The organism is Alistipes provencensis (genome assembly GCF_900083545.1).
GTDB classification, from domain to species: Bacteria; Bacteroidota; Bacteroidia; order Bacteroidales; family Rikenellaceae; genus Alistipes; species Alistipes provencensis.
Genome location: NZ_LT559262.1, coordinates 3,079,666 through 3,195,008 on the forward strand (window position 1 = coordinate 3,079,666; position 115,343 = coordinate 3,195,008).

Genomic DNA, 115,343 nt, shown 5'->3' on the forward strand with positions numbered 1-115,343 from the left:
ATCCATCCCGACCTGATGCAGATGGTCCGGGCGCTGCAACCCACCCCGGAGGGTATTCCCATCGAGGTCTACTGCTTCACGCGCGACACCAACTGGGTGGCTTACGAGGCCGTTCAGGGGGCTGTTTTCGACCACCTGCTGGCCGTTCTTCCCGAGTTCGGACTGCGGTGTTACCAGCGCTCCTCCGACCGCGACGCGGACATTGAAACCGATTCGAAACAATAATACGAATGGAACTTTTAGCGCAATACAACCTGACAGGCATCGTCATCGGCGTTGCCACGTTCCTGATTATCGGCATCTTCCATCCGATGGTCACCAAGGGCGAATATTATTTCGGCGTGAAAATCTGGTGGCTGTTCATGGTGATGGGCATCGCCGCCGTCATCGGCTCGATCGCCGTGCGGCATATCCTCTGGTCGACGCTGCTGGCCGTGTGGGGCGCGTCGTCGCTCTGGTCTATCGGCGAGCTGTTCGAACAGCGCGAGCGCGTGGCCAAGGGATGGTTTCCCGAAAACCCCAACCGCAGGAAAAAGTAATCGCCGCCCGACGTCAGCCATGCGAATCCGCCGGACATATCTTCTGGCCGCCGTGTTCTTCGCCGCAGTCTGCTGTACGCCCGCGGGAGGACCTGCACGGCGCACGCCGTCACAGCCTGCGGGCTGGACGGGCCCCGGACAGGTTCCGCCGCCCCAGCGGATGAACCTGTGGTTCGGCGGCGACGTGATGCAGCATATGCCGCAGGTCGAGGCGGCGCGGCGCGGCGGACGGTTCGACTACCAGCCCGTCTTTGCGGCCCTCGCGCCCCGGATGCGGGCGGCCGACCTCGCGGTCGTGAACCTCGAAACCACCCTCACCCGCCGGGGACACTACACGGGTTACCCGCTGTTCCGCTCGCCGACGGCGCTGGCCGATGCCCTGCGCGACGCGGGTGTGGATGTCGCCGTGCTGGCCAACAACCACTGCTGCGACGGCGGTGCCGAAGGCATCCGCACGACGATCGCCGAACTGGACCGCTGCGGAATACGTCATACGGGTGTGTTTGCCGACAGTGCTGATTACAGGAAAAATAACCCGCTCTACTTAAAGTATTGCGGCATGCGGCTGGCCATCGTCAACTATACCTACGGCACCAACGGCATGCCCGTCCCTGCGGGTACGATCGTCAACCTGATCGACACCGTGCGCATGGCCTCCGATGTGGCCGAAGCCCGGGCCGCCGGGGTCGATTTCATCGTCGCCTGCCTCCATTGGGGCAACGAGTACGAACGGCGGGAGAATGCCCGACAGCGGACTTTGGCCGCATTTTTGCGTCGCCACGGGGTCGGCGTGGTGGTCGGAAGCCATCCGCATGTCGTGCAGCCGTGGCAGGCCGATTCGTCGCATGTGGTGCTCTATTCGCTGGGCAACCTGGTCTCGAACCAGCGGCGGCGCTACACCGACGGCGGACTGGTGGCTGCGGTCGGGGCTGTCCGCCATCCCGACGGACGCATGAGCTACTCGCTCGAAGCCACCCCCGTGTGGGTCGCGCTGCCCGGCTACCGCATCCTGCCGCCCGAGGCCGCCGACACGATGGAGCTGCCCGCGGCCTACGGCGTGTTCCGCACCGACGTCGGGACGCTGACTGAAAACGGTCTATAAATAAACCGAATAGCCCTATAAAAACAACCGATGGCAAATTTTTGGACTTTATTCCGGGAATTTGTTATCTTTGTAACAGTAAAACGAAACACACACTAACATTTATAGAATTATGGAAAAGAGCATCAAAGGTACACGCACCGAGCAGAATCTGCTGAAAGCCTTCGCAGGCGAGAGTCAGGCTCGCAGCCGTTATGTATTTTTCGCCAGCAAAGCCAAAAAAGAGGGTTACGAACAGATCGCAGGTGTCTTTGCCGAGACTGCCGAGCAGGAGAAGGAGCACGCCGAGCGTTTCTTTAAGTTCCTCGAGGGCGGCGACGTGGAGATCACGGCCAGCTACCCCACCGGCCCCATCGGCACCACGGCCGAGAACCTGCTGGCGGCTGCCAAGGGCGAGAACGAAGAGTGGGATGTCCTCTACCGCGAATTTGCCAAAGTAGCCGAGGAAGAGGGCTTCATGGAGATCGCCACTGCATTTAAGATGATTTCCACGGTCGAGGCCGAGCACGAGCGCCGCTACCTGAAGCTGCTGAGCCGCCTGACGGACGGTAATTTCTTCAAGCGCGACGGCAAGATCTGGTGGCAGTGCCGCAACTGCGGTTTCATCATCGAGGCCGAGGAAGCTCCGAAGCTCTGCCCTGCATGCAAGCACCCGCAGGCATACTTCGAACCCAAGAAGGAGAACTATTAATCGGTCCCGGACCGATACGGCGAAGGCGGAATCCCCCGGTTGGGATTCCGCTTTTTCTATTCCCGAAAGACCCGGGTTACAACTATTCGACGGGCGGTGCGGATACGCCGTATGGGTAACGGGCTTGCGGGAGGAACCGTTTTTTTCTTTATGCGAAACAAAGCTGTCATTTTTTCTTTATCTTTGCCGAACTATGAAAAAAATAGCCTTTATCCACGAAAACTACCCCTTGGGCGGAGCCGAGAAAGTGACGTCGGACATCTGCGCCTATTATGCGGGGGGGGGAAATACAAGCCCTTCATTTTTGTAAAGAACTTCCATGAGGAGTTTCTGAGCGACCGGGAACGCGAGTCGCTGGAGATCATCGAACTTCCCCGGGAACCCCAATTCCAATCCATGGCGATGGCCCGTCTGATCGCCGGCCTTATCCGGGAGATGTCGATCGACGTCATGGTGATCCCTGTCCATCCGCTGAAATATCTGGAAATCATCCGCCGGGAGAGCGGCAACCGTTGCAAATTCGTCTTCCACCACCACAGCAGCCCGTTGTGGGAGGTAGAAAACCGCATCTCGGTCAAACTCCACGCCGCCAAGACGAGCGGTTCATGGCTGAAGACTCTGGAATGCTATCTGTTCAGCATCCCCAAGGAGCGGTTGTTCAAAGCCTACACACGGCGATTCTCACGCATATACCGTCGGACTTATGCCGCTGTGGACCGCTATCTCGTGCTGTGCGAAGAGTACCGCGGGCAGATCGAACGGATTGTGAAGGTCTCTCCGGCCGATTCGAAAGTTCGGGCGCTGACCAACCCGCATATCAACCGGAGCACTCCCGACCTACACAAACACAGGGAGGTGCTGTATGTCGGGCGCCTGAGCTATGCCGACAAGCGTGTCGACCGTCTGCTGCGCATCTGGAGTCAGGTCGAGGCGGATTTTCCGGATTGGGAGCTGAAAGTGGTCGGCGACGGACGTGAGCGCCGGAATCTTGAAAAGATGGCTGACGATCTGGGATTGTGCCGGGTGCGTTTCTGCGGCCATTCGACCCGTGTCGAGGAACATTACGCTACGGCGGCCATCCTGTGCCTGACCTCATCGTTCGAGGGATGGGGCCTCGTGCTGGTCGAAGCGCAGGCCGCAGGCGTGGTTCCGATTGCGTTCGGGTGTTCCGGCGGCGTCCGCCGGATCGTGGGCAGCGACCGAAGCACCGGTATTCTGGTCGCTCCCTTCGACGAGAGGGCCTATGCCGAAGAACTGGCGGCTCTGATGCGCGACGAGGAGCTGCGCCGTGCGATGCAGCCTGCAATGATCGCCAAAGTGTCCGAATATTCGCTCGAGAACACGGGCAGGATGTGGGACCGCATGTTCGACGAACTGACCGGCGAATGAAGCCATAGTGTCAATAAAAAGCCCGGAAAAGGAGTTCGCTCCCCTTCCGGGCTTTTCCGTATGAGTTCCGGGGCTCAGAGCCAGCGCAGGTCGCCCTGCTCCGCATGCAAGCACCCGCAGGCATACTTCGAGCCCAAGAAGGAGAACTATTAATCGGACTTACGGTTCGCATCCGGCCGCACCTCTTCAAAGGAGGTGCGGTTTTTTGTAAAAAAGATGGTATTCCCGGGAAAAACATATATTTTAGTATTCCCAAATTCTATTGTAGATGAAAAAATCTCGACTTTTCAACGGATTCCCGACCTTGCGGCCCTGCTGGGCCGCAGCATTGCTGTTGACGCTGGTCTGTTCGCTCCCTGCCGCGGCCCAATGGCGCGTCGGCGTTACGGCGGGCTACTCATACAACAAGCTGTGCATGGACACGGGCTACGCCTACGACATGCGCTACGACGAGCGCGGCGGCTTTACGGTCGGTATTCCCGTGCAATACGACTTCTTCGACTGGCTGGGCGTGCGCGCCGAGGTGGATTTCGTGCAGAAAGGACACAAGATGCACCGTACGGATATCTTTCAGAAAATGTACACCGATACGCGCAACAACTACCTGCAAATCCCCGTGATGGCCAGTTTTTCGTTCGGCGGACAGCGCGTGCGCGGATTCCTCAATGCCGGCGGCTACATCGGCGGCTGGCTGTCGAGCCACCGCAGCGGCGTAGCGTGGCGCTGGTTCGGCGATGAAGAGGGTGACAAGGATGGAATGATTACCTCCGGCAACCGGTATGAATTCGACGAAAAGGTCCCGTTTTATTCGCGTCGCGACAGGCGTTTCGAGGCGGGCCTTGCGGGCGACTTGGGTGTCAGTTGCCGCATTACGCCGCGACTGGAGGTGCAGGTCGAGGGACGCTGTTACTATGCGTTGACCGACATGCAGAAGGATTACATGAAATTCCGGATTCCCCGCTACAACACCACGTTCGTCGTTCAGGCGGGCTGCAACGTCATTTTAGGTAAAATTAAAAACTAAACGGCCATGAGACACCTTAAATATATGTTGCTCCTCTTCGTCGCACTGCTGACTTCCGCCTGCCGCGACGAAGCTCCCGAGCTGATGAATCCCAACGAACGGCAGTTGCTCAACACGCCGTCGCAGGTCTTCGAGTCCTTCTGGCACGGCATGAACAATTCCTACGTCTTCTGGGATGTCGACCCCACGGACTGGGACAAGGTCTACGACGACTACCTGCCCCGCTTCCGGGAACTGGACAAACTCGAAACCGTGAAGACCGAAACGTTGCAGGAGCTCTATGATGAGATATGCAAGAACCTTGTGGATCATCATTATGCCCTTCAGATTTACAATCCGCAGGCTTCTCCGGAGGAGGTCGAAGAAGGAGATGTCTGGACATGGACGTATCCCGGGGCCGATGAAGTCCGGGCCCGCGACTATTACCACGAGCCTTTCTATCGGAAGGACTTATTGTCCTGCATCGGCAAATACGAATCGGAAGGCCGTATCTCGGATTTCGTAATGGGGGAAAACGAGGCAATGTATGCCTGTTCGTACAACATCGACGACGGGATCATTTACCTGCGTCTTTCGGCGTTCATGATTTACGAAGCCAAAAGGGACGATCCGAACGATACGGTCCTGAATGCCGTCGACAACTACCTGCGGCTGGTTATGGAAACCCCCGAAATCAAAGGTGTCATTCTCGACGTGCGCGGCAACGGCGGCGGTTACCTGAACGATAGCAAATATACGCTCCGCCCGCTGATCGATAAAGAGCTGCTGATCAACTACACCCGCACCAAGGAGGGACTGGGACGTTTCGATTACGGGCCGTGGGTTCCTTCGATCCTTGCCCCGGCGGAAGAACACCGCAAGGTGGAGGCTCCGATCGTCGTGCTGGCGGATGTCAATTCCGTAAGCATGTCCGAAGCGACAGCCATGGCGGTTTCGAGCTTTCCCAACGGCTGTGTCGTCGGAGAACGTACGTTCGGCGGGCAGGGAACACTCACTGGTAACTACAAACTCTTCTATTGCGGACAGATCGAAAACTATGCTGTAGATATCTATACCACGACCGTGGTGACGAAGGACGTAAAGGGCGTCATCCATGAGGGCGTGGGCATTGTGCCCGATATCGAGGTGTTCTACGACGAAGAGGCGATGAAGGCCGGCAGGGACGTGCAGCTCGACCGGGCCGTCCAGTATATCCATACGGGCGAATAGCCGTTTCGAAGAGATACGCAGATACGCGGCGCCGCAGCGGGAATATACCGTTGCGGCGTTGTCGCGAGATGCTCATTGCAAATATTCAAGGTCCGAAGATTTAAAATTCCGGAATTTCATTGTATCTTTGTCCGAATACGAAAAATCAGCATTTACTATATGGCAGACGAAAAAATCATCTTTTCGATGGTCGGCGTAAGCAAGACCTTCACCAACCAGAAACGGGTGCTCAACAACATCTACCTCTCCTTTTTCTACGGCGCCAAAATCGGCATCATCGGTCTGAACGGCTCGGGTAAATCGACCCTGATGAAGATCATCGCCGGACTGGACAAGAATTTCGACGGCGAAGTGGTCTTCTCGCCCGGTTATACGGTGGGTTACCTCGAGCAGGAGCCCAAGTTGGACGACTCGAAGACGGTCCGCGAGATCGTCGAGGAGGGCTGCGCGGCTACCGTGGCACTGCTCAAGGAGTACGAGGAGATCAACATGAAGATGTGCGAGCCGATGGATGACGACGCGATGGCCAAACTGATCGACCGTCAGGGCGAGCTGTACGAGAAGATCGACCAGTGCAACGGCTGGGAGCTGGACAGCGTGCTGGAGCGCGCGATGGACGCCCTGCGGTGCCCCGATCCCGACGAGCCGGTGAAGCACCTCTCGGGCGGTGAGCGCCGCCGTGTGGCCCTGTGCCGCCTGCTGTTGCAGCAGCCCGACGTGTTGCTGCTCGACGAGCCCACCAACCACCTCGACGCCGAGTCGATCGACTGGCTGGAACAGCACTTGCAGCAATACAAGGGTACGGTGATCGCCGTGACCCACGACCGTTATTTTCTCGACAACGTCGCCGGGTGGATTCTCGAACTCGACCGCGGCGAGGGCATCCCTTGGAAGGGCAACTACTCGGGCTGGCTCGACCAGAAGACCACCCGCATGGCCATGGAGGAGAAGCAGGAGTCGAAGCGCCGCAAGACCCTCGAACGCGAGCTGGAATGGGTGCGCATGTCGCCCTCGGGCCGTCATGCCAAGTCCAAGGCGCGTCTGTCGGCCTACGACAAGATGATGAACGAGGACACGAAGCAGAAGGAGGAGAAGCTGGAAATATTCATCCCCAACGGCCCGCGTCTGGGCGACGTGGTGATCGAGGCGCACGAGGTTTCGAAAGCCTTCGGCGACCGCGTGCTGTACGAGGGGCTGGAGTTCTCGCTGCCCCCTGCCGGCATCGTGGGCGTCATCGGCCCCAACGGTACGGGCAAGACCACCCTCTTCCGGATGATTATGGGTCTCGAGGAGCCTACGAGCGGTTCGTTCCGCGTGGGCCCGACGGTGAAACTGGCCTATGTGGACCAGCAGCACAAGTCGATCGACCCCGAAAAGACGGTTTTCGAGGTGATCTCGGGCGGTCTGGACCTGATGACGCTGGGCAACCGGCAGGTCAACGCCCGCGCCTATGTCGCCCGTTTCAACTTTTCGGGAGCCGATCAGGAGAAGAAGTGCGGCATGCTGTCGGGCGGCGAGCGCAACCGCCTCCATCTGGCACTCGCGCTCAAGGAAGAGGGCAATGTCCTGCTGCTCGACGAGCCGACCAACGACATCGACGTCAATACGCTGCGGGCCTTGGAGGAGGGTCTCGAGAACTTCGCCGGATGCGCCGTCGTCATTTCGCACGACCGCTGGTTCCTCGACCGTATCGCCACGCACATTCTCTCGTTCGAGGGCGACTCGAAGGTGGTCTTCTACGAGGGTTCCTACTCGGAGTACGAAGCGTGGAAAAAGGCGCAGGGCGGCGACACGCAGCCCCACCGCGTACGTTACAAAAAACTGATGGCATAACCCGAAACCGATTAACGAATATCGCCGTCCCGCAATTCCGACGGGCGCAGTCACGGCCTCCGGCCGTGTATGCAAGTCTGACCAACCCCCAAGCTACCACCGAGGCGGGGGTTTCCGAGGCAGGAAGGCCCGGACGGTAAAAAACAGTCAAATATGGCACAGAAACCTTCGATTCCCAAGGGCACGCGCGACTTCTCCCCCGCGGAGATGATGCGCCGCCAGTATATTTTCGATACGATCCGCCGCGTCTTCCGCGCTTACGGATTCGCGCCGCTCGAGACCCCCTCGATGGAGAACCTTTCGACCCTGCTGGGCAAGTACGGCGACGAGGGCGACAAGCTCCTGTTCAAGATTCTCAACTCGGGCGATTATGCCGCCGGACTCTCGGACGAGGAGGTTCGTTCCGCATCGAAAATTTGCGAAAAGGGTCTGCGCTACGACCTCACGGTGCCTTTCGCCCGTTACGTCGTGCAACATCAGGGCGAGCTGACGTTCCCCTTCAAACGCTACCAGATTCAGCCCGTGTGGCGCGCCGACCGTCCCCAGAAGGGGCGTTACCGCGAATTCTACCAGTGCGACGTCGATGTGATCGGCACGCGCTCGCTGCTGTGCGAGGTCGAACTGGTGGAGATCGTCGAGCGGGTTTTCAAGGCCCTCGGCATCCGCGTGGCGTTGAAGATGAACAACCGCAAGATTCTGTTCGGCATCGCCGAAGCCATCGGCCACGCCGACAAGATGATGGACATCACCGTCGCCATCGACAAGCTGGAGAAGATCGGACTGGACAACGTGAAGGCCGAGCTGATGGAGCGCGGACTCGGGCAGGAGGCTGTCGATAAGCTTCAACCGATACTTGAACTGAGCGGCGACAATACGCAGAAACTCAATCAACTGAAAGAGGTGCTTTCCGTTTCCGAAACGGGTATGAAAGGTATCGGGGAGATGGAGACCGTTCTGGGTTATGTGGAGCGGCTGGGCATCGACCTGACGGTCGAACTGGACCTTTCGCTGGCACGCGGTTTGAACTACTACACCGGCGCTATCTTCGAGGTCAAGGCGCTCGATTTTGCCATCGGTTCGATCTGCGGCGGAGGTCGTTACGACGACCTGACGGGCATCTTCGGCATGCCCAACACCTCGGGCGTGGGCATCTCGTTCGGCGCCGACCGCATCTACGACGTGATGACGGGGCTGAACCTCTTTCCCGAGGAGGTCAACTGCTCGCCCCGCGTGCTGTTCGTGAACCTCGGCACGGAGGAGGAGGCCGCCGTGCTGCCCGTCCTGCGCACGCTGCGCGGGGAGGAGATCGCCTCCGAAATCTATCCCGAGGCGGGGAAGATGAAGAAGCAGATGGAGTACGCCAACCGCCGCGGCATTCCCTATGTGGTGATCGTGGGATCGCAGGAGCTCGAAGCCCGGGCCGCAACCGTCAAGGATATGCGCACGGGCGAACAGCAGCAGGTTCCGTTCGACAAGATCGCCGACTTTGTAAAATAATCCCGGCCCCTCTGCGGGCCGACAACCGAATTGCAGCATGCGCCGATTATTCGTCATACTCGCCACCCTCTGCGTCCTGCCCCTCGCGGCGCAGAACGCGGACGACGCGCAACAGTTCCAGAAACTGGCGCAGGTTTTCCGTTATCTCTCGGGGCTTTACGTCGACGACGTGGAGATGAAACCCATCGTCGAAGGGGCCATCACGGGCATGCTCGAGGAGCTGGACCCCCACTCGGCCTATATCGGCGCCGAGGAGATGAAAGGTGTGCAGGAGAGTTTCGACGGGGAGTTCAGCGGCATCGGCGTCGAATTCAACGTGCTGCGCGACTCGGTCATCGTCGTGAACACCATTGCCGGAGGACCTGCCGAGCGGGTCGGCGTGCGGGCCAACGACCGCATCGTGCGCATCGACACGCTCGATGCCGTGGGCATGGGGCGCGCCGACGTGCCCAAATACCTGCGCGGCAAGCGCGGCACGAAGGTCGAGATCGACGTCGTGCGTCACGGTACGCCGGGGCAGTTGCATTTCGTGATTGTCCGCGACAAGATTCCCCTGAACACCGTCGATGCCGCCTACCGGGCCGGCGACGGCATCGGGTATATCAAGGTCAACCGCTTCGGCCGCACCACGATGAGCGAATTTGCGGAAGCCTACCGCAAGCTGGGCAAGCCCAAAAGCCTGCTCCTCGACCTGCGGGGCAACGGCGGCGGACTGCTGGAACAGGCCGTCGAAATGGCGGGATTCTTCCTGCCGCGCGGAGCCGCGATCGTCTCCACGGAGGGGCGCGCCGTGCCTGCGATGACGTTCCGCGCCCAGAGCGACGGCGAGGACCTCAAGGGGCGCCTTGCGGTGCTGATCGACGAGGCATCGGCATCGGCGTCGGAGATCGTCGCAGGAGCCGTGCAGGACTGGGACCGTGGCATCGTCGTGGGCCGTCCGAGTTTCGGCAAGGGGTTGGTGCAGCGGCAGATCGGACTGCCCGACGGTTCGGCCGTGCGTATCACCGTAGCCCGCTACCACACCCCCTCGGGGCGTGTCATCCAGCGTCCCTATGAAAAGGGCAAACGCCGCGAATACTACCTCGACCACCTGCGCCGTTACGACGACGCCACGCGCGATTCGCTCGACGCTGGGGCTCCGGCCTACCGCACGCTGCGCACGGGCCGCACGGTCTACGGGGGCGGCGGCATCCGTCCCGACGTGCTCGTCGAGGCCGACACGACCGGATTTTCGGATTACTATGCCGAGCTGATCCGCCGGGGCATCGTGGCCGATTTCGTCGGCGACTGGCTCGACCGCTCGCGCGACAGCCTATCGCGCCGTTACCCCACGTTCGAGGCATTCGATGCCGGATATACCCCCTCGGACGCCGTTCTCGACGGCCTCGCCAAACTCGGCGGGGAGCGCGGCGTGAAGTTCGATGCCGCGGGATTCGCCGTTTCGGAGCCCGTCATGCGGGCCCAGCTCAAGGCCCTCGCCGCCCAGCGGCTGTTCGGGACCGGAGCCTATTTTCAGATCGTCAATCCTGCCCTGAGCCCGGCCTACGCCCGTGCGCTGGCCATTCTCGAAGCGTGGGACGAACAGGGGGCTCCCGTGCTGGAACCTTGAAAATAGTCCCGTAAGTATTTGGAAGTTCGCGTTTTTTTGCATAAATTCGTTATGCAACCACGAATTCACATAGCGAAAGACTAACTCTCAAAAAAACCGACTCCATGCTACCCCAAGTTCAGGTCCGTCGCGAAGGCGAGGATTACGCCGACCAGATTCTGTCCAAGGCCGTGAAAGCGGGCCGGAGGACCTATTTCTTCGATGTCAGGGCCACGCGCGGCGACGATTACTTCCTGACCATCACCGAGAGCCGCAAAATCACGGGCCCCGACGGCTCGGCGACCTTCGACCGCCACAAGATATTCCTGTACAAAGAGGATTTTTCGAAATTCGCCGAGGGTTTCAACGAGGTCGTCGAGTTCATCCGCCGCGCCAAGGGAATTCCCGAACCGGAGAAATAGGCCCGCAACCGGGTTATGAAATTGTGAAATCCCTGCCCGCCGCATCGGTGTCCGGGGATTTTTCGTATCTTTGCGCTTAAATCAAAAATACGCAGACAGATTTATGAAATTTTCCCGGTACATCATACTGGCACTCAAAGGGTGCGCCATGGGTATGGCCGATGTCGTCCCCGGCGTTTCGGGCGGCACGATCGCTTTTATATCAGGTATTTACGAGGAACTGCTCGACTCGATCCGCAGTGTCAACGCCACAGCGCTCAAACTGCTGCTGAAATTCCGCCTCGCCGAGTTCTGGCGCCATATCAACGGACGCTTCCTGCTGCCCGTGCTGCTGGGCATCGCCATTGCGATCTTCTCGCTGGCGCGGCTGATGACCTACCTGCTCGTAAACCACCCCATCGCCATCTGGTCGTTCTTCTTCGGACTGATCGTGGCTTCGGCACTGCTCGTCGCCAAACAGATCGGTCGCTGGGACTGGCGGACCGTGCTGGCGTTCGTTGTCGGGGCCGTCGCGGCGTGGTGGATCACCGTCGCGACGCCCGCCGAAACCCCCAACGACTGGTGGTTCGTGATGTTGTCGGGCGCCATTGCCATCTGCGCCATGATCCTGCCCGGCATTTCGGGAGCCTTCATCCTGCTGTTGCTGGGTAAATACCAGTATATCATGCACGCCGTCGGGGAATTCAACATCCCGGTCATCGTGGTCTTCGTCATCGGAGCCGTTGCGGGCATCATCTCGTTCTCGCATCTGCTGTCGTGGCTGCTCAAACACTGGCACGACGTCACGGTCGCGGTGCTGATGGGCTTCATGGTCGGGTCGCTCAACAAGGTGTGGCCGTGGAAAGAGACCGTGGAGACCTATCTCGATAGCCACGGCGTCGCACAGCCCCTCGTGCAGACTAACATCGCCCCCGGGACCTTCGAACAGCTCACGGGAGAGCCCTCGCTGCTCACGCAGGCCATCCTGCTCGGCATCGTGGGATTTCTGGCCATCTACGGCATCGAGCTCATCGCCCGCATCATCGTCAAAAAACAGGAGGAATAGCCATGCGGCGCTTCGGACTGATCGGCCGGCCGCTGGGCCATTCGGCGTCGGCCGCCTACTTCACGGAAAAGTTTAAGTCGGAGGGGATAACCGATTGTGAATACTCGCTTTACGAACTGCATTCAATCGAGGCGCTGCCCGCCCTGCTGGAACGCCTGCCCGAACTTTGCGGACTGAACGTCACCATTCCCTACAAACGCGAGGTGATGGACTTTCTGGATGCGGTGTCGCCCGAAGCACAGGCTATCGGGGCCGTCAACTGCATCCGCCGCGCGGCGGACGGGAGCCTCACGGGCTACAATACCGACATCATCGGCCTCCGGGCCGCATTGGATGAGCTGCTGGGCGGTGAACAGCCCTCGGCGGCGCTGATCCTCGGCACGGGAGGCGCTTCGCAGGCCGTGCAGTATGCCCTCGCCGAGCGCGACATCCCCTTTGCACTGGTTTCGCGCGACGCTTCGAAAGGCAACTACACTTATGATAATTTGCCGTGCGAGGTCGTGGAGGAGAGCCGGCTGATCGTCAACGCCTCGCCTGTCGGGACCTATCCCCGCGTCGACGATGCCCCCCGTATCCCTTACGGCTACGTTACGCCGGAACACTATTTGCTGGATTTGGTTTACAATCCGCCCCTGACGCAGTTCCTCTCCTACGGGCAGCAGCGCGGGGCGCATATCCTGAACGGCCGGACGATGTTCGTCGGGCAGGCCGAGGGGGCTTGGCGGATATGGAACGATTAAAGCGATACTTCAACCAACGCTCATAAAACCATGAAAACTAAATTCTTGGTATTGTTTCTATTCGTGACTTTCTGGGGCGCGGCATCGGCCCAGCAGGAGTTGACGCCGCCCAAATTCAACGGTGCGGATGTGGAGTATTTCATGCGCCGCCTCGTGGGAGAGTTCGAAAAGGTAGCCGTGGCGCGGCAGATTCCCGCCGCGGAGATTTCACCGCGCGTCGCGGTGGCTTTCAAGGTGGACAGCACGGGCAGTGTCAGCGAATGGCGCTTCCGCGACAGCACCTCCGAGGGGCGCGACCGTTCGGAACTGCCGGCCGCCAGCGAAGCGACCCGTGAGGCGATGACCGAGGCGTTCTCGCGTCTCGGGGGCTGGATTCCCGCTGTGGACGCCGAAGGCCGCAAGGTCGATTACACGCTGCGGCTGACGCTCCGCCTGCCGGTCGAGAAGATCGTTCGTGCGCAGGACCCCGATCCCCTGCTCTTCATGGGTGAGAATCCCGACAAGAGTTTCTACGCGTGGGCCTACGAACGGCTGCGTTACGACGACCGGTTCAAGAATGCCGGCGGCGTGGTCCACATCCGCTTCTACGTCGAGCCCGACGGCAAGATCACCCTCGGCGACGTCGAGAAATCGCCCGACGAGCGTCTTACGAAAGAGGTGATCCGCGTGATCCGCAACAGCCGGGGCAAATGGACGCCCCGCAAGGTTCGCGGCGTGCCCCAGCGCACGGCCTATGTGTTCCGGATGAACTTCATCCCCGAAAGCCACTGATCCGCTTAAGAAGCGGGCTTTAGGGACTATAGACGGCCCCGGGTCCATCGATCCCCCGAGATAGCCGAATATAAAAAAGGCTTCACCGCAAACGTGAAGCCTTTCTTTATTCCCTTACCTGTGATGCAGCATCGTGCGGGCCTTTTCGTAGTCTTCCTCGCGGACGACGACCTGAGCGGGCATGGTGCCGATCGGATAGATGGCCGACATATATTCGTTGCGGATCGTCGACCAGATGCCGGCGCTGTCGAGCATGGATTTGCTGATTTCGGCTTCCGTGATGGTGTTGTACTCCGCCAGTACAACCAAAGTGTCGTCTTGCATAATTTCCCGGTTTTGGTTGGATATTTAAAGTTAAGCATTTTGTTGATAAAATGCAAGACTCCTGCCATAGAAATTACCGGAAAATAGGTTATCTTTGCATGTATATAAATAGTGACGCAATCATGCCGCAATTCGTACATCTTCACGTACACACCCAATATTCGATTCTCGACGGACAGGCCAGCATCCAGCGCCTCGTGGACAAGGCCATGGCGGACGGACAGCCCGGAATCGCCGTGACGGACCACGGCGACATGTTCGGTATCAAGGAGTTCTACAACTACGTCCAAAAAGTCAAGGGCAAGCTCAAGGGCAAGGCCGCCGAATGCGAGGCTCGCATCGCCGCCCTGCGCGACGGCACGGAGAGCGTGGCTGACCCGGCCGGGGAGATCGCCAAGTGCGAACAGCAGTTGGAGGAGCTGCGCCGCAAGCTGGCCTTCAAGCCCATCATCGGCTGCGAGGTCTATGTGGCGCGCCGCCGTCTGCACGACAAGGAGGGCAAGCCCGACCAGAGCGGCTACCACCTGATCCTGCTGGCCAAGAACCTCAAGGGTTATCACAACCTCATAAAGATCGTCTCGAAGGCGTGGACCGAAGGTTTCTACATGCGTCCGCGAACGGACCGCGTGGAGCTGGAGAAGTACCACGAGGGGCTGATCTGCTGTTCGGCCTGTCTGGCCGGCGAGGTACCGCGCTCAATCACGGCGAACGACCTCGAACGGGCCGACGAGTCGATCCGATGGCACAAGAAGGTCTTCGGCGACGACTATTACCTCGAGTTGCAGTTGCATAAGGCTACTGTCGAGCGGGCCAACCACGAGGCCTACCCCATGCAGTTGCATGTGAACAAGCACCTGCGCGAGCTGGCCGCGAAGCACAACGTAAGGATGGTCTGCACCAACGACGTGCACTTCGTGGACGAGGACAACGCCGAGGCGCACGACCGCCTGATCTGCCTCTCGACGGGCAAGGACCTCGACGACCCCAAGCGCATGCTCTACTCCAAGCAGGAGTGGCTCAAAACGACGGCCGAGATGGCCGCGATATTCGGCGAGACCGATCCCGAGGCGATGGCGACGACCGTCGACATCTGCAACCAGATAGAGTGCTACTCGATCGACCACGCGCCGATCATGCCCGAGTTCGAGATTCCTCGTGAGTTCGGCACCGAGGAGGAGTACCGCGCCCAACTTACGGAGCAGGACCTCTTCGAGGAGTTCACGCGCGACGAGAACGGCAACGTGGTGATGTCGGAGGAGGAGGGCCGCAAGAAGATCGAGAAACTGGGCGGGTACGACAAGTTGTACCGCATCAAGTTCGAGGCCGACTACCTCGCCAAACTGACGATGGACGGCGCCCACAGGCGTTACGGCGAAAAGTTGACCGAGGAGCAGGAGGAGCGGCTGCGGTTCGAGCTGCACATCATGAAGACGATGGGTTTCCCGGGTTACTTCCTCATCGTGCAGGACTTTATCCGCGCCGCCCGCGAGGAGCTGGACGTTTCGGTGGGTCCCGGCCGAGGTTCGGCCGCCGGATCAGCCGTGGCCTACTGCCTCGGCATCACGCAGATCGACCCCATCGCCTATGACCTGCTGTTCGAGCGTTTCCTGAACCCCGACCGTATCTCGCTCCCCGATATCGACGTCGACTTCGACGACGACGGCCGCGGCCGCGTGCTGAACTGGGTGACGCAGAAATACGGCAAGGAGAAAGTGGCGCACATCATCACTTACGGTACGATGGCCACCAAGCTGGCCATCAAGGACGTGGCGCGTGTGCAGAAACTCCTGCTCTCGGAGTCGGACCGCCTATGCAAACTGGTGCCCGACAAGATTCCGGACAAGAAGCTCAACCTGCAGAACGCCATCGACTATGTGCCCGAACTGAAGGCCGCCGAGCAGTCGAGCGACCCTGTGCTGAGGGACACGATCCGCTATGCCAAGATGCTGGAGGGCAACGTCCGCAATACGGGCGTCCATGCCTGCGGCACGATCATCTGCCGCGACGACATCACCGACTGGGTGCCCGTCTCGACGGCCGACGACAAGGAGACCGGCGAGAAGATGCTCGTCACGCAGTATGAAGGCTCGGTGATCGAGGACACGGGACTCATCAAGATGGACTTTCTGGGTCTGAAGACCCTCTCGATTATCAAGGACGCCGTGGAGAACGTCCGCCTGACCAAGAACATAAAGATCGACATCGACGACTTCACGATCATCAACGATCCGGCGACCTACAAACTCTACGGCGAGGGTCGCACCGTCGGGACGTTCCAGTTCGAGTCCGCGGGCATGCAGAAATACCTGCGCGAACTGCAACCCTCGACTTTCGAGGACCTGATCGCGATGAACGCCCTCTACCGTCCGGGCCCGATGGACTACATCCCGGACTTCATCGCCCGCAAGCACGGCCGCAGCCCCATCGAGTACGACATCCCCGTGATGGAGAAGTACCTCAAGGACACCTACGGCATCACGGTCTATCAGGAGCAGGTCATGTTGCTGTCGCGTCTGCTGGCCAACTTCACCCGCGGTGAGTCGGACACGCTGCGCAAGGCCATGGGCAAGAAGCTCAAGGACAAGCTGGACCACCTCAAGCCCAAGTTCATCGAGGGCGGCAAGAAGAACGGCCACGACCCGAAGGTACTGGAGAAAATCTGGGGCGACTGGGAGAAATTCGCCTCCTATGCGTTCAACAAATCGCACGCGACGTGTTATTCGTGGGTGGCCTACCAGACCGCCTATCTCAAGGCCAACTACCCGTCGGAGTACATGGCTGCGGTGCTGAGCCGAAACCTCACGAACATCGAGCAGTTGACGCTCTACATGAACGAGTGCAAGCGCATGGGCATCAGCGTGCTGGGCCCCGACATCAACGAGTCGATGCGGCAGTTCTCGGCCAACCTCGCCGGCGACGTCCGCTTCGGACTGGCCGCCGTGAAGGGCGTCGGGGAGGCCGCCGTGGAGAGCATCATCGCCGAGCGCAAGGCCAACGGCCCGTTCAAGGATGTCTACGACTTCATCGAGCGGGTGAACTATTCGCTGGTCAACCGCAAATGTCTCGAAAACCTCGCCTACGCCGGGGCTTTCGACTCGATCTCGGATTTCTCGCGCTGCAAGTTCTTCGGCGTGGATGCCCGTGACGCCAACGGCATCACGTTCATCGAGCAGTTGATGCGCTACGGACAGCGGTTCCAGACCGAGCAGAACAATGCCCAGCAGAGTCTGTTCGGCGGCGAGGGGCATGTGGACATTCAGCGTCCGGTGCTTCCGTCGTGTGCCGAGTGGAACCAGTTGGAGAAACTCACCAAGGAGCGCGAGATGGTGGGGCTCTACCTTTCGGCGCATCCGCTGGACGACTATAAGATCATCATCGACCACATGTGCAAGACGCAGCTTTCGGAGCTGGAGAACCTCGACGCCATCAAGGGACAGGAGGTTGCTGTGGCGGGAATGGTCGTGAGCGTGCAGAACCTGATGACCAAGACCGGAAAACCGTGGGGCAAGTTCAAGCTGGAGGACTACAACGGCGCGCACGAGTTCGCCCTCTTCGGCAAGGATTACGAGAATTTCCGCAAATACCTCTTCGCGGACTATTTCCTCTTCGTCCGCGGCAAGGTGCAGCCCAAGCCCTATAACGACAAGGAGCTGGAATTCAAGATCATCTCGATGGTTCAGTTGCAGGAGATGCGCGAGACGATCAAGACGATGGTCGTGCAATTGCCCATTCAGGACGTGACCGAGACGCTGATCCGCGACCTGACGGCGAAGGTCCGGGAGTCGAAAGGTGACACGCTGCTGCGCCTGAGCCTCTACGACCGCGAGGCGCAGGTCTCGCTGAGTCTCTTCTCGAAGAGCCACAAGATAAGCCTCACGCAGTCTCTGGTCGGATATTTGGAGGAGAACCAGATACACTATTCAATCGCATAATCGTACATACATCAATAATCAACAAAATCACAAAGCAATGGCATTGGCAATCAACAAAGGCAATTTCGAAGGGCTGGTCGCAGGCGATCAGCCGGTGGTTATCGACTTCTGGGCCGAATGGTGCGGTCCCTGCCGCATGATGGCGCCCATCGTGGACGAGCTGGCAGCCGAATACGAAGGCAAGGCGGTCATCGGCAAGTGCGACGTCGAGGAGAACGACGACATCACGATGAAATACGGCGTCAGGAACATCCCGACGATCATTTTCCTCAAAGGCGGCGAGGTCGTGGACAAGCAGGTCGGCGCCTGCTCGAAGGACGCGCTGAAAGAGAAGATCGAAAAACTGTTTTAGGATGCTGCGTACCGTCGATTACCACGGCTTGAAGGCCGTCGAGTTCTCCAAAGGAGACTACACGGCACTGCTGGTTCCGGAAATGGGTGCGAACCTCGTGCGGCTGGCCAACACACGGTTGGGCGCGGAGATTCTGCGCACGCCCGGTGCCGACGAGATCGAGGTTTTCAAGAGCCGTCCGCAGGTATTCGGACTGCCGATCCTGTTCCCGCCCAACCGCATCGCCGACGGCCGTTACACGTTCGAAGGCCGCACCTATCAGTACCCGATCACCATTGAGAAGGAGCAGAACTACCACCACGGAGTGCTCAAAAGCGAGGCATTCATGGTTTCGAAAGCCCGTGAGACGGCCGAGGAGGTGATGGTCGAGTGTCGTTACTACGCCAATGCGGGCAACGACGCTGTGTTCCGCGATTTTCCGCACGAATTCAAGTGCAAGATCACCTACTGGCTCTCGGCCGACGGTCTGGAGCAGGAGGTGATGTTCTCGAACCGCAGCAAGATGCGGATGCCCGTAGGCGTAGGATTCCACACCCCGCTGTCGATCCCCTTTGCCGGAGGCGACGCCGCGGATTATGTGATGCGCGTGGCCGTCGGCGAGCAGGTCGAGCTCAGCGAGCGCAATCTCCCGACGGGCCGCAAGCTGCCGCTGTCGGAGCAGTTTTCGAAACTGCGCGAGGGCGGCCTCCGGGTCACCGGATGCGAGCCGATCGAGGCGGGATTCACGCTGAAAGAGATCGACGTGGACGGCAAATCGTTCCGCGGGGCGCTGGTCGAGAATGTGCGCACGGGTACGCAGATTTTCTACGAAGTGGACTCCCAGACGACCTACTGGACGATCTGGAACAATGGAGGACAGGTCCCCTACTGCTGCCCCGAGCCGCAGTCGTGGACCACGAACGCCCCCAACCTGCCGAATCCCTCGGCCGAAGGCTTCCGGGCCATCGCTCCGGGAGAGTCGTGGCGCATGGTGTTCCACCTCTACGCGAAATAGGTTGACAAAAAAGGGGAGCGGTTACCGCTCCCCTTTTTGTTTCAGAATTTCTCGTAGAACACCGTCTCGTCCAGCGGCTTGCGCAGCGTGTCGTGGCGGTCGGGATCGGCCGGAGTGCCATCGCCGTAACCGATCAGCAGAATGTTCACGGGCTCGACGTGCGGGGGCAACGCAAACTCCTCGCGCACGGCTTCGGGCTTGAACATGCAGATCCACAGCGTATCGAGACCCAGCGACGTGGCGGCGAGCATCATGTGGTCGGTGACGATCGAGGCGTCGATGTCGCCGATCACCTTGCTGTCGTATTTACGGGTCCACGCCTCGGAGGTGTCGGCGCAGACGATGATGGCCAGCGGAGCTCCGAAATCGCGCGTGCAGCGTGCAAGGCGTTCCATCCCCTCTTTCGACTGCACGACCACCAGCCGCTGGGGCTGCCGGTTGGCGCCCGTGGGGGCAACGCGCCCTGCTTCGAGGATTTGGGCCAGTTTCTCCGGCTCCACTTGCTTGTCAAAATATTTGCGGCAGGCGTACCGCTTTTTCGCCAGTTTCAGAAAATCGAAAGTTTCCATTGCAGATAAATTTATTTCACGCCGGATGCGCAGACTGGATTCCGATCCCCGGGACTGTCCTGCGCCCGGAAACCGGCGTTTTACACCGACAAATATAATAAAAAGCATACCGATGTGCAAGGGATCGCCCGGTTTTGGCAGTTCCGGCTGACAGAATGGCAGAAAAAAATCGCTGGCACACCGTTTGATGACTGTATCGTTGGAAAATCAATAAAACAACAACGATAAGACTATGAAAAACGGAAAAATCGGAGTCACGACGGAGAACATCTTTCCCGTCATCAAGAAATTCCTCTATTCGGAGCATGAAATCTTCCTGCGCGAGCTGATCTCGAACGCCGTGGATGCCACCCAGAAGCTGAAAACCCTCTCGTCGATCGGCGAAATGAAGGGCGATCTGGGCGACCTGACCATCCATGTGGCCGCGGACAAGGAGAAGAAGACGCTGACCGTGACGGACCGCGGTGTGGGCATGACGGCCGAGGAGGTGGACAAGTACATCAACCAGATTGCCTTCTCGGGTGCCGAGGAGTTCATGGAGAAGTATAAGAATCAGGCCATCATCGGCCACTTCGGACTGGGATTCTACTCGGCGTTCATGGTGTCGGACAAGGTCGAGATATTCACCAAATCGTTCCGCGAGGGGGCCAAGACCGTGCATTGGAGCTGCACCGGAACCCCCGAGTTCGAGATGGAGGAGACCGACGAGGCCCGCGACCGCGGCACGACCATCGTGCTGCACCTCTCGGAAGATGCGCTGGAGTATGCCGAGGAGTCGAAAGTCAGCGAACTGCTGAAGAAATACTGCCGCTTCCTGCCCGTTCCGATCGCTTTCGGCAAGGTCAAGGAGTGGAAGGACGGCAAGTACGTCGACACGGACAAGGACAACATCGTCAACAACATCGAGCCGCTGTGGACCCGCAAGCCCGCGGACATCACCGAGGAGCAGTACAAGGAGTTCTACCACGAACTGTACCCGATGGGCGACGAGCCGCTGTTCTCGATCCACCTGAACATCGACTACCCGTTCCACCTGACGGGCATCCTCTATTTCCCGAAGATCCGCAACAACTTCGAGATTCAGAAGAACAAGATCCAGCTCTATTCGAATCAGGTTTATGTGACGGATCAGGTCGAGGGCATCGTGCCGGAGTACCTGACGCTGCTGCACGGCGTGATCGACTCGCCGGACATTCCGCTGAACGTCTCGCGCAGCTACCTGCAGAGCGATTCCAACGTGAAGAAGATTTCGAGCTACATCACCCGCAAGGTCGCAGACCGCTTGCAGGAGTTGTTCAACACCATGCGTGCGGACTACGAATCGAAATGGGACGACCTGAAGGTCTTCATCCAGTACGGCATCCTCACCGACGAGAAATTCGCCGAGAAAGCCGCCGGTTTCATGCTCTGGAAGAACACCGAGGGCCAGTATTTCACCCCGAAGGAGTACACCGAGAAGGTGAAGGAGAACCAGACCGACAAGAACAAGACCGTGGTGTTCCTCTATGTGGACGACCCCGTGGCGAAATACACCTCGCTGGAGGCCGCCAAGGCCAAGGGTTACGACGTGCTGGTGATGGACGGCCAGTTGGACAACCACTACGTCAACTGGTATGAGTCGAAGGAGAAGGAGACGCGGTTCGTGCGTGTGGACAGCGACGTCGTCGACAAACTCATCCAGAAGGAGGAGAACGTCAAGATGTCGCTCACCGAGGCGCAGCAGGAGGTGCTGGAGCCCGTGTTCGAGAGCCAGATGCCCAAGGACGACAAGATTCACTACAACATTTCGTTCGAGGCGATGTCGCCCGACGAGGCGCCGGTGGTCATCACCCAGAACGAGTTCATGCGCCGCATGAAGGAGATGGCCGCGATGGGCGGCGGGGGCATGAGCCAGTTCTACGGCCAGATGCCCGACAACTTCACCATCGCGGTGAACGGCAACCACCCTATCGTCATCGACATCCTCGCCGATGTGGAGAAAGCCTACGGCGACAAGCTGCGGACCGTCACCAAGAAGATCGACGCCGCGGTGGCCGAGGAGAAGCGTTTCGACGAGGTCGTGAAAGGCAAGAAGGAGGAGGAGCTGACGCCCGAGGAGAAATCCACCCGCGAGGAGCTGTCGAAGAAGATCGTCTCCCTGCGCGACGAGCGCAACGAGCGTCTGCGCGAGATCGGCGGCGAGAACCGCCTTGTCAAGCAGATCATCGACTTGGCGCTGCTCACCAACGGCATGCTGAAAGGCAAGAACCTCACGGATTTCATCCAGCGGTCGATCTCGCTGATCGAGAAATAGGATCGCCCCGTCAATGCAGAGCGACCGCCTCTTTCGGGGCGGTCGCTCTGTGTTTACGACGGATCGTCAGACCTTTCGGCGTTCGATCTCGCTGATGTTGTCGATCTTCTTTTTGCGGAGGAAACCGTAGACACCGTCGAGGTGTTCGGTGACGCGGCCGTGGGAAAATTCGTAAATCTTGTGCGTCAGTCCGTCGAGGAAGTCGCGGTCGTGGGAGACGACGATGAGCGTCCCGTCGAAGGCGGTCAGCGCCTCCTTGAGAATCTCCTTGGTCTTCAGGTCGAGGTGGTTCGTCGGCTCGTCGAGGATCAGCAGGTTGACCGGCTCCAGCAGCAGTTTAATCATCGCCAGTCGGGTGCGTTCGCCGCCCGAGAGCACCTTGACCAGCTTTTCGCTGGCCTCTTTGCCGAACATGAAGGCCCCGAGGATGTCGCGGATGCGGGTCCGGATGTCGCCCACGGCGATGTCGTCGATGGTCTTGAAGACGGTGATCGTCTCATCGAGCCCCGACGCCTCGTTCTGCGCGAAATAGCCGATCCTGACATTGTGACCTATCTGTATCGACCCCTCGAAGTCGATCTGCCGCATAATGGCCTTGACCATCGTGGATTTACCCTCGCCGTTGCGTCCCACGAAAGCCACCTTGTCGCCGCGTTCGATGGTGATCGACACGTCGCTGAAAACCCGGTGGTCGCCATACGCCTTGCCCACCTCGGTGGCAATGACCGGATAAGCCCCCGAGCGCGGAGCGGGCGGGAAACGGAGGTTCAGGGCCGACGTGTCCTCCTCGTCCACCTCGATGATGTCCAGTTTTTCGAGCATCCGCACGCGCGACTGCACCTGATTGGTTTTCGAGTAGGTGCCCTTGAACCGCTCGATGAACTCCCGGTTCTCGGCGATCATCTTCTGCTGGTTTTCGTAGGCCGCCTGCTGCTGTTCGCGGCGCTCCTTGCGCAGTTCGAGGTAGTGCGAATAGTTGACCTTGTAGTCGTAGATGCGCCCGCGCATAATCTCGATCGTGCGCGTGGTGATGTGGTCCACGAAAGCCTTGTCATGGGAAATGACCATCACGGCCTTGGCATTGTTCATCAGGAAATCCTCCAGCCACTCGATCGACTCGATATCGAGGTGGTTCGTCGGCTCGTCCAGCAACAGCAGGTCGGGCTTCTGCAACAGCAGTTTGGCCAGCTCGATGCGCATGCGCCATCCGCCCGAGAACTCGGAGGTCTGCCGCGTGAAGTCCGAGCGTTCGAAGCCCAGTCCCAGCAGGATACGTTCGACGTCCTCCTGATAGTTGGTGAGGTCCACGGCATAGAATTTCTCGGAAATGGCCGTCACTTCCTCGATAAGCCGCATGTACGATTCGCTTTCGTAGTCGGTGCGGGTCGTAAGCTGTTCGTTGAGCGACGCGATCCGCCGTTCGATTTCGAACAGGTGTTCGAAAGCCCGCGAAGCCTCCTCGACGAGCGTCCGGCCGTCCTCCACGGTCAAGTGCTGAGGCAGGTAGCCCACTTTGCCGCCCTCGCCGATGGTCACCCGGCCGCGCGTGGCCGAACGTACCCCGGCGATGATCTTCAGCAAGGTCGACTTGCCGGCGCCGTTCTTACCCATCAGGGCGATCCGGTCCTTGTCGCCGATGGTGAAGGAGATGTCTTTGAAAAGCGTCGTGCCGCTGAACTCTACGGTCAGGGAGTCTATTGAAATCATATGTTATTGCAGATTGAGCGGCAAAGATACGAATAAGCGAGGGCAATGTCAAGTTTACTTGAACATTGCCGAGCGTCCTATTCGGTCCAGTCCTTTCGGATCAGGTCGAGGAACCACTCGGGACAGCGGCAGGGACGGCGCGAATCGCTGTGGATGAATCCCAACTGGGTCATGCCCGTGTTCAGCAGGTCGCCCTGCTCGTTGAAAATCTCGTAGTAGAAGTTGATGCGCGTCGAAGGTATCTCCCGCAACGAAATGCGCACCGTGAGCAGCTCGTCGAAATAGGCCGGCTTGCGGTATTTGGACTGCACTTCGAGAATCGGCATCATGATACCCCGCCGCTCGACTTCGGCGAACGACATGCCCAGCGCGCGCAGGAATTCGCTGCGGGCGGCTTCGTAGTAACAAATGTAGTTCGAATGGTGGCAGATGGCCATCTGGTCGGTATGCTTGTACCACACCCGTATCTGACAATCGTGGCTTAACATGTTTTCCTTATTTATTTGTTTTCAGTTTGGCAACGCAGGTCAGGATCAATCGCCCTAAAGCCCGCTTTTTAAGCGGACGCCTCTTAGACGGGCGGCTTCCTCGGTCTTTCCCTCCTCCAGCAGCCGGCGGATCAGCGTCGAGCTGACGCGCACGCCGTCGACCGTGCACGGCTCCACCTTCACAACCCTCAGCCGCCCCGTCGCCGCGAATGCGTCACAATCAACCCGGTCGTGGCCGAAGCGGTGGTTGTAACCCGCGACGAGCGTCTCGGCGCCGACCTTTCCGATCAGGTACTCCTCGACGAACTCCGCACCCGTCAGGGCGCTGAAAGCCCGGTCGAAAGGAATGACGATCACATTGTCGACACCCAGATCGCCTAACAGCGCGATCTTCTCGTCGAGGGTCGTCAGCAGCCGCAGGCCCTCTCCCCTGCCGAGCGTGATGCGCGGATGCGGCTCGAAAGTCAGCACGATGCTCTCGCCTCCTGCGGCGCGGGCCTCGGCGACGAGCCGTTCGATCAGCGCCCGGTGCCCCCGGTGCACGCCGTCGTAGGAACCGACGGTCACGGCCGGCCGGACGAAGCGCGGAAGCGCGTCGAAACCGTGAAATACCCGTATGCCGTTTCGCTGTTTCGTTTCAGGCATTGCTGCTCTCCTCGTTCTCCTTGACGAAATAGGCGACTTTTTCCAACAGCGTCGTGATGTCGTAGTTCTCGACGATGATTCCCTGCGGGAAGTTCAGCGGCGTGGAGGTGAAGTTCAGCACGCCCTTGATACCGGCGTTGATGATCGGCAGCACGAGCGTCGGGGCCACCTTCGTCGGCGACGAGACGATGACGATCGAGATATCCTTGTCCTCGACCACCTCCTCGAACGTGTCCATGTGGTAGCACGGAATGCCGTCGATGGTCTTGCCGACCTTCTCGGGATCGACATCGAACGCCGCGGTGATCTTCAACTTGAGCCCCTTGCCGTTGAAATACTTGGTGATGGCCTGACCCAGATGGCCCATACCCAGCACCGCGATGTTCATCGGCGAGGGGCTGTCGAGAATCTTGCTGATGTATTCGATCAGCACCTGCACGTCGTAGCCTTTCTTCGTATCGCTCGAAAAACCGATCAGCATCAGGTCGCGGCGCACCTGCACGGCCGTGATGCCGTGGATGCCGGCCAGCACATGCGAAAAAATGTGCGTGATGCCCTGCTTGTGGCTGGCGAGCAGCGTGCGGCGGTATTCGCTCAGGCGCTCGATGGTTTTCTCGGGGATCGTATTGGTCAAAGTTGCCATGGTTCTGCTATTCGATGGTTATCGTGAAATCGCTGTTGTAGTTGACGCGCATCCAGTTGCGGTTGACGTGGTTTTCGCGTCCCTCGCCCTGCCCGAACAGGTACACGGTCTGCAACGGCGCATAGCGGCGGTCTTCGAGGTCGTACTCGATGTCGCCGTACATGGCCGGGGCGAAGATCGCGGCCGTGTCGTAACCCCGGTAGGAGTAGAGCGTCGGCAGGGCACCGAACGCGCGGATGTAGGCGCTGTCGAACGTCCGCACGACCTCGGAGTCACGCTTGGCGTGGTAGGCCGAGAAGAAGATCACGCGGTCCTTGAAGTAAATGGCGCGGTCGATGGTATTGAAGCGGTTCCAGCGCGGATTGCCCATCACCGCGAAACGGGGCGCCGTGCGTCCGCGGCTCGTGATGCTCGTATCGGCCGACGCCAGAGCCGCGAGGATGCGCTCCACGTCGACGCTGTTGTCCGAAAGGATGATGAAAACGTTGTCCTGTCCGTTCTCCAGCAGCGGCGTGAGGTCGCTCGGGCTGCTGGCCGAACGCGCCGACGGATGCTCATACTTATAGGTGTACCGGGAATATTCTGAGTCCCCCAGCAACGCCAGTATCTCGCGTTCGAACTCCTTGTCGGTCGAAGCGGTGTAGATCAACGTCACGCGCTTGTCGCCGCCCACCAGATCCCCCGCCTTCTCGTACTTGCGCGACGGATCGGGAGCCAGTTGGAACAGCACGTCGCTGTTATGGCCGGTAATATGGGCCAGCGGCGACACCACGGGCACTTTCTTCTGCTCGGCGAAGCGGATCACCGGGGTCAGCCCCTCTTCGTAGACCGGGCCGATAATCAGGTTCGATTTGCGGAACGTCTCGTCCCGCTCGACGATCTCGCGGATGCGGGCCGTATCGCGGGCCGTGTTGTAGAGGTGGACGTTCACCGAGATACCCTGCCGGGTCTTGACGCTGTCCAGTCCCAGCAGGAAGCCCTGATAGAACTCCAGATAATTGCCGTTGGCCTCGCCGCCCGTGGCAATGGGCAGCATCAGGGCCACGTTGAGCGGCTCGCTGCGGCGCAGGGCCCGGAACTCGACAGGGATGACCTGCGGCTCCGCGGCGACCATGCTGTCCCGATGCAGGCTGTCGGCCGCCGCCTCCGTCACGGCTCCTTCCGGCTGCGGGATCTTGATCATCGCCCCGGCCTTGAGGTCCGCGGGTTTCAGCCCGTTGTTGAGCCGGCCGAGCTCGGCCTCGGTGATCCCGAAGCGGCGCGACAGCGAGTAGAACGTCTCGCCCGGACGGACGATATGGTATGCCGTACCCTCGTCGGCCACGCTGTTCAGCGACTGGCGGTACTCCTCCCACTGCTCCTTCGTTCCGGCTTCGTCCTCCGACCCGATCTGCTTCTTGCGGATCAGGATACGCTCCCCGAGGCGCATGTGCAGCGGGTCGAGGTTGGGATTGTCCTCCAAGATGGTCTTCACGGGGATTTCATACTGCCGCGAAATGGCGTAAAGCGTCTCGCCCTTCGACACGAAATGGAAATCGAAGGTCTTGCGCAGCTTCCTGTCCGACTTCGGTTCGGGAACATCGCTCACGAAGGGAATCTTGATGTTCTCCGCCGTCTTCAGCCCGCGGACGATCGAAGGGTTGTTCTCGAGGATCACCTTTTCGCCCACGCCGTAGGTTTTCGAGAGCCCGTAGAGCGTCTCGCCCGGCTGAACGGTATGGATGTAGAACTTCGAGCCGTTGATGTAGACGATCGTCCCGGACTTCTCCGCCGCAAGGGCGCAGAGCGTCCACACGATCATCAGGGCTGTGGCACAGAGTCGTTTCATCGTCATTTCAGTTTATCGCGCATCCGGATTTCGGTGATGACCTTCTTGGTGTAGAGCGGGAAATCGCCGTTCATCATCCACGCGTAGTAGCTGGGCTCGATGCGGAACACCTCGGCCACCGAACGGCCCTTGTACTTGCCGAATCCGAAGACCTCCTCGCCTTTTTCGTTGAAGAGGATACGCCCGGCGTAGTCCGCCGCCTCGGCGCGGCACGAATATTCGGCCAGCTTGTCGATGTCGTTCTCCAGATCGTCGTAACGGTCCAACTGGGCCATCAGCACCTCGTAGGTGGCTTTCGTGTCGGCCTCGGCCGAGTGGGCGTCCTCGAGATTCTTGTCGCAGTAGAACTTGTAGGCCGCCACCAGCGTGCGCTGCTCCTTCTTGTGGAAGATGTTCTGCACGTCGATGAACTTGCGGCGTTTGAAATCCACGTCGACACCCGCCCGGAGGAACTCCTCGACCAGCACCGGCAGGTCGAAGCGGTTCGAATTGAAACCGCCGAAATCGCAGCCGCGGACGAACTGCTCGAGCGACTTGGCGACCTGCGCGAACGTCGGGCAATCCTTCACGTCCTCGTCCGTGATGCCGTGTACGGCCGTAGCTTCCGCGGGAATGTGCATCTCGGGGTTTATCCGGCGGGTCTTGGTGATCTCCTCGCCGTCGGGCATGACCTTGACCATCGATATCTCGACAATGCGGTCCTTGGCGGTATCTATGCCGGTGGTTTCGAGGTCGAAGAAGATGATCGGGCGTTTGAGGTTTAACTTCATCTGACTGCCGTTATGCGTTGATCATCATCGGCATCAGCAGCATCAGCGTCGCGCTCGACTGCTTGTCGTCATAAACGGGCTTGAAGACGCCTGCGCGGGTCGAATCGGCCAGCTCCACCACCACCGTCGGGGTCTCCATGTTCGAGAGTATCTCGACAAGGAACGTCGACTTGAAGCCGATCGAGATGGGCTGTCCGTCGTAGCTGCACGAGATCGTCTCGTTGGCCGACACCGAGAAGTCGATGTCCTGCGCCGTGAGGTTGATCTTGTTGTCGGCGATGTCCATGCGGATGAGGTTTGTCGTGGGGTTCGAGCAGACGGCCACGCGCTTGATGCCGTTGACCAGCTCGATGCGGTCCACCAGCACCTTGTTGGGGTTGTTGGACGGGATCACGGCGTTGTAGTTCGGGTAGTTGCCCTCGATCAGCCGGCACACGAGCGTGTGGCTCTTAAGCTTGAACAGTGCGTTCTTCGAATCGAACGCCATCTCGATTGCGTCGTCCTCCTTCAGCAGCACCGACTTCAGCAGGTTGGCGGGCTTCTTGGGCAGGATGAACGAGGCGGTCACCTCATTGGGGGTCTCGGCCTCGTACTTCACCAGCTTGTGGGCGTCGGTGCCCACGAACGTCAGCGCATTGGGCGCGAGGTTGATATAGATGCCGTTCATCACGGGGCGCAGTTCGTCGTCGGCCGTGGCGAAGATGGTCTTGTTGATGCCGTTGACCAGCGTGTCCACATCCATCGAAAGCTCCTTCTTCTCGGCGCTCAACTGCGGCACGGCGGGATAGCTCACGGCGCTGGCTCCGGGGATCGAGAGCGAACCGCTCTTCCAGTTGATCTTGATCTCCCAGTTCTTGTCGTTGACCTCGATCACGAGCGGCAGCTCGGGGAACTCCTTCAGCGAGTCGAGCATCAGCTTGGCCGGCGCGGCGATCGTACCCTCGTTTTCGACGCTGTCCACCTCGATCGAGCCGATAAGGGTCGTTTCGAGGTCCGACGTGGTGACCTTCAGGGTGTTGCCGTTGAGCTCCATCAGGAAGTAGTCCAAAATGGGCAGCGTGTTCTTATTGCTGATAACCTTGCCGGTGGTAGCCAGCAGCGAAAGCAGTGCCGAGCTTGATACGGAAAATTTCATACGTTTGTCTCTGTTTTTTTCTGTTATGGTTTCTTACTCTAAAGTTGCCAGTTTGTCGAGGGCCGTCCGGATCATCTTCTTCACGAACGGCTTGTAGTCCGTGTTGACGTCCTGCGCGATGCGCTGGGCGATGATCGTACAGATCGTGGCGGCGCGGTGGCCCATCAGGGCTGCAAGACCTGCCAGCGCCGAACCCTCCATTTCGAAGTTGGTGATGCGGCGGCCTTCGAAGCCGAACGACTCGATCTTCTCGTTCAGGTGTGCGTCGTGCGGCTCGAGGCGCACCCAGCGGCCCTGCGGGGCGTAGAAGCCCGGGGCGGCGATGGTGATGCCCTCGCGCGTGACGTCGCTGAAATGCTTGAACAGCGTCTTGTCGGCGTTGACGAAATAAGGGCGCGGCATCTTCTCGTACCAGCCCGTATGCTTCACGAAAGCCTCCTCGAGCGCCAGATCGCAGACCCCGTCGCGGCCCTTGTAGTAGCTCAGCAGGCCGTCGAAGCCGCACGAGGTGCGCGAAAAGACGAACTCGCCGACCTTGATGTCGGGCTGAATGGCCCCCGAGGTGCCGAGGCGGACCAGCGTCAACTGCTTCTTCACGGCCTTCTCCTGCCGCGTGGCGAAATCGACGTTGGCCAGCGCATCGAGCTCCGTGACGCAGATGTCGATGTTGCCGATGCCGATGCCGGTCGAGAGCACCGTCATCCGCCGGCCCTTGTAGGTCCCCGTCACGGTCTTGAACTCGCGGTTCTCGACTTCGCACTCCTTCGTGTCGAAAAATCCGGACACGAGGGCCACGCGGCCCGGATCGCCGACCAGTATCACGGTGTCGGCCAATTGCCCGGGAAGCAGGTGCAGGTGGAATATCGAACCGTCGTCGTTGATAATCAATTCGGAAGCGGGGATCGTTCTCATAATAGTGGTTTTTTAATTTCCATAATTGGCATAAAAGTAATATATTTACATCGAATATCAAAACTTCGAAGCGAATATTTCATAAATATAAGTATAGCTAAAATGACACTCATCAAATCCATTTCGGGCATCCGCGGCACCATCGGAGGCCCCACGGGAGAAAACCTGACGCCGCCCGACGTCGTGAAATTCACCACGGCCTATGTGCGCCTGACCGCCCGCCGTACACCGGGCAAAAAACTTACCATAGTCGTAGGCCGCGACGCCCGAATTTCGGGCGAAATGGTCTCGAACCTCGTCGAAGGCACCCTTCTGGCCTGCGGCGCCGACGTCATCAACGTCGGGCTGTGCACCACCCCGGGGACTGAAATGGCCGTCATCACCAAAAAGGCCGACGGCGGCATTATCATCACCGCCTCGCACAACCCCCGCCAGTGGAACGCCCTGAAACTGCTGAACTCCGACGGCGAATTCCTCTCCGACGCCGAGGGCAAGCAGGTACTGGCCATGTCCGAGGAGGAGGATTACGACTACCCTGCGATCGACGCTATCGGACACGTCCTTTCGCGCGAGGATTTCAACGACGAGCATATCCGCCGCGTGCTGGCGCTGCCGCTGGTCGACGTCGAAGCCGTGCGCAAACGCCGCTTCAAAGTGGTCGTCGACGCGGTGAACTCGGTGGGCGGCATCGTAATGCCGAAACTGCTGCGCGAGCTGGGCTGCGAGGTCGTGGAGCTCAACTGCGAGCCCACGGGCGAATTCGCCCACAACCCCGAGCCGCTGCCCCAGAACCTCACCCAGATTTCGGAGGCGATGGTGCGCGAGAAGGCCGACGTGGGCATCGTGGTCGATCCCGACGTGGACCGGCTGGCGTTCGTCTCGGAGGACGGCTCGATGTTCGTCGAAGAATATACGCTGGTGGCCGTCGCGGATTACATCCTCTCGGAAAAGCCCGGCAACACGGTTTCGAACCTCTCCTCGTCGCGCGCCCTGCGCGACATCACGGAGCGTCACGGAGGCAAATACTACGCTTCGGCCGTCGGCGAGGTCAACGTCGTAGCGAAGATGAAAGAGGTCGGCGCCGTGATCGGCGGCGAGGGCAACGGCGGGGTCATCTACCCCGAACTGCACTACGGCCGCGACGCGCTGGTGGGTACGGCACTCTTTTTGACGTGGCTGGCCCGGAAAGGCATGACCATGACCCAACTGCGTGCGACCTACCCCTCGTACTACGCTTCGAAGAACAAAATCGAGCTGACGCCGGCCATCGACGTAGATAAAGTACTGCGTGAGGTAAAGGCCCGTTATGCCGGTGAAAACGTGAATGATATCGACGGTGTGAAAATCGACTTTGCGGAGAACTGGGTACACCTGCGCAAGTCGAATACCGAGCCGATCATCCGCGTCTACACCGAGGCCAAGTCGATGGACGAGGCCGACGCGCTGGCGCAGCGGTTCATCGCCGAAATCAAGGAAATCTGCCATATTTAAGACTATGAAGAAGAACGTATTAATCCTCGCCGCAGCCCTCGCGCTGGTCGCCTGCGGCGGAAACGCCCCGAAAAAGAAAGCTGCCGCCGAAACGCAGACTACGACCACGGCGGCGCCCGACATGCACACGGCCGAAACGTCGCTCGACTATCTGGGCACCTACGAAGGCACCCTCCCGGCGGCGGACTGCCCGGGCATCCAAACGACGCTGACGCTCAATCCGGACGGCACATACGACCTGCACATGAAATACATCGACCGCGATTCGGAGTTCGACGAGAAAGGCGCTTTCTCCGTTAAGGAGAATCTGCTGACCCTGACCCAGCTCGACGACGGCTCGGAAGAGTATTACAAGGTGGAGGAAAACCGGCTGCGCATGCTCGATGCCGAGAAACAACCTGTCACGGGAGCGCTGGCGGAGAATTACACACTGCAAAAAACCAAGTAAGCGAATGGATAAAGTAAAGGTTTATATAAACGAGAATAAAGATCGTTTTATCAACGAGTTGTTCGATCTGCTGCGCATTCCGTCGATCAGCGCGGAATCGGGTCATAAACCCGACATGCAGCGTTGCGCCGAGTTCCTCGCAGCGGCGCTCGTAAAAGCAGGTGCGGATCATGCCGAAGTGCTGCCCACGGAGGGCAATCCGGTGGTCTATGCCGAAAAAATCGTCGATCCGAAAGCCAAAACGGTGCTGGTTTACGGCCACTACGACGTGATGCCCGTGGACCCGCGGGCGGAGTGGCGCACCGAGCCGTTCGAACCCGTCATCAAGGAGGGACGCATCTGGGGCCGCGGGGCCGACGACGACAAGGGCCAGTTGTGGATGCACGCCAAGGCTTTCGAGGCGATGTGCGCCACGGACACGCTGCCCTGCAACGTCAAATTCATGCTGGAGGGCGAGGAGGAGATCGGTTCGCCGAGCCTCTATGGTTTCTGCCGGGAGAACAAGGAGATGCTCAAGGCCGATATTATATTGGTGTCGGATACCTCGATGATTTCGATGCAAACACCCTCGATCACATGCGGTTTGCGCGGGTTAGCTTACATGGAGGTTGAAGTGACGGGCCCGAACAAGGACCTCCATTCGGGGTTGTTCGGCGGCGCCGTGGCCAACCCGGCCAACGTGCTGACGCGGCTGGTGGCCAGCCTTATCGACGACGAGGGCCGTGTGACGATTCCCGGCTTCTACGACGACGTGCGCGAGCTGACGCCCGAAGAGCGCACGGCGTTCAACAAGGCGCCGTTCAGCATGGAGGAGTACAAGAAGTCGCTGGAGATCGGCGACGTGGAGGGCGAAGCGGGCTACACGACGCTGGAGCGCACGGGTGTGCGTCCGTCGCTCGATGTCAACGGCATCTGGGGCGGCTACACGGGCGAGGGCACCAAGACGGTGATTCCCGCGAAAGCCTCGGCCAAGATTTCGATGCGTCTGGTCCCGAATCAGGATTACCACAAGATTTCGGAACTCTTCGAGCGGCATTTCAACGCCATCGCGCCCGAGAGCGTGAAAGTGACGGTGAAGTCGCTCCACGGCGGCATGCCCTACGTCTCCCCGACCGATATGCCGGCCTACAAGGCGGCTGAAAAGGCCGTCGAGGCCACGTTCGGCAAGAAGCCCCTGCCCTTCTACTCGGGCGGCTCGATTCCGATCATCAGCGGATTCGAGTCGATTCTGGGCATCAAGTCGCTCCTGATCGGCTTCGGACTGGCCGAGGACGCCATCCACTCGCCGAACGAGAGCTACGGGCTCGAGCAGTTCGAAAAGGGCGTGGAGACTATTCCGCTGTTTTACAAGTATTTCGCCGAAAGCTGACAGCCGATGTACGACGAACTGCTGGAATTTGCCGTCCGAATGGCCCGGGAGGCCGGAAAGATCCACCTCGCCTACTTCCGGAGCGACAAACTCGCCATCCGGACCAAGTCCAACGTCTACGACGTGGTGACGCGCGCCGACAAGGAGAGCGAGGAGCTGATTGCCGGGATGATTGCGGAACGCTACCCCGACCACGCCATTCTGGGCGAGGAGGGCGGCAGCCGTGGCAATGCGGAAAGCGACTGGCGCTGGGTGGTCGATCCGCTGGACGGCACGACCAATTACAGTCAGGGGCTGCCCGTTTTCGCGGTCTCGATCGCCCTGCAACACAAGGGCGAAACGGTCGTAGGCGTGGTCTATGCACCGTATCTGGGCGAGTTGTTCACGGCCGTGAAGGGCGGCGGGGCTTTCCTGCGATACGCTTCGCGGGAGCCGGAACGCCTCCGCGTCGGGGAGAAGCAGACACTTGCCACGTCGGTGATCGCCACGGGATTCCCCTACGACAAGGATGTGAATCCGGACAACAACAGCGACAACGTCGCCCGGATCATCCCCTATGTGCGCGATGTCCGGCGGCTGGGGTCGGCGGCCTACGACCTGAGTTGCGTCGCCGCAGGGCTGCTGGACGGCTATTGGGAGCTGGCGCTCCACGAATGGGATGTCTGCGCCGCCGAACTGATCCTGCGGGAGGCCGGGGGTGTCGTCTGCGACCTCCGCCAAGACCGCGGCATCTCGATCGTTGCCGGCAACGCTGCGATCGTGGAGGAGATCCGGAAATACGTTCGTTAACCGACTGAAAAACAATTGCATTGTAAAAAAAATGCCGGGGCGGGAGTAAATTCCCGCCCTTTTTTTGCGGATATTCGTAAAATATTTTACTATTTTTATCCCGGACAAAAACGAAAAAAACAGATGTGCGGAATTGTAGGATATGTCGGCCGGCGTGACGCCTGTCCGATTCTGGTGAAGGGTCTGCACCGCCTCGAATATCGGGGTTACGACAGCGCGGGCATCGCGCTGGTCAACGCAGAAGGCGCCCTCCACGTTTTCAAATGCAAAGGCAAGGTCTCGGACTTGGAACATTTTCTCGCGGGCAAGGACCTCGGCGGAACCATCGGCATCGCCCACACGCGCTGGGCCACGCACGGGGTTCCGAACGACGCCAACGCCCATCCCCACTACTCCGAATCGGAGAACATCGCCCTGATACACAACGGCATCATCGAGAACTACCGCGTGCTGAAAGATGCGTTGGTCGAAAACGGCTACACGTTCCGCAGCAGCACCGATTCCGAAGTGTTGGTGAACCTGATCGAATACGTCCGCGAAACGAACCGCTGTTCGTTGTTCGAAGCCGTGCAGCAGGCGCTTCGTCAGGTGGTCGGGGCCTATGCCATCGCCGTCGTCGAAAAAGGCAACACCGACCGGATCATCGCCGCGCGGCAGAGCAGCCCGATGGTCGTGGGCATCGGCAAGGGCGAATACTTCCTCTCGTCGGATGCCGCGTCGATTATCGAGTACACCGAGGATTTCGTCTACATAGGCGACGGGGAGATCGCCGTGATCGAACGCGACAAACCCCTGAAAGTCGTGACGCTGGACAACCACGAGGGAAAGATCGACATCCGCAAGCTCCAGCTCTCGATCTCGCAGCTCGAAAAGGGCGGCTATCCCCATTTTATGCTCAAGGAGATTTACGAACAACCCTCGACATTGGTGGACTGCATCCGCGGGCGCATCAATCCCGACACCTGCGAGGTGAAGCTCTCGGGGGTGATCGACCACCGCGAGAAGTTCCTCGCCGCGCGCCGCATCATCTTCGTGGCGTGCGGCACCTCGTGGCACGCCTCGCTGATCGGCGAGCATCTGATCGAGTCGATCTGCCGCATCCCGGTCGAAGTGGAGTACGCCTCGGAATTCCGCTACCGCAACCCCATCATCCGCGAGGACGACATCGTAATCGCTGTGTCGCAGTCGGGAGAGACGGCCGACACGCTGGCCGCCGTGGAACTGGCCCGCAAGGCCGGGGCGTTCGTCTTCGGCATCTGCAATGTCGTGGGGTCGTCCATCGCCCGTGCGACGGATTCGGGGGCCTACATTCACGTCGGTCCCGAGATCGGCGTCGCCTCGACGAAGGCTTTCACCGGGCAGGTGACCGTAATGGCGATGCTGGCGCTGGCCGTGGGGCACGAAAAGGGAACCGTTGCGGAGGAATATTACCGCGAAGTGTCGTCTGCCCTGCTCCACCTGCCCGAAACGCTGGAGGAGGTGCTGAAAGTCGCTCCGCAGATCGCCGACCTTGCGAAAATATTCACCTACGCCCACAATTTCATCTACTTAGGCCGCGGATATAATTATCCCACGGCACTGGAGGGGGCACTGAAACTCAAGGAGATATCCTACATCCACGCCGAGGGTTACCCCGCCGCCGAGATGAAGCACGGCCCCATTGCGCTGATCGACGCCGAGATGCCCACCGTGGCCATCGCCACGCCGGATCACACCTACGAAAAGACCGCCTCGAACATCGAGGAGGTCCGGGCCCGCGGCGGCAAGATCATCGCCGTCATCGCCCGTGACGACCGGCAGGTACGCCGTTCGGCGGATTATGTGATCGAGGTTCCGGTCATTGCCGAGTGTCTGATGCCGATCGTGGTGTCGGTGCCCCTGCAACTGCTGGCCTACTACATTGCGGTATACAAGGGCCGCAACGTCGACCAGCCTCGCAACCTCGCCAAATCGGTGACCGTAGAGTGACCGGCTTAAGAAGCCGGATTTAGGGGCTGCGGCTGGATTTTGCATATCGGAATCCGATTCCCGCTCTCGCCCATCTAAGAGATGGGCCTTAGGGGCGGTAATAAGTCAATACGTTGCCGACCCGGATACCCGCCCTGCCCGTCTAAGAGGCGGGTTTTAGGGGCGGTGATCGGTCAATACGTTTCCGAGCCAGACACCCGCTCCCGCCCGCCCTGTCTAAGAAGGTTTTAGAGAAAATAGAAAAGGTCGGCCCCACTGGGTCGACCTTTCTCTATGATATGCCGGAAACGGCTACATCATTTCGTCGTAGGCGTACTGTATGGCGCGGTTCAGGATGGCGATGAACGGCTGCGTGCGGCGGAACTCCTCGACCGTGCGGTCCAGCAAATCCGGGGCCAGCAGGAACTCCTCGGTAATCGGCCGGTCGATGTAAAAGTCTTTCAGCTTCAGCATCTCGGCGTATTCACTGTCGGCAGGAAAACCCGTCGGAACCCGCTTGAGCTTGTTTCGTTCGTTCAGGCGGAAACCCTTGGCCTTTTTGATCGCCGCTTCGATCTCCGCGCCGTTGTCGAGCACCTCCTCGCGGATCGAACGCAGGATGGTCGGCTCGATGCAGACGGCGCCCGCCGAAAGCAGGTTGCACCACACCAGCGAGTCACAGCAGGGTTCGATGTGGAAATAGTATCCCGCGAAGCCCGATTTCTTGCCCTTCGGGGCGATGTAGGCGCCGATATAGGTCTTATAGGGCGACTTGTCGTTCGAGAAGCGTGTGTCGCGGGCGATGCGGTAGGTGCAGTCCTGCGGACGCAGGCCCTGCACCGAGGGATCGAACGACGCGATGCCGTCGATCAACTGTCCGGTGAAGTCCGCAAACCGCCCCTTCACCCGGGTCCATTCGGCGCGGTTGGCATCGAACCACTCCCGGGTGTTGTTGTCGTGCAGGCGGCGGAAGAAATCGATGACCTCTTTCATCTTACCACGCGAAAAGCGGATAATCGGCCATCAGGGCGTTCACGTCCTTGCGGACGGCGGCGATGTTCGACTCGTTTTCCGGGTCGTGCAGCACGCGGTCGATCAGCTCGACGATGTACTCCATCTTGTCCTCCTTCAGACCGCGGGTCGTGATGGCCGGGGTTCCGAAGCGCAGACCCGAGGTCTGGAACGGCGAACGGCTGTCGAACGGCACCATATTTTTGTTGGTGGTGATGTCGGCGGCCACGAGGCATTTTTCGGCCAGTTTGCCCGTCAGTTCGGGGAATTTCGTGCGCAGGTCGACCAGCATCAGGTGGTTGTCCGTACCGTCCGAAACGATCTTGTAACCGCGTTTCACGAAAGCGGCGGCCATCGCCTTGGCGTTCTTCTGCACCTGTGTCTGGTACTCCTTGTAGGCGGGTTCCAGCGCCTCGCCGAAAGCCACGGCCTTGGCGGCGATGACGTGCTCCAGCGGACCGCCCTGAATACCCGGGAAGACGGCCGAATTGAGGATCTGCGACATCATCTTCACGGCGCCCTTCGGCGTGGTCTGTCCCCAAGGATTCTCGAAGTCCTTACCCATCAGGATGATACCGCCGCGCGGTCCGCGCAGGGTCTTGTGGGTCGTCGAGGTGACGATATGGGCGTATTTCACAGGATTCTCCAGCAGTCCGGCGGCGATCAGTCCGGCCGTGTGGGCCATGTCCACCATCAGCAGCGCCCCCACCTTGTCGGCGATCTCGCGCATGCGCTTGTAGTCCCATTCGCGCGAATAGGCCGAGGCGCCGCCCACGATCAGCTTGGGCTTGCACTCCAGCGCCTTGCGCTCCATGGCGTCGTAGTCGATCACGCCGGTGGCCTCGTCGAGCTGGTAGCCCACAGCGTTGAAATACTTACCCGACATGTTGACCGGCGAACCGTGCGAAAGGTGTCCTCCGTGCGCGAGGTCCAGCCCCATGAAGGTATCGCCCGGCTGCATGCAGGCGAAGAAGACGGCCATGTTGGCCTGCGCGCCCGAGTGGGGCTGCACGTTGGCGTATTCCGCACCGTAGAGCTTGCAGATGCGCTCGATGGCCAGCGACTCGACCTTGTCCACGACCTCGCAGCCACCGTAGTAGCGGGCGCCGGGATAGCCTTCGGCGTATTTGTTGGTCAGAACCGAACCCATGGCCTCCATCACCTGCTCGCTGACGAAGTTCTCCGAGGCGATCAGCTCGATGCCGTGCATCTGGCGGCTGCGCTCGGCGGCAATCAAATCGAAAATCTGGGAATCTCTTTTCATTATCGTATTGGGATTTTGTGAAATGCTTTTACGGCTGGTAAAGATAAGCAAAAATGCCGAATTTCGTTCCGCGGGCAGGCGATTAAGATATTTTTCCTATATTTGCGAATAAAAATTGGCAGACATTGCCTTAAAAATATAAGAGAATTATGAAATTACTGGATGGGAAAGTGGCCGTTGTGACCGGCGCCGCACGCGGCATCGGCAAGGCCATCGCACTCGAATTCGCCAAAGAGGGCGCCTCGGTGGCGTTCACCGACCTTGTGATCGACGAGAACGGCAAAGCCACTGAAGCAGAGATCGCCGCACTGGGCGTAAAGGCCAAGGGTTACGCGTCGAACGCCGCCAACTTCGAAGAGACGCATCAGGTCATCGACCAGATCGTGAAGGATTTCGGCCGCATCGACATTCTCGTGAACAACGCCGGAATCACGAAGGACGGCCTGATGATGCGCATGTCCGAGGCGCAGTGGGATGCCGTGCTGACGGTGAACCTCAAGTCGGCGTTCAACTTCATCCACGCCGTAACGCCCGTCATGGCGCGTCAGAAAAGCGGCTCGATCATCAACATGTCGTCGGTGGTAGGCGTCAGCGGCAATGCCGGACAGTGCAACTACTCGGCGTCGAAGGCCGGCATGATCGGATTAGCTAAATCCATTGCAAAAGAGATGGGTCCCCGCGGTATCCGCGCCAACGCCATCGCTCCGGGTTTCATCATGACCGAGATGACCGACAAACTGCCCGACGAGGTGAAGGAGGGCTGGTACAAGCAGATTCCGCTGCGCCGCGGCGGTACGCCGGAGGATGTCGCCAAGGTGGCGCTGTTCCTCGCTTCGGACCTTTCGTCGTATGTCAGCGGTCAGGTCATCCACTGCTGCGGCGCGATGAACTGTTAGGAAGCTGAGAGATGCGAAAAGAAAGGATGCCGCAAGGTATCATCTGAAAACGGAAGTGCCCGGCAAGTTTACTTGGACGGGCACTTTTGTTGTCAGACGGTGTATTCCGCAGGAAGCCTTCTTTTCGCGTCCGAAGCGCCGCCAACAATCACGGCACGAAAGCGAAGCGTGTGCCGTAATTGTTAGAACTTACATTTTTTGTTATATTTGCATCTATGAAACGACTCATAACCTTGCTCGCGGCGCTGGCCGCACTTCAGACATATGCCCAGAGAATCGAGGCGACGCTCCCCAGCCCCGACGCCAAGGCCATTGGCATGGGCGGCGTGATGATGACCACCCTCTCGGGTTCGCACGCCATCTACAACAACTCGGCGATGGCGGTCTTTTCGCACATGCCGTCGCAGATATCGTCGTCCTATTACGGGCAGGGAAATTTCGATTACTACGCCGTATCGGGCTACTGCCGCTTCGACAATGTCAATCTTGCGCAAGTCGGCTGGCGCCAGTATCTCCGCGAACACGGCAACAACGACATGGCCGTCGATCTGGGCTATTCGCGCCGCATGGGCGACAGATGGTCGCTCGGTGTCGTGGCGCGCTACATGCACCTGAAACGCCCGGAGGTGTCGGCCGACGCTTTGGCCGTGGACCTCAGCGCCGCTTATCAACTGCCGCTGGAGAATGTCGGCAGCTACTCGACGCTGCGCGCAGGCGCCAAGCTGGGCAATCTGGGTGGCTATGTCGACGACACGGATTATACGCTGCCGATGGATTTCACCGTCGGCGCGGCCCTCGACACGTTCCTCTCCGATGCCCACGAGATCACCGTCGGCACCGACGTGGGCTACTATTTCTCCCCGGAGTCGGTCCGCGGATTCCAAATGTCGGTGGGTGCGGAATACAACCTCATGCAACTGGTCCAGTTGCGCACGGGCTACCACTACGGCGAACGGCGCGACTACTATCCGAGTTACTGGACCGTCGGCGCCGGCGTGCGCATCCTGCACCTGCGCCTCGACTTCGCGTATCTGTTCGCCAAGAAGCACACGCTCCTGCGCAACACCTACAGCATCAGTTTCGGGCTGGATTTCTAAGATATTCCATTATCCCCTCGCAGCCGTCCTCCAGCATGTCGAGCACCAGCTCGAAACCCTCGTGTCCCTCGTAATAGGGGTCGGGAACGTATGTGCGGTCGGGATGGCGGCGGCAGAACTCCGCCATGCGGTATATTTTGCGGGCGGCCTCGCGGGAAGGTGCCAGCCGGTTAAGCGTCTCGTAGTTCATGTCGTCCATGGCGACGATCATGTCGAAACGACCGAAATCCTCCTCGCTCACCTGCCGAGAGCGGTGTGTCAGCACATAACCCCGGCGCGAAGCGGCGCTGCGCATGCGTGCATCGGGCAGTTCGCCCCGGTGTCCTCCATAGGTACCCGCCGAGTCGATCGTAAAGCGGTCGGCGACTCCCCGCTTCTTCACGATGTCGTGCATGATGCCGTCGGCGGCCGGGGAGCGGCAAATATTGCCCAGACAGACGAATAAAATCCTTGTTTTCGATTCCATGGCGCAAAGATACGAAATTTTCGGAACGCGAATTGCAGGACACCTCGACATGGAAAAGAAAATGACGGACTGGATCGGACAATACCGCTGCATGGACTGGGCCGTGCTCTACATGCGGCTGTTCGCGGGGGCCATGATGCTGTTTCACAACATCGGCAAAATACAGAATTACAACGAGATAATCGACTCGTATCCGACCGTGCTCAACATCAGTCCCGCCGTCGTGTTCGCTGTCGTGTCGGTTGCCGAAGTGCTGTTGGCGGTGCTCATCATCATGGGGCTGTGGGTCCGGAAAGCGGCTTTCGTGATGGCGCTGGGTATCCTCCTGATGTTCGTCCGGGGAGGATTCGGCGCCGGGGAACCCGAATTCGTATGGCTGGGCATCTATGTCTTTCTGATCGTTTCGGGAGGCGGATTTTACGGATTCGACACCGCTCTCGCCGCCACGGGCGGAAAAAAGTGACCAATCGAACAACAATATCCACCCCCGCAGTCTTGATGTTCGAAGAAATATCGTAACTTTGCCGCGATTTGTTTTCGTTAGACACCACAAAAACAGAACGTAATGAAGATGAAAGTAATCGTGATGCTGGCAGCTTTCGCGCTGGCCGCATCGGCAGCCCCGGCGCAGGAACTGCCCCGCAAGGTACAGAACGTCGAGGTCCTCGATCTGGACGGAAAACCGGCCAAACTCCCCCATTTCGGCGAAAAGAACCTGATGATATTCTATGTAGACCCCGACCGGCACAAGCAGAACGAGGATTTCACCATCGAACTGGAGGAAAATCACCGCGCTTCGGGTGAGAACATTTACGGCTTCGGGGTGATGAACCTCAAGGACGCCCCGATGGTTCCCAACGGCATGGCCCGCAGCATGGCCAAGAAGCGCACGGCCAAGAACGGCGCCACGGTGCTGGCCGACCAAGACCGCATCCTGAGCACGGCGTGGAAGCTGGGCGACTGCAACAACCAGTTCGTGCTGATGATCGTGTCGAAGGAGGGCGAGCTGGTGTTCCTGCGCAAGGGCATCCTCTCCGACGACGACAAGGAGGCTTTCTACCAGACGGTCGAGAAATACAAATAGGTCTCGATGCTGCGCAGAACCGCCGCCCTGATTCTCGTGCTCTCAGGCTCGTTCCTTACGGGGCGGGCTCAGGAGGAGGGCACCCGTATTGCAGACGGCGACACGCTGCACTACACCTACACCCCGCTGCCGCAGGAGGCTCCCCGAAAGAAACCCTTCCTGCGGCGCGTCGTCGATTATTTCGGGGAGTCGACCATCGACAAGACCTTCGAGAAGAAGATCGACTTCACCTTCGCCGGAGGACCCAGCTATTCGAAGAACACGAGTTTCGGCATCGGCCTGCTGGCGGCGGGACTCTACCGTCTCGACCGCACGGACTCGATCACGGCGCCTTCCGACATCTCGATCTTCGCCAACGTCTCGGTTTCGGGATTCTATGCGCTGGGCGTGACGGGAAACAACATCTTCGCGCACAACAAGCGCCGCATAAACTATACGGTGATGTTCGCCTCGGCGCCCCGCAGTTTCTGGGGCATCGGCTACGACGCGGGGCGTAACAATCCCGAGAGCACCTACTCCGAGAAACGCTATCTGGTCGAGGGGCGTTACCTGCACGAGTTCCTGCCCCACACCTATATCGGCGGACTGGTGAGCTTCGAGCACACGAAGGGCCTGAAATTCACCGAACCGGCGTACCTCCGCGGGGAGAAGCTGAAATACACGGCGACGGGTATCGGAGCCATCCTCGAATACGATTCGCGCGACTTCATCCCCAACCCGTTCCGGGGCGTCTATGTGAGTTTTCAGGAGACGCTCTTCCCGAAAGGGCTCGGAAACTGCGGCAAAACGCTGTGGCGCACGACTTTCACGGCCGACGCTTACCAGCGGGTGTGGAAAGACGGCGTTCTCGCCGCCGACCTCTACGCGGTGTTCAACACCGACGGTACGCCGTGGCCGATGCTCGCCCGCATGGGCGGCAGCCAGCGGATGCGCGGCTACTATCAGGGCCGCTACACGGACAACGACATGATTACGCTGCAAATCGAGCTGCGCCAGCGCATCTGGCGGCGCATCGGATGCGCGGTCTGGGGCGGCGCGGGCAACGTGTTCCCGTCGCTCGGCGAGTTCGACTGGTCGCAGACGCTGCCCAACTACGGCGTCGGCTTCCGGTGGGAGCTCAAAAAAAGAGTTAACGTTCGCCTTGATTACGGATTCGGCAAGAAAACAAGCGGTTTCCTGCTAAGCATAAACGAGGCATTTTAAGAGCTATTTGGTTTATGAGTGCTGATACGAACCGGAAAAACAGACGGCGGGTTGTCAAAACCCGCAGCCGTTTCACCACGCTGCTGACCGTCTATTTCTTCGTGGCGCTGATTATCCCCAATTGTGTGTTGGCTAACACCGAGCCCTACTCGGTGTGGACCGTCGAGTCGCTGATCCTCATGCCGCTGGGGTTCTACATGATGTGGAGCGTAGCCCTGCGCCGTTCGGGCGTGATGATCTGGCTGGCGTTCCCGTTCATCTTCTTCTGTGCCTTCCAGATCGTGCTGTTGTACCTCTTCGGCAATTCGATCATCGCCACCGATATGTTCACCAACCTCCTGACGACCAATCCGGGCGAGGCGGGCGAACTGCTGGGCAACATCTACCCTTCGGTGGTGCTGGTCTGCGTACTCTACCTGCCGCTGCTGTGGCTCGCGGCGCGCGAGATCGCCCATAAACGCTACATCACCCGCACGGCGCGCATGAACATCGGACTGACCGGTGCGGCGCTCTTCGCCGTGGGGCTCGTGGCCCTGTGGCCCGCCTACCATGTGAGCGAGGAGCGGCATGTGCTGCGCGACGAGATCTTTCCCCTGAACATCCTTTACAACCTCGGGCTGAGCGGCTCGGAGTTCCGCAAGTCGTTCAACTACGAAAAGACCTCCGCCGATTTCACCTACGAAGCCCGGCGCACGGCCGAAATCCCCGGACGCGAAGTCTATGTATATATTATAGGTGAAGCCTCGCGGGCCATGAACTGGCAATTATACGGCTACGAGCGCGAGACCAATCCCCTGCTGTCGCAGGAGGAGGGACTGGTGGTATTCCGCGACATGCTGACCCAGAGCAACACCACGCACAAGAGCGTGCCGCTGATCCTCTCGTCGGTGGCCACCGACGAACACGAGGAACTCTACCGCCGCAAGGGGCTCCCGGCCCTGTTCAACGAGGCGGGCTTCGACACATGGTTCATCTCCAACCAGTCGCGGCAGGGCGCCATGATCGACCACTTGGCTCACGATGCCAAGCATCTGATTTATATCCGTTCGCCGCGTCACGACATGCAACTGCTCGACGAGATGCGCCGCGTGCTCGAACATAGCAGCGAACAGAAGATACTCTTCATCCTCCACTGCTACGGGTCGCATTTCAGCTACCACCAGCGTTATCCGCGGGAGTTCGCCCATTTCCAGCCCGACGACGACGTGGCGATCGCCAGACAGCACCGTCCGATGCTGGTCAACGCCTATGACAACTCGATCCGCTATACGGATTATGTGCTGTCGCAGATCATCGACTACCTCGGGTCGCTCGAAAACACCTCCTCGGCGTTGCTCTACTGCGCCGACCACGGCGAGGACCTAATCGACGACAGGCGCGAACGCTTCCTGCACGCCTCGCCAACCACCACGGCCTACCAGCTCTATGTGGCGTCGCTGGCGTGGTTCTCCAAAAGCTACCGGGAGCATTTCCCTCGGAAAGTCGCCGCCGCCGAAGCCAACGAAACGGCTCCGGCCACGACCCATGCGCTGTTCCACACCATGGCCGACATGGCCTCGATCCAAGGGCGGTTCCTCAAGACGAGCGTGTCGCTCGTAAGCCCCGACTTCGACCGTCAGGCCCCCCGCCGCTACCTGAACGACCACAACGAGGCCGTACCCTACCGCAAGACGGGACTCCGCCCCGAGGATATGGAGGTGTTCCGGCGCTACGGAATAAATCCCTAAAATCAAAAACGGCATCCTCCTTTCCGAACCGGAAGAAGATGCCCCATAAACAATAAAGGCCGCTCCTGTCCGGAACGGCCTTTAGCTTAAATTCGGGGTCGAATTATTTCGCAGCCTCTACGGAAACCTTGCGGAACTCCTTCATCAGCTTCGAAAGCTCCAGAGCCGATTTGCGGGCGCGGGTGCCGGCGGCTTTGTTGTTCTTCTCAACCTGAGCAGCTGCGTTGGCTGCAAATACCTCGAACTCTGCGTTGATTTTTGCTACTAACTCTTTCATAGTTTTATTTATTAAATTGGGTTTGTTATCAACGCAAAGATATAAAAATATTCTAAACTCCATCGCCCGGAGCACGAAAAAACAGCGTTTTTTCATCAAAAAAGTCCACTTTACGGGGGTGACGGTACGTTTTTTGCCTTTTTTCCGGGGTAAAACATACCCTTATGGATAAATTCTACCTTACAGCAGGCCTTTTTGCAGCGCTCCTCACGGGATGCGGAAAACACCCATCCCGGCAGGCGATGCCTCCCCTGCGGGTCGAAGTGGCCGAGGCCGCCGTGGACTCCGTCCCCAACCGGATGAGCTTCATCGGCTACCTCGCGAGCAACTTCGATGCCGTGATCCAGCCGCGCGTGAACGGCTACCTGTCGTCGAAACGCTACGGCAACGGCATGCCCGTCAAACGGGGCCAGTTGCTCTTCACCATCGACCCCGACCAGCTATCGACCTCGATGCTGGCGGCCGAGGCCCAGTTGGAGTCGGCCCGGGCGCAGGCCATCGAGGCCCGCAACAACTACGACCGGGCGGTGCCGCTGGCGCGCATCAACGCCATCAGTCAGTCGCAACTGGACCAGTACACCGCGCAGTGGAAAGCCGCCGAAGCCTCGGTACGCGCCGCCGAACAGACGCTCAGCAGCGCCCGGATGAACGTCGGCTATGCCGAACTGCGCTCCCCGATCGACGGCATCATCGAGCATACGGCGGCGCATGTGGGCGACTATGTGGGTCCCGGCACACAGTTCAGCGTGCTGACGACCGTGTCGAACATCGACACGCTGACGGTCGATGTGGCGATCCCGATGTCGCAGTACCTGCGCTATGCCGGCGACCGCACGTCGATCTACGACAACGAGGGGCTGCTCTCGGACATCCGTCTCGTGCTGGCCGACGGCTCGCAGTATCCCCACGAGGGTCGCTACGACTACACGCGCAAGGACGTGTCGTCCACCACGGGAACGCTGGTGCTGGTGGTGATGTTCCCCAACCCCGACGAGGCGCTGAAACCCGGGCAGTTCGCCCGCGTGGAGGCCAACGTGGGGCCCGTGCGGCCGCGCGTCGTCGTACCCCAGCAGGGTGTGAATCAGGCCCAAGACCTCAGTTCGGTGTGGGTCGTCGCGGCCGACAGCACGGCGCAGTACCGCCGTGTCACCCCGGGCGACACCTACGGCGCGCTGTGGTGCATCGACGAGGGTCTCCAACCGGGCGAACGAATCGTGGTGGCCGGGCAGCAGAAGCTGCGCGACGGTGCGAAAGTGATTCCGATTTCCGAAAAGAGGTAGCCCTATGGAGAAATTTTTCGTTTCGCGCCCGATCTTCGCCATCTCGCTGGCCATCGTCATCGTGCTCGTGGGGGCGATCTCGATCACGCAGTTGCCGATCGAGCAGTACCCCGACATCACGCCTCCGGTCGTGGAGGTCTCGGCGACCTACGACGGCGCCGATGCCGAGACGGTGAACAACGCCGTGGCGACGCCCGTGGCCCAAGCCGTGATGGGCGTCAGCGACATGCTCTACATGCAGGCCACTTCGGCCAACGACGGTTCGATGACCTTGCAGGTCACCTTCGACATCGGCTCCGACCCCGATCTGGACGCCATTTTCACCCAGAACAACGTCTCGTCGGCCACGGCCGAACTTCCGGCGACGGTCACCCGGCAGGGCGTCACCACGCGCAAGACCATGACGGGATTCCTGATGGTCTACTCGCTCCACAGCGACGGCCGTTACGACGGGGAGTTCCTCTCGAACTATGCCTACATCAACCTGCAAAACGAACTGCTGAAGATCGACGGCGTGGGCAAGGTCAGCATAATGGGCGCCGGGGAATACGCCATGCGTATCTGGCTGCGGCCCGACGTGCTGAAATACTACGGCATCGCCGTGGACGAGGTGACGGCGGCCATCGAGAAGCAGGGCGGCATCTACCCCGCCGGGCAGTTCGGGGCAGAACCGGCTCCCGACGGCGTCTCCTACACCTACACGGTGACCATGCCGCCGCAGATCTCCACCGCCGGGGAGTTCGCCGACATCGTCGTGCGCACCACCTCCTCGGGCGAGCAGATCCGGCTGGGCGACATCGCCGAAGTGTCGCTCGGCAGCCAGACCTACGGCGTGAGCTCCTCCTATGAGAGCGATCCCACGGCCATGATAGTCGTCTACCAACAGCCGGGCAGCAACGCCGTGGCCGTCGGCAGCAAGGTCCGGGCCGCAATGGAACGGCTCTCGGAGCGTTTCCCCGACGGCATCGAGGCCGCCACGATCGTCGATTCCACGACGAGCATCGACGCCGGCGTGAAGGACATCTTCCGCACGCTCATCATCGCGCTTCTGCTCGTCATCCTGATCATCTACCTCTTCCTGCAGGACTGGCGGGCGACCGTAATCCCGCTGGTGGCGATCCCCGTGTCGCTCGTCGGAGCCTTCGCGCTGTTTCCCCTGCTCGGATTCTCGATCAACATCATCTCGCTGCTGGGACTCGTGCTGGCCATCGGACTGGTCGTGGACGACGCCATCGTGGTCGTCGAGGCCGCGCAGGTGAATATCGAGCGGGGCATGAAACCCCGTGCGGCGGCGCTGGAGGCCATGCGCAACGTGGCCTCGCCGATCGTCGCCACGACCGTCGTGCTGCTGGCCGTCTTCGTCCCCGTGTCGTTCACAGGCGGCATCACGGGACGGCTGTTCCAGCAGTTCTCCGTGACGATCGCCGTATCGGTCGTTATCTCGGCGTTCAACGCCCTGACCCTCTCTCCGGCGCTGTGCGCCCTGCTGCTGCGCCACCGGGAGCCGTCGCAGAAAGGCTTCTTCGCCGCTTTCAACCGCTGGTTCGCCCGGCAGATGGACCGTTACACGACTTTCACCCCGACGCTCATGCGCCATGTCGCCCGCACAGGCGTGTTCGTGGCGGTGGTGCTCGGCGTGATCTTCGTCGTGTGGCGCAAACTGCCTGCGGGATTCCTGCCCGAAGAGGATCAGGGCTATGTGATGGTGATGGTCTCCACGCCCGAAGCCTCGTCGCTGCAGGTGACCCGGAAGGCCATGACCGACGCCGACGCCGTGATCCGCACGCTCCCCGAGGTCGCCTCCACGTCGTTCGCCGCGGGATTCAACATGATGGCCGGCATCGCCTCGACGTCGAGCGGCATCATCTTCGTCAAACTCGTCGATTACTCCGACCGCAAGCTCTCAGCCATGCAGATCGCCCAGAAACTCACCGGAGAACTCTACGTCGCAGTCGCCGGAGCCGAATGCTACGCCTTCATCCCGCCTTCGATTCCGGGGTTGGGCGTCACCTCGGGCGTTTCGGTCGAGGTGCAGGACCTCGAAGGGCGCGGCACGGCCTACCTGCTGGAAAATGCCGAACGGCTGATGGACTCGCTGCGCAAAAGCCCTGCGATCGCCTCGGTCACCACGCAGTTCGACGCCGGGGTTCCCCAGCGGCGGCTGCGCATCGACAAACAGCAGGCACTGGCCGCGGGCGTGGACCTCGGAACGCTGTACGGCGAACTGACCACCCTCTTGGGCGGCACCTATATCAATAACTTCACGCGCTTCGGCAAACTCTACCAGACCTACATGCAGGCCGCGCCCGACTACCGCCTCGACCGGCGGTCGCTGGACAGCTATTACGTCACCTCGGCTTCGGGCGAAAGCGTTCCCGTGGCGTCGCTCGTCGAGGTCGTGGACACTGTGGGCGTGGAGTATGTCTCGCAGTTCAATCTCTACCGCTCCGTCTCGCTCACCGTCACCCCCTCCGCACGGGCTTCGACGACAAGCGTCATGGAGGAGATCACCGCGACGGCCGCCGAGGTGCTGCCCGACGACATCGGCACGGCGTGGAGCGGCACTTCGTATCAGGAGGCCAACGCCTCGAAGACCGGCGGACTGGTCTATGCGCTGGCGCTCGTGTTCGTATTCCTCGCACTGGCGGCCCTGTACGAGTCGTGGGGACTGCCGCTGGCGATCCTGATGAGCGTTCCGGTGGCGGTGCTCGGCGCCGTGCTGTTCGTCGGCGGCACCCACCTGATGAATGCGCTCTATGTCAACGACATCTACATGCAGATTTCGCTCGTCATGCTGATCGGGCTGGCGGCCAAGAACGCCATTCTGGTCGTCGAATATGCCGACCGGCTGTTCCGCGAACAGGGCGCGTCGCTGATGGACGCGGCCATCGGGGCCGCGAAGCTGCGCGTAAGGCCCATCATCATGACCGCCTTCGCCTTCATCCTCGGCGTCATGCCGCTCGTCTTTGCCAGCGGGGTCTACGCCACGGCCCGTAACATCATGGGCGTGGCGCTCGTGGGCGGCATGCTGTTCGCCACCCTGCTGGGCATCTTCGTCTACCCCGCACTCTACTATTTCGTCGGGAAGATCGGCCGCTTCGAACAGCGCCGCGAACGCCAAAAAACGGAGGAAGTACAATGAAAACGAAACTTACGATAACCGCCGCCCTGCTGCTGGCCGCCTGCACCCCCAAATTCTACCCGCCGCAGGTCGCCGCGCCCGACCGCTACGCCTACGGCGAGGGCTTTTCACAGGACACGACGGGTGTGGGCGAACGCTGGTGGGAGCTGTTCGGCGACACGACGCTCAACGCATTCGTCGAGCAGGCGCTGACGAACAACCGCGACGTGGCCGTGGCCGCCGCGCGCGTCGAGGAGGCCCGGGCCAATCTCAAAACCGTGCGGGCGCAGTACCTGCCCCAGATCGGCATCGGAGCCACGGCCGAGGGCGAATACACCCCTGCGACGAAGATCGTGCAGGCCTATGCCGTCGAGCCGACCCTCTCGTGGGAACTCTCGCTGTTCGGGGCCCTGCGCAACGCCAAACGCGCCGCCAAAGCCGAAATAGCGGCTTCGGAATGGGCTTTGGCAGGTGTCCGACTTTCGCTGGCCGCCGAGGTCGCCACGACCTATTTCACCCTGCTGGAGTACGAACGCGACCTCTCGATCGCCCGGCAGACCCTCCAACTGCGGCGCGAATCGGCCGCGCTGATCGACTCGATGTTCCGCTACGGCATGTCCGACGGCGTGGCGCTGGAGCAGGCCCGGAGTCTGGTCTACACCGCCGAAGCCGACGTTCCGCAATACAGACGTGCCGTGGAGCAGACATGGCTCTCGATGGGTATCCTGCTGGGCGAAACGCCCTCGCGGGCGCAGCTCTCCGGAGCGGGACTTCGTCTGCTGACCGATTACCGGCCCGCGGAGATTCCCGTGGGCCTGCCGTCGGAGCTTCTGAAACGGCGTCCCGACATCCGCGAAGCGCATTTCAACATGTTGCAGGCCGCGGCGCAGGCCGGGCAGGCGCGGAGCGCCCGCTTTCCGTCCATCTCGCTGACAGCCAAAGGTGGAGTGGCATCCAGTTCAATCAAAGGTTTAACTGCGGCGAACCCTTGGGCATGGGATGCGCTGGGGTCCATTGCCGAGCCGATATTCGGATTCGGGAAACTGCGCAACGCCGAGCGTGCCGCGATGGCGGCCTATACCCAGTCGGCCAAGACCTACGAGCAGACCGTGCTGACGGCCTTCGCCGATGTCGAAAAGGCGCTGGTGGCCATCACGACCTACCGCGAACAGGCCGGACGCACGGGCGAACTGGTGTTCTCGAACGACCGCATCGCCACGATGACCCGCGCGCTTTACCGCAGCGGGCTGTCGGACTACCTCGATGTGATCGACGCCGAGCGCAGTCTCTACCAAACGCAGATGGAGCTGGTGAACCTCGTGGCACAGCAGTATATCAACTACGTCACGCTCTGCAAAGCTCTGGGCGGCGGCTGGTAACAGCGGAAATCCGGCCCGGGAGCAAGAGCCCCTGCCGCAGTCCCTGAAACCGGCGTCTTACGCCGGTACCTACAAATGGGGATTGCACATATCGCCGTAAAGTCGTACCTTTGGGCGCAAAACAGAAGAAAAATGCGTCTATCCGAACTTAAAACCGGCGAATCGGGGACGATCGTCAAGGTGATGGGGCACGGAGGTTTCCGCCGTCGCATCATGGAGATGGGATTCGTCCGCGGCCAGCGGGTCGAAGTGATCCTGAACGCGCCCCTGAAAGACCCCATCGAATACAAGATCATGGGTTACGACATTTCACTGCGGCGCAGTGAGGCCGACATGGTCGAGGTGCTCACCGACAGCGAGGCCAGCGAATACCTCGCAGGCGGCGGGCATCACCACCATCACCACCACGAACATCATCACCACCATCACCACGGCCCCGTCGGGGAACCGGGGCAGGACGAGGTGTTCGGGGCCGCGGAACCCGACGCAGGGTGCTGCACGAGCATCGACGAGGTGGTGGCGCACCGCACGCGGACCATCACGGTGGCGCTGGTGGGCAACCCCAACAGCGGCAAAACCTCGCTGTTCAACGCCATCTCGGGCGGCCACGAGCATGTGGGCAACTACAGCGGCGTGACCGTCGGGGCCAAGATCGGCAACCGCATCTACCGCGGCTACCGGTTCGAGGTCACCGACCTGCCCGGCACCTACGCCCTCTCGGCCTACACGCCCGAGGAGCGTTATGTGCGCCATCATCTGGCCACGAACATCCCCGACGTGGTGATAAACTCCGTAGTTGCCTCGAACTTAGAGCGTAACCTCTACTTAACTACCGAATTAATTGATATAAACCCGCGCATAGTCGTGGCGCTCAATATGTTCGACGAGTTGCAGGCCAGCGGCGCCACGCTCGATTACGAGAATCTGGGCCGCATGCTGGGTGTACCGATGGTGCCCGTCGAGGCGCGCAACAACCGCGGCATCGACGCCCTGCTGGACACCGTGATCGACGTCTACGAGAACCGCGACGAGCGCGTGCGGCACATTCATATCAACATGGGTCCCGTGGTCGAGGAGGGGCTGCGCAGGCTCAACGGCGACATGAGCGAACACCGCGGCGAGCTGCCCAAGGCCTTCCCGCCCCGCTACTACGCAATGAAGATGCTCGAAGGCGACGCCGAGGCCGAAAAGAGCCTCCGCGAGTGCAAGCGCTATCCCGAGTGGGCCGGAATCCGCGACCGCGAGGCACGGCGCATCACCGAGGCGTTGGGCGAGGATGTCGAAACGGCGTTCGCCAACCAGAAATACGGGTTCATACAAGGAGCTCTGAAAGAGACATTTACACCCGGCAGAAGGGAGGAAGTCACGACGACGGCCGTGATCGACACTTTCGTGACACACAAGCTGTGGGGATTTCCGATCTTCTTCGCGCTGATGTGGCTGATGTTCTGGTGTACGTTCAGCCTCGGGGCCTATCCGCAGGAGTGGATCGACGCGCTGGTGGGATGGATCGGCAGCGGCGTGGACGCCCTGCTGCCCGCAGGACCGCTGCGCGACCTCTTGGTCGACGGCATCATCGGCGGCGTGGGCGCCGTCATCGTCTTCCTCCCGAACATCATGATCCTCTACCTGTTCATCTCGTTCATGGAGGATTCGGGCTATCTGGCCCGCGCGGCGTTCATCATGGACCGCGTGATGCACCGCATCGGTCTGCACGGAAAATCGTTCATCCCGCTCATCATGGGATTCGGTTGCAACGTGCCCGCGATCATGGCCAGCCGGACCATCGAGAGCCGCAGCAGCCGCCTGATAACCATACTCATTACGCCGTTCATGTCATGCAGCGCCCGCATCCCGATCTACCTGCTGCTGGCAGGGACGTTCTTCGCCGCGAACGCCGGGTCGGTGATGCTGGGGCTCTATGTGCTGGGCATCGTGCTGGCCGTCGTCACGGCACGGCTGATGCGGCGGTTCCTCTTCCCCGTGGACGAGACGCCGTTCGTGATGGAGCTTCCGCCCTACCGTCTTCCGACGTGGAAAACGACCCTCACGCACATGTGGGACAAGTGTGCGCAGTACCTCAAAAAGATGGGCGGCATGATCCTGATCGCCTCGGTGGTCGTCTGGTTCCTGAGCTATTATCCCCGCACGGAGGAGACCGCCGGGACCGAGGCCCACTACGAAAATTCCTATCTGGGACGTCTGGGCAAGGGGTGCGAACCGGTGTTCAGCCCTCTGGGATTCAACTGGAAAGCCAGCGTGGCCCTGCTGTCGGGACTCCCGGCCAAGGAGATCGTGGTCTCGACGCTGGGCGTGCTCTACTCCGAAGGCGCCATGACGGAGGCCGTTCCGGAACAGGCTGAAATCATTATCGGCGGAGCGGACGGTCCGACAGAGATCGTCGTTGCAGCGGAAAAGGCCGCAGCCCCCGAACTGACGGAAGACGAAGAAATGGCCTCGCTGTCGCAGCGGCTGCTGGCGAGCGGCGATTTCTCGACCGCTTCGGCGCTGGCGTTCCTCGTCTTTATCCTGCTCTATGTGCCCTGCATCGCTACGGTGGTTGCCATCGGCGCCGAGGCGGGGTGGAAATGGGCCGCGGCGTCGGTCATTTACAACACGGCGCTGGCGTGGTTCGTGGCGTGGATAGTTTACCACATCGGCCTGTTATTCTGAGCAATGGGCTGGCAGGATTATATCGTATGGGCCATCGGGATCGCTGCGGCGGCAGTCATAGCGGTGTGGCTGTGGCGGCTCGTGTGCGGCAGGCGGCGAGGGGGATGCGCGTCGTGCCCCTCGGCACAATGTCCGCATAAAAAGTTCAACCGAAAGAATTAAAACGTATCTTTACAGCCGCAAATGACGGCGAAGTTCCGGAGCCGGCTGCAAAGTCCGGCTCCGAATCGTTACGGCGGCCGCCGAAGTGCAAACCAACATGGCAGGACTTTTCTACATTCTATTTTTCTGGCTCATCGGCAATGCGCTGAGCTATGTGACCGGAAGTTACGTTTCGGGAAACATCATCGGCATGATTCTGCTCTTCGCGGCGCTGTGCCTGCGCTGGGTGCGGGCCGAGACGGTACGCCCCGCGGCGCGGTTCCTGCTGGGGGCCATGGCACTCTTTTTCGTGCCCTACGGCGTGGGGCTGATGGACTCCTATCAGGTAATCCTCGAAAACGGCTGGGCCATCGTCGTTTCGGGAATCGTCTCGACGATCGTCGTGCTGTTCATCACGGGCAAGACCTTCCAAAGCCTGAACCGCCGCGCCCGCCTGCGGCACATCAAACACCTCCGTAACGATGCCTGACACCTCATTTTTCTCCTCGGACCTCTTTCTGCTGACCCTCACCGTAGGGCTTTACTGTCTGGGCGCCCGGATTTACAACCGCACACGGCTGCCATTGCTGCACCCCGTACTGCTGACGTTCGTCACCGTGATCGTCTTTCTGCGCTGTGCCGGAATCGGCTACGCACGCTATCAGGAGGCGACCGGAATACTCAATTTCGCCCTCGGCATGTCGGTCGTGGCGCTGGGATATCTCCTTTACGAGCAGTTGGAACGCCTGCGCGGAAGCCTGCTGCCCGTGGCCGTGGCTACGCTCGTGGGATGCGTCGCAGGGGTGCTGAGCGTGGTTTACATCGCCATGGCATTCGGCGTCGAACGCCAGATACTGACCTCCATAGCCCCCAAATCGGTGACCGTGCCGATCGCCGTGTCGGTCTCGGGACCGCTGGGCGGCAACGTGTCGGTCACGTCGGTGGTGGTATTCTGCGTGGGAATTTTCGGCAGCATCTTCGGCGAATGGATTCTGCGCCGCTGCGGTGTCCGCGACCCCGAGGCCCGGGGATTTGCGCTGGGAGCCGCGGCCCACGGCATCGGGACGGCACGGGCCATCGAGATGGGCGCCGCCGAAGGGGCTCTGAGCGGACTCGCCATGGCGCTGATGGGGTTGGCGACGGCGCTCCTCCTGCCGCTGATGGAGCGGTATCTGTATTGAGAAAAATTCTTTTTCCGAAAAGTTTTTTAAATTCTGCAATATGTAGTAATTTTGCGCCCGGCTCGACAAACGGCACAAAATTAGGTTAATATGGAGTGGTTGTATACCCTGTTCTTCGGCACCGGCATCGCCCATGCCGTGCTTATCTTTGCGTTGGTAATCACCATCGGTATCCTGATGGGAAAAGTCAAAATCGGAGGCATCTCGCTGGGTGTCACATGGATACTCTTCATCGGCATCATCTTCAGCCATTTCGGGATGACCGTCGACGGCGAAGTGCGCCACTTCGTGCAGGAGTTCGGGCTCATCCTTTTCGTCTTCTCGATCGGCCTGCAGGTCGGACCGGGATTCTTCGCGTCGTTCAAGCACGGCGGAATCACCCTCGTGGGATGCGCCACGGCGATCGTCCTGCTGGGCGTCGCAACGGCCTATGTCATCCACGTCGTGACCGGGACCCCCATTCCGACGATGGTCGGCATCCTCTCGGGCGCCGTGACCAACACCCCCGGACTGGGCGCCGCGCAGCAGGCTTATGCCGACGCCGCGGGATTCAGCGACCCCAACGTGGCGTTGGGCTACGCCGTGGCCTATCCGCTGGGCGTCGTGGGCATCATCTTCACGATGATCTTCATCCGCTACGCCCTGCGCGTGAAATTCGAAAAGGAGGACGAAGCATTGGCGGCGCTGGCCAAGGAGCAGAAATTCGCCGAGAAAGTCTCCGTGGAGTTCACCAACTCGATGCTCGACGGGCGCACGGTCGAATACATGCGCGATCTGGTCAACCGCCAGTTCGTGATCTCGCGCATCCGCCATGCCGACGGAGAGATCACAATGGCCGACGCCGACAGCGTGCTCCATCTGGGGGACAAGCTGTGGATCATCTGCCAAGCCGAGGACGTCGAAGCCGTCGTGGCCTTCTTCGGGCACCGCGTGGAGCTCACCGACGAGGACTGGGGCAACAACACGCCCAACGCCGAGCTGATTTCGCGGCGCATCCTGATCACCAAATCGTCGATCAACGGCAAGAAATTCTCGGACCTGCGCCTGAGGACCAAATACGGCATCACAATCACCCGCGTCAACCGCGCCGGCGTGGACCTGATCCCCTATCAGGGGCTCGAACTGCAGGTCGGCGACCGCGTGATGGTCGTGGGTTCCGAGAAGGCCGTGGCGCAGGTGGCTGACCTTTTGGGCAACTCGCTCAAGAAGCTCAACCAGCCCAATCTGGTGACGATATTCGTGGGCATCGCCCTCGGTGTGCTGCTGGGGTCGATCCCCCTGATGAACGTTCCGCAGCCCGTGAAGCTGGGTCTGGCGGGCGGTCCGCTGATCGTGGCGATTCTGATCGGGCGCTTCGGGACCCATTTCCATCTGGTGACCTACACCACCATGAGCGCCAACCTCATGCTGCGCGAGATCGGCATCGCGCTGTTCCTCGCCGCCGTGGGAATCGGCGCCGGAGACGGATTCATCGATGCCATCGTCGGGGGCGGATACCGCTGGATCGGCTACGGCGTCATCATCACGGTCGTGCCCCTGCTGATCGTTTCGCTCTTCGCACGCCTGAAACTGAAGATGAACTACTACACGCTGATGGGACTTATCGCCGGCGCGATGACCGATCCCCCGGCGCTGGCCTACGCCAACGCCACGGCCGGGAACGACATGCCCGCCGTGGGCTATTCGACGGTCTATCCGGTGGTGATGTTCCTGCGCGTTCTGACGGCGCAAATATTCATCTTGTTTGCATTATAACAAAAAGCGGCTCGGGCCGCTTTTTTTGTTCCTATAATTTTTTAATATTTCCATTATTTCCCTATCTTTGCCCGGAAAGCATAATCCCAAACATACTTCAAACTATGGCAAAAGCAGTCAACATCGCCCGTTCGCACCGGCTGGACGGCATCGGAGAGTACTATTTTTCGCGCCGTCTGCGCGAGATCGCCGAGATTGAGGCGGCAACCGGCCGCCAGATCGTCAAACTGGCCATGGGCAGCCCCGACCTGCCGCCCCACCAGTCCGTGATCGACCGCCTCGCAAAAGAGGCACAGCGTCCCGACGTGCACAAGTACATGTCCTATCAGGGCGAACCCATCCTGCGAAAGGCTTTTGCCGACTGGTATAAGAAGTGGTACCGCACGGACCTCGACTTCAAGTCGGAGGTGCTGCCCCTGATCGGCTCGAAGGAGGGTATCATGCACATCTGCATGACGTTCCTCAATAAAGGCGACAAGGTCCTCGTCCCCAACCCCGGCTACCCCACCTATTCGGCGGCCGTGCGTCTGGCGGGCGGCGAGATGCTTCCCTACTCGCTGAACAAGCAGACCAATTTCTACCCCGATTTCGACGCTATCGAAAAGGCAGGGCTCGACGGCGTGAAGATGATGCTCGTCAACTACCCCAACATGCCGACGGGACAGACCCCTTCGATGGAACTGTTCCAGAAGATCGTCGACTTCGGCGCCAAGCACAACATACTGATCGTACACGACAACCCGTACAGCTTCATCCGCAACGCCGAGCATCCGATCTCGATCATGGAGGCCGAGGGCGCGAAGGACGTGGCGCTGGAGATGAACTCGCTGTCGAAAGGCCACTCGATGGCCGGCTGGCGCGTGGGCGTCGTGGTGGGCAAGAAAGAGTGGATCGACTCGATCCTCACCTTCAAGTCGAACATGGACTCGGGTATGTTCTACCCCATTCAGGCCGCTGCCGACACGGCGCTGGCGCTGGGCGAGGAGTGGTTCAAGGAGCTGAACGGCATCTACTACGGCCGTGAGAAGCAGGCTTACGAGCTGCTCGACGCGCTGGGATGCCGCTACCGCAAGGGACAGGCCGGTCTGTTCGTATGGGCCGAGCTGCCCGAGGGTTACGAGGGCGACAGCTTCGCATTCTCGGACGAGGTGATGGAGAAGACCGACGTGTTCCTGACCCCCGGCGGAATCTTCGGATCGGAGGGCAAGCACTACATCCGCATCACCCTCTGCTGCCCCGAGGAGCTGCTGAAGAAGGCCACTGACAAGATCAAGGTCGCTTTCGGCAAATAAGCCTCCTGAGCATACAGAAAGAAACAGCCGCTCCGAATGGAGCGGCTGTTTTCGTCGATGCACAAGGCAGTCATTAAGCGCGGCTTTTGGCGCCGCCGGGAATCAGCCAGTGCTGCTTGAGCCACTCGCGGACGGGAAGGTCGTAGAGCTTCAGGCAGGCCCATGCAACGCCTATCGAGACGATGAATACCGAAACGCTGACGAAAATGTGCGTCCCGAGGGGCGCATCGGGATTGCTGGCCGCCCACGCCATCTGCATGTAGACCAGCGGATAATGCGTGATGTAGAGCGGATAGGATATTTCGCCGAGGAACTGGCAGACGGCGATGGACCGGGCATCCGTGACGCGGCTTCCGGCGCCCATCGAGACGATCAGCGGGAAGATCAGCAGGATCACCAGCGCCTGATAAGCGCCGTTGAACCACGGTGTCGCGGGATCGCCGATGTGGGGCATGACCAACGCTGCCGCGACCAGCAGCGAACACCACCAGAACCCGCCCCGCACCCGGATCAGCGCACCGAGGCGCGAGAGCAGCAGGCCCGCAAAGAAGGGATACAGGAGGCGCGAGAAACCGATGTAGATTTGTTCCGGGGTGACGCTCCAGCCGCCGATGACGGTCCACGCTGCGGAGCGGTCTGCGGAGAGCACCCCGAAGAGATTGAGGTTCAGCGTAAGGTCGAGCGTCAGCACCCCGGCCGCGGCCACGAACACCCCGAGCAGGAGTTTCGAGAAGCGGCGGATGACGAGCGCATAGAGGATATTGGCGATGTACTCGTAGAGCAGCGACCATGCGGGGCCATTCAGCGGGCTGGTTTCGCCCCATCCGCGGATGTCCCACGCCGGGGGTGCGGGGAGGATCGTGCAGGCGAGCAGGCAGACGAGCAGCACTTTCCACCAAGCCACGTCGGCGATCATCGGGAACGCCGCGGCCTGAAAGTAGAAGAACAACGCTCCGATGACCGATCCCATGACGACCATCGGATGCAGGCGCACGAGGCGCCGTTTGAAGAAATCCTTGAGCGACATACGGTTCCAGCGGTCGTCATAGGCGTAGCCGATCACGAAGCCCGAGAGCACGAAGAAGAAATCGACGGCCAGATAGCCGTGGTTGAGAATCTGGGAAGCCTGACCGTGGGAGTAGGTTTCCAGCAGGTGGAAACCCACCACGATCAGCGCCGCCACGCCGCGGAGTCCGTCGAGGATCTCATAGCGCGGTTTGGAGGCCAGATAGCCGGCGGATGTTGCAGACATAGGCTATTTATTCCTCGACGATGCGGATGGAGAGAATTTTGTCGCCGGGGCGGATGTCGTCGATCACGTCCAGCCCCTCGATCACCTGCCCGAAGCATGTGTGGCGGCCGTCGAGGTGCTGGGTGTTCTCGCGGTTGTGGCAGATGAAGAACTGCGAACCGCCCGTGTCGCGTCCGGCGTGGGCCATCGAGAGCACCCCGCGGTCGTGGCGCTGGCGCGGGGCCGAGGTCTCGCATTTGATGGTGTAGCCCGGGCCTCCCGTGCCGTCGCCCTTGGGACATCCGCCCTGAATGACGAAGTCGGGAATCACGCGGTGGAAAGTCAGCCCGTCGTAGAAGTTGTGTCCGGCCAGCTCGATGAAGTTGGCCACGGTTCCGGGAGTCTCGGCGGCGTAAAGCTCGGCCTTCATCGTCCCCTTTTCGGTCGTAATGATCGCGTATGTTTTCATATCGTTCGGATTAAAATGGTTTTACTTGTTTTTCGCCCGCAGCAGGTGTTTCGACAGGAAGCGGCGGACGGGTTCATCGTACAGTTTGAGGCATCCCCATGCCAGCAGGACCGAACCCACGACCAGTGCCGCAGCGCCGGGCAGCGACTCGGTGAAAGTGAGGTTCTCGTTCTTGACCCACGCATAATAGAGGTATATGAAGGGATAGTGGACCATATAGAGCGGATAGGAGATGTCGCCCAGAAATTTGCAGACCCGGGTGGTTATCCGGTCGGTGGTCTTGCCCGAGGCCGCCAGCCAGACGATCGCCGGGAAGAGCACGATGGCGCAGATGGCGTCGTAGATACCGTTCATCCACAGGTGCTCGCTACCCCCGATGCGCGGCACGGAGGAGATGGCCACGACGGCGATGCCGCCGATCCAGAAAGCGCCCCGCACATGCACCGGTTTGAATATCCGGGACAGCAGCAGGCCCGCCGGGAATGCGAACATCAGACGCAGGGAGCCGCCGAGAATGTTCTCCTCCGTCAGCGCGAACCCGACGCACAGGTCGCCCAAGGGGCCCCAGACGGCGAAGCCGGCCAGTCCGCATGCGGCCAGCAGGACCAAAGCGGCAAGGGCCCGGGTCGGAAGCAGTCGGATGAAGAAGGCGTAGAGGATGTTGCCGATATACTCGAAGAAGAGCGACCAGCTCGGTCCGTTCAGCGGGAACATCTCTCCCACGCCCCGGATTTCGGCCCCGGGGGTTGCGGGGATCAGCAGGGCGTTCATCAGCGTGGCGAGAAGCAGCGCCCCGACCGAGACCGTAGAAACGTCCCAGACGGAGCAGCCCTGGAAATAGAACATCACGGCGCCGATCAGGGCCCCGATGACGACCATCGGGTGCAGGCGGATGATACGCCGTTTGAGGAACTCCCAGACGGTCATCTTCTCCCAGCGGTCGTCGTAGGCATAGCCGATGACGAAACCCGAGAGGATGAAGAAGAAATCGACGGCCAGATAACCGTGGTTGATCCGCTGGTCCAGATGGCTGGTCGCATAGGCTTCGAACAGGTGAAAACATACGACCGTCAACGCCGCCACTCCGCGAAGTCCGTCGAGAAGGTTGTAATGCGGCTTGGTGTCCGCAAATGCTGCTGCTGGAACGTTTGACATCTTATCTGTGTTTGTGGTTGGCCCTGTCGGTCAGCGCGCCGGAGTGCCCGGCTTACTCCGTCACCGTCACTTTGGCGGCGGCTGCTTTCACGCGGTCGCGCAGGGCGTCGAGATCGCTGCCCAGCGGTTCATACCCTACTACGACACCCATGCGGCGGTTCACGCGCGCCACGGGTTTTCCGAAGATGCGGATATCGGTGCGGGGATTGTCGGCCACGGCCTCCCCCACACCCTCGTAACGCGGCGTCTGCGTCGCCACGGGCGAGAGAATCACGGCGCTGGCGCCCAGCCGCTCGAACGTGACGGCCGGAATCGGAATCCCCAGCACGGCCCGCAGGTGGAGTTCGAACTCATTGAGGTTCTGCGTCCCGGCCAGCGTCACCATGCCCGTATCGTGCGGACGGGGCGACAGTTCGGAGAAATAGACCCCGTTGTCGTGGCTCAGGAAGAACTCCACGCCCCACAGTCCGGCGCCGGTCAGCGCCCCGGTGACGGCCGCAGCCATGCGCTGCGCCTCGGCGAGGTGCTCGGGAGCGACATAGGGCGACTGGAAACTCTCGCGGTAGTCGCCGCCCTTCTGCACATGGCCGATCGGCGGGCAGAACAGCGTGGGGCCGTTCTTCTGGGTGACGGTCAGCAGCGTGATTTCGCTGTCGAAGCGGATGAACTCCTCGACGATCAGTTCGCGGATGTCGCCGCGCGAACCCTCGCAGCCGTAGTGCCAAGCCTGTTCCAGCTCCTCGGGAGCCTTCACCAGCGACTGCCCCTTACCCGAGGAGGACATCAGCGGCTTCACCACGCAGGGGAAGCCGATCTTCGCGGCGGCCTGCTGCAACTCTTCGAGCGATGTGGCATAGAAATAACGGGCGGTTTTCAGCCCCAGCTCCTTGGCCGCCAGATCGCGGATGGCCTTGCGGTTCATCGTGAAATTCACGGCCCGGGCGCTCGGCGCCACCTGCACCCCGGCCCGTTCGAAATCGTAGAGCCGTTCGGTGCGGATGGCCTCGATCTCGGGGACGATGATGTCGGGACGGTGTTTGGCGACGGCCGCCGCCAGCGCATCGCCGTCGAGCATGTCGAAGACCTCGAAGGCATCGGCCACCTGCATCGCGGGAGCTCCCGCATACTTGTCGCATGCAACGACGGTCTGGCCCAGCCGCTGGGCCGCAATCACGAACTCCTTGCCCAGTTCGCCCGAGCCCAAGAGCAGTATTTTTTTCATAAAGGTATGTATTTTAAAACGGTAGAATCCATCTGCTGCCCGCGGAATTCGCACCCCGCCGGCGTTTTGCAACGCAAAGATAACCTTTTCGGTCGAATTTTTCGCCTTGCTGTTATAAAATCCCATAAAACCCCGGATCGAATAGTCTGTGGACGTCCCAAGGGCGGATTGGATCAGCCTAAATCGTTGATCCTAACCAAAAAGAGCCCGAAAAATTTGCATCGGTATCTTTTTTTCGTACCTTTGCAGCATGTTAACATTTCAGTCCTTTTTATAGACAAATCGGTCTGAAACAAAAAAGTCACATTCACTCCATACAATATGAAAAAGCTTATTTTCCTGCTGATGCCGGTGCTGATGGCCTCTTGTGTCAAAAGCGTGTCAGACTACGACACGCCCAAAAATCCGGAAAAACCATGGAACGAATTCGATTTCAGAACCAGTGCCTCCACTTCCATTTCGCTGGACTACGCCGCCGATGCCGAGGTCTATTTCGAAATCTACGACACGACTCCCGTGCGTGAGAACGAGTCGGGAACAGCCTACGAAAAGATCGAGGGTATCGAGCCCCTCTACGCCGGCATTACCGATGAGAAGGGCCGCTTCTCGGCGCAGGTCGAGCTTCCGGCCTACCTCGGGAAAGCCTATGTCTACACCCCCAACGTACATGCGCAGACATTGCTCGTTGCCGAAAAAACAGGCGGCGTACTAACCGCCTCGACAGCCGAAGAACCGACTGCCGCTGCGATGTCCGTAACCCGCGGGGGGGGGTACGAATCGGCCGCCGTGACCGACGACGGCTGGAAAACATGGCTCGGGACTTACGACGCGACCTACGGCCGGATCAACTACAAATACAAATATCCGGGGACGGGAACCAACCTGAAGGAGGAGAACTGGAAACAACTCTACAAGGCGGCCAATAAGGTTTTCAATACCAATAAGGCTTGTCCTCAGGAGTACCGCTCGTCGAGCGACCTCTATCTGGAGAAGGATGCCGAGGTGGCCATCACGTTCCTGATGAGCAATACCTGCTGGAACTGCTCGATGGGATACTATTATTACGATGCTTCGGAGCACCCCGGCTCACTTGCCGATGTACATCCTATCATGATTTTTCCCAACACGCAGGACGGTCAATGGAGCAATAATCCCCAAACGGCCAAAAAATACAAGGGTGTAGACCGCGGAACAGCCGTGCAACTGATGTTCTACCCCAAGATTGCCGAAAACAGCACGGAAGGTGCCACTACGGTTTTTCCCAAGGGCTACCGCATCGGCTTCGTGCTGGCGACAAACGCATGGGGCAACCGGCTGCCCGGATTTGCGGGTGCCAAGAAATACCGTGCAGCCACATCGAACGGACTGAGCGTCAATAACGAGGGAATTGCTTATGGACAGCCCCGCACGGCGGTCTACCGTTACACAAACAGTGCGCTCGATCTCAATTCGGTCATCTGTTCGTTTGAGGACTACACGACTGACCAGAATTTCAGCGACGTGATCTTCACCATGAAATCGAGCCCCGTGGATGCCGTGATCGATATTCCGTCGGTCGAGGAGAAGCCCGGCGCCGACGATACCAAACGCGAAGTACGACTGCTCAAAGGCATCTATGCCTTCGAGGATCTGTGGCCCAGTCAGGGCGACTATGACATGAACGACGTAATGGTCAAGCTGGACTACGAGAAAACCTTCGGTGACAAGGGAATTTATGTGGAATCGTACCTTTTCAAGACGTTCAGCAACCTCGCTGGTCTTGAAAACGGTCTGGCTTTCACCCTCAGCGGAGACGCCGCGTCGGCCGAACTGGAATTCTCAATACTCCGTCCCGTTTCCAAGGAGAATCCCGAACCGGTATACGAAACGCTCTCCCCGGAACGCGAAGGCAATGTGATCCTGCTGACGGACAATGTGAAAAATGAGATGGGCGCCACTTACAAGGTGACGGCGACCTACGCCTCGCCCATCGCCGAAGAAAAGGCCGCAACGGTCAAGCCGTTCATCTACCGCACGACCGATAAGGACCTCGCCTCCGGCAAGCGCAAGGAGGTTCACCTCCCGTTCGAAGCTCCGACGGACAAGGTTGACCTAAAATTCTTCGGCACGAGCGACGACAAATCCGACCCGGAGGCAGAACGCTACTATGTGCGTGCAAAGGACTACCCCTTCGCATTTTTCCTCGCAGGAGCCACGGATATCGATCTCTCCAAAATGTTGGATCCGGGCAATGAGGGAACTCACATCGACGAGCTCTTTCCCGGATATTCGGGATGGGTGACTTCGAACGGCTCCACCAACACCAACTGGTACAAGTAAACGCCGCAGGCAGTGCGATACCGAAAAGAGGCTTCGATCGAAGCCTCTTTTTTATTCCCGGCTGCCGGATTTCGCCAGCAGTTTCTGTGCGGCGAACTGGGGTATCATCCGCACGATCAGGGGCGTCAGCAGCAGGCACACCCCGAGCGTCAGCAGCAGCAGGACAATCGACTGCACCCATTCGTTATGAAGAAAATGCGAGACGAGGGGCCGGAGAAAGAAGAGCAGAGGGCCGTGGATGCCCAGTGTGATGACCGAAAAACGCCCCAGATAAGTGACAACGGGTGCTTTCTTCACCTTCTTGCACAACAGCATGATGGCGAAAATACCCGCGAAAGCAGCCAGATAGACCTGAACGAAGTTTCCGGGATAGTTGTTGGTCCGCATGCCCAGCGGCGTGGCCGTAAAGTACATCGTGACCAGCGCCAGCAGAATGAACAGCGGAATCAGCTTGTCGAAACGGTGGTGCGGAAAGAGGAAAAAGTTGTAACGCCGAATCCAGAACCCCGCGAAATAGAACGGCAGGGCCGTCATGGCGACATCGATGTAGAACGGCAGTTCGATCCGCTGCTTACCCAGCCAGAACCCGGCGGCGCCGATCAGCAGCGTCACGACGAACATCGTGGGGATATGTTTCCGGCGCAGGTAATGGACGAGGTAGAACAGGATGTTGCAGTTGAAAAGGGCTACCAGAAACCAGATCGGCGGGTTGAAGCGGATCAGTTCGTGCCCCCGGAAAACCAGCAACAGTTCGCTCCACCGCACCGGAAGACGGAATGTCCCCGGCACCACTTTCGAAATACCGTACATCAGCAGGAACGACCCGAGGTAAAAGATCAGGAAGGGCACGAGCAGTTTATCGACCTTGCGGGCGAGGAAGCCGCCGAATCCCTCGTAGGATTTGAAGAAAAGGCCCGAAACGAAGAAATAGAGCGGCATGGTGAAACTCGACAGCACGGGCCCGGCGGCGAGGCCGTCAAACGCGCCCCCGACATGCATCATTACGACAAGCATGATGCAGAGCCCTTTCGTAAGGTCAATGAACCCGATCCGCCGATCCGCCTGCTGTTCCATCGCGCAAAGATAACGATTGCATGCAACAAAAAGAAGCGGCAGACGGAAATTTACTGATCATATAGGTAGAAATAAGTGGACGGAATCGTCCGCGGACCAAAAAAAGAGATGAGCAGTAATGCCCATCTCTTTTTTGTGGAGGTGGCGGCTCTGTAGCTATCATATCACGGAACTTTCAATATATTAAGTTGTTTTAAATCAAATATTTAAAACATTTTTCTTTATCGCAAAACATTGCACAATTTACTTACATATCCCCGAAATAGTGTGTAATTTTCAAAATTACACACTGTGAAAATCAGATAAATAGCTACTTTACTTTTTTGTTCTTTATGAATTCTACAATAAGTCTTACTTTATTCTTGATTGAATCTCTCCATCATACTTTTTTTCACGGTATTAGCCACGTCAATATAAGGCATCATGGCTTTATAATCTGCATGTCCCGTCCATTCCATTATGACGTTAGCAGGAATGCCAAGCGCCAAAGCATTACAAATAAACGTTCGCCGAGCAGTGTGAGTCCCAATTAATTCGTATTTAGCGTGAGTTTCGTCAATTCGTTTATTTCCTATAAAATGAGTTGTTCGTATGGGTGTATCAAAACCTGCAAATTTTCCAAGTTCCTTCAAATAGTTATTCATTTTTTGATTAGATATGACAGGTAAGGCTTTGTCATCTGGAAAAGGTATATTATCATATTTGCAAAGTATTTCTTTAGCATACTTATTCAATTCGATAATTAGCTTGTCTGCCGTCTTCACAGTTGTAATCTCAAGAGAATCATTGCTAATGTTACTCCGCCTTAAATTATATACGTCACTATATCGTAGTGAAGTGAAGCAACAGAAACAAAAAACATCTCGAACTCGCTCCAAATATGTTTTGCTTTCCGGAATGGTAAGTTTATAGAGATGCATCAACTCATCCCAATCAAGAAAAACAATGGTTTTTTGGCTGGTTTTCATTTTAGGACGATAGGTAAGATAGTCGGTGTTCGTATTGTAACCTTTACTCGATGCCCATCGCAAAAACCATCTGATAAATCCAAGCAGTTTCCCAACCGAACTGTTGCGCATTCCAATCGTTGGTAGATTTTCTCACCGCCTTTTGTGCTTTTCTTCTTTTTAGAAGGTATTGGGATGGAACGTAGGTAGTCAATGAATTGGGTCAAGCCGGCTTCATTTAAATCGCCAAAATCTATATCTGGACGAAAGGCTTGCAGATGAGCCTTAAGCGTATGGAATTTTTTGTATGTTGAGTCTGTCCTTTGCCTACCATTTTCATGACAAAATTCATCGAAACATTCGAAGAAGGATTTCTGAGTCACTATTTCCGGTGCAACCTGTCTGCCATTTGCAATGTTAAAAGCCTTTTTAAAGTCTTTCAAATCCGGAACGTTTCCTGCAACCTCAAAAGCTTTAAAAGTGTCTTCGGCCAATGCTCGCAAACGATTTATTTCAGCATTGATTTCAGCAGCAGGAGTTTTCTTTTTTCCATGAGTTGTAGCAGCTTTACAAAGTTGTGCCGCTGTAATCCATTTTGCTACATCTGCTTTATAGCCTGTTGAAAAGTCACTCATCCCCATTGCATATTTGATTCTTTGATAAGTGCATCTGCTTTAGGTTGTCCAGATTGATCTTTTCGTTTTTCCAGAACAAAATTAATAGAATATTGAATCTTCATATATTAGTGTATCATTTTATCAAAGAATTCTGCGTGTATGACTTTCAATGCTCCTGGGAGGTTGATTTTGGGATTCTGCCCGTGCGTTTCATCCATTCATGTATTTCCGAAGCTTTATAATATACCTTTCCTTTGATTTTATAATAACTGACCAGCTTTCGCTGGCGATATCGAGCAAGGGTCCTCTTATTGATGTTGAGCAACATACACATATCATAATTGTCGAGTAAAGAATCACCGTCAAGTCCGTCTTTGGTGCGTGTCATGCGATCGAGGGTATTGTCGATTTTGTCGAAGCGCATCATAATCTGTGTAAACAGTTCCTCTATATTCATAACCTGCTGCTATTAGTTATTTTACAGCAGCAAAGTTCGTCCATATGCAGACACCGAACAATCCGGATAGTTACCCATATGGGCTACTTTTTTATATATAGTACTGAATATCAAAAGAATATATTTTGCATTTTTCTTTAAAGCCTCGTTTATGCGTCGGCGATATGGGAGATTGTAGTCAGAAATGATTGAATTATGCGAATTTCAGGGCTTTTCCATCTGATAAACGGCAGAAAACCTTATTTAAACATATACTTGCGGTTAGACATAGTAACTCATAGAAATATCGCATTATACTGAAATCGGATTTACTTTCATGGAATCGAGATTCAGAAAGAATCCGCAGTGCTCGATCATGCAGTTGCGGAAAAGTTTCCAAAGGAGATTGCAGCCCAACTGCGCCAATACGGAATTGATGAAAAGATCCTGTTTTTCCAACGCCTCGGCCAGCGAGCAGCTGGGGCCGGAGTCCTCATCCCGGATATCCGCATAAGAAATGCGCTCCGTAATGACCTTCAGGCGGCCAACTGGCGTATATTCCTTGGACTTGGGCTGCGGCATTTTCTTAGGGATGGTTCCCAGCACGACCTGACCTGTCGTCTGGGCGTTTCCGAAGTCCATCCGGTAAAGCGGCTTTTCGGCATCGTAGTAGTGTATTTCCCGGGCTTTCTGAAGGAATATCCACAAATCTGATTCGGGCATCTGTCAATCGACCGATCATAGGAAGGTCTTTTTCTTTTAAACCCTTCATTGTATAGGCGACGTTCTTTTGCTTTGCCGTTTTTTGCCGTATACCCGACTGTAAAGACTCCGTTGCATTTGTATTTCCGGCAAATTCGTCTTACCGTGGTTCGGTATTTCCCGGCAAAGGTTTTGTACATACTGTACTGCATGATGTAGTGAAAAGTGTTCAGTTCAGAAGCGTTGTTAGCTATCGAGTAATAGTTGTAAAACCCTCTGATCTCGGCATTGTAACTGTCAAGGATCTCAAGGTCGTCATTATTGATAAGTTCCGACCGGTGTTTGGGAATCCATTGCTCGTGCCCGTTATGATAGCTGAATTTCAGCACCCCGAGTTCCAACAACTTTTTCTTTATCACTTCGGTCGTCACCTTTAATCTGACCTTATTTCCATACACACGGGACAGGTTTCCCCGCTTGTTCCGTTTTTGCAGGTTCGACCTGCGGACAGTCACCTCATATCCGAGGAATTTTGCAGGCTTTTCAGTATGAGTGACGAGCGTTTTTTCATCGGATAATTCCAATGCCAATTCGTTTGCAAGGAAACGCTTTATATCGTCCTTGATCTTTACGGCATCTTCTTTACTGCCGATAATTTCTATCAGGAAGTCGTCGGCATACCTCACATATTTGAGCCTTTTGAAGTTCCTGTCCATAGGAGCGAAGCACGGCATCGCGGATCGGGTTTTATCTATCTCTTTGAGCCGTTTGACGAGCACTTTTCTTTCTACATCGTTTGTCGCTGTTTTGAGTTCACGCATAACCAGCCTCTTTTGGTAAGTGAGGACTTCGTATTCACGGCACGCTCTTACCCTGTTGCCCCTGTCGAATCCGGCGGCATATTCCTTCATGTACTTATCCAGCTTGTCCAAATAGATAATGGATAGAGAAATGCACGAAGTACCAATCCGCTTTTATTTGCTTCGAACATACGGGCGTTTATTCGATGGCTTTGGCTGCATTCCTGGAATCGCAGCATATTATATTTGCGATGGTCTCACCGCTGGAAATCAAACGTTCCATGGGTATTGTACGCGGAAAGAATGACGTCGTCGATTCCAAACGCATTGCCGAATATGCTTCCAGATTCCGGGACAAGATCGTCGTAACGAAATTACCGGCCAAAGATATTACGAGACTACATTTTCTTCTTATGTTGCGAGATAAGACCGCAAGAACCTTGGCCGGGTATATCGCGGCAGTAAACGAGGTTTAGAGGGGTATCGGGCATGAGAAACTGCCGGAACTGTTTGCATCGTATGACGCCATAATAACTGCCTTGAAATCGGAAATCAAGAAAATAGAAGCGGCTATCAAGCATATAATTAACACCAGCCCAGACCTTAAAACCTCTTTCAAATTGGTGACCTCGCTGAAAGGCGTAAGTCTTATCGTGGGAACATACATGATCGTATATACCTGTAACTTTACCAAATTTGCAAACTGGCGTAAATTCGCCTGCTACTGCGGCATAGCACCGTTCGGCCATCAGTCCGGGGTCAGTGTCAAAGGCCCCGCGCAAGTAAGTCCCATCGCCAATAAACAACTGAAACGATTACTCCATTTAGCGGCGGTAAGTGCAGCTTCGCACGATCCGGAGCTGCGCGAATATTACATCCGCAGGCAGTCGGAAGGAAAATCGAAGATGAGCACGCTCAACATAATCCGCAACAAAATCGTTGCCAGAGCATTCGCCATTGTAAAACGAGGGACTCCGTATGTGAATATCAGACAATATGCAGCTTAATAAGAATATGTCCATATAACTATTAATATTAATACATTGACCATCCGCACCATTTAATAACAATCTTCCGACAGCAAAATTTTCCCTGCTTTTTTCTTGCTTTTGAACTTAGGATGCTACCCTCTGATGAGGGTAAAGACCTGCCGCCGAAAATCCGGGCCGAAGATTCTGATAAGTGGCTGGCGGGAGTTCTGGCGCCGGGGAGTTTTCCGATGCAATATTACGATGATTTTCAAAGTGTCCCGCCCGAACGTTTCGCACCCAAGCGGTTCAGCATTATGCTGGCATCGGGGATTCCACAGCCGGAAGCCAACTCCTATCTGCTCAATCCCAACGGCAAGGCCGGCATCCTGATTCCGGTGAGCCGCGCCAACACCTACTCGCGGCAAGAGGGGCTGGGCGAGGTACTCGGGAACAATACCGCTTTCGGGGTTCGCATGGTGTGGAACGAGCAGCCGGGAACAGGCTCGGGGTCGAATATCCGGATGGTGAAAGCCGCCGGACGAGGACGGACGGGTTATATTCTGGTGCTGCCGGGCACGATGAGCGGCAATGCCGTCGTCGCGGCAACCGACGCGGCCGGGAAGATACTCTGGAGCTGGCATCTGTGGGTGACGACCTATTCGCCCGACACGAATCAAGGCTGGATGGACCGTCACCTGGGAGCCATGGCCAACAGCAAGGAGGCGGGCAGCGCCGCGTTCGGGTTGCTCTACCAATGGGGACGCAAAGACCCGTTCCCGTCGACCTCGGCCGGGCTCTACTAGGGCGACGAGGCGACCGGAGAGCTGTTCCCGGGCAGTTACAAGTCCACTACGCAATATACCTTGCAGCAGAGCGTGGAGAATTCCCACATCCGCGTACAGCACGGTACGAACGGGTTGAAAGATGCCGGAAACAGCACGTCCCACTGGTCCGATCTGTGGGGCGGTGAGATCGTCAGCAAGGATGCCGTTTCCGCCACACCGACCCGCAAATCCGTATTCGATCCGTGTCCTGCGGGCTGGAAGGTTCCCTCATTCGGCGATGAGGGATGGGGTACAGGGACCACACGCCCCTCGAGTTCAGCCCACGATAAGTATGGCGATTACCTTCCAGACAAGGGAGGCTGGTATCCCATTACCGGTCAGCTGCTCGGAAATAGCACGGCATTCGGCCATACGGATGAGGGGTACTGCTGGACTTCCTCGGTACGGCCGTCGGACCCGGCGCCCTATTACCTGGTGATACGTTATAAATTCCCAAATCACCTGGTCATCAACCCGATGTACAACAGGGGCACGGGCATGTCCGTCCGATGCGTATGCGACAAGTAAACGATCGCAAGGCTTTACCCGAAGGTAAAGCCTTGTTTCATATACCCCCCCCCTTACCAAATGTTCTTCCCCGGAGGAAGAGTGTTTTCACCCAACCGAAACCCGACCGTCGCTCTGCTGTATATGAGCGGCAAAACAAGGGAGCCGGTCGAATATCTCGATCGGCTCCATCCATTTAACGGAGAAAACAAATCATTTTTTCGCAGTTCGGCGCTTTTTCTTCAACCACTGGTAATAGCCCGTAAGCGGAAGGCTCAACCTGTATGATGCCTACCTTCAACAGCGAACGGCCGAATAATCGGCCTGCAACCTTTGAAATAAGATAAGGAAACAGTATTCAGAGAATGCAACAGATTGGACGATCCAATCTGTTGCATTTTTATTTTCAGGAGTGAGGCAACGACAGGCAAAAGTTCTGCTCGGGCTTACTGTATTGAAGATCAGCGTCAGATAATAAATGGACGAGAAATAATCCCATTCTTCTTTTATTTGTTTATTCCGGAATTTTCCATAATTTTGTATCACTCTTTGTTTCGGCAGGGAGCAAGGTTGCGTTGAATATTATTATCCAGGTTCAGGAAATCCCCGTTTCTTTACACTACGATGGATAATACATAGGCAAAGCCTTTGCTATATCTGTATTATATCCTATCCATCCATATAATATAGGTAAAGCGTGGGGCTTTATGTATTACTTGTAGTGAGTATGGGGATACTTCTGAACAGTAATACTAAAGCTCCCACGCTAACCTTATTAAAATTAATGCAACCCACGGGAGCAGGTTGCACTGATTTTAGTTGTATGGAAGTCCGAATTCCGAAAAAAGAAATTGTTCTCTCTTCCGTTTGCAGGCCGTTCAACGGCCATCCGTCTCCGTCGGTGACGGATCTCATCAGCCCTTTTCGCCTTTTCTTGCGAAAAGTCAGGCCTTATTCTACAACATTTGTGCCAGATCGAAACATGCTGTTTTATCCGCTTGTGAGGCCTCTCCGAAAGGATGAATGGCTCGGCAAAGAGCGACAAAATGGCAGAGACGGGCATGTCATGACAAATCCACGATTCATAATCCCCTAATCCCATAAAAATATGAACGAACAGATTGAAAATACCCTGAACGAACTGATAAATACCGAAATATGGTCCTCCAACCGGTATTTGTCGCTGCAAATCCATTTTGAACGGCAACAACTTCCAATTCTCTCTTTCTGGCTGAACATGCAGGCCCGCAGCGGTATAGAGCGAATCTGCCGGATGACAAGCCTGATTTACCGGCAGGGAGGGCGTGTGACAATCCGGGAAGCGACACACAACGCCAGAGAATGGGGTACGACCATAGAGGCGCTGGACCGTATGATCGAACACGAGAACTATATGGACGGGCAGGTGGCATCACTACTGAAACTCACCGAGATGGAAGATACGGATATCTCGCAGCAAATCCATCAGATATATTCCCAGCGGTTCTATGTGACCAGTATCTTTACAGAGATGCTCCGCATTTTCGGAGAGGAGAGCCGGCGCAGACTACCCTTTAGCGACAAATTAGTGCATCTTGAATAAAGACCGCATTTTTAAATAGCCAACAAATATCCGAAACACGAATGGAGTTTCATGCATATTAAACACATTAACCCCAAACACCCATGATGACAGAAAAATTGCAAGATGCCCTAAACAGGCAAATCATTGCAGAACTATGGTCTGCAAACCTCTACCTCTCGATGTCGTTTTATTTCAGGAAACAGGGATTCGACGGATTCGCACACTGGATGAAAGAACAGTCCCGCGAGGAGACCGAACATGCCTGCATGTTCGCCGATTATCTGATCAAACGCGGCGGGCGGAATCCGACGCTGACGAAAGTCGACGAAGTACCGCAAAGCTGGGATTCTCCGCTGGATGCGTTCCGGCATGTCTACGGACACGAATGCGAAGTATCGGAGATGATCGACAGACTGATGCAAACGGCCATCGAGGAGAAGGACAACGCAACTCAGGAGTTCCTCTGGCATTTTGTCCGGGAACAGGTCGAAGAGGAAGCCACGGCCGAATCTATCGCAGAGAAGATTCGGATGGCCGGGGACGCCGGCGTTCTTTTTCTCGATGCAAAACTGGGCGAACGTTAAGCCTGCAACATGGTTAAACGAATAAAATGAAATCATCATGAAAAGCATTGCAGATATTTTGGACGAGGATGCCGTTTACTACCTCGACTACCAATGCAAAACCATCGACAAGAAGTCGTTGTACCTGCCGGGGCCCGACACCGTGGACCGCATCTGGACGGATTCCGACCGCAACATCCGCACGCTGGGCAATCTCCAGCGGATTCTCTCGCACGGGCGTCTGGGCGGCACGGGCTATGTCTCGATCCTGCCCGTGGATCAGGGCGTCGAGCACTCCGCAGGGGCCTCGTTCGCCCCGAATCCCGCCTATTTCGATCCGGAGAACATCGTCAGACTGGCCCTCGAGGGCGGCTGCAACGCCGTGGCTTCGACTTTCGGCGTACTCGGGTCCGTGGCACGGAAATATGCGCACAAGATTCCGTTCATCGTCAAAATCAACCACAACGAGCTGCTCTCCTACCCCAACACCTATGACCAGGTGATGTTCGGAAACGTGAGGGAGGCCTGGAACATGGGCGCCGCCGCCGTGGGGGCGACGATCTATTTCGGCTCGGAGCAGAGCCGCCGGCAGTTGGTCGAGATCGCCCGCGCCTTCGACGAGGCCCACGGACTGGGCATGGCGACGATCCTGTGGTGCTACCTGCGCAACGAGGGTTTCAAAAAGGAGGGTGTCGACTACCACGCTTCGGCCGACCTGACGGGGCAGGCCGACCATCTGGGCGTGACGATCAAGGCCGACATCGTGAAGCAGAAACTCCCGTCGAACAACGGCGGGTTCCGGGCCGTCGGGTTCGGCAAGACCAGCGACAAGGTCTACACGGAGCTGACCTCCGACCACCCCATCGACCTCTGCCGCTATCAGGTGGCCAACGGGTATATGGGCCGCGTGGGGCTTATCAATTCGGGCGGCGAGTCGCACGGGGAGTCCGATCTGAAGGAGGCCGTCACGACGGCCGTCATCAACAAACGCGCCGGCGGCATGGGCCTCATCAGCGGCCGCAAGGCTTTCCAGCGCCCGATGAAGGAGGGAATCGAACTGCTCAACGCCATTCAGGACGTATATCTCGACCCCTCGATAACAATAGCTTGATATCCAAAAAACGATTGGCCAATCGTATCGTTCACTAATTTATTAACTGTTCAAAACAAAAGTATCATGTTACCTGCAAGAAAAAATCAGGACTGGCTGCCGAGCATCTTCAACGATTTCTTCGGCAACGAATGGCTTGTGAAGCCGAATTTCTCGACTCCGGCGATCAACGTCGTCGAAACCGAAAAGGAGTACCGGGTTGAGGTTGCGGCTCCCGGTATGACCAAAGACGACTTCAAGATCAATCTGGACGATGAGAACAACCTGACCATCAATGTAGAAAAGAAGGAAGAGAAAAAAGAGGAAAAGAAGGAAAAACACTTTCTGCGTCGCGAATTCTCCTATACGAAATTCCAACAGTCCATCGCCCTGCCCGACAATACGGAAAAGGAGAAAATCTCCGCCAAAGTCGAACATGGCGTACTCACGATCGAAATACCCAAGAAACAGGGTTCGGAAAAGAAGGTATCCCGAACGATCGATGTAAAATAATACCCGGGAGCGTCCTTCCTTTTCGTTGGGTTAGTTACAGGTGTCGGGAAGGGCGCTCCCCTCTTTGAAACAATATGGAAAGAGAAATCAAGATCGAATCGGGCGACGGCGAGATCAGATATTGGTGGGTCTCGCTGCTGGTGGGCCTGCTGAGTGTCGCCGTCGGTATCTGGTGTATCGCCACACCGGAGGAATCGCTCATGGCCCTGACCTCGCTCTTCATATGCGTACTGATCGCCGCGGGCATTTGCAACGTCGCTTTTGCGGCGTTGAACGACCGCCACAGCACCGGATGGGGCTGGACGCTGACACGCGGCATTCTCGAACTGTTGCTGGGAATCTGGCTGCTGGCGCTCCCACTGCCTGTTGTGGCGGAAACATTGGTGGTGCTGATCGGGTTCTGGGTATTGTTCTATGCCGTCATCGGAATCGGAGAAGCGTGCGAACTGCAGCAGTTCGGTGTCCGCGGCTGGGGATGGTTGCTCGCATGCAGCATCCTGTGCCTGATATTATCGTTCGTCTACCTGGTGACACCGGTTTACGGAGGTTTTTTCATCGTCCTCTATGCCGGCCTGTCCTTCCTCTTTTACGGAATATTCCGGATTGCATTCGCCTTTATCCTGCGCCGCCTGGGCCGAGGATGACAAAGCTAACGGAATTCCGCATGTAAAAATCAAATTTGTTTGCCTACATACCTCTCCCGCGTGGGGAGGTATGTTTTCAAAGCGATCATCAATAATGAATAAAGAGCAATTCATAGGCGTCCTGACCTCCGGAGGCGACGCCTCGGGCATGAATGCGGCAATCCGGGCGGTGACGCGCAGCGCCATTTTCAATGGATTCCGGGTAAAAGGTATTTATCGCGGTTACGAAGGGTTAATCAACGGTGAAGTACGGGAACTCACCACAGAGGATGTCAGCAGCATCATTCAACGCGGCGGCACGATCCTCAAAACGGCCCGTTCGCCGCGTTTCACAACTCCCGAGGGGCGCAGACAGGCATGGGAAACGATACGACAGGAAGAGATCGGTGCGTTGGTCATCATCGGCGGCGACGGATCGTTACGCGGCGCACGCATCTTCGCCGAAGAGTACGACCTGCCCTGCATCGGGCTTCCGGGGACGATCGACAATGATCTCTGCGGGACGGATGTCACGATCGGATACGATACGGCGCTGAATACGATCGTCGAATGCGTGGACAAAATCCGCGACACGGCCACATCGCACGATCGCATCTTTTTCGTCGAGGTCATGGGACGCGATGCCGGATTTTTGGCACAATACAGCGCAATCGCTTCCGGGGCCGAAGCGGCAATCATCCCCGAGGACCGAACGGATGTCGACCAGCTTGAACATTTCATCGGACGGGGAATCCGGAAAACGAAAAACAGCAGCATCGTAATTGTTTCAGAAAGTCCGAAGGACGGCGGAGCCATGCACTATGCCGAACGGGTGTGCAAGGAGTATCCCGAATACGAAGTACGGGTCACCATTTTGGGACACCTGCAGCGAGGCGGAGCACCGAGTGCCTCGGATCGCATACTCTCCAGCCGTCTGGGGGTTGCGTCAGTCACGGCACTGCTGGAAGGTCAGCGCAATGTCATGATCGGCATTCGCAACGGGGAAACTGTCTACGTTCCCTTCATCGAAGCGATCCGTCGAGATAAACCATTAGATAAAAGGTTGGTGGAAATTCTCGATGAATTGTCGATCTAAAGGGACTAATGCTCTATCTTTGCAGGACAAAAGGAGTATCGCATGAAAAACAACCTGCTGACCGAACAACTGGTCTACAATGGCGAGAGCCGCACGAAAACCCATATACACCTCATCGCCTACACCCGCGAAACGGTTCATGAAACGGTGTGCGACAATTTTACCGATGAAATATCGAAGGCAGACCCTGCGGCCAAACTGTGGATAAGGGTTCACGGGCTGGAAGACACGGAGTGCATCAACGCGCTCTGTACCCATTTCGGCATCGACTTCCTCGTCGTACAGGACATCCTGAACGTCAACCACCCGAGTAAGGTAGAAGAGTACGACAAATTCAATTTTCTCGTTTCCCGAATCTTCGAAGGCGACAGAATCACACAGATCAGGCTGATCCAGGGCGGAAATTTCGTTATGAGTTTCACGGACAACGAGTCGACGCTTCTCAACGACGTGCAGCAGGCCTTGCAACACAACGTGCTGAAAATACGCACGCGAGCCTCCGATTATCTTTTCTCGGTGATGATCAACGATCTGGTGTCGAACTACATATCCGTAGCCATGTCGATCGGCGACGATCTGGACGATCTGGAGACAGAACTCATCGCCGCTTCGGATAATCGGGACATTGGCGGCCGACTGCAGATACACCGGCGCCGGTACATGGAACTCAAACGCACAATCATTCCGCTGAAAGATCAGTATCCGCGGTTGCTGCATACGGATTCGACGCTCATCCATGCAGCCAACAAGCCGTTCCTCAACGATGTCAACGACCATTTGCTGAACGTAACCCAACTGATAGACAGCTGCCGCGAAACGCTCTCGTCGCTCATGGATCTTTACGTCTCGAACAACGACCTGCGGATGAACGACATTATGAAACGGCTGACGATCGTTTCCACCATTTTTATTCCGCTAACTTTTCTGGTCGGAGTCTGGGGTATGAATTTCAAATACATGCCCGAACTGGAATGGGAGCACGGCTATATCACGGCGTGGATCGTCATGGTCGCAGTCGGGATCGCGGCCTATCTGATTTTCAAAACGAAAAAATGGCGCTAACCCCATGTCTGACATCTCACCTCTGATTTCCGACCTGGCCTTTATATTAATAATAGCCGGATTCGTCACGATCCTCTTCCGCTGGATCAAACAACCCGTCATCCTCGGATATATCGTGGCCGGCATCATGGCCGGGCCACATGTATCCTTTCTCCCGACGGTTTCCGACCCTGCAAACATCAAGATATGGGGTGACATCGGCATTATTTTCCTGCTCTTCTCCATGGGGCTGGGTTTCTCGTTCCGCAAATTGATGAACGTCGGCATCACGGCGCTTGTCACCACGGTCGTAATCGTATGCGGGATGATGTTTCTGGGTTATACGGCCGGCAATGCCATGGGATTCTCGCACATGAGCAGTATCTTCCTCGGCGGTATGCTCTCCATGTCATCCACGGCCATCGTCTACAAAGCGTTCGGCGACATGGGACTGCTGCAGCAGAAGTTTACCGGTATCGTTCTGGGCATTCTGGTCGTCGAGGACCTTGTGGCCGTCGTCATGTTAGTCGTGCTCTCCACACTGGGTATCAGCAAACATTTCGAGGAAGGCGCCATGCTGGAGAGCGTGCTGAAACTGGCCGCTTTTCTCATCTTCTGGTTCGCACTGGGTATCTACCTTATCCCAACAGCATTCCGGAAATTTCAACGTTTTCTCAGCGACGAGATTCTGCTGATCGTCTCGTTAGCGCTCTGTTTAGGCATGGTCATGATCGCCACCAAAGCCGGATTCTCGGCGGCCCTCGGGGCTTTCGTCATGGGATCGTTGCTGGCAGAAACAGCCGAATCCGACCGGATCGGTCAGCTCGTGCAGCCCGTCAAGGATCTCTTCGCCGCTGTTTTCTTCGTTTCGGTAGGCATGATGGTCGATCCGATCGTCATCTGGCAGTATATCTTCCCGATCCTCATCCTGACGCTATTGGTGCTGGGCGGGCAGGTGTTGTTCGGGAGCTTCGGAGTGCTGCTCTCGGGACAGCCTCTGAAGATAGCCGTCCAGTCGGGCTTCTCGCTGACCCAAGTCGGCGAGTTCGCTTTCATCATCGCGTCCCTCGGCGTCAGCCTACATGTGACGGACAATTCGCTCTATCCCGTAATCGTAGCCGTATCGGTAATCACAACCTTCCTGACACCTTACATGATCCGGTGTTCCGACCCGGCTTACCGCATCGTGGAACGGTATCTGCCGATGACGATGAAAGAATTTCTGGTCCGCTACTCGTCAGGGACGATGACTGTCCATCACCAGAGCTTGTGGACGCATCTTCTGAAATCGATGTTCATCCCGGTGGGAATCTATCTGGTCATCTGTATCTTCTTCGCCACACTCTTCTTCAGTTATATCCAACCGCTGATCCTGGAACACCTGCCGGGCGTGAAAGGCAACATGGTGGGCTTTGCAATCATCTTTCCCGTTATCGCCCCGCTGCTGTGGGCTGTCATAGTTCGAAAGAACCATTCCCCCGAGTTCCGCAAACTCTGGGCAGACAGCAAGTTCAACCGCGGTTCGCTGGTTTCGCTGGTACTCATCAAGATCATCCTCTGCATTGCGGTCATAATGGGCGTCCTGGTCCGTCTGTTCAACGTAGCACTCGGTGCCGGAGTAGTTCTCTCGACCGTAATCGTCGGAGCCATCTATTTCTCGAAGTGGGTCCGGCGACGGTCCACCTCGATCGAAGATCGCTTCCTGAAGAATTTTCAAGGCGATAAGAACAGCCCTGCGCGCACGGTGCTGAACGGTGCCATGCCGTTCGCCAACCTGCACATGACCGACATTACAATCTCCCCCGATTCGCCCTGTGTCGGTCAGACCTTGCAAGACCTGTGCATCCGGACAAAATTTCAGGTGAACGTCATCTCCATCGTGCGCGGTAATCAGCGAATCGATATCCCCGACGGTACGGAACATCTCTATCCTCACGACCGGATCACACTCGCGGGAACCGACGAACAGCTCGAACGTTTCAAATGTTCCCTGCAACCCGCCGGAGAGCAGAAACCGAAGATCGACAGGGCTGACGAGGAACCGATGCGGATCATGCAATTGAGCCTCGACAGTTGTTCGCCGCTGGTAAACCGGTCGATCCGCGAAGTTGCACTTCAGAACTGCATCGTACTGGGTATCGAACGAAACGGAAAAAATCTGATGAATCCTGAACCGGAAACCGTTTTCCGGGAAAATGACATGATATGGCTCGTCGGGAAACAACGGGCCGTTGAATCGTTAAATTAAAAACAAACTGCAATGAAAAAAATCATCTTAATCGCCCTGATAGCCATGTGCGCCGGTACGAGCAACGCACAGGAACCCAAAAACGCGACCCACAAACAACTCCGGGCCGAACAGGAGGCAGCCTTCGACATCCCGGCCTGCGGCCCCGACGGATCGGGCGGCATTACCGTCACTGGCAGAATTTCTGATTTCGAGCAGAGTATCGACAGGCGGGGAAACCTCTACATCCCAATAAATGTCATGGGCACGGACATTTCGGTTCAGGAGCAGATCAGCCTGCCACGCGGCAGTAGCTCTGCCTCCGTCGACATTCTACCCAATTTTAACTCCAACCGGCATTCGTTAAGCGGCGTACTGCTTCCGCTCTGCAAAGCGCACCTCTTTCAGGGCAGATCATTCTAACCCGTCGGAGCGCTTCGCAGATAGCGTCCCTTACAGACGAACCAATGCTGCCGTAGCGACCTTCGGGGCCTCCTTCAGATCGGTCATGGCGTTGATGAACCGTACATTCAGATAGTCCCCGAGCTCTTGCGCCTCGATTCGCCGGGCGGCGATCAGGCCCCGCTCCAGCAGTTCCTGCCGTTTCGTCCCGGCCAGCAGCGGACCGGCCGGCGTAAAAAGTCCGTCGGCAGACTCGAACACGAGATTGAAAGCCGAGGCATCCGTCACCAGACCGCGGCGGACAATGACGATCTCGTCGCACCCCGAATCGCGCAGCAGTATATTCAATCGGCTCCGATCCGTATATTTGTAGGAGTAGTCGATGGCATCGTCCCGGATTACTCCTACTTTTTCGATCCGTCGCCGTACATAAGGAATGTACTCGACCTTCCCGATGTCGCGGCCATATACGACCCGGCACTTGAACAACCCCTGCCGTACCTCTTCGGGGATTGAATTCGGCAAACCGGAGAGGCTCGGACACGTCCCGAAAAAATGTCCGGCCGTGCGGTCGACCCGAGCCTGATGATAGGCAAGGTTGTGCAATCGTCCCTGCTCGAGCCTTATGGCTTCGCTGAAGGTCGTCATAGGAATGGCAGATAGATTTTTTTCAACACCTCGTCGTACTCTTCCTCAGGCCGGCTCATCACGGTTATTCCGCCGCCACTGCGGAAATACATACCGCCGTCCGTCTGTTCGATATAGCGTATCATCACGGCGCTGTCCAACTCCCGGCCGTCGAAATAACCGAAGACTCCGGTATAAAATCCCCGCGGCCGTTCCTCAGCCCGTCGGATCAGTTCCAACGTCGAGCGCTTGGGAGCGCCCGATACGGAGCCCGCCGGCAACATCCGGAACAGGATGTCGCCCATGCGGGAGAAACTGTCCTCGGGCAGCGTCCCGACGATCTCCGAACTGACCTGCAAAATATCTCCCCGGTTCGTCCGCAGGGTGTCTATATAGCGGAAACGTTTGACTTCGACCCGCTCGGCAACCATGCCCAGATCATTGCGGAGCAGGTCTACGACGGTATAGTGTTCCGCCGTCTCCTTGGGATCGGCGAGAATGGCCTGTGCGGCATCGGGGATTGAGGCGTCGATGGTTCCCTTCATCGGATTGGTCGAGATACGTCCATCGGCTATGCGAACGAAACGCTCCGGCGAAAAACAGGCGAAGCGCCCCGGCACATAGAGGCAATAAGGGGCATCGCTGTGCAGAATCACCTCCTGCAGCGGAACAGACAGGGCGAGAGGTGTCCGGAGCGTCAGGTTCGCCAGAAACGAATCGCCGCGTTGCAATCCCTGCATCACTACGTCGAAGCGCGACAGATAGACCTCATAGGGTTCGGGGCTAGCTTCGAAAGTTCCGCGTTCCGCAGGTACTTTTGTTTTCGGAATGTTCGAACCGGCCGGAACCCGGAACAGCAGCTCGTGCTGCGCGGCCGGATCGTCCAGAAAGATACCCTCCGTCATTTCAAAATCGACGGCAAAAAGAAACGGCGTCCGCCGTCTGCCGGCGTCGTTCATCCGGATTCTCACTTCTTCGGCTCGCATACGTCGGAATTCAGAAAATTACGGATAATACCGCCCCCGCACTCCGTCATATAGGATTCGGGGTGGAACTGCACGCCATACACGGCGTATCGTACATGCTCGATGGCCATGACGCGGCCTCGCCGTCCCATGCCGTAGCTTTCAGATCGGGCGGCAAGGTCTCTCCGTCCATCATCCACGAATGATAACGCCCGACAGCGACCGTCGGAGGCAGCCCTCGGAATATCCGGGAAGAAGTGTCGAGCCGCACGCGGCTCCTCACGCCGTGAAGCGGATGTTCGAGATTGCATAGCTCTGCACCGAACGCCTCGGCGATAGCCTGATGCCCTAAGCAGACACCGAGGATCGGAATCCGCCCCGCAGCCGTCCTCACCACATCAAGCAGGGTTCCCGCCTCGGAGGGGACGCCGGGCCCCGGAGAGAGCAGGATGCGGTCGTAATCGCCGACCTCCATCGCTGAAATACGATCGTTGGGCACGACAGCGATGCGATCCGCCGATTCGCACACTTCGCGGACCAGATGCAACAGGTTATAGGTGAACGAATCGTAATTGTCGATCAGCAACAACTGCATAGGATACTTGTTATTGATGACAAATATACGATATTTCAATCAAATGTCCGATTGCACTCCTGCTATTATGCGTCAACGATTCGAAAAGAAACATTCTGCGATCAAGGAGCCATTGCAGATCGTATAAATGGTATAGCATCGAAAAAATTCAAAGTATTCCACTTGAATATTCCGATGCTAATACGACTCCTGCCGGGTTACTACCTGTGGCAGATTAATCCAAAACCAGATAACCCTACCGTCAGGTGTATAAAGATTCGTTATATCCCCGCTGAGCAAACCTCCGTCACCCAAGACGACATAATATCCCTGACCGTCCAGACAATACCCCTCCCTCAGGGATTACCAGAGGACCGTCCAGAGCGCTCCAGTCGATATGCGTATACAAATAAATCGTATTGCCTGTTCCGCAATAACGTTTAAGCGCTTCCCCATCGATCGGTTCCTGCTGCAGTAATTCCAAAAGCGCCTCCGTGTCTTCCTGCGTGTACACTCCGGCACGGCTATGGGTTATCGACTCCTCAGCATATGTTATGGGTTATTCAGTTTTCCGACAAGAAAAGTCAAGGCCCGAAAGAGAATAAATTCTTCGGGCCTCATTGCTGTTATATTGATTATTTGACAGCATCACATAAGTCGGGAGACGGCTTGAATGCCGGGATGTCATGCGCAGGGACAACTATTGTCGTATTCTTCGAGATGTTACGAGCCGTATTTTCCTTGCGATACTTGATTGCAAAAGTTCCGTATGTGGTACACAACATAACGGCACCTTTATCACTGTTATTTCTTATGCAGGAACTAATCAAAATGTCGCAAGTGAATCAATGAACGGAGAACTTGCATTGTTTTTAATCTGCAGCTTTGGGTATCGACAAAACGCCACATTTTATCGGTTCTCGCGTCTGACTTGCAATGTTCTTACTATGACCGCCATGCGCAGTCTATCGCACTAATATGCCGATATCTGGCTTTGCAACGACAGCCGATGACAAGTATGCACGACAAGCCCCCTCCCCTCAAAAAGTGAGCTTCATGTCCGCATAAACAGTGAAAGGTCGGATAGGTTCAAAACCGGATCGCAGGCCGGACGCAAAAAATGTTTTCTACTCTGTAACCGCAACGAGTCCGATATTCGGGTTCGAAGCAAGTTCAGAAAGTGTAAAACCACTGCCATCAGCCCCCATCCAAATATAGATACCGGCATCTTCCCCCGAATCTATCCGATAATACATCCGCAATTTCGTCTGCGACCAAGTAAAGGCGTATTCGCTACGCAGGCGCAGTGAATAACGACCTTCTTCAGTCATCGTTATCGCACCGATACGCGTACCGTCCATACGCTCGAAAACGACAAACTCTCCGGCCTGAACCGGCTTCGGCGTATTAAAATTATCACGCATATAGGTTAGTCCCCCCGCCATGCGGTTATTCTCGATGGTAATTTCCTCTTCTACAAAACGAATCGCCTCGTCATCCGTATAGATGCGCGCCGTGCTCTCGCTGACGATCGAGCGGGTGACGAACGGAATCCGGATGGTGCCCAACGATGCGTCGGCCGCTACGGTATAGGCAAAACGACCCGTCTCAACTTCCGCGATCTCGGCCGGGTGATTGTCAGGCAGGCGAAGTGTCGGAGCGTCGATATAGCAAACAAACTCCCGACCTATAGGGGTCACCTCCTGTTCTCCGGCTCCGGAACGGCTCGCCAGGGTGAAGGTAACCTCCACGTCTGTACCGCTATCAGCATAGTCGAATGCGACCTTCCCGTCTTGCGAATCTCCGACTGTAAAACCGAACGAAAAAGGATCGTACGACGCCAATTCGAACGAGGTCGATTTGTAGACGTGTATCGGAGAGGTTCCCTCGGCAGAAGTTCCGGCCACACGGACCGTCTCCTCGAAACGCGCCGTGCGGGTCTTGAGTTGCGCACTGAGCGTGACCGAATTATCGGAGTAGCGGTCCGGATCCGGCTCGAAAAGCAGCACGCGGCCCGAACTGCCCGTATCTTCATCGGTGATCTCGCTAAGCCACCCGTCAGCCTGACGCCACCTGCCATCGGATTGCAACTCCCCTGTCGGGTCGAGGCTCTCCGTGCAGATCAGGAACTGATTGTCGGCAGAAATACCCTGCGGCAGAGTGAACGAGACAGTAACGGCCTCGTCCTTCTTAGGCGCTGCGAGCATGTATTTCACCCGATTGTATTCGCCCATATTTTCAAGTGTGATGGCGCCACCCGAGTTGAGCGTATAAGTAAAGGTCTTCTCGACCGGAGCAAAATACTGGTTTTCGACAACGATGTGGTCTGAGAGATTATCCGGGTCGGCATTGAGCGCCGTGCGGAAATAGACGCGGCAACGGTGCGATTGCTCGAGCACATCGCGCGTAATGGTGTAGACGTATTTGAAATCATGCTCTTTGTCATCTCTTCCCCATGCCGGATCGAGCGCCCCGTCAGCTTTCAGATAGTCTTGCCGGAACACCGTCCGCAGGTTCTGTAATGCAGGGTCAGGAGTGATATGATTGGCCGAAATCAGCACGTCAATCGGCAGCAGCTCCTCGGGAAAATCGTCGGGAATGGTAAACAACAGAACGACCTCCTGTCCTCCCGCTTCGCCCGAAGTCGCACCGTCGACATTCGTCGAGGCCCAACAGGGTACGAACTTGAACTGCGAGACGGCCAGTAAACGGATCGTCCGCTGCAGTTTTCCGGATTTGATCATCAGTTCGCCCCAACGCTGTTCGCCCGGTCCCACGGGCAGCAGCGTAAAACTGATTGTCCCCACCCCGCCGAAGAACTGATAGCCCGACAAGTCATCGGTACTGGATATATTGTTACTGAGCCAGCGCACTTCGGGACGCTCCGTCGCGTTGCACCGGAAGGTGACCGATCTCTGCCCGGACACACTCTGTCCGGAAAATACGACGAAGGTCTTGTCGACGGTGAGCGTCGTCGTCCCGTCGGAAACCGAGGGAATCTCCTGCTCGACCGAAATCCAGACATTGTTGACCGGGGGTGCCGTCTTGGCCTCGGCGAACGAACGGACACCTCCTTCGAGACGCTCTTTCACCACGATGCGGTAGTGATGGTTGCGTACGATCGGCAACGGTTCCTGCGTCGTATTGTCAAGCAGCAACACCCGGTAATAAAGCTCCTCCGTATCACCGGCATTGCGCCCCTTCACCACGACATACATCTGGTCATCCGAGGCATTGGCATATTCGAAAACGAACTCGTCCGAAGTCCCGAGCAGCTCTTCGGGATCGGTGCATTTGCTCAGGTCGCGGGGCAGCGTTACGAAGAATGACTCGCGGGTCCAGAGGAACGAGCGCTCGGAGGTGTCATAGGGCGCCACCGTGCCGAACGAATTCTGATTGCAAACAGCAAAGCCCGTCACGGTAAAAGGCACATTGACAGTCTCTCCGCCGACCTCGACGCTCCCCTGCGCAAAGGAAATCTTTGCCATGTTACGCACCAGTATCACCGGGTTCTTGAGCGTTGCGACCAAATCTCCATCGGAAGGGGTATTGCCGTCACCGAACTGTACGCTCGACACCCGTCCCCAGTAGACTACTCGTGCCGAAGTAGAGAGCAGTTCCAATACCACGCTATTTTCGTGGCGTCCCCGGTTGGCTGCGTCGTTAAACGACGATTCGAGATTCTGATTCGCCAGAAAATGGATGATTTGCGTTCGACTCGGCACATCCGCAGAAAGCGTTCCAGACAACTGGTCAGCTTGGACGTCGAGTTCCGAAGGCGTTACACGGGAGAGAAAAAGACCGTCACGGTCGAAGCAGAGCAGTGTCATCGACTGGATTCCGAGACCGTCGGGATCGACGCTGCGCGTCGTGACGACCGGCATGTCGGGGACCGTCACAGCGATCTCGACATGCAACACGTCACCGGGCACAGCCTCCGGAACAACCTCCACGGGCGTTTGCGTACAGGATATGCAGGCCAAAGCCAGCAACGATACAATATATGTCGCAATTCGTTTCATAATCCCGATTATTTACCCACCTCGCCCCGGTAATGGTCGCGCACGCAGCGGATGCCTGTCCCAGTCATATCTACCTGATTACCGTCCACATCTACGGTATAACCCGTGCCAATATTCTTAACCTCACCACCAGCCGACCAATAGTTGGGACGATCAAGCACAATATCCATTGCCTCCGATCCTGTTTGGAATTTACCGATGATTTCCAATTCAGCTTTGGTTGGCAGTCGCCAGTCATCGTAATAGATCAGCGCGTTGTCACTGGGGTTCTCCCGATCCTTGTAAACCGCTTCAACATATTTAGCGCAATGATCTGCTGCTGCATCCAATATATTCTCAGTGATAAGCGATCCGTTTGCGACCATTCCCAACTGTGAAGCAATCATAAACGAAGGCGAAACCAACTTTTGATTATCCTCACGCCCGTCGGTCACATCGTAAGTCACGCCTCCGGAAGTATATGTTGTCATTCGGGGACGGCCGAGCACATATTCACCAGAGGTCGAGGTTATTCTCACATGGTAAATATGCGAATTCGATCGTTTGGTATTATTTCCACCCAACCAAGATTTAGCGGTCCATCCACTAACAACTAGTCCCCAACCGTAATTGTTGATACTCCCCAAACCTGTTGTTTCCGAATAATCCTGCAACACTTTCGAAACGAAAAGTACTCCATCGACATCATCACCCTCTTCATTTGCAGTCCAGGGCGTATAAGAATAGTCCAGACTCCAAGTATTATCCTGCCCTGATCTGAGCCGAACAAGAACACGATCAGAAAATTTATAAAAAATCGGAGGGAAAAGTTGCCCTTCTAACCAGCCACAATGTTGGAGCCAATGTGTAACCTGATTGTTTTTATAGTGATTCGTAAAATCATCCCGGTAAGAGAAATACCCCAGCGAATTGGTGATGTAGACCAATGGATACTGCTCGATATGTAGCGGTTGGCTTTGTCCTGTTTGATTGGTAACCGTCACCTCAATATAACGGATGGCGTTATTGTCAGGCGACTTGCCCAGCACCTCGATCACACCTGCAACGCCCGTGTCCGTCGACGGCCTGACCGAAATGCCTGCATCAGCCACCTGCGAGGAAGTAAGCTGTGTCTCGAGACCGAACTTGTTATAATAATATACCTTGTCAACCGTCACCGTCACGGGCGACGACGACGAGAAACCGACCGAATGGTCCTCAGCCACATAGTCCGCCCCGGCGCCCTCGGGCGTCATGTCATCCATGCGCAAGTCGTTGGTTGTCAAAAAGAGGAACTGCGGGCTGTCGCCCGTATCAACGACGATATCATTCGTCACCCAATCCTCGGTCTTGAAAACGACATCCTTGAGTTCTTTGGCGTTGTCGATCTCCGTGCCGCCCAGTCCGCTGAAGGTAATTGTCGTGGTATAGATGCGGTTGCGCAACAACCGGTGGCTGTCGTTACGACTATTGTTGAGCGGAATCGCATAATAATTGTTGGTCCGCAGCTCCCATGCGTCGTCCGGAGCCTCCTTTTTTCGGTAGCGCAACGGCAGTTGCACCAGCACGCGGGGTTCGGTCGTATAGGAATCGTCGCCCGACCAGTCATTCGCATAGGCATAGAGCGTCACCGCGGCACAGCGATTCCCTCCGTATGTTCCATATTCGACCCCGACGGTCGTCAGCGACGCCGGTGTATAGAGCTTCGGCGAGAAAGTTCTCAACTCTTCGTCCGACGGCGGGACCAAATACGTTTCACAGGGAATATTGGCCGGAAGACGGCGCACGCCATTGTCGTTTGTCTCGTCGTTTTCGTCATAGGCCAGTTCGTAAACCACCCCCTCAGAACTCTCCCCCGTACGCAGGTTCAAAACGATCTTGGCGGCGGCACGCGACAACACAATATTCAACTCCTTGTCCTCCCGGCTTTCTGTACTGTCGTTGAGTTTTTCTCCCGACAAATGTCCTTCCATCAGAAAGGTAGCGGGGACGTTCTCCCGCTCGGTAAGTCCCGTGGCATAAACGTACATGTTGTACAGCGTCTTGTTTTTCAGGGTCGTGAAATGCTCCACATCGGCAAGGTCATCCCCCGGATAATTGGCAAAAAGATAGATGTCGTAAGCGGCGTCGGAATCGAAATGCGACTTACGGACACTCAGCGGAAAACGTTCGGCAGGCGTGGCTATCTCCTGATAATGGACACACACGCCTTTGTCGTCGAAGATCAGCAGGTCGAGATGCGTGACGCTGTTCTCGACCTCCGTGCCCGCAGCACGGGTCGCGGCGGATTTCGCTCCCGTTCCGTTCCGGGAGGTCCCGACCTGCAGCCAGATCGCGTCACTGCCGGGTATGTCCGGCAGCGGATCGGCAGCCGGATCGTCGGCACAAGCCGCCCCACAAAGCAGCATGGCTAAAAGCAACAATATGTCAATAGGGCGTTTCATCGTTCAAAAATCAGCTATTTTCGCCTTGTGTGATTTTGATATAGGGCAAATAATCCGATCCCAGTTCATCGTCGTAAGGGAAGAGGTCATTCCGATTGATCTGCAGCTTCATATTCGGAAGGCTCCACAACCGGGAAGTAACCGTCAGGAAAGCCACAGGCGGTTCGGTCTTACCTGTGGCAGGGGTCCAATACTCCTCCAATCCGTGCACAGCCGTAATACAGATCGTGTACCACTGTTCGCCAGGTCCCACCGGGAGAGAGCTTTTGTCCACACTGGCAAGGTCTTTCACATCGAACGGCGTCTCCTCAGGGTAAACGGCGATCTTATAAGCCGCAGCATTGCCAAGCAGCGAAGGCATCCACGAAATACCTTTCGTCATCGACATCCGGAAACGGACTGCACCTGCAAGGCTGTATGCATCTTGGGTATGGTGTACCTCGGTCTTATAATTCAGCTCCGCATTGCCTAAAGCAAGAGGATAGGCCCGGAACTCATAGGTCGGATAATCGAAATCCAACTCCACATTCCCGGTTTCGATCCACTCCCCAATTTCATAATTCACATAGACCAGACCGTCGTAAGGCACATAACACCAGATGCGATAGCGGGTATTGCGCGACGTCGGCGGCAGGTATACCGATTTCACCGACTTGCCGCCATCGATGCTGTAAACAATCTGCAGTTCATAACCCAGTTCATGCCCCGCGGCATTCGTATCCGACGACCCGAACGGATTGTCGAAACAATAATAATCCTTCTCAGCCGTGAGATTGGCATAGGCGTCGTGGTCATTCCGTTCCGCGGCTACCGCCTCGACAGGGACCGGAGCGCTGGTTGCCGACCCAACGACATAGAAAGGCGAGGTAATGCTATGCGGAATTTGCTCCAGCAACGCCCGCCGTTCCGCTTCGTCGTCGGGCAGGAAAGCATAGCTGTAATTACACAGCCCCCGAGGTTGTATGCTCACCGAATGTATCTTAAGTTCGTAAGGTGTTTCGCTCTGCTCCTTGGCGAAATACATCTCCAGACGCCCCACACAGCGCACCAACGAAAATTCGAGAGCATCGGTCAGCAGATGATGCCCGTCATGGCCCGGAGCGCTGCTGTCCCTGACATTGCGCGGGTCGATCCGGCGCGTTGCCCGCAGTGTCAGCGGCACGGCATGCGGATCGCCCGAACCCGGATGTATCTCTTCGAAAGTATATTTGTCGAGGTCCACGCGGCGCATCTCCTTCCGGAAAAAGTTCGAACCGTTGTTTCCGTCCGAATTGTGGAACTCATCCTCATTGGCGATCAGGTAGAAGGTGACGTCGCACGGGTCCGTATAAGAGTAGAGTTCCAGATCCATCAGGAACCGAATATGACCGTCGGGGAACTCCTTCTGCGTATCGGCGATCCGGCAGCTGCCGATCTGGCGTTTCCCCAGAAAGGCATAGACCCACAGGGCATGAATCTCCTCACCGGCAACAGCCGTCCCTTCATCGGCACTCCCCGCAGCGATATTCATCGTGACGGTCACCCCCGCCTCCGATCCGGCGCCGGGGCCGGATTCCGGCTCCGAGCAGGCCGCAACAAACAATGCGACTCCGAGCAGGGCCCCGGCAAAACCAACAGAATGGAAGAGCTTCAGCATGACGTTCAGATTTCAGGTTTTACATCCTCGATATACCAGTCGGGGACAGAGACTTCCACCCCTATGTCCTTGAACCGGAAAGAGACGGGGATCAGTACCTCATGCTTCGACAGGTCTATTTCATCGTGTTCGGCAAGGAACTCGGGCAGGTTAACCGCAGCCAGGCGTCCGCCGTCCGCATCGAGCAGTTCGATCCCGGTGTCGTCACCGATACGGCGCATGATGTTGAACCGGGAAAACACCCGGCCGCTCCGGGCATCGTAGGGTGAGGTTTGCAAATGGTAGGTCATCGGGTCGCCGCAGGCACGGTTCTCGAAGTCCGTCGCCGGACATACGCCGTGCATCTTGAACACAGGCGTCACCGCCGCGGGATCAAACCCCGCAACCTCCACATATATCTTATAATGCGAACTTGCGAAACGCGCCGTCTGGCGTCCCGAGCGTCCGCGGGCGATCGTAATATCGGTCGCAGCATAATAGAGCGAGTCGTTCGAAGCGATCTCTCCGCCTTCGAACCAGGCAGGATCGGCAAAACGCATCTCGTCGCAACCGCACCCTTCGGGGTCGGTCGTTTTCGTGTCGTGGGGATTCCCCAGGCAAATGACCCGGTAATCACCCTCGGGATAATCGTTGGAAAACCGCACCGTGCATGCCGCGATCTCGGCATCGGTGGCCGGACGCAGATCGACGCAGAGGTCCTCTCCGTCGAAAACATACAGCATCACATGGCAGATCTTCTCGTGAAAGACCTCGTCCGAACCGTCCCCCGTGTAACTCAGCTCCAGGCTGAAACCCCTGTCGCACTTGCTCAGGTCCTCCGAAATACATCCGGCACAAAGAAGGGACAGCAGCGAAAGGAGAAATATCCGCGGTTTATCCATCGTGAATGTGTTTATGTTTTCGTGTGTTTTGAAAAACGGGAGACCGGCCCGGCAAAAGCGCCGGTCTCCCGCAAAGAAATAAGATGCGATCAGTCGCCGAATTCGGGATTCTCTACATCTAGAATCTCCCAGTTCTGCACAGTGACACTAACCTCCACGCAGAGCACCTGATTATCGAGCATCGTCACCTTGTCCTGGTTGAACGAGATATCCTCGATCTTGTAAATCTTACCGGGCGCAAGAGTCATCGAGCCACCCTCGGCAAAGTTCACGATCTTGATATAGGCCTTCGGAGAAACGGGCACCGGAGCACCCTCCGGCAGATCCTGCATCGGCGTGCTATTGAATTGCAGCGTGATCTCCGGCTTGTCGCCCGGCATCACGTTATAGGCATAGACTTTTTCCATGGAAGCCGAATTCCCGGAAGCAGCGATCAGGTCCGTATTCGGCAAAGCATCGTACATCCATGTCGGAGTGGGGGAAGTATCGCCAGTAGCCGGGAAACCGGTCGCATTGGCATTCGTGTAAACCCGCTCTCCCGACTCGCCGCCGCCCAACTTGCAGGCTTCGTACAAGCCGTTCAGACCCACATTCGCCATGGTGAACGCTGAGTAAACGAACTTACCCTCCGCCATCTCGGAGGTAATGGTCAAATTACCGCCGATCTCGATGCGCGACAGCACCGGAACCAGATCCAGGCTCACTTTGTACCAGGCAATCTTGTCATCACCATGATCAACGTCAGCCGGGTGATTAGCAGCCTCGTCCGGCACAAGATTCGCCGCAACACTAATCAGGGGCACTTCGGTCTGCAGTTTTTTCGACTGATAGTCCGCCAACGTGAGTTCGGTGGCTTTCAACGCAGTGATCGTGGCGGGTGTAGCCGACGGCAGAAGGTCTCCGTAGTTGGCTACGGCGATAGCCTGCGTGGCACTCGGATTAATCCCGTGGAATACGGCCTTCTGAGCCGTGAGCTGCGCCTCGTCGAATTGCCCGGTCTCGACGATATTGCCGTCGGCATCAGCAAAGAACACCGTGATCGATTTCAGCTCGATCGCCGTACCGGCATCCTGCGTAAATCCAGTCTCAGCAGCGCGCGTTCCCTTGCCGGCGGCCTGCGCGGCTGCCGAGCCGGAGTTGCGGAGCGAGATGGTCACGGACATTCCCTGTCCACTCTCGGGACCCTCGGCCCCGGTTTCACCGTCCTTACTGCAGGCAACAAACGCCAGGGCTGCCAGGGCGGAAACGAATAGTTTGTTAAGTTTCATAAAAAAGATGAATTAAATGGATAATAGAGTGACTTATATAGTTCGTTATCGGATCTGTTCCAGATTTTCCCGGGCCTCTTCATGCCCTGCCGCGACGGCCTTTTCGAACCACTCGGCGGCCTCGTCCTCCTCCTCGAGCATCATGTGACAGACCCCAACGGCATTGTAGGCGCGCGGGTCGTCCCCGATCCCTTCGAGCAGGCGCAGCGCTTCGGCGTAACGCCCTTCGCGGATCAGACCGTGGGCCTCGTTGATCTTCGTCGCGGCGGTATCCTCCAGCACGTCGTAATAGACCGAGATATAGCAGGCGTTGCGCAGCAACGGGTAAAACTCCCGGAGCATATAGCGATATGTGTCGCCGCCGTGCAGGGCCATCAGGCGGCTTTTGCGTCCCTGTTCTACGGGAATCGAGTCGATCACGGCCAGCACCTCTTCGCGGCCGGGCATCTGCGATTCGGCGACCATGCGCCGCAGTCCGTCCCAGTTCTCGACGCCGTTCACCAGCCGGAACTGTTCCCCGGAAAGTTCAGGAACGGCCTGCCGGAGATAATTTTCAAGCGCTTCGGCCCGTCCTTCGGCCAGCCGTTCGTTGAAGTCGATACGTCCCTCGGGCGAGGCGAAACCGTAGATCTCGATCTCCGAAAGACGCCGGTCCCGGCGCGCCAGCAACCCGCGCAGCGCTTCCACGATTTCGTCCAGCGTCCGCCGGTTCCCATAAAGGTTCGCATCCAGCTCCATGCGCGATACGCGGAAATCGACCTTCATTTCCCGCTCCCGGAACTCCCAGCGGCGATGGACATCCACCACTTCAAAATGCTGCGGATCGGCCCCGACAGCCTTCATTTCGGGAACAGGCGGCACATAGACCGGAATATTTTCAGCCACAGGCAGCACAGCACGTTCCCTGCAGCGGTCACACCCCACTATCTCGCACCGATAGGAGAGCGTCGCCGAACGCATCCAGCGCTCATAGGGGATTTCGGCCGCATAGGCGATCGACGAGCCGTGGAGCAGCTGCCGCGGTCCGGGCTGCCAGTCGCGTTCACGATACAGCAGCAGGCGATCCTGACGCTCCCGGCGCAACGACGTGCGGCTGAATACCTCAAAAGGCTCCAGCCACGCCGTATCCGTCCCATTCACGAGGCAAGGCGTACATACAATCCGATAAGGTCCCCGCACGGCTCCCTTGTCGGCACGCACGTCGAAACGCACTTCCACGTTGCGACGGACCTTGGCGATCCGTTCATTCGTGAGATACACTTGTGCCCGAAGTGCCACGGGAGCAAGCGCCAACAACAGCAACATCCTTCTCATGGGTCTCATTTTATCCGGTAAATCAGCGTAATACCCGCTTTGGTGGGCGTAAAGAGATGTTTCGACTGCCGCCCGAGATAATCGCCGCAGGTCACACAGTCGTATTTCCTGTAATCAGTATAGACATATCCCAGGCCGATGGTCGCTTCGAGATTCCAGCGGCGGCCCAGCACCCACGAATAGCCATAGGAGAGTCCGAGCCCGGTAGCCCACCCCTGATAGCGGCTGCCGCGGGTTCCGGAATGAAACGGGATGCCGACCCCGCTGATATTATAGTAGGTATAACCCGTATGCAAGCCAAAGAAATGGCCGCGAAAGCTCTCGCAGAGCCAGTAGCGGAATTCAGGCATCACCAGCACATGCCGGACCTTACGGTTCTCCGCACGGTTCAGCGTCCAAGGATTGTAGCCGAACGACACATCGAGTGTCGTCCGGTCCCCCAAGCCGAATTCGGCCCCCACGTTAGGCGTGGATGTCGCCCAATAGAGCAGGTTGGTCTTCACTGCAACCTGCTGTGCCGCAACGCCCGTCGTTCCTCCCCACCAGATGATTCCCACGAACAAAAGCAGCTGACGCAAAAGCTGTTTTCCTTTCATAATCCAGTTTCAGTTCCGACATGCATACCGCCCGGGAGCGACTGCCCGGCAACAAAAAAGCATACGAAACCCTATCCGAACCGAAAACCGGTCCGGATAGGGTTTTTATATCAAAAAGGAATGCTTTCCGCCTATGCAGCGAGGGGGGGGGAAATCCGAACTTCAGAACGCCATTCACCCGCCGGACAAACACCCGGCAGGCCGACCGGAACGGTCGGGATTACCCTATTTGCATGTAGTGTCATAACGTATTGGCAAATATACAAGATATTTTTTATTTCCCAAAATGAGGGGGGGGGGAATTTTCGAATAAATTTTTCTTTTCCGGAAAAATCCGACAAAAAACGATCCGCCCGTCCTATTCGACAGTTTCCGAAAGCAAGGCTCCGGCCCGGTTCAGGATTTCGCCAAATCCGGTGACATCGTAACCCTCCGAAAGGGCCGCAACACGCCCTTCGCAGTCCAGCAGGTAGTTTCGGGGAACGGTTTGCGTAGCATACAACCCGTAAACCGAACCGTCGGGATCGAGCCCCATCGGAAACCCGAGTCCGGATTCTTCTCGGAATACAGCCAGTTGCTCCCGGCTCTCACCGCGCGAGACAGCGAGCAATACGAATTTCCGACCGGCGAAACGGTCCAATATTTCGGTCGGCAGGAGTGCCAGTTCCGACCTGCATTCAGGACACCACGAAGCGAAGAAAACCAGCAACACGACATTGCCGCGCAGCTCGGAGAGCCGGATTTCACCGCCGTCATACATCTCAACGGCGAAATCGGGTGCAATATCGCCAACCTGCACTCGTGATTCAAACGACTGGTCATCCTCTCCGATACATGCCCCGGCCAACAATACCGACAACACGACTCCCCGTGTCATTACAACACGGATGCACTCGATAATTGTCCGCACAAAATATCCGGGAAACGTTCCGCTATCCATTTTTATACATTATACGGATAAAACAAGTTTCAATCACAAATTTAGGGAAATTTCCTGAATTTCATCAGTCCTCTTGTCTGCCGATTGCAATTACCGATCTTGATCAAACGAAATATAAAATATTTTACCTACTAAAAGAGAAAAATAATCAAAGATCGCATCAATTTTCCCAATCTTTGATTGTAAGCCATTGATCATATTGATGATTCATTTTGGCGCAAATCGATAAAAAAACATATCGGGAACATAATTCCATAGTGCATGCTGATACGAATCATCCCAGTCTATAATAACAACATTTCCAATTTGGGGTGTTTTAGGGATGGATTCTGGATAGTGACACATAGGGCCCTCAAGTCCGAATGCGGCCATTATAGTACATTCATCCAAATAGTCATGGTTATTTTTCCGGATCGTAAAAAAACATCCACGGAATCATATTCTTAAATTCCTCTCTGTAGGATTCTTTCCAATCAGTGATAACTTCATTATCCTCGATTGGATGTTTAGAAACTGATGCAGGATAATCCGGCATCTGATCTATCCTGAATATAATACTAATTGAGCATTGACTCCGAAATTGGTCATTTTTAGCATTCTTACGAATTTGAGCTGCCGGCCGTGTGCAAAAATCTATCCCGTAAAGTTGATGCTGAGGACTAAAGCTCAAACATACAGCTTTGATATCCAAATCAAAATCTTGAAAAAATTTTTCAAGCCGTTGCCCCTGATACATTTCCTGATGCTCATAAAAATTGTATGTCATGTAAGCCACCGTATCATTGGCAAACTCACTGAACGGACGTTTTTGACCGAACGAATCCGGTGTACACATATTCATACAAATTATCAATATTACAAACTGAATCTTTTTCATACGATTATTATTTAATTGCTATTTGCATTTAACAATCGTCAGACTTGTGCATCAATCATCTATTTCCTTTCGGGATTTACATATATCCGGCTTCCATGATGCTAAGTTCGTTAAAATCTATGAAAATTAAAATAGTTGTTTCAGTTATTATGCACCTTAGTCTGTGGATTTTGACTTTCTCAATTGTATAAAGAACAAACGGGACTGATGGCGAAATCCACTCAAAATTTGATTTTCAGATGAAATCGGTTTATCCACCGATATAAAAACAATGCTGTCAATGTGGATACCATATCATTGCAGTGGCAATAGTTTCCATATCTATTCTCATCATACGAGATGCGATAGCATAATTCCGCTTCCGGAACAAGCTCTCGCAGGGCCTTGTTCCCTATAGCGCCGAACCTGACGCTCACTCTGATGCAGAATCTGACAAACTTCCGAAAAATCCAACATCGGATCACCGTCAAGCATACTGCGATGTTCTTTCAGATAACGCACATCTTCCAAAATCTCCAAAACGATTGTCAGAATACGAGAAATGCTGTCTCCAGATTGATTTTCCATAAATGCGAATATTAGTTTACAGCGCAAAGATGGGATGAAAGCATCACCCGATTATCAATGTTTGAATCAATTATATTTTCACACAAAGTTCCTCTACCAGAAACTTATGCCATATATGAGCAAGAAAACTCATACAATTTACTCTTGCTCAGAAAATTGTATTTTCAAATTATATTCCGTATCTTTGTATTCAGATTCAAGGGCAATACGATGCGAAATGGCTGTGGCCGATTCGGTGTACTAAATTTTGCGACTGTATAATTCCATTGATAACCAACGGTGTCCGGGAAATGTTCGGTTCCCCTACGGAAAGAATCCAGAAGCAATATGCCGAGTCCAAAATGGGCTATCTGGAAGACCGCATTATAACAAAAGGAAATTTTCAAGCTCTGCCTCACCTTGTTCTTAATATGTGCCAATCCGGCATAGTTTTTCCACAAAAAGGCGGTAATATTTTTACGGAGCTGGTAAGTAATCTCCATTGGGACATTAAACCTGCTGAATAGGCAGAAGAAAGTCCGAAAGATCCGGAAGCACATGTCGAAGCAAGAAATCCGTAGAGTTTGTCGGTAATCAGGGCGGAATTGTTGGTAATGACAAAATATAATGACGCGCATAGAATAGGAAAAAGAGACGATCCGACAGATGATCGGATTGTACTGCCGGCATAAAGAAGGCAACAGGGAGCTATGCGATGAGTGCTATAGTTTATTGGAGTATGCCTGCAAGTGTCTGGAGCATTGCCGTTACGGGAATCAGAAAAGCGCCTGCAAAGACTGTCCGACACACTGTTATGCCCCGGCCCATCGGGAGAAGATCCGCGAAGTGATGCGCTATGCCGGACCGCGGATGTTGCTGTATCATCCCGTTGCGGCCTTTCGGCACATGTTCAGAACCGTAGCCCGTTCGAAAAAAGACACTGTGGGTTGAAAAATTTACCAGAAATCTCTCTCCCGATCTATTGGTCGGGAGAGAGATACCCTACAAAAGTATGTTCTATCCATTTTCAAATAGAGTTGGAATTTTTTAAGTTCCAACTCTATTTGTTTACAGCAGGTAATGATTAGGAAACGGACTTATGCTTTGTTATGTTTACATTTTTTCTTGTCAAACAACTCTGATCATTTGAAATGAAATTAACAAAAAAACCGAAATTATACAAATATATATTGGGGGGGGGTACACATAGTGTAATATATCATTATCGAAAGTTCCAATTTTATTGTAGCGTTGTGAAAACCATTTCTTGGCTATTTGAAATAAATGATTCAAACCTCTTGGAAGAATAAGATTCCAACTTTAAGTTTTAACAAAAATGATTTTTTTTTCGTATTTTTGTCCAAATCTTGCTTTCCTAAGCCTGCCGCCGGGTGACGAAGAGCATCCGACTTAATAACGCATCGATACAGAATCCAATGTCACCCAAAGAATTCGAGCGGTTCTTTCAGGCCAATTTCCGGAAAGCGACCTATCAGGCACAGCTGATCGTCATGTCCAAAGAGATTGCCGAGGACATCGTTCAGGATGTGTTCATCAAACTGCTCGACCGGGAGAACCTTTCCACGATGCGGATTACGCCGACCTATCTGAATACCTGCGTACGCAATGCGGCCATCGACTACATCCGTTCGCAGGCATCGCGTATCTTCGTGCAGCTCAACTCGATAAATACCGGAAAATTCGAGACCTCCGACCTCGAGGCGCTCGCGGCCGAGGAGGCCGAATACACCGCGAACCTCCACAGGCTCTACGACGCGATCGAGGCGCTGCCCGAACAGGCTCGCAAAGCGGTTCATCTGGTGTGTTTCGAAAAATACAGTTACAATGACGCAGCCGAAAAACTCGACATCTCGGTCAATACCCTCAAGACACATCTCTATCGGTCGTTCAAGAAGTTAAGGAAGCATCTGGCAGTACTCCTGACGCTCTGTTAGGACGGGATTCCGGAAAAAATCCATTCCCCGGTTACGATTTAAAGCCGAACGTGTCACCCGTTCGGCTTCTTCTTTCGTTATAATAAAAAAGCCATCTCCATACAATGAATAAAAACAATCCTACCCTGGACGAACTATTTCTGCTCTTCAGCCGGGGAGAATTAACGGGAAACGATCTCGAACGACTGCTGGACTGGAGTGCCGGAACGGAATCCGGAGACCGGATTCTGGAGTTGCTCGAAGGCAAATCCCCCTACGGCAAAGCGCTCAAACAGATGTACGCCTACGATCAGGAGCGAGTCTGGAAGCCGATAAGGAAGAAAATGCAGCGGAAATACCGCATGCACCTCCTGCGCCGGGCCGCAACAGTCGCGGCAGCAGCCATCGTCACCGCAGCCCTTACATGGACCGGAGCCCGGTTCCTGTCCGTCGATACTGATGTCCCGGAGCAAAACCGAATCGCCACCATCGTGGAACCCGGCAAAACGAATGCGGTCTTGGAGGTCTCCACGGGAGAGACCCTCGCGCTCGACGGTCAAAAAGAGGGCCATACCCTCAAAACCGCAGATAACGCCATTCACGTCGAAGAAGGAAGCGCACGTTTCGTCCCGGAAACAGCCCCGGCCGCCCGTGAAACGCCTCCGGTCAACACGGTCCGCGTACCCCGCGGCGGCGAATACCGGCTGACACTCTGCGAAGGGACGCAGGTGTGGCTCAATGCAGAATCGAGCATCACGTTCCCGGTGCGTTTCGACGGAAAGGAGCGCCGTGTGACGGCCTCCGGCGAGGTCTATTTCGAGGTGGCGCACGATCCCGGGCACCCGTTTGTCGTGGAGATCGACCGCGCGACGCTCACCGTGCTCGGAACCTCGTTCAACGTATATAGCTACCCCACAACCGGACAGACGGAAATCACGCTGACTGAAGGCAGCCTGAAAACGACGGCCCGCGAAAGCGGCGAAGAGACGACGCTCCGGCCGGGAATGCAAACTACCGTGGACGACACGGGACACCTCTCGTCGCGTGAGGTGCGCAGTGAGTTCCTGACCGCCTGGCGGCACGGCATGTTCGTCTTCTTCGAAGAACCGGTCGTCCCGATCTGCCAGAAACTCGCACGCTGGTACGACATCGAGATCGCGGCCGACCCCGACGAACTCGGGAACATCCGCTTCACGGGAATCATCAAACGGCAGGAGACCTTCAACAAGGTCGCCGAACTGCTGGCCTCGACCGACGAAATCTATTTCACGGAGCGGGACGGCCGTTTCGAGGTCCACGCCCGCAAATAAACCCTACCCGACACTATTCATCTTAAATACATGCATATGAGGAAATTTTACTTAGCCATCGAAAGAACGGCCCGCAGGAGTCTGTCAGCCGCTCTGTCGGCGGTCCTGCTATGGAGCGGCATCTTCGCCGCGCCGGATGCACGGGCTGCCCAACCGGCTCCCGTCAGGGTATCCGTTTCACTCCGCAATGCCAGTCTGGAGGATGTCCTGTTACAACTGAAGAGCCAGACCGGTTATTCGATACTCTACAACAGCGCCCTCGTCAAGAACGTCCGGGGAATCACCGTCCAGAAACGGAATGTTCCCGTCACCGAGGTGCTGGATGCAAGCCTGAACGGTACGAACCTCGTCTATACGCTCAACGATGAGACGATCGTCATCAAACAGAAAGGCGCTCAGGAGGGAAAACCGGCACCGCAGGAGCGGAAAACGCTCAAGGGCCGGGTGACCTCTGCGGGAACGCCTTCGCAGCCGCTGGCCGGCGTATCGGTCTACCTGACCGACCAGGCCGGGCACATCGTCCAGGGTACGCTGACCGACGGGCAGGGCAACTATGAACTGCAAATCCCCGACCTGACCGGGGGGGGGAAACCGACCGCCGTGTTCAGCTTCATCGGCATGGATGTCGTCAAGATACCGTTCACCGGACAGGCCACGCTGAACGTCAAGATGGTCGAGAAGATCCAGAACGTGGAGGATGTCGTGGTGACCGGTTACCAGAAGATCCGCAAATCCAACATGGCCGGTTCGAGCACGACGATCAAGCGGGAAGAGATGTACTTCGACGGAACCAACAGCATCGAACAGATGATGCAGGGCAAACTCTCGGGTACGGTGGTCATGAACACCAGCGGTATGGTGGGATCGCGCCAGAAAGTCCGTGTCCGCGGTACCTCCACGCTGCTGGGCAACCGGGAGCCGGTGTGGGTCGTCGACAACATTATCCAGCAGGACCCGCTGCCCTTCAAGACGCAGGAGCTGGACGCGCTGGGAAATATCTCGGAGGACAACTTCGACATGGTCCGGAACTTCGTGGGAAGCGCCATCTCGTGGCTCAACCCCAATGACATCGAGTCGATCACCGTCCTGAAGGACGCCTCGGCGACGGCGATCTACGGCGTGAAAGCCGCCAACGGCGTCATCGTCATCACGACCAAGAAGGGAGAGGCCGGCCGCTTGTCGGTCAACTACTCGGGCAACGTGTCGATCGGCTCCAAGTTCACCTACGACAAGATGAACCTGATGAACTCCAAAGAGCGCATCGACGTGTCGCGCGAAATTTACGAACGCCGCCTGATGGGACAGAAACCGCTGGAGAATATCGGCTACGAAGGCGTACTGAAACGCTACCTGAACAAAGAGATCTCCTATGCCCAGTTCAACGAAGAGGTCCGCATGCTGGAGCAGGTCAACACCGACTGGTTCGACCTGCTCTACACCAACCCGGTCAGCCACAACCACAGTGTCAGCGTCTCGGGCGGCTCGGAGAACATCATCTACCGCACCTCCCTGAACGCCACGTTCAACAACGGCTCGGCCCGCGGCAACGACTCGGAGCAGTACAGCGCCTCGATCAACCTGCAGGCGAAACTGCGCCAGAACATCACTCTCGGCGTCGGTATCACCGGTGCGGTCGGCAATACCTCGGGATTCTTCGGATCGGTCAACCCCTACACCTATGCGACATCGACCAGCCGTGTGATTCCCGCCTACAACGAGGACGGCAGCGAATTCTACTACGAAAAAGAGCTCGACGGGTTCCGCTACAACATCCTCAACGAGCTGCACAACACCAGCAACACCAACGACACCAAATCGTTGAACGCCAACATCAACTTCGAATGGGACATCATTCCCGGACTGAAGTTCACCAGCATCTTCGGCCTTGCCGCGAACAACACCGTGGGCGAGACCTACGCCACCGAGCACAGTTACTACATCACCGACATCCGTGACTACGAATTCGGCGCCTACGGTCCCGAGGACGACAAGTACAACCAGTCGTATCTGCCCCACGGCGGTGAGCTGAACACGCTGGAAAACCGCCAGATCAATTACAGTTGGCGCAACATGCTCGCCTATAACCATACGTTCGCCCGAAAGCACCGTATTTATGTGATGATCGGTCAGGAGCTGGCCAGCAACAAATACGACGGCGTCTCGGCCACGACCTACGGCTATTTCCCCGACCGCGGCAAGACCGTGACGCTGCCGCCGCTGCAGATTCAGGGAGCGACCAGCACCTCATCGATGGACAACCCGCTCTACGACCGCATGTCGACGCGCATCACCGACCGCAGGACCAATACCGTCGGCTATTTCGGCAACGTCAGCTATTCGTTCGACGAACGCTACGTCTTCAACGCCACGATCCGCTCCGACGCTTCCAACCAATTCGGACAGGACACGCGCAACCGCTTCCTGCCCGTATGGTCCGTGGGTGTGCGCTGGAACGCCTACAACGAACAATTCATCAAGAATCTGGAATGGATCAGCGACCTCAGCCTGAGCGCCACCTACGGCTGGCAGGGTAACCTGGCCGACAATTTCGGACCCTCGCTGATCACCTACATCCCCTCCGACAACATCGACACCTCGACGGGCGAATACCTGCAGATGATCAAGAACCTGCCCTACAACGATCTGCGCTGGGAGAAGGTCAAGAGCGTCAACCTGCGTTTCGATCTGGGTCTCTTCAACAACCGCTTCGTCGCTTCGGCCGAATACTATCACCGTAAGACCGAGGACATGATCGTCTACAAGCAGATTCCCTATTCGTTCGGTGTCACCTCGATGCCGATCAACGGCGGCAGCATGAAGAACTCGGGTTGGGAACTTACCGTAGGCGGAACCGTCATCCAGACCAAGAACATCTCGTGGTATCTCTCGCTCAATACGTCGAAGAACTACAACGAGGTCAACTCCACGATCGAGGAGAACGCCAATTGGCGCGCCGCAACCGGCGGTACGCTCAACAAGAAGGGCTATCCGGTCGGTGCCATCTGGGCCTTCGAACTGAAAGATCTCGACGACCGGGGATACCCCGTATTCGACATTCCGACGGCCGAAGAGATGCCCGAGGCACAGTACGATGCCACGCTCTACATGAAATACATGGGATCAATCGAACCGGACTTCTCGGGCGGTTTTTCCACGACGTTCCGTTACAAGTCGTTTGCGCTCTCCACGTCGTTCAACATCAACCTGGGCGGCAAACGGTTCCTTGCGCCGCTCTTCGACAGCGGGCTCACCAACAACATCCCGAGCGCCTACGACAACCTCTCGAAAGACCTGCTCAACCGCTGGCGCCAGCCGGGTGACGAGGCCAAGACCAACATCCCGACCCTGCCCTCCTACATCAGTTCGAGCACCTCGCCGTCGGTCACGGCCTATCAGGCTTTGCTTCCCAACGGCAGCCGGGAGTATCTCCACGCACTTTACAACTACTCCGACGTGCGGGTCGTCGACGGCTCCTACATGCGTTGCAACAACATCATGCTGACCTACAACTTCCCCTCCAAGCTGCTCAACCGCTGGAAGATGAAGAACCTCGGCATTACGGCCAGCGTGAGCAACCCGTTCACCATCCACAGCAGCGATTTCAAAGGGCTCGACCCCGAGGTGGCCACCGGATCGCAGCCGCTGATCAGAACCTACACACTTACCGTAAACATCGGATTCTAACCCTTGAAAGACATGAAAAAGATCCTATCATACATACTTGGCTGGGCTGTGGCGGCCTCGATGCTTCCCGGCTGCTCGTCCTTTCTGGAGGAGTCGAGTCAGGACGAAATCCGCCCCAGCTCGACAAACGACCTCGCACAGTTGCTGCTGGGCGAAGGTTACCCCCGCAACAGTTTCTTCATCGGCTATCTGGACCTGATGACCGACGATGTGGAGAGCGCCTACAATACCCGGCAGGGCGAATACCTCCGGCGGGGACGCGCCCCCTTCACCTGGAGCACCGACGTTTTCGAGGAGATGAGCGCCGCCTCGACCGAAGGCATCACGACCTGGCAGGACTACTATAACCAGATTTCGGGTTGCAACGTCGTGATGGACAATCTCGACAAGGTGACGGGTTCCGAAGAGGACAAGGCCAACCTGCGCGGGCAGGCGTTGGCGCTGCGGGCCTACTACTATTTCATGCTGGTCAACGTCTTCGCCGAGCCCTACAACGCCGCGGGCGTCGATGTCACCACATCGCCCGGCGTGCCCATCATCCTGGAGTCGGCAGTCACGGACTATTTCCCCGAACGCAAAAGCATCGCCGAGGTCTATGCCCGGATCGAAGCCGACCTGCTGGAAGCTGCGCCGCTGATGGAACAATACGGCACCAACAACGGGAACTCCAAGGTCACCGACCTGTTCGTCCACCTGTTGCTGAGCCGCGTCTATCTCTACATGGAGCGCTGGGACGAAGTGATCGAAGAGGCCGACTACGTCATCAAGAAACGTCCCAATCTGATCAACCTCAGTACCTATTGGAGTTCGGCCTCAATGAATGTCTATGCCACCGGCAGCCCCGAACGCATCTGGGGTTACAGTTCATTCATGGAATACGAGGATTTCTTCTACGGCTCGAACAACGGGCAGGATGCCTTTTTCGTCTCCAAGGATCTGCTGGGCATCTACGAGGTCGAATATGACGAGTGGAATGAGGAGTACTCCGGCGACCTGCGTTACACCTACTACTATGAGCTGGACAACAACTATGACCAACCGACTCCGGTCTCTCCTTTCAAGAACCAGACCCAAGCGGTAAGAACGACCGATTACCAGAAAGGATTCCGCGTCGCCGAAGCCTACCTGAACCGCGCCGAGGCCAACATCCGCCTCTATCTGGAAGACGGCAGCGAGGAACGGCGGCAGTCGGCGCTCGCCGACCTGAACCACCTGCGCGAATACCGGTTCGACTCCTATCCGGGCGATTCAGACTACTCGGGCGAAGCGCTGCTCGATTTCTGCAAGGCCGAACGGCGCCGCGAGCTTAGTTTCGACGACCATCGCTGGTTCGACCTGCGACGCTACGGCAAACCGGCGCTCACGCACAGTTTCTCGATGGAGTCCGGTTCCCAGCAGACCTACACGCTCGAAGAGGGCAGCTCCCGCTATGTGCTGCGCATCCCGCAGGTCGTCATGCTGCGCAACCCGGCACTGGTACAGAATCCCTGACACAAGCGTCCCGTAAACCGACATAAACTTTCAGACACGGAAAAACATGAAAAAAGAGTTGAAAAACATATGCTTCGGAGCAGCGCTTCTCGCCCTGCTCCTGGGTTCCTGCTCCAACGAGGATACGCCGACGCCGAGCACCGGGACCGAACCGTTCTGGTCGCTGGCCGATCTGCCGCAGGGCGACCACGAGTACGATCAGCGGATCGTGGAGCTGTCCGAAAAATACAACAGCGTCATCCTCTACAAGTTCGACATAAATGAGTTCTATTGGAACGTCACCTCCGACATTCGCTGGTGGGGAGAAACACGCGACACGTTCCATGCAGGATATGTGGCCGAAGCGGCCGATGAGAATTACGTCGGGGAGCTCGTGAAGCTGCTCGAAGAGAAGATCATCGCCCACTTTCCCGACACGCTACTGACCCGGACAATGCCCCATAAGGTACTCCTGCTGAGTAAACTGGAATACGCTTCCAAGATCTCGCCTCTCAATAAAATCACCTGGGAGACCGTTGATGCCTATTCGGGCTACGACTACCTTGCGTTCAACTGGGCCAATGCCGACATCGAGGCGTTCACACCCGCCATGCGCACCCGCTTCAAAAGCAAGGGATGTGCGGCCTTTCTCAACCGGCTCGCGGACAAGGAGCTGATCGAACGCTCTTCGGAATTCCACGACCTGACGAACTATTCGGCCTCCTACTCCACGACCAGTGACTACCCCTCCGATGCAGACATCACGAAACTGCGTCAACAGGGCATTATCAATTGGAGTTCCCGCGCAGACCAGATGCTCGACTGGAAAGACTATGTAAACGCCATTACCGGCAGCACCCTCGAGCAGTTGGAGGCCGAAGGCGGTATTCTGAATGCGTCATTCGACAAATACCGCCGTATCCGCGCCAAATACGATCTGATCGTCGCCCATTTCAAGGAGCGGTACAACATCGACCTGCAGGCGATCGGCGACGATTCCGAAGAGTAATTTCACCCAATAAACAACAAAGAAAACATGAAGAAATGGATTTTAGCGGGTACGATCCTGGCCTTGTTGGCCGGGATCGCAATCCCCACCTCCTGCGCCGCCGCATCCAAGCGCAAGAAAAAAGCGAAGACCGAGCAGGCGAAGGAACAGCCTCCCAAAAAGAAGCAGACACCTTACGAAAAACTGTTCGACAAACCCGGCTGCGAAACGGTCACCGGCAAATTCATCACCCTGCATAAGGTCAACGGCAAACTCTATTTCGAATATCCCCTCCGGCTGCTGGGACGTGAACTGCTGATTGCTTCCACGCCCGTGGAGTCGAGCAATTCGGACATCTGCACGGTGGGTTACAAGAGCAAGGACCCGATGCACGTCACCTTCGACCTGATCGACAGCGCCATCTTCCTGCGGACGGTCAACGCCATGGTCAGCTACGACGAAAAGGATTCGTTGATGCGCAACGCCGTCCAGAAGAACTACATGTCCGCATTCAAGGGCAAGTACAAGATCGAGACCTTCTCGCCGGACAGCACGGCCGTCGTATTCGAGGTCACGCCGCTGTTCAACAGCAAGGTCGACGAACTCAACCCGGTGCTCGAAAGCAACGGCATGTACCAGATCACGTCGAACCTGAAGTCGGACCTCACGGCTTTCGGCAAACTGAAGGCCTTCGACGACAACGTCAGCATCGAGACCTACCAGACCTACTCCTACGACATACGCCTGCTGTTCTTCAACCTCGGCAAGGGCGAACTCTCGACCAAGGTCAACCGCACAATCCTGCTGCTGCCCGAGGACCGTATGAAGCCGCGTATCTCCGACTCCCGCATCGGCGTGTTCCTCACCGGCAAGCAGCGCATCTCCAACGAGGAGGACCAGATTCAGCTCTACACCTTCGCCAACCGCTGGCGCGTCGAGCCCAAGGACCAAGCGGCCTGGGAGCGCGGTGAACTGGTCGAGCCGGTAAAACCGATCGTCTTCTATGTGGACGACGCCTTCCCCGTCCTGTGGCGCGACCCGATCAAACGGGCCGTACTCCGTTGGAACAAGGCCTTCGAGAAGATCGGCTTCAAGAACGTGCTTCAGGTGCGCGACTTCCCCAAGGACGATCCCGAGTTCGATCCCGACAACCTGAAATACTCCTGCATCCGCTACCTGCCCGTCAGCGTCGAGAATGCCATGGGCCCGTCGTGGGTGGATCCCGTCACCGGCGAGATCATCAACGCTTCGGTCATCGTCTACAACGACATCGTCAAGCTCATCAACAACTGGCGTTTCATCCAGACCGCACAGATCGATCCCCGCGCCCGCGCCAAGAAGATGCCCGAGGATGTGATGACCGAGTCGATCGAGTACGTCGTGGCCCACGAAGTCGGCCACACGCTGGGACTGATGCACAACATGGCCGCTTCCAGCACGTTCCCCGTGGATTCGCTGCGTTCGGCCACCTTCACGCAGAAATACGGCACGACACCCTCGATCATGGATTACGCACGCTTCAACTATGTGGCACAGCCCGGCGACAAGGGCGTGAAACTGACGCCTCCCGACCTGGGCTGCTACGACGAATACGTCATCAAATGGCTCTACTCGCCCATCCCCGGCAACAAATCGGTGAAAGAGGAGGCAAAGGTCCTCGAGAGCTGGGTGGACGAGAAGGCCGGCGATCCCCTCTACCGCTACGGACGCCAGCAGGTTTCGGCCCGCTACGACCCGAGCGCCCTCGAGGAGGATCTCGGCGACGACCCGATCAAAGCCGGCACCTATGGCATTGCCAACCTGCGTTACATCCTCCAGAACCTCAATACATGGATCACGGACGATGAATCCACGGCACACCGTCAGGAACTCTACACCGGCATCCTGAACCAATACTACCGCTATCTGCGCAACGTGCTGATGAATGTCGGCGGCATCTACCTCACCGAGGTCAAGGACGGCACGCCCGGCGAGCGTTTCCGCGCCGTTCCGCGCGACACGCAGCGCAAATCGCTGCAATGGGTGATCAAGCAGATCCGAGAAAGCGGCTGGCTCGATGACAAGGCCCTGACCGACAAGTTCCCGGTAGCTCTGAATCCCTCGCTGAAGATCGTTTCGGCCCTCGGGACCAGTATCCTCTCGACGTACAAAAACGTCACGCTCTCGGCCTATATTTCGGACAAACCCTACCTGCCGCGCGAGTTCTTCGACGACATCTACAACGGTTTCTGGGAGAACACGATCAAGGGCCGCAAACTTACCAATACGGACAAGCTCATGCAACGTCTGATGATCGGCGAAATGATCAAGGTTCTGACCAAATACTCCGGCAAGGGCGGCAACAGCGGCGGCATCACGATCCCTGTCTCGGCCTACGCTCCGACCATCGAGGATATCCGGGCTTACGGGCTCGATGCCTCGGGCCTGACCGACCGTTACATCGACCGCCTGCGCGAAATCGAGCAGGAGCACGGAGCCGGGTATATCGCCACCGAAACTGCCAAACAAGCTTCATACAATTTCGGAGACCGTTACGGCTACGGATTCCAGTCGAGGGTGAACATCAGTACGATCGACGAATCGGAAGCCTACTACTGCGAAACGCTCGACCGCATCGAACGGCTGCTCAAGAGCCGGGTGACGACTGCCAACATAGCCGACAGAGCTTACTACAAGGCTCTCCTGATGCAGATACAGTCCGCAAAAAAATAGACGATCTCTTTAACAGATCGGAACAGACCGAAAACCGATGTTGAAACTTTTTCAGTTCCGACATCGGTTTTCTGATAAAAAGATCGATTTAGTAACACTGGAATCTATACTATTGCCATATTACAGGTCATATTGATATGGCGTGACTTGGGAACGCCCCGCCTCGCAGAGCATGCTGTATTTTTGTATGCCGAAAACCTTGAATGAAAATTTTGACAAACGGCTGGCATCCGAGGATTTCAAGGAAGCGACCGGAAAGACCTTGTCCGAATTCCCGGAAAAAAGTCTGTTGAACCGGTTTGTCGGAATACGGTGCTTTTCAAGGATTGCCTTTGCGACCGGAAGCAGTTTTACCGTGAACGCGACTTTCGTCTTCTGCCTGATACTGGTTATCCACCATTCTCCGTCCGGGGGTTGTGTCAGTTCGTCATATGTGGGCTTGGCCAGATCGGCATACGACAGACCCGTAAAACAGCAGAACAGAAACATATCCCGCGTCCGATCCTGACGCTGCTGCTTGACTTTGCCATTTATCAGGCTGTTGATATCCTCTTCGGTGAAGTATTCGATCGCCGGCTGTTCGACAACATAATAGTAATAGGCGGCGATTTTCTCTGCAAAAGACTGATCCAGTTCCGCAAGGGGGATATCCTTGACTTTAAGTTCTGGCAGACGAAGAAATTCAAATCGCGTCGTAATGTCTGATAACGAGGCAAGGAGTGAATAGCACGGTCGACACCTACACGGGTCTTGTAATCCTTGCAGAATTCATCGCATAACTCCAAAAGAAGTTTGTACTTTCTTCCCAAGCCCAGAACTAATTTCCTCAGAGTTGTCTGTCAAGATGAAGGACAATGCAAGAAGCTGCAAATGATTGTTCTATGCAAAATACAACAAAACAGACGAGGTAACAATCAGGAAACCGAAACCTCGTCTGGAATTACCTTTTTATGCCGGTTATTCCTCGAAAAAGAAAAAATGTATAAATGTTAACTCATTGGAAACTTAATATTTACACCATTTTTCGCCTCACGGGAAGCAAATGGATAATACCGGAGAATGATTACTCCCAAAGATGTTACAATCGTTCCAAGACAACGATCTCGGCACGGCAGTTCGTTCGTAGGAACAGTTCCTGCATGGGTGCCCGGTGATGAATGATAAAGTGCCGTATCGTTTCCTGCACGGTTTTCGGTCGCTGCTTGTCGATAAAACCGTGCGGCAAAAGCAGAACCGCGTAGTCTCCCGACCTTTGTACTTTGGTAAGCCAGTCAAAGAAGAAGATGCATTCCGCCGTCTCGAAAGGAGGATTGGCAATGATATTCTCGCCGCGAAAATCTATATCCTCAAACCGCATCTGCATCGCGTCTACGGTCGGGTATAGCCGTTCGTAAATAGCTATCATATCACCATCCATATCGAACCCGATAATTGCCGAAGGGTGTACTCCCTCGGCAATCAATGCGCGTGTCAGTTGTCCCGTGCCGCAGCAGGCATCGACGATCCGACTGTCATTGTCGAAATACCGTACAGCCAATGCAGCCATCTGCCGCGCCGTACGATCCGGCGTCAGGTATTGCGACAAGTATACGCCCGGGCGCTTCTGACACTCACACAGCGCATCGTATGACCAGTTGTCGCCTTCGTAACGGAACGGCAGTTCGCCGTGCTGCTGAAGGTAATCGTAAATCTCTGCCAGTGTATCGGGTCATCCTGTTGCCGGTGTTTGTAGTAGCTGTTCGTCAGCGAATAGCGCTTTGTAATTTTTTCTAAGGTTTTCATTGTGTAAAAGTTATTATTCAGTTAATTCCGACAGTCGTGTCGAGGGTGAAGTGAGGACCTCGTAACTGTAAAAATCCTCACCGCAGTACTTGCATTGAAAGGCATAGTCCTCGGCATGGGAGCCGGAGAGGCGGCGCCCGCAGTGCGGGCAGTATCGCTGGGCCGCAGCAGTCTGCTGCATCCAGATTTCGATTTTCTCCAGGTCGGAGTGCTTATTCCACCACTCCCCGCAAGCTTTCATGAAAGCCCGACATCCGTCCGTGGGGTCGAAGTCCGACCGTCGCAGGCCCGTAATAGATTCCAGCACTTCATCGCCGGCCTCTTTCCACCAGTAGTCTCAGACTGCGCCTGTCACATTGTCGGCAAGGTCGTCCCCGTCGTCAAAAATGATGTCAATGGTTGAGTTGCCGTCGCTTTCTTCAACTGGGATTTCGTCCATCGTATCGTAAAGCGTCTCCGACTCCTCGATGCTGATCTGTTCATCTTCGGCCTCGGTATCTTCGACATCTTGCCCGACAAGGGTTGCCGCCTTTGCAATGGCTTCCGCTTTAGTCGGAGCGTCTATTGTAAAATGGGTTCTGGTCCAGATCGCATCGCACAATTAGATAAGACAAAGCAGCAAAGCCTTGTAAACGAATCGTTTATAAGGTTTTCTTATTTTTATACATGCGCAAGAAAGAGTTGTTTAAAGCAGATTGTCTGTGGCCTATTCGGTGTACTTTTCAGGCACCGGAAAAAGTACATCGAACAGAGTGTTAGTTCATGGATGAAACGGGACATTAAATTTCTTGCTTTCATTTCTCGCCAAGGGCAGAGCTTCGCATAACGGCTCCATAATTCCTTCGATAACAAATATGCTTTTGTTAATTCCGCCTACCGGAATATAGTGGCCGGAACATATAGACAATTACGGCACAATTCGGGCTGGGATCAATTGCTCCTAAAATTTAGTTGCGAATTATTTGCATTTATAAATTATTCGCAATATATTTGCAGCACAATACAACCGACAGATGGAGACAACAGATACGATACGCAAAGCGGGACTGAAGATGACACCCCAGCGAAGGGCTGTCTACGAGGCCATGATGGAACTGCGCCATGCGCCAATCGAAGCCATCATAGCCAAAGTCCAGTCGAAGGATAAGGAGATGACGCTCTCGACGATCTATCGCGTCCTCGACTCGTTCTGCAAAGCCGGCATCCTATCGCTGGTATGCCATCCGGAAACGGGCAAATGCAACTACGACATCACGGTGCACGAGCACCACCACCTATTCGACGGAGAACAGATCATGGATTACGACGATGCGGAGCTGACCCGCCTGATCCGGCAATATCTGGAGAGCCACAACATACCCGCTGCCGATATCGAGAAAATACAAGTACAGATAACACTCAACAAATCATTCACAAACAAACAGTAAATCAACATGAGAAGCATCACAACATTCGACTTGCAGTACGCACACCGCTTTTACGGTTTCAAGGGCGAGGCCCAGTATCTTCACGGCCACACGGGAGTCCTGACCATCGAGGTCGAGGACACGGTCAACGAAGGGGTAAACATGGTATTCCCCTGCAACGAGATTCAGAAGACGGCCTGGGACGTGCTGAAGAATTTCGACCACGCACTGATCCTGCGCGAAGACGACCCGCTGCTGCCGGCTGTTCTCGACGTATACGAGAAGCAGGGCATCAAGAACGGCCACCCGCAGAACACGATGAAGGGCGAAGCGTTCAAGACCGAACTTGCAACGGCCTATCCCGACTGCCGTCTGGTCGTCACGAAGGAGACGATGACCGTCGAGGGCATGATCAAGATCGTCTACGACCTGCTCAAGGACAAGCTTAACATCGCCAAGATCACCTTCACCAGCGGTGTGAACGCCGGTTCTGCCGAGTTCGAGACCAAGAACGACATCGACCGCTGCCCGCTGTGCGGCATTTCGCTCAACGAAGAGGGCGTATGTCCCAAGTGCGGTTACAAGAAGAAGTAAAGACGCGGTACCTACCGACAGAAGGGATGCCTTGAAAGGGGCGTCCCTTCTACTCATCGGACGATCAATACACACACATCTTTATCACATACGAACATGAACAAACATCTTTTTCAGGCAGGAGTACTGGCAGCCGCTTTCGTATTGTCGGTTTCCTGCGGACAGAACAACGCCTCAACCGCCGATGCGGCAGCCACCGAGGCAGAGAGCGCAACCGAAATCGTATTGAAAGACTACGGCAACGCCCCGACCGTGCTGGACATCGAGGCCTACACCGTGGGCAACGAGAATTTCCGCACGGCACTGTGGACGGGCACGAACCTGCAGGTGACGCTGATGACCATTCCCGTCGGCGGCGATATCGGTCTCGAACTGCACCCTGACATCGACCAGTTCCTGCGCATCGAACAGGGACAGGGCCGCGTGATGATGGGCGATGCCGAGGACAAGCTCGACTTCGTGCGGGAGGCGAAGGCCGACCATGCGGTATTCGTACCCGCCGGCAAGTGGCACAACATCGTCAACACGGGCAGCGAGCCGCTCAAGATCTATTCGATCTATGCGCCCGTAGAGCACCCGCACGGCACGGTCCACAAGACCCAGGCTGAGGCCATGGAAGCAGAACACCATCATTGATGGTTATTTTTTGTTTGTGCTTGAGAAAAGGACTCCCATGAACCCCGGTATTATATCTGCGTCTTTCAGACGTTCACCCGCTATTCACCGGAAAGAGCAAGCAGCCCCACCCGACGGTGTGCTGCTCGATCAACTCCCACCAGTGGAATGATGCCATAGCGGAAAAAACACCGAACTTAACAGCGACTTCTTTTTATGGATCAATTTCCACGGGCAGAACGTTGTTCGTAAAGTTGTACCTTTTCCATGACCATATCGAGGAACTGGCGACCCTTGGCGGTGTCTTCGCCGAAATAGCCGATCATTCTGGAAATGCTCCGCTCATTGGAGAGCCATTTTTCGTAATAGTGTCCGCCCATCCATGCCCCGAATGTCTCCTCGAAGGATTGTTTTGAAAGCGCTTCGGAAAGGTCGAAATTGTACCACCACCGGTAGATACGGAAGAAGAGTTCGTAGTCGGGAATGACTTGCCAAACCCCTGCATAGCGCACCGGCTCGCGGTTATTGAGAGTGAAGAGTTGGCCGGAGGCGACTTCGAATGTGCCCTGCATATGGTGGAGACAGAGTTCGCAGCAGATGTCACCCAGCTCTTCGGGAGTAACGGTCTGCGTCGAGAGCCAATCGCGGGCATCGGGGCTGGATGCCGCCGTAACGGTAAGTTCCACACGGTGTCCCAGCAGCCACAGGCGGATTTTACGGGGTTCGATCGGGATGAGTTCCATACGGTCAATAGATGAGGTGAGCGAGGATTACGGCAAATAGCGCCACGGCAGTCAGCAGGCAGGCGACGCGGTAGAGAAAGCGGAAAAGTCCCGGGAAAAGGACGACGAGGAGAGCCGCACCTACGGGAGAGATTCCTCGGGTGTACAGATAGGAGAATGCGATCCAGGCCAGCGGCAGGAGCAGGGCAAGTTTCCAGAATCTACGGGTTGGAACGAGTGCCGAAAGGAGGTTTGACGTTTTCATTTTTTTATATTTATGATGTGGAACATCTGTATATCTGCTTTTTTCGGGCAATCCCGCGGCGGCCCCCGGCAAAAGGTTTCCGGGAAAAATACCGCAGCCACAGGCGAGGATGATTTTTTCCGGAACCGCAAGGCTCCGACCTTGCAGCCGGGAGACACGGCACGCCGCGAAATTTGCCCTAAAAAAGCAGATGTCAGATGTTCCCTTTGTCCCGCTTCCTTTCACGGGAGATATCGGTAGAATACAGGCCCGCCCTTCTGTTCAGAAAATATTGTCTGCTGGTATTACGAACGTCTGGCCCCAATAAAAATGAGCGCAGGATTTTCTCCTGCGCTCAAAGTATATACGCTTGCTATTATTTTGTGCCCGATGGTAACGGTTTTTCGGGAAAAACGGGTCGTAGCGAGCAGTCGGCCGCAAAACTGAGAAAGACGTCGAAACTCTGTCCATCCTTGTCTTTGAGTCC

Annotated in this window: 100 protein-coding genes and 3 pseudogenes (2 of these 103 only partly in view); 61 read left to right on the plus strand and 42 right to left on the minus strand. The window is 56.7% G+C overall.

All coding sequences use genetic code 11. The features are described 5' to 3' along the window. The 14 genes from BN5935_RS12055 to BN5935_RS12120 all read left to right on the plus strand — a co-directional run. A protein-coding gene (locus tag BN5935_RS12055) for a mechanosensitive ion channel family protein (protein ID WP_064976305.1) crosses the window boundary here: on the plus strand, nucleotides 1-225 show its end. Its footprint begins 972 nt before the window's first position; only the last 225 of its 1,197 coding nucleotides appear in the window; its start codon lies beyond the left edge, outside the window; it ends in the stop codon at nucleotides 223-225. Between the two features lie 5 nt (nucleotides 226-230). Beyond that, a complete protein-coding gene (locus BN5935_RS12060) occupies nucleotides 231-539 on the plus strand; it encodes a DUF4491 family protein (RefSeq protein WP_064976306.1) in 309 nt (102 codons plus the stop codon). 19 nt (nucleotides 540-558) lie between these two features. Then, a complete protein-coding gene (locus BN5935_RS12065; RefSeq protein ID WP_235821089.1) occupies nucleotides 559-1,641 on the plus strand; it encodes a CapA family protein in 1,083 nt (360 codons plus the stop codon). Nucleotides 1,642-1,753: 112 nt separating this feature from the next. Continuing rightward, nucleotides 1,754-2,332: a rubrerythrin gene (gene rbr / locus BN5935_RS12070; RefSeq protein ID WP_064976307.1), complete on the plus strand. Its 579-nt coding sequence runs from the start codon at nucleotides 1,754-1,756 to the stop codon at nucleotides 2,330-2,332. 402 nt (nucleotides 2,333-2,734) lie between these two features. Continuing rightward, a complete protein-coding gene (locus BN5935_RS12075; RefSeq protein ID WP_235821090.1) occupies nucleotides 2,735-3,721 on the plus strand; it encodes a glycosyltransferase in 987 nt (328 codons plus the stop codon). Between the two features lie 268 nt (nucleotides 3,722-3,989). Next, the gene (locus tag BN5935_RS12080; protein ID WP_082944133.1) at nucleotides 3,990-4,745 is read left to right on the plus strand and encodes a porin family protein; all 756 of its coding nucleotides are present in this window, start codon (nucleotides 3,990-3,992) and stop codon (nucleotides 4,743-4,745) included. Nucleotides 4,746-4,751: 6 nt separating this feature from the next. Next, entirely contained in the window at nucleotides 4,752-5,954 is a 1,203-nt protein-coding gene (locus BN5935_RS12085) for a S41 family peptidase (protein WP_082944134.1), read from the plus strand. Between the two features lie 159 nt (nucleotides 5,955-6,113). After that, entirely contained in the window at nucleotides 6,114-7,787 is a 1,674-nt protein-coding gene (ettA, locus tag BN5935_RS12090; RefSeq protein WP_064976310.1) for an energy-dependent translational throttle protein EttA, read from the plus strand. A gap of 153 nt (nucleotides 7,788-7,940) precedes the next feature. Further along, the gene (hisS, locus tag BN5935_RS12095; RefSeq protein ID WP_064976311.1) at nucleotides 7,941-9,284 is read left to right on the plus strand and encodes a histidine--tRNA ligase; all 1,344 of its coding nucleotides are present in this window, start codon (nucleotides 7,941-7,943) and stop codon (nucleotides 9,282-9,284) included. A 37-nt stretch (nucleotides 9,285-9,321) separates the two neighbouring features. Then, a complete protein-coding gene (locus tag BN5935_RS12100; RefSeq protein WP_064976312.1) occupies nucleotides 9,322-10,893 on the plus strand; it encodes a S41 family peptidase in 1,572 nt (523 codons plus the stop codon). A 104-nt stretch (nucleotides 10,894-10,997) separates the two neighbouring features. Further along, entirely contained in the window at nucleotides 10,998-11,294 is a 297-nt protein-coding gene (locus tag BN5935_RS12105; RefSeq protein WP_064976313.1) for a DUF3276 family protein, read from the plus strand. A 103-nt stretch (nucleotides 11,295-11,397) separates the two neighbouring features. After that, nucleotides 11,398-12,339 carry a polyprenyl-phosphate transporter gene (locus BN5935_RS12110; protein ID WP_064976314.1) on the plus strand — a complete coding sequence of 314 codons (942 nt, stop codon included), beginning with the start codon at nucleotides 11,398-11,400 and terminating at the stop codon, nucleotides 12,337-12,339. Nucleotides 12,340-12,341: 2 nt separating this feature from the next. Beyond that, the gene (locus BN5935_RS12115) at nucleotides 12,342-13,079 is read left to right on the plus strand and encodes a shikimate dehydrogenase family protein (protein ID WP_064976315.1); all 738 of its coding nucleotides are present in this window, start codon (nucleotides 12,342-12,344) and stop codon (nucleotides 13,077-13,079) included. Between the two features lie 30 nt (nucleotides 13,080-13,109). After that, on the plus strand, nucleotides 13,110-13,850 hold the full coding sequence (locus BN5935_RS12120; protein WP_235821091.1) for an energy transducer TonB: 741 nt from the start codon (nucleotides 13,110-13,112) through the stop codon (nucleotides 13,848-13,850). Between the two features lie 114 nt (nucleotides 13,851-13,964). On the opposite strand, the gene BN5935_RS12125 is transcribed toward BN5935_RS12120, so the two are convergent. Continuing rightward, entirely contained in the window at nucleotides 13,965-14,174 is a 210-nt protein-coding gene (locus tag BN5935_RS12125; protein ID WP_064976317.1) for a putative signal transducing protein, read from the minus strand. A gap of 122 nt (nucleotides 14,175-14,296) precedes the next feature. Here BN5935_RS12125 and dnaE point away from each other — a divergent pair, with 122 nt between their 5' ends. Genes dnaE through BN5935_RS12140 form a run of 3 tightly spaced genes read left to right on the plus strand, consistent with a single transcriptional unit; the run spans nucleotide 14,297 to nucleotide 19,452 of the window. After that, entirely contained in the window at nucleotides 14,297-18,106 is a 3,810-nt protein-coding gene (gene dnaE / locus BN5935_RS12130; RefSeq protein ID WP_064976318.1) for a DNA polymerase III subunit alpha, read from the plus strand. Between the two features lie 37 nt (nucleotides 18,107-18,143). Then, nucleotides 18,144-18,458: a thioredoxin gene (gene trxA / locus BN5935_RS12135; RefSeq protein WP_064976319.1), complete on the plus strand. Its 315-nt coding sequence runs from the start codon at nucleotides 18,144-18,146 to the stop codon at nucleotides 18,456-18,458. A gap of 1 nt (nucleotide 18,459) precedes the next feature. Then, nucleotides 18,460-19,452 carry an aldose 1-epimerase gene (locus BN5935_RS12140; RefSeq protein WP_064976320.1) on the plus strand — a complete coding sequence of 331 codons (993 nt, stop codon included), beginning with the start codon at nucleotides 18,460-18,462 and terminating at the stop codon, nucleotides 19,450-19,452. A gap of 41 nt (nucleotides 19,453-19,493) precedes the next feature. Here BN5935_RS12140 and BN5935_RS12145 read toward each other — a convergent pair whose 3' ends face one another. Next, entirely contained in the window at nucleotides 19,494-20,021 is a 528-nt protein-coding gene (locus BN5935_RS12145) for a nitroreductase family protein (protein WP_064976321.1), read from the minus strand. 232 nt (nucleotides 20,022-20,253) lie between these two features. Between BN5935_RS12145 and htpG the strand changes: the two genes are divergently transcribed. Further along, nucleotides 20,254-22,314: a molecular chaperone HtpG gene (gene htpG, locus BN5935_RS12150; RefSeq protein WP_064976322.1), complete on the plus strand. Its 2,061-nt coding sequence runs from the start codon at nucleotides 20,254-20,256 to the stop codon at nucleotides 22,312-22,314. A gap of 66 nt (nucleotides 22,315-22,380) precedes the next feature. On the opposite strand, the gene BN5935_RS12155 is transcribed toward htpG, so the two are convergent. The 8 genes from BN5935_RS12155 to BN5935_RS12190 all read right to left on the minus strand — a co-directional run bounded on the left by BN5935_RS12155 (nucleotide 22,381) and on the right by BN5935_RS12190 (nucleotide 30,442). After that, on the minus strand, nucleotides 22,381-24,021 hold the full coding sequence (locus BN5935_RS12155) for an ABC-F family ATP-binding cassette domain-containing protein (RefSeq protein WP_064976323.1): 1,641 nt from the start codon (nucleotides 24,019-24,021) through the stop codon (nucleotides 22,381-22,383). A 77-nt stretch (nucleotides 24,022-24,098) separates the two neighbouring features. After that, the gene (locus BN5935_RS12160; protein WP_064976324.1) at nucleotides 24,099-24,509 is read right to left on the minus strand and encodes an acyl-CoA thioesterase; all 411 of its coding nucleotides are present in this window, start codon (nucleotides 24,507-24,509) and stop codon (nucleotides 24,099-24,101) included. Between the two features lie 54 nt (nucleotides 24,510-24,563). Then, a complete protein-coding gene (locus BN5935_RS12165) occupies nucleotides 24,564-25,154 on the minus strand; it encodes an FAD synthetase family protein (protein ID WP_064976325.1) in 591 nt (196 codons plus the stop codon). Next, nucleotides 25,147-25,797 (minus strand): redox-sensing transcriptional repressor Rex, encoded by a 651-nt coding sequence (locus tag BN5935_RS12170; RefSeq protein WP_064976326.1) that lies wholly within the window; start codon nucleotides 25,795-25,797, stop codon nucleotides 25,147-25,149. Before BN5935_RS12170 ends, BN5935_RS12165 begins: the two co-directional genes overlap by 8 nt. A gap of 7 nt (nucleotides 25,798-25,804) precedes the next feature. Beyond that, nucleotides 25,805-27,631, minus strand: coding sequence for a LysM peptidoglycan-binding domain-containing protein (locus BN5935_RS12175; RefSeq protein ID WP_064976327.1), 1,827 nt, complete (start codon nucleotides 27,629-27,631; stop codon nucleotides 25,805-25,807). Next, complete coding sequence (locus BN5935_RS12180; RefSeq protein ID WP_064976328.1) at nucleotides 27,628-28,395, minus strand: 3'-5' exonuclease; 768 nt, start codon at nucleotides 28,393-28,395, stop codon at nucleotides 27,628-27,630. The genes BN5935_RS12175 and BN5935_RS12180 overlap by 4 nt, the downstream gene beginning before the upstream one ends. A 10-nt stretch (nucleotides 28,396-28,405) precedes the next feature. Further along, entirely contained in the window at nucleotides 28,406-29,530 is a 1,125-nt protein-coding gene (gene dnaN, locus BN5935_RS12185; protein WP_064976329.1) for a DNA polymerase III subunit beta, read from the minus strand. Between the two features lie 33 nt (nucleotides 29,531-29,563). Further along, a complete protein-coding gene (locus tag BN5935_RS12190) occupies nucleotides 29,564-30,442 on the minus strand; it encodes a nucleoside phosphorylase (protein WP_064976330.1) in 879 nt (292 codons plus the stop codon). A gap of 102 nt (nucleotides 30,443-30,544) precedes the next feature. Here BN5935_RS12190 and glmM point away from each other — a divergent pair, with 102 nt between their 5' ends. The 5 genes from glmM (at nucleotide 30,545) to glmS (ending at nucleotide 36,507) form a co-directional block, all read left to right on the plus strand. Further along, complete coding sequence (glmM, locus tag BN5935_RS12195; RefSeq protein ID WP_064976331.1) at nucleotides 30,545-31,933, plus strand: phosphoglucosamine mutase; 1,389 nt, start codon at nucleotides 30,545-30,547, stop codon at nucleotides 31,931-31,933. A 4-nt stretch (nucleotides 31,934-31,937) separates the two neighbouring features. Further along, nucleotides 31,938-32,381, plus strand: a complete 444-nt coding sequence (locus tag BN5935_RS12200; RefSeq protein ID WP_064976332.1) for a copper resistance protein NlpE — start codon at nucleotides 31,938-31,940, stop codon at nucleotides 32,379-32,381. A gap of 4 nt (nucleotides 32,382-32,385) precedes the next feature. Then, entirely contained in the window at nucleotides 32,386-33,750 is a 1,365-nt protein-coding gene (locus tag BN5935_RS12205; RefSeq protein ID WP_064976333.1) for a dipeptidase, read from the plus strand. A gap of 6 nt (nucleotides 33,751-33,756) precedes the next feature. Beyond that, nucleotides 33,757-34,539, plus strand: a complete 783-nt coding sequence (locus BN5935_RS12210; protein ID WP_064976334.1) for an inositol monophosphatase family protein — start codon at nucleotides 33,757-33,759, stop codon at nucleotides 34,537-34,539. A gap of 123 nt (nucleotides 34,540-34,662) precedes the next feature. Further along, nucleotides 34,663-36,507, plus strand: a complete 1,845-nt coding sequence (gene glmS, locus BN5935_RS12215) for a glutamine--fructose-6-phosphate transaminase (isomerizing) (protein WP_064976335.1) — start codon at nucleotides 34,663-34,665, stop codon at nucleotides 36,505-36,507. 291 nt (nucleotides 36,508-36,798) lie between these two features. Here glmS and BN5935_RS12220 read toward each other — a convergent pair whose 3' ends face one another. Then, a complete protein-coding gene (locus tag BN5935_RS12220) occupies nucleotides 36,799-37,479 on the minus strand; it encodes a DUF2461 domain-containing protein (RefSeq protein WP_064976336.1) in 681 nt (226 codons plus the stop codon). 1 nt (nucleotide 37,480) lies between these two features. Beyond that, nucleotides 37,481-38,761 carry a serine hydroxymethyltransferase gene (gene glyA, locus BN5935_RS12225; RefSeq protein WP_064976337.1) on the minus strand — a complete coding sequence of 427 codons (1,281 nt, stop codon included), beginning with the start codon at nucleotides 38,759-38,761 and terminating at the stop codon, nucleotides 37,481-37,483. A 149-nt stretch (nucleotides 38,762-38,910) separates the two neighbouring features. On the opposite strand from glyA, the gene fabG reads away from it, so the two are divergent. Next, nucleotides 38,911-39,657 carry a 3-oxoacyl-[acyl-carrier-protein] reductase gene (gene fabG, locus BN5935_RS12230; protein WP_064976338.1) on the plus strand — a complete coding sequence of 249 codons (747 nt, stop codon included), beginning with the start codon at nucleotides 38,911-38,913 and terminating at the stop codon, nucleotides 39,655-39,657. Nucleotides 39,658-39,872: 215 nt separating this feature from the next. Beyond that, a complete protein-coding gene (locus BN5935_RS12235) occupies nucleotides 39,873-40,754 on the plus strand; it encodes a PorV/PorQ family protein (RefSeq protein ID WP_064976339.1) in 882 nt (293 codons plus the stop codon). On the opposite strand, the gene BN5935_RS12240 is transcribed toward BN5935_RS12235, so the two are convergent. Further along, a complete protein-coding gene (locus BN5935_RS12240) occupies nucleotides 40,732-41,220 on the minus strand; it encodes a low molecular weight protein-tyrosine-phosphatase (protein ID WP_064976340.1) in 489 nt (162 codons plus the stop codon). The genes BN5935_RS12235 and BN5935_RS12240 overlap by 23 nt on opposite strands. Nucleotides 41,221-41,269: 49 nt before the next feature. Here BN5935_RS12240 and BN5935_RS12245 point away from each other — a divergent pair, with 49 nt between their 5' ends. The 4 genes from BN5935_RS12245 to BN5935_RS12260 all read left to right on the plus strand — a co-directional run bounded on the left by BN5935_RS12245 (nucleotide 41,270) and on the right by BN5935_RS12260 (nucleotide 45,234). After that, nucleotides 41,270-41,683, plus strand: a complete 414-nt coding sequence (locus tag BN5935_RS12245) for a DoxX family protein (RefSeq protein ID WP_064976341.1) — start codon at nucleotides 41,270-41,272, stop codon at nucleotides 41,681-41,683. Nucleotides 41,684-41,785: 102 nt separating this feature from the next. Continuing rightward, nucleotides 41,786-42,304 (plus strand): hypothetical protein, encoded by a 519-nt coding sequence (locus tag BN5935_RS12250; protein ID WP_064976342.1) that lies wholly within the window; start codon nucleotides 41,786-41,788, stop codon nucleotides 42,302-42,304. Nucleotides 42,305-42,310: 6 nt separating this feature from the next. Further along, on the plus strand, nucleotides 42,311-43,507 hold the full coding sequence (locus BN5935_RS12255; protein ID WP_064976343.1) for a BamA/TamA family outer membrane protein: 1,197 nt from the start codon (nucleotides 42,311-42,313) through the stop codon (nucleotides 43,505-43,507). A gap of 14 nt (nucleotides 43,508-43,521) precedes the next feature. Next, entirely contained in the window at nucleotides 43,522-45,234 is a 1,713-nt protein-coding gene (locus BN5935_RS12260; protein ID WP_064976344.1) for a phosphoethanolamine transferase family protein, read from the plus strand. A gap of 103 nt (nucleotides 45,235-45,337) precedes the next feature. Here the strand turns inward: BN5935_RS12260 and BN5935_RS12265 are convergent, their stop codons facing one another. Next, nucleotides 45,338-45,511, minus strand: a complete 174-nt coding sequence (locus tag BN5935_RS12265) for a histone H1-like protein Hc1 (RefSeq protein WP_019150383.1) — start codon at nucleotides 45,509-45,511, stop codon at nucleotides 45,338-45,340. A gap of 164 nt (nucleotides 45,512-45,675) precedes the next feature. Between BN5935_RS12265 and BN5935_RS12270 the strand changes: the two genes are divergently transcribed. From BN5935_RS12270 to BN5935_RS12305, 8 genes are all read left to right on the plus strand, one after another. Next, nucleotides 45,676-46,791: an efflux RND transporter periplasmic adaptor subunit gene (locus BN5935_RS12270; RefSeq protein ID WP_064976345.1), complete on the plus strand. Its 1,116-nt coding sequence runs from the start codon at nucleotides 45,676-45,678 to the stop codon at nucleotides 46,789-46,791. 4 nt (nucleotides 46,792-46,795) lie between these two features. Next, nucleotides 46,796-49,933, plus strand: coding sequence for an efflux RND transporter permease subunit (locus BN5935_RS12275; RefSeq protein ID WP_064976346.1), 3,138 nt, complete (start codon nucleotides 46,796-46,798; stop codon nucleotides 49,931-49,933). Then, the gene (locus BN5935_RS12280; RefSeq protein ID WP_064976347.1) at nucleotides 49,930-51,291 is read left to right on the plus strand and encodes an efflux transporter outer membrane subunit; all 1,362 of its coding nucleotides are present in this window, start codon (nucleotides 49,930-49,932) and stop codon (nucleotides 51,289-51,291) included. Before BN5935_RS12275 ends, BN5935_RS12280 begins: the two co-directional genes overlap by 4 nt. Before the next feature lie 132 nt (nucleotides 51,292-51,423). Next, on the plus strand, nucleotides 51,424-53,964 hold the full coding sequence (gene feoB / locus BN5935_RS12285) for a ferrous iron transport protein B (RefSeq protein WP_064976348.1): 2,541 nt from the start codon (nucleotides 51,424-51,426) through the stop codon (nucleotides 53,962-53,964). Nucleotides 53,965-54,223: 259 nt separating this feature from the next. Then, a complete protein-coding gene (locus BN5935_RS12290) occupies nucleotides 54,224-54,595 on the plus strand; it encodes a CidA/LrgA family protein (protein WP_064976349.1) in 372 nt (123 codons plus the stop codon). Continuing rightward, complete coding sequence (locus BN5935_RS12295; protein WP_064976350.1) at nucleotides 54,588-55,286, plus strand: LrgB family protein; 699 nt, start codon at nucleotides 54,588-54,590, stop codon at nucleotides 55,284-55,286. Before BN5935_RS12290 ends, BN5935_RS12295 begins: the two co-directional genes overlap by 8 nt. Nucleotides 55,287-55,376: 90 nt before the next feature. Next, nucleotides 55,377-57,041, plus strand: coding sequence for a putative transporter (locus tag BN5935_RS12300; RefSeq protein WP_064976351.1), 1,665 nt, complete (start codon nucleotides 55,377-55,379; stop codon nucleotides 57,039-57,041). A gap of 104 nt (nucleotides 57,042-57,145) precedes the next feature. After that, nucleotides 57,146-58,333 carry a pyridoxal phosphate-dependent aminotransferase gene (locus BN5935_RS12305; protein ID WP_064976352.1) on the plus strand — a complete coding sequence of 396 codons (1,188 nt, stop codon included), beginning with the start codon at nucleotides 57,146-57,148 and terminating at the stop codon, nucleotides 58,331-58,333. A gap of 73 nt (nucleotides 58,334-58,406) precedes the next feature. On the opposite strand, the gene BN5935_RS12310 is transcribed toward BN5935_RS12305, so the two are convergent. The 4 genes from BN5935_RS12310 to purT are packed head-to-tail and all read right to left on the minus strand — an operon-like array spanning nucleotide 58,407 to nucleotide 62,410. Then, nucleotides 58,407-59,585: an acyltransferase family protein gene (locus tag BN5935_RS12310; RefSeq protein ID WP_064976353.1), complete on the minus strand. Its 1,179-nt coding sequence runs from the start codon at nucleotides 59,583-59,585 to the stop codon at nucleotides 58,407-58,409. A gap of 7 nt (nucleotides 59,586-59,592) precedes the next feature. Next, a complete protein-coding gene (locus BN5935_RS12315) occupies nucleotides 59,593-60,033 on the minus strand; it encodes a peptidylprolyl isomerase (RefSeq protein WP_064976354.1) in 441 nt (146 codons plus the stop codon). Nucleotides 60,034-60,054: 21 nt separating this feature from the next. Beyond that, nucleotides 60,055-61,188, minus strand: coding sequence for an acyltransferase family protein (locus BN5935_RS12320; RefSeq protein ID WP_064976355.1), 1,134 nt, complete (start codon nucleotides 61,186-61,188; stop codon nucleotides 60,055-60,057). A gap of 52 nt (nucleotides 61,189-61,240) precedes the next feature. Further along, nucleotides 61,241-62,410, minus strand: a complete 1,170-nt coding sequence (purT, locus tag BN5935_RS12325; RefSeq protein WP_064976356.1) for a formate-dependent phosphoribosylglycinamide formyltransferase — start codon at nucleotides 62,408-62,410, stop codon at nucleotides 61,241-61,243. Nucleotides 62,411-62,731: 321 nt separating this feature from the next. On the opposite strand from purT, the gene BN5935_RS12330 reads away from it, so the two are divergent. Further along, complete coding sequence (locus BN5935_RS12330) at nucleotides 62,732-64,729, plus strand: LruC domain-containing protein (RefSeq protein ID WP_064976357.1); 1,998 nt, start codon at nucleotides 62,732-62,734, stop codon at nucleotides 64,727-64,729. Nucleotides 64,730-64,780: 51 nt separating this feature from the next. On the opposite strand, the gene BN5935_RS12335 is transcribed toward BN5935_RS12330, so the two are convergent. The 6 genes and pseudogenes from BN5935_RS12335 to BN5935_RS15575 form a co-directional block, all read right to left on the minus strand. Then, the gene (locus BN5935_RS12335; protein WP_064976358.1) at nucleotides 64,781-65,803 is read right to left on the minus strand and encodes an acyltransferase family protein; all 1,023 of its coding nucleotides are present in this window, start codon (nucleotides 65,801-65,803) and stop codon (nucleotides 64,781-64,783) included. Nucleotides 65,804-66,159: 356 nt separating this feature from the next. Next, complete coding sequence (locus BN5935_RS15565; protein ID WP_235821093.1) at nucleotides 66,160-66,771, minus strand: site-specific integrase; 612 nt, start codon at nucleotides 66,769-66,771, stop codon at nucleotides 66,160-66,162. Further along, nucleotides 66,768-67,385 carry a phage integrase SAM-like domain-containing protein gene (locus tag BN5935_RS15570; protein ID WP_235821094.1) on the minus strand — a complete coding sequence of 206 codons (618 nt, stop codon included), beginning with the start codon at nucleotides 67,383-67,385 and terminating at the stop codon, nucleotides 66,768-66,770. Before BN5935_RS15570 ends, BN5935_RS15565 begins: the two co-directional genes overlap by 4 nt. A 148-nt stretch (nucleotides 67,386-67,533) precedes the next feature. After that, nucleotides 67,534-67,824: a helix-turn-helix domain-containing protein gene (locus BN5935_RS12345; protein ID WP_064976359.1), complete on the minus strand. Its 291-nt coding sequence runs from the start codon at nucleotides 67,822-67,824 to the stop codon at nucleotides 67,534-67,536. A 291-nt stretch (nucleotides 67,825-68,115) separates the two neighbouring features. Next, nucleotides 68,116-68,514: pseudogene (locus BN5935_RS12350) on the minus strand (hypothetical protein); the annotation flags it as partial. 143 nt (nucleotides 68,515-68,657) lie between these two features. Further along, nucleotides 68,658-69,416 (minus strand): annotated as a pseudogene (locus BN5935_RS15575) (group II intron reverse transcriptase/maturase); the annotation flags it as partial. Nucleotides 69,417-69,448: 32 nt separating this feature from the next. On the opposite strand from BN5935_RS15575, the gene BN5935_RS12360 reads away from it, so the two are divergent. The 12 genes from BN5935_RS12360 to BN5935_RS12420 all read left to right on the plus strand — a co-directional run bounded on the left by BN5935_RS12360 (nucleotide 69,449) and on the right by BN5935_RS12420 (nucleotide 80,747). Continuing rightward, a complete protein-coding gene (locus tag BN5935_RS12360) occupies nucleotides 69,449-69,781 on the plus strand; it encodes an IS110 family transposase (RefSeq protein ID WP_082944135.1) in 333 nt (110 codons plus the stop codon). Between the two features lie 63 nt (nucleotides 69,782-69,844). Beyond that, entirely contained in the window at nucleotides 69,845-70,312 is a 468-nt protein-coding gene (locus BN5935_RS12365) for an IS110 family transposase (RefSeq protein WP_064976362.1), read from the plus strand. A 113-nt stretch (nucleotides 70,313-70,425) separates the two neighbouring features. After that, nucleotides 70,426-71,079, plus strand: a complete 654-nt coding sequence (locus BN5935_RS12370) for a hypothetical protein (protein ID WP_147625832.1) — start codon at nucleotides 70,426-70,428, stop codon at nucleotides 71,077-71,079. A gap of 1,636 nt (nucleotides 71,080-72,715) precedes the next feature. Further along, nucleotides 72,716-73,189: a ferritin-like domain-containing protein gene (locus BN5935_RS12380; RefSeq protein ID WP_064976365.1), complete on the plus strand. Its 474-nt coding sequence runs from the start codon at nucleotides 72,716-72,718 to the stop codon at nucleotides 73,187-73,189. Between the two features lie 83 nt (nucleotides 73,190-73,272). Then, on the plus strand, nucleotides 73,273-73,755 hold the full coding sequence (locus BN5935_RS12385) for a ferritin (RefSeq protein ID WP_064976366.1): 483 nt from the start codon (nucleotides 73,273-73,275) through the stop codon (nucleotides 73,753-73,755). 37 nt (nucleotides 73,756-73,792) lie between these two features. Beyond that, entirely contained in the window at nucleotides 73,793-74,845 is a 1,053-nt protein-coding gene (locus BN5935_RS12390; protein WP_064976367.1) for a class I fructose-bisphosphate aldolase, read from the plus strand. Nucleotides 74,846-74,911: 66 nt separating this feature from the next. Further along, nucleotides 74,912-75,337, plus strand: a complete 426-nt coding sequence (locus BN5935_RS12395) for an Hsp20/alpha crystallin family protein (RefSeq protein ID WP_064976368.1) — start codon at nucleotides 74,912-74,914, stop codon at nucleotides 75,335-75,337. 74 nt (nucleotides 75,338-75,411) lie between these two features. After that, nucleotides 75,412-75,981 carry an HdeD family acid-resistance protein gene (locus BN5935_RS12400; RefSeq protein ID WP_064976369.1) on the plus strand — a complete coding sequence of 190 codons (570 nt, stop codon included), beginning with the start codon at nucleotides 75,412-75,414 and terminating at the stop codon, nucleotides 75,979-75,981. 94 nt (nucleotides 75,982-76,075) lie between these two features. Further along, nucleotides 76,076-77,056, plus strand: a complete 981-nt coding sequence (gene pfkA / locus BN5935_RS12405) for a 6-phosphofructokinase (protein WP_064976370.1) — start codon at nucleotides 76,076-76,078, stop codon at nucleotides 77,054-77,056. Between the two features lie 42 nt (nucleotides 77,057-77,098). Next, on the plus strand, nucleotides 77,099-78,118 hold the full coding sequence (corA, locus tag BN5935_RS12410) for a magnesium/cobalt transporter CorA (protein WP_064976371.1): 1,020 nt from the start codon (nucleotides 77,099-77,101) through the stop codon (nucleotides 78,116-78,118). Between the two features lie 4 nt (nucleotides 78,119-78,122). Beyond that, nucleotides 78,123-80,345 carry a monovalent cation:proton antiporter family protein gene (locus BN5935_RS12415; protein WP_064976372.1) on the plus strand — a complete coding sequence of 741 codons (2,223 nt, stop codon included), beginning with the start codon at nucleotides 78,123-78,125 and terminating at the stop codon, nucleotides 80,343-80,345. 12 nt (nucleotides 80,346-80,357) lie between these two features. Beyond that, nucleotides 80,358-80,747: a DUF4251 domain-containing protein gene (locus BN5935_RS12420; RefSeq protein WP_064976373.1), complete on the plus strand. Its 390-nt coding sequence runs from the start codon at nucleotides 80,358-80,360 to the stop codon at nucleotides 80,745-80,747. Nucleotides 80,748-80,777: 30 nt separating this feature from the next. Here the strand turns inward: BN5935_RS12420 and BN5935_RS12425 are convergent, their stop codons facing one another. The 13 genes and pseudogenes from BN5935_RS12425 to BN5935_RS12480 form a co-directional block, all read right to left on the minus strand. Next, on the minus strand, nucleotides 80,778-81,374 hold the full coding sequence (locus tag BN5935_RS12425; RefSeq protein WP_064976374.1) for an aminotransferase class IV: 597 nt from the start codon (nucleotides 81,372-81,374) through the stop codon (nucleotides 80,778-80,780). Beyond that, nucleotides 81,371-82,339, minus strand: a complete 969-nt coding sequence (locus tag BN5935_RS12430) for an aminodeoxychorismate synthase component I (RefSeq protein ID WP_064976375.1) — start codon at nucleotides 82,337-82,339, stop codon at nucleotides 81,371-81,373. The genes BN5935_RS12425 and BN5935_RS12430 overlap by 4 nt, the downstream gene beginning before the upstream one ends. After that, nucleotides 82,321-82,913 (minus strand): annotated as a pseudogene (locus tag BN5935_RS12435) (anthranilate synthase component II). The gene BN5935_RS12430 and the pseudogene BN5935_RS12435 overlap by 19 nt, the downstream one beginning before the upstream one ends. Before the next feature lie 614 nt (nucleotides 82,914-83,527). Then, nucleotides 83,528-83,719 carry an HU family DNA-binding protein gene (locus BN5935_RS14970; protein WP_394330956.1) on the minus strand — a complete coding sequence of 64 codons (192 nt, stop codon included), beginning with the start codon at nucleotides 83,717-83,719 and terminating at the stop codon, nucleotides 83,528-83,530. A gap of 300 nt (nucleotides 83,720-84,019) precedes the next feature. Beyond that, complete coding sequence (locus BN5935_RS12440) at nucleotides 84,020-86,914, minus strand: hypothetical protein (RefSeq protein WP_147625833.1); 2,895 nt, start codon at nucleotides 86,912-86,914, stop codon at nucleotides 84,020-84,022. 8 nt (nucleotides 86,915-86,922) lie between these two features. Further along, a complete protein-coding gene (fimD, locus tag BN5935_RS12445; RefSeq protein WP_064976377.1) occupies nucleotides 86,923-89,337 on the minus strand; it encodes a fimbrial tip adhesin FimD in 2,415 nt (804 codons plus the stop codon). A gap of 10 nt (nucleotides 89,338-89,347) precedes the next feature. Next, a complete protein-coding gene (locus BN5935_RS12450; protein ID WP_064976378.1) occupies nucleotides 89,348-90,973 on the minus strand; it encodes a hypothetical protein in 1,626 nt (541 codons plus the stop codon). A gap of 5 nt (nucleotides 90,974-90,978) precedes the next feature. Further along, nucleotides 90,979-91,854, minus strand: a complete 876-nt coding sequence (locus BN5935_RS12455; RefSeq protein ID WP_064976379.1) for a FimB/Mfa2 family fimbrial subunit — start codon at nucleotides 91,852-91,854, stop codon at nucleotides 90,979-90,981. 89 nt (nucleotides 91,855-91,943) lie between these two features. Further along, nucleotides 91,944-93,122, minus strand: coding sequence for a hypothetical protein (locus BN5935_RS12460; protein ID WP_147625834.1), 1,179 nt, complete (start codon nucleotides 93,120-93,122; stop codon nucleotides 91,944-91,946). Nucleotides 93,123-93,167: 45 nt separating this feature from the next. Then, the gene (locus BN5935_RS12465) at nucleotides 93,168-94,436 is read right to left on the minus strand and encodes an OmpA family protein (protein WP_064976381.1); all 1,269 of its coding nucleotides are present in this window, start codon (nucleotides 94,434-94,436) and stop codon (nucleotides 93,168-93,170) included. Between the two features lie 5 nt (nucleotides 94,437-94,441). Continuing rightward, complete coding sequence (locus BN5935_RS12470) at nucleotides 94,442-95,032, minus strand: DUF3575 domain-containing protein (protein ID WP_204244913.1); 591 nt, start codon at nucleotides 95,030-95,032, stop codon at nucleotides 94,442-94,444. Between the two features lie 358 nt (nucleotides 95,033-95,390). Next, on the minus strand, nucleotides 95,391-95,909 hold the full coding sequence (locus tag BN5935_RS12475; protein ID WP_064976947.1) for a peroxiredoxin family protein: 519 nt from the start codon (nucleotides 95,907-95,909) through the stop codon (nucleotides 95,391-95,393). Between the two features lie 463 nt (nucleotides 95,910-96,372). Beyond that, on the minus strand, nucleotides 96,373-96,849 hold the full coding sequence (locus tag BN5935_RS12480; RefSeq protein WP_064976382.1) for a hypothetical protein: 477 nt from the start codon (nucleotides 96,847-96,849) through the stop codon (nucleotides 96,373-96,375). Nucleotides 96,850-98,052: 1,203 nt separating this feature from the next. On the opposite strand from BN5935_RS12480, the gene BN5935_RS14975 reads away from it, so the two are divergent. The 8 genes from BN5935_RS14975 (at nucleotide 98,053) to BN5935_RS15435 (ending at nucleotide 110,198) form a co-directional block, all read left to right on the plus strand. After that, nucleotides 98,053-98,346, plus strand: coding sequence for a nitrous oxide-stimulated promoter family protein (locus tag BN5935_RS14975; protein ID WP_262481030.1), 294 nt, complete (start codon nucleotides 98,053-98,055; stop codon nucleotides 98,344-98,346). A gap of 485 nt (nucleotides 98,347-98,831) precedes the next feature. Beyond that, nucleotides 98,832-99,350, plus strand: a complete 519-nt coding sequence (locus BN5935_RS12495; RefSeq protein WP_064976385.1) for an RNA polymerase sigma factor — start codon at nucleotides 98,832-98,834, stop codon at nucleotides 99,348-99,350. 104 nt (nucleotides 99,351-99,454) lie between these two features. Then, the gene (locus BN5935_RS12500; protein WP_064976386.1) at nucleotides 99,455-100,639 is read left to right on the plus strand and encodes a FecR family protein; all 1,185 of its coding nucleotides are present in this window, start codon (nucleotides 99,455-99,457) and stop codon (nucleotides 100,637-100,639) included. 36 nt (nucleotides 100,640-100,675) lie between these two features. After that, entirely contained in the window at nucleotides 100,676-104,323 is a 3,648-nt protein-coding gene (locus BN5935_RS12505; protein WP_162272079.1) for a SusC/RagA family TonB-linked outer membrane protein, read from the plus strand. A 12-nt stretch (nucleotides 104,324-104,335) separates the two neighbouring features. After that, on the plus strand, nucleotides 104,336-105,814 hold the full coding sequence (locus BN5935_RS12510; protein WP_064976387.1) for a RagB/SusD family nutrient uptake outer membrane protein: 1,479 nt from the start codon (nucleotides 104,336-104,338) through the stop codon (nucleotides 105,812-105,814). A gap of 46 nt (nucleotides 105,815-105,860) precedes the next feature. Beyond that, nucleotides 105,861-106,802: a hypothetical protein gene (locus BN5935_RS12515; RefSeq protein ID WP_064976388.1), complete on the plus strand. Its 942-nt coding sequence runs from the start codon at nucleotides 105,861-105,863 to the stop codon at nucleotides 106,800-106,802. Between the two features lie 27 nt (nucleotides 106,803-106,829). Continuing rightward, nucleotides 106,830-109,493 carry a zinc-dependent metalloprotease gene (locus BN5935_RS12520; protein WP_064976389.1) on the plus strand — a complete coding sequence of 888 codons (2,664 nt, stop codon included), beginning with the start codon at nucleotides 106,830-106,832 and terminating at the stop codon, nucleotides 109,491-109,493. A 312-nt stretch (nucleotides 109,494-109,805) separates the two neighbouring features. Continuing rightward, nucleotides 109,806-110,198, plus strand: a complete 393-nt coding sequence (locus BN5935_RS15435) for a hypothetical protein (protein WP_064976390.1) — start codon at nucleotides 109,806-109,808, stop codon at nucleotides 110,196-110,198. A gap of 373 nt (nucleotides 110,199-110,571) precedes the next feature. Here the strand turns inward: BN5935_RS15435 and BN5935_RS12530 are convergent, their stop codons facing one another. Continuing rightward, nucleotides 110,572-111,078 carry a methyltransferase domain-containing protein gene (locus tag BN5935_RS12530; protein WP_204244914.1) on the minus strand — a complete coding sequence of 169 codons (507 nt, stop codon included), beginning with the start codon at nucleotides 111,076-111,078 and terminating at the stop codon, nucleotides 110,572-110,574. A 534-nt stretch (nucleotides 111,079-111,612) separates the two neighbouring features. Beyond that, nucleotides 111,613-111,876, minus strand: coding sequence for a hypothetical protein (locus BN5935_RS12535; RefSeq protein WP_064976392.1), 264 nt, complete (start codon nucleotides 111,874-111,876; stop codon nucleotides 111,613-111,615). 412 nt (nucleotides 111,877-112,288) lie between these two features. Here BN5935_RS12535 and BN5935_RS12540 point away from each other — a divergent pair, with 412 nt between their 5' ends. The 3 genes from BN5935_RS12540 to BN5935_RS12550 all read left to right on the plus strand — a co-directional run bounded on the left by BN5935_RS12540 (nucleotide 112,289) and on the right by BN5935_RS12550 (nucleotide 113,911). After that, nucleotides 112,289-112,702, plus strand: a complete 414-nt coding sequence (locus BN5935_RS12540; protein WP_064976393.1) for a Fur family transcriptional regulator — start codon at nucleotides 112,289-112,291, stop codon at nucleotides 112,700-112,702. A gap of 6 nt (nucleotides 112,703-112,708) precedes the next feature. Beyond that, nucleotides 112,709-113,275: a 6-pyruvoyl trahydropterin synthase family protein gene (locus tag BN5935_RS12545; RefSeq protein WP_064976394.1), complete on the plus strand. Its 567-nt coding sequence runs from the start codon at nucleotides 112,709-112,711 to the stop codon at nucleotides 113,273-113,275. A 96-nt stretch (nucleotides 113,276-113,371) separates the two neighbouring features. Further along, on the plus strand, nucleotides 113,372-113,911 hold the full coding sequence (locus BN5935_RS12550) for a cupin domain-containing protein (protein ID WP_082944141.1): 540 nt from the start codon (nucleotides 113,372-113,374) through the stop codon (nucleotides 113,909-113,911). 200 nt (nucleotides 113,912-114,111) lie between these two features. On the opposite strand, the gene BN5935_RS15580 is transcribed toward BN5935_RS12550, so the two are convergent. The 3 genes from BN5935_RS15580 to BN5935_RS12565 all read right to left on the minus strand — a co-directional run. Continuing rightward, nucleotides 114,112-114,633, minus strand: coding sequence for a hypothetical protein (locus BN5935_RS15580; RefSeq protein WP_235821096.1), 522 nt, complete (start codon nucleotides 114,631-114,633; stop codon nucleotides 114,112-114,114). A 4-nt stretch (nucleotides 114,634-114,637) separates the two neighbouring features. After that, the gene (locus BN5935_RS12560) at nucleotides 114,638-114,877 is read right to left on the minus strand and encodes an archaellin/type IV pilin N-terminal domain-containing protein (RefSeq protein WP_064976395.1); all 240 of its coding nucleotides are present in this window, start codon (nucleotides 114,875-114,877) and stop codon (nucleotides 114,638-114,640) included. 355 nt (nucleotides 114,878-115,232) lie between these two features. After that, nucleotides 115,233-115,343, minus strand: the 3' portion of a protein-coding gene (locus BN5935_RS12565) for a topoisomerase C-terminal repeat-containing protein (protein WP_064976396.1). It continues 249 nt past the right edge of the window; 111 of the gene's 360 nt are visible here — the last part of the coding sequence; its start codon lies off the right edge, out of view — the gene reads right to left on this strand; the stop codon is at nucleotides 115,233-115,235.

Excerpts from the sequence above, each read along its gene's own strand:
- BN5935_RS12060 (WP_064976306.1), top strand. The coding sequence starts at position 231 with ATGGAACTTTTAGCGCAATACAACCTGACAGGCATCGTCATCGGCGTT.
- BN5935_RS12065 (WP_235821089.1), top strand. The coding sequence starts at position 559 with ATGCGAATCCGCCGGACATATCTTCTGGCCGCCGTGTTCTTCGCCGCA.
- rbr (WP_064976307.1), top strand. The coding sequence starts at position 1,754 with ATGGAAAAGAGCATCAAAGGTACACGCACCGAGCAGAATCTGCTGAAA.
- BN5935_RS12075 (WP_235821090.1), top strand. The coding sequence starts at position 2,735 with ATGGCCCGTCTGATCGCCGGCCTTATCCGGGAGATGTCGATCGACGTC.
- BN5935_RS12080 (WP_082944133.1), top strand. The coding sequence starts at position 3,990 with ATGAAAAAATCTCGACTTTTCAACGGATTCCCGACCTTGCGGCCCTGC.
- BN5935_RS12085 (WP_082944134.1), top strand. The coding sequence starts at position 4,752 with ATGAGACACCTTAAATATATGTTGCTCCTCTTCGTCGCACTGCTGACT.
- ettA (WP_064976310.1), top strand. The coding sequence starts at position 6,114 with ATGGCAGACGAAAAAATCATCTTTTCGATGGTCGGCGTAAGCAAGACC.
- hisS (WP_064976311.1), top strand. The coding sequence starts at position 7,941 with ATGGCACAGAAACCTTCGATTCCCAAGGGCACGCGCGACTTCTCCCCC.
- BN5935_RS12100 (WP_064976312.1), top strand. The coding sequence starts at position 9,322 with ATGCGCCGATTATTCGTCATACTCGCCACCCTCTGCGTCCTGCCCCTC.
- BN5935_RS12105 (WP_064976313.1), top strand. The coding sequence starts at position 10,998 with ATGCTACCCCAAGTTCAGGTCCGTCGCGAAGGCGAGGATTACGCCGAC.
- BN5935_RS12110 (WP_064976314.1), top strand. The coding sequence starts at position 11,398 with ATGAAATTTTCCCGGTACATCATACTGGCACTCAAAGGGTGCGCCATG.
- BN5935_RS12115 (WP_064976315.1), top strand. The coding sequence starts at position 12,342 with ATGCGGCGCTTCGGACTGATCGGCCGGCCGCTGGGCCATTCGGCGTCG.
- BN5935_RS12120 (WP_235821091.1), top strand. The coding sequence starts at position 13,110 with ATGAAAACTAAATTCTTGGTATTGTTTCTATTCGTGACTTTCTGGGGC.
- BN5935_RS12125 (WP_064976317.1), bottom strand. The coding sequence starts at position 14,174 with ATGCAAGACGACACTTTGGTTGTACTGGCGGAGTACAACACCATCACG.
- dnaE (WP_064976318.1), top strand. The coding sequence starts at position 14,297 with ATGCCGCAATTCGTACATCTTCACGTACACACCCAATATTCGATTCTC.
- trxA (WP_064976319.1), top strand. The coding sequence starts at position 18,144 with ATGGCATTGGCAATCAACAAAGGCAATTTCGAAGGGCTGGTCGCAGGC.
- BN5935_RS12140 (WP_064976320.1), top strand. The coding sequence starts at position 18,460 with ATGCTGCGTACCGTCGATTACCACGGCTTGAAGGCCGTCGAGTTCTCC.
- BN5935_RS12145 (WP_064976321.1), bottom strand. The coding sequence starts at position 20,021 with ATGGAAACTTTCGATTTTCTGAAACTGGCGAAAAAGCGGTACGCCTGC.
- htpG (WP_064976322.1), top strand. The coding sequence starts at position 20,254 with ATGAAAAACGGAAAAATCGGAGTCACGACGGAGAACATCTTTCCCGTC.
- BN5935_RS12155 (WP_064976323.1), bottom strand. The coding sequence starts at position 24,021 with ATGATTTCAATAGACTCCCTGACCGTAGAGTTCAGCGGCACGACGCTT.
- BN5935_RS12160 (WP_064976324.1), bottom strand. The coding sequence starts at position 24,509 with ATGTTAAGCCACGATTGTCAGATACGGGTGTGGTACAAGCATACCGAC.
- BN5935_RS12165 (WP_064976325.1), bottom strand. The coding sequence starts at position 25,154 with ATGCCTGAAACGAAACAGCGAAACGGCATACGGGTATTTCACGGTTTC.
- BN5935_RS12170 (WP_064976326.1), bottom strand. The coding sequence starts at position 25,797 with ATGGCAACTTTGACCAATACGATCCCCGAGAAAACCATCGAGCGCCTG.
- BN5935_RS12175 (WP_064976327.1), bottom strand. The coding sequence starts at position 27,631 with ATGACGATGAAACGACTCTGTGCCACAGCCCTGATGATCGTGTGGACG.
- BN5935_RS12180 (WP_064976328.1), bottom strand. The coding sequence starts at position 28,395 with ATGAAGTTAAACCTCAAACGCCCGATCATCTTCTTCGACCTCGAAACC.
- dnaN (WP_064976329.1), bottom strand. The coding sequence starts at position 29,530 with ATGAAATTTTCCGTATCAAGCTCGGCACTGCTTTCGCTGCTGGCTACC.
- BN5935_RS12190 (WP_064976330.1), bottom strand. The coding sequence starts at position 30,442 with ATGAGAACGATCCCCGCTTCCGAATTGATTATCAACGACGACGGTTCG.
- glmM (WP_064976331.1), top strand. The coding sequence starts at position 30,545 with ATGACACTCATCAAATCCATTTCGGGCATCCGCGGCACCATCGGAGGC.
- BN5935_RS12200 (WP_064976332.1), top strand. The coding sequence starts at position 31,938 with ATGAAGAAGAACGTATTAATCCTCGCCGCAGCCCTCGCGCTGGTCGCC.
- BN5935_RS12205 (WP_064976333.1), top strand. The coding sequence starts at position 32,386 with ATGGATAAAGTAAAGGTTTATATAAACGAGAATAAAGATCGTTTTATC.
- BN5935_RS12210 (WP_064976334.1), top strand. The coding sequence starts at position 33,757 with ATGTACGACGAACTGCTGGAATTTGCCGTCCGAATGGCCCGGGAGGCC.
- glmS (WP_064976335.1), top strand. The coding sequence starts at position 34,663 with ATGTGCGGAATTGTAGGATATGTCGGCCGGCGTGACGCCTGTCCGATT.
- BN5935_RS12220 (WP_064976336.1), bottom strand. The coding sequence starts at position 37,479 with ATGAAAGAGGTCATCGATTTCTTCCGCCGCCTGCACGACAACAACACC.
- glyA (WP_064976337.1), bottom strand. The coding sequence starts at position 38,761 with ATGAAAAGAGATTCCCAGATTTTCGATTTGATTGCCGCCGAGCGCAGC.
- fabG (WP_064976338.1), top strand. The coding sequence starts at position 38,911 with ATGAAATTACTGGATGGGAAAGTGGCCGTTGTGACCGGCGCCGCACGC.
- BN5935_RS12235 (WP_064976339.1), top strand. The coding sequence starts at position 39,873 with ATGAAACGACTCATAACCTTGCTCGCGGCGCTGGCCGCACTTCAGACA.
- BN5935_RS12240 (WP_064976340.1), bottom strand. The coding sequence starts at position 41,220 with ATGGAATCGAAAACAAGGATTTTATTCGTCTGTCTGGGCAATATTTGC.
- BN5935_RS12245 (WP_064976341.1), top strand. The coding sequence starts at position 41,270 with ATGGAAAAGAAAATGACGGACTGGATCGGACAATACCGCTGCATGGAC.
- BN5935_RS12250 (WP_064976342.1), top strand. The coding sequence starts at position 41,786 with ATGAAGATGAAAGTAATCGTGATGCTGGCAGCTTTCGCGCTGGCCGCA.
- BN5935_RS12255 (WP_064976343.1), top strand. The coding sequence starts at position 42,311 with ATGCTGCGCAGAACCGCCGCCCTGATTCTCGTGCTCTCAGGCTCGTTC.
- BN5935_RS12260 (WP_064976344.1), top strand. The coding sequence starts at position 43,522 with ATGAGTGCTGATACGAACCGGAAAAACAGACGGCGGGTTGTCAAAACC.
- BN5935_RS12265 (WP_019150383.1), bottom strand. The coding sequence starts at position 45,511 with ATGAAAGAGTTAGTAGCAAAAATCAACGCAGAGTTCGAGGTATTTGCA.
- BN5935_RS12270 (WP_064976345.1), top strand. The coding sequence starts at position 45,676 with ATGGATAAATTCTACCTTACAGCAGGCCTTTTTGCAGCGCTCCTCACG.
- BN5935_RS12275 (WP_064976346.1), top strand. The coding sequence starts at position 46,796 with ATGGAGAAATTTTTCGTTTCGCGCCCGATCTTCGCCATCTCGCTGGCC.
- BN5935_RS12280 (WP_064976347.1), top strand. The coding sequence starts at position 49,930 with ATGAAAACGAAACTTACGATAACCGCCGCCCTGCTGCTGGCCGCCTGC.
- feoB (WP_064976348.1), top strand. The coding sequence starts at position 51,424 with ATGCGTCTATCCGAACTTAAAACCGGCGAATCGGGGACGATCGTCAAG.
- BN5935_RS12290 (WP_064976349.1), top strand. The coding sequence starts at position 54,224 with ATGGCAGGACTTTTCTACATTCTATTTTTCTGGCTCATCGGCAATGCG.
- BN5935_RS12295 (WP_064976350.1), top strand. The coding sequence starts at position 54,588 with ATGCCTGACACCTCATTTTTCTCCTCGGACCTCTTTCTGCTGACCCTC.
- BN5935_RS12300 (WP_064976351.1), top strand. The coding sequence starts at position 55,377 with ATGGAGTGGTTGTATACCCTGTTCTTCGGCACCGGCATCGCCCATGCC.
- BN5935_RS12305 (WP_064976352.1), top strand. The coding sequence starts at position 57,146 with ATGGCAAAAGCAGTCAACATCGCCCGTTCGCACCGGCTGGACGGCATC.
- BN5935_RS12310 (WP_064976353.1), bottom strand. The coding sequence starts at position 59,585 with ATGTCTGCAACATCCGCCGGCTATCTGGCCTCCAAACCGCGCTATGAG.
- BN5935_RS12315 (WP_064976354.1), bottom strand. The coding sequence starts at position 60,033 with ATGAAAACATACGCGATCATTACGACCGAAAAGGGGACGATGAAGGCC.
- BN5935_RS12320 (WP_064976355.1), bottom strand. The coding sequence starts at position 61,188 with ATGTCAAACGTTCCAGCAGCAGCATTTGCGGACACCAAGCCGCATTAC.
- purT (WP_064976356.1), bottom strand. The coding sequence starts at position 62,410 with ATGAAAAAAATACTGCTCTTGGGCTCGGGCGAACTGGGCAAGGAGTTC.
- BN5935_RS12330 (WP_064976357.1), top strand. The coding sequence starts at position 62,732 with ATGAAAAAGCTTATTTTCCTGCTGATGCCGGTGCTGATGGCCTCTTGT.
- BN5935_RS12335 (WP_064976358.1), bottom strand. The coding sequence starts at position 65,803 with ATGGAACAGCAGGCGGATCGGCGGATCGGGTTCATTGACCTTACGAAA.
- BN5935_RS15565 (WP_235821093.1), bottom strand. The coding sequence starts at position 66,771 with ATGAAAACCAGCCAAAAAACCATTGTTTTTCTTGATTGGGATGAGTTG.
- BN5935_RS15570 (WP_235821094.1), bottom strand. The coding sequence starts at position 67,385 with ATGAGTGACTTTTCAACAGGCTATAAAGCAGATGTAGCAAAATGGATT.
- BN5935_RS12345 (WP_064976359.1), bottom strand. The coding sequence starts at position 67,824 with ATGAATATAGAGGAACTGTTTACACAGATTATGATGCGCTTCGACAAA.
- BN5935_RS12370 (WP_147625832.1), top strand. The coding sequence starts at position 70,426 with ATGCTACCCTCTGATGAGGGTAAAGACCTGCCGCCGAAAATCCGGGCC.
- BN5935_RS12380 (WP_064976365.1), top strand. The coding sequence starts at position 72,716 with ATGAACGAACAGATTGAAAATACCCTGAACGAACTGATAAATACCGAA.
- BN5935_RS12385 (WP_064976366.1), top strand. The coding sequence starts at position 73,273 with ATGATGACAGAAAAATTGCAAGATGCCCTAAACAGGCAAATCATTGCA.
- BN5935_RS12390 (WP_064976367.1), top strand. The coding sequence starts at position 73,793 with ATGAAAAGCATTGCAGATATTTTGGACGAGGATGCCGTTTACTACCTC.
- BN5935_RS12395 (WP_064976368.1), top strand. The coding sequence starts at position 74,912 with ATGTTACCTGCAAGAAAAAATCAGGACTGGCTGCCGAGCATCTTCAAC.
- BN5935_RS12400 (WP_064976369.1), top strand. The coding sequence starts at position 75,412 with ATGGAAAGAGAAATCAAGATCGAATCGGGCGACGGCGAGATCAGATAT.
- pfkA (WP_064976370.1), top strand. The coding sequence starts at position 76,076 with ATGAATAAAGAGCAATTCATAGGCGTCCTGACCTCCGGAGGCGACGCC.
- corA (WP_064976371.1), top strand. The coding sequence starts at position 77,099 with ATGAAAAACAACCTGCTGACCGAACAACTGGTCTACAATGGCGAGAGC.
- BN5935_RS12415 (WP_064976372.1), top strand. The coding sequence starts at position 78,123 with ATGTCTGACATCTCACCTCTGATTTCCGACCTGGCCTTTATATTAATA.
- BN5935_RS12420 (WP_064976373.1), top strand. The coding sequence starts at position 80,358 with ATGAAAAAAATCATCTTAATCGCCCTGATAGCCATGTGCGCCGGTACG.
- BN5935_RS12425 (WP_064976374.1), bottom strand. The coding sequence starts at position 81,374 with ATGACGACCTTCAGCGAAGCCATAAGGCTCGAGCAGGGACGATTGCAC.
- BN5935_RS12430 (WP_064976375.1), bottom strand. The coding sequence starts at position 82,339 with ATGCGAGCCGAAGAAGTGAGAATCCGGATGAACGACGCCGGCAGACGG.
- BN5935_RS12440 (WP_147625833.1), bottom strand. The coding sequence starts at position 86,914 with ATGAAACGAATTGCGACATATATTGTATCGTTGCTGGCTTTGGCCTGC.
- fimD (WP_064976377.1), bottom strand. The coding sequence starts at position 89,337 with ATGAAACGCCCTATTGACATATTGTTGCTTTTAGCCATGCTGCTTTGT.
- BN5935_RS12450 (WP_064976378.1), bottom strand. The coding sequence starts at position 90,973 with ATGCTGAAGCTCTTCCATTCTGTTGGTTTTGCCGGGGCCCTGCTCGGA.
- BN5935_RS12455 (WP_064976379.1), bottom strand. The coding sequence starts at position 91,854 with ATGGATAAACCGCGGATATTTCTCCTTTCGCTGCTGTCCCTTCTTTGT.
- BN5935_RS12460 (WP_147625834.1), bottom strand. The coding sequence starts at position 93,122 with ATGAAACTTAACAAACTATTCGTTTCCGCCCTGGCAGCCCTGGCGTTT.
- BN5935_RS12465 (WP_064976381.1), bottom strand. The coding sequence starts at position 94,436 with ATGAGAAGGATGTTGCTGTTGTTGGCGCTTGCTCCCGTGGCACTTCGG.
- BN5935_RS12470 (WP_204244913.1), bottom strand. The coding sequence starts at position 95,032 with ATGAAAGGAAAACAGCTTTTGCGTCAGCTGCTTTTGTTCGTGGGAATC.
- BN5935_RS12475 (WP_064976947.1), bottom strand. The coding sequence starts at position 95,909 with ATGACACGGGGAGTCGTGTTGTCGGTATTGTTGGCCGGGGCATGTATC.
- BN5935_RS12480 (WP_064976382.1), bottom strand. The coding sequence starts at position 96,849 with ATGAAAAAGATTCAGTTTGTAATATTGATAATTTGTATGAATATGTGT.
- BN5935_RS12495 (WP_064976385.1), top strand. The coding sequence starts at position 98,832 with ATGTCACCCAAAGAATTCGAGCGGTTCTTTCAGGCCAATTTCCGGAAA.
- BN5935_RS12500 (WP_064976386.1), top strand. The coding sequence starts at position 99,455 with ATGAATAAAAACAATCCTACCCTGGACGAACTATTTCTGCTCTTCAGC.
- BN5935_RS12505 (WP_162272079.1), top strand. The coding sequence starts at position 100,676 with ATGAGGAAATTTTACTTAGCCATCGAAAGAACGGCCCGCAGGAGTCTG.
- BN5935_RS12510 (WP_064976387.1), top strand. The coding sequence starts at position 104,336 with ATGAAAAAGATCCTATCATACATACTTGGCTGGGCTGTGGCGGCCTCG.
- BN5935_RS12515 (WP_064976388.1), top strand. The coding sequence starts at position 105,861 with ATGAAAAAAGAGTTGAAAAACATATGCTTCGGAGCAGCGCTTCTCGCC.
- BN5935_RS12520 (WP_064976389.1), top strand. The coding sequence starts at position 106,830 with ATGAAGAAATGGATTTTAGCGGGTACGATCCTGGCCTTGTTGGCCGGG.
- BN5935_RS12540 (WP_064976393.1), top strand. The coding sequence starts at position 112,289 with ATGGAGACAACAGATACGATACGCAAAGCGGGACTGAAGATGACACCC.
- BN5935_RS12545 (WP_064976394.1), top strand. The coding sequence starts at position 112,709 with ATGAGAAGCATCACAACATTCGACTTGCAGTACGCACACCGCTTTTAC.
- BN5935_RS12550 (WP_082944141.1), top strand. The coding sequence starts at position 113,372 with ATGAACAAACATCTTTTTCAGGCAGGAGTACTGGCAGCCGCTTTCGTA.
- BN5935_RS15580 (WP_235821096.1), bottom strand. The coding sequence starts at position 114,633 with ATGGAACTCATCCCGATCGAACCCCGTAAAATCCGCCTGTGGCTGCTG.
- BN5935_RS12560 (WP_064976395.1), bottom strand. The coding sequence starts at position 114,877 with ATGAAAACGTCAAACCTCCTTTCGGCACTCGTTCCAACCCGTAGATTC.